Origin of the sequence: Paenibacillus polysaccharolyticus, assembly GCF_023714295.1 — a bacterium.
GTDB lineage: Bacteria > Bacillota > Bacilli > Paenibacillales > Paenibacillaceae > Paenibacillus > Paenibacillus polysaccharolyticus_A.
In genome coordinates, this window is sequence record NZ_JAMAUN010000001.1 from 173,015 (window position 1) to 288,357 (window position 115,343).

Consider the following 115,343-nt stretch of genomic DNA (forward strand, 5'->3'; position numbering starts at 1 on the left):
ATATCGGTGTGCAACATGATTTTGTACCTGCTTCCAAAGCCCATCCGGCCTTTCATGTCCAGAATCTAGAGCAGCTGCGTGAACATCTGCACAAGCACGGTTTCGAAGTATTAGATGATGAAGCAAGATCAGACGAGGGAGTACGGCGTTTTTATCTGAATGATCCCTTCGGGAATCGATTGGAGTTTCTGGAATTCATTGCAGTATAAACAGCAAAAAACAGGGCGATCCCTTAACGGGAATCGGCCTGTTTTGTCTTATCCCAATAAAAGGGAGTATCCGCTAACCTGCGATACGTTAATGATGGTGATGCGCATGTGCATCGGGTGCGTCACCTTTGACGGTGCAGAGGACGGAGGTATCGTGAAGATGCTTTTCAGACTCGACCTGCAAGGTGACATGTTTGATCTCTTTGTGTTCCAGCAGATGTTCGATCTTCTGTACAAGCACCTCGGACGCATATACATCCATCGTGCCATCTACCACGATATGGGCGGTCAGTGCATTCAGGTTGCTGGTGATTGACCAGACATGAACATCGTGTACACCTTTGACGCCATCCACCTGTTGAATCGTCTGCACCAGATCGTTCACATCGACGTTTGCGGGTGTGCCTTCCATGAGAATGTGCAAGGAAGATTTGGTGACATAAAATCCACTGCGTAATACCAGCACCGCCACGATGACACTTGCCAGCGGATCAGCCCAGCCCCAGCCGAAGAACATCATGAGCAGGGCAGCAGCAATCGCACCAATCGAGCCGAGCATGTCGCTGATCACGTGAAGATAAGCACCGCGCATGTTCAGGTTGCTCTCGGTATCGCTGCCACGCATCATAATCCAAGCGACCAGAATGTTCACGAGTAGTCCGATTGTACTGATGATCAGCATGCCCATCGTTGCCACTTCAGGCGGGTGGATAAAGCGGCCAATGGCCTCGTAAAAAATGTAAAGCGCTATAGCAATTAACGTGACGCCGTTTAGGGTGGCCGCTAAAATCTCGAAACGTCTGTAACCGTAGGTTTTACCCGTATTGACGGCTTTTTCCCCGAAAGTGAATGCCAGTAAGGCAATCCCAAGGGCAATGGAGTCTGAGAGCATATGACCTGCATCGGAGATGAGTGCAAGACTGTTCGTAATGAATCCCCCGAAGGCTTCTACGATCATGTAGAAGGTAATGATAATGAAGGAAAAGAGCAGTACCTTTTTGTTATTCGTGCCGTGCGCGTGATTGTGTCCATGATCGTGGGTATGATTGTGCCCATGTTGCTGTCCTGACATTGTAATCCTCTCCTTTGGAACGATCCTCTGTTATGTATGTTGCGTGATCATGTAGCGTTACGTGTTACTTGTGGATGTGTTGCTGATCATTTTGGTAATACGGTTCACTCTTATTTATATGAACATATGAGCAATAACTCATATGTTTTAAATTTATTATAATTCGGCCTCATAGTAGTGTCAACCAGATTTGCGAAAATATAAACATGCATCCACACAGACAGCTGTACTGCCAACTGCACCACTTAGATGCACTGGCTAATGGCTTCGTTTTTGTGCTACCATCGGGGCAGGATCACTATAGAAGGGCGGACTACGAGATGAAACATCTGCTACTAGCAGACGATGATGTGAATATTCGCGCACTGTTGCGCCATGTCATGACGAAGGAGGGATACCGGGTACATGAAGCACAGGATGGTGTGGAGGCGGTCCAAATGATACAGCAGACCCCCATCGATCTTGCGATCTTGGATGTGATGATGCCAGGCATGGACGGACTTGAGCTGTGTGATTACATACGTCAGCATTACGACATTCCTATTATATTGCTGACCGCAAGGGATCAGCTGGCAGACAAGAAAGAAGGATATTTACGGGGCACGGATGAGTATGTGACCAAGCCGTTTGAACCTGAGGAACTGGTGTACAGGGTCAAAGCGTTGTTTCGCCGATATCACCGAACTTCCAGCGATATCATTCGCATGAACCGGATCGTGATTGACCGCAACAATGTGGAAGTAAGCGATGGACAGTCGATTCTTTTTTTACCGATGAAAGAGTTTGAACTACTGTCTCAGCTTGCGCAGTTTCCGGGGCGCCTGTTCTCGCGTGATGAATTGATTCGTCTTGTCTGGGGGGCGGATTATGAAGGGGACGACCGAACGGTCGACGTACATATCAAGCGGTTGCGTGACCGCTTTGCGGACTATACAGATGATTTTGTGATTCAGACGGTGCGGGGCATTGGATACAAAATCGAGGTGAAATCGCATTGAGATCGTTATACGTTCGCATATTTCTCATTACGGTGGCGGTGATTATCGTCAGTAGTTTGCTCGGATTCTTTTTCTCCAACATCTACTATCACGCTAAACTCAAAGACTTTAATGATGAGAAGTTGGTTGGTATCGCCATGGACATGAAAAAGTTTGCCGAAGAGCAGCCTGAGCCGAGTACGGTTCAGCGATATCTTCACAATGCAGCGGCATTAGGATACGAAATCTATGTCACCGATGGTCAAGGCGATGATCAGTTTTACGGCCGTGAATTCCGCGAAAAGGAGTTGGACAAGCAGGCTGTTCGTCTGGTTCTAGGCGGCGATGTGTATCATGGCGTGGCCGAGTTTCCGAGCCAACCGTTTATTACCGGATTTTTTGACAACCAATTAAGCAATACGGTGGGGGTTCCACTTCAGGTGGGCGAGGTTCGTTACGCCATGTTCATGCGTCCCGATGTTATTTTGCAATTTGGAGAACTGCGGATTTTCTTTGCGCTCATTGGGGCATTAACGGTGGGTATCAGTGTGCTGATTTTCCTGTTTAGTACGCGTTATCTGGTCAATCCGATTGAACGGCTGTCTGAAGCGACAAAACGTATTGCGCAAGGCAATTATAATCTGAAATTAAATACAGCAAGGCGTGACGAGATCGGGCAACTCGCCCAGCATTTTATGACGATGAGCCGTGAATTGGAACGGGTGGACAAGGCCCGGCAACAGTTCGTGTCCAACGTATCCCATGAGATTCAGTCACCTTTAACCTCCATTCAGGGATTTGCGCAATTGGTAGCGGATCGGGAATTACCGGAGCAAGAACGGGCGCACTATGCATCCATTATTGAAAAAGAGAGCCGGCATCTCTCGTTGCTCAGTAAACAATTGTTACTCCTGTCTTCCTTGGAACAGGGTCATGAAGATATGACGCAAACCCAAGCTACCTTCGCGCTGAGAAGCCAATTCCGTCAGGCGGTTCAAGTGTTGCAATGGCAATTGGAGGAGAAAGAGTTATCCCTGCGCATGTCTGTACCGGAATCCATAAAGATTACAGGCAATGAAGTGTTACTGATGCAGGTTTGGATGAACTTGCTTGGTAATGCGGTGCAGCATCTGCCGAAGGGCCGTAGCATTGAGGTTCGGGCAGAGCAGTTGGATAAAGCGTGTGTCGTGTATATTCAGGATACTGGAGACGGAATTGCAGCCGAGCATCTGCCTTTTTTGTTTGACCGTTTCTACCGGGCGGATCATGCACGTGAACGTTCATCTGGCGGGACCGGCCTGGGCCTTGCGATTGTGCAGAAAATTATTCGTCTCCATCACGGCACCATTGAGGTGTCCAGTTCAGCTGAAGGCACGCTCTTTACCGTAACGCTTCCACAGATGTAATGTGTTATTCATTTTCCGTTCATTTTCACCCCCTATACTTGGATTATCAAGAGGGAGGTCAGAGCATATGTACTTGGCTATACGGGAAATGAGATTTGCAAAAGGACGATACACCTTGATCGCGACCATCATGGTGCTGGTTTCGTTTCTGGTGTTGTTTGTAACCGGACTTGCCCAGGGGCTGTCGTATGATAACGCGGCTTCGATTAAAAATATGGCAGCAACCCATTTTGTGCTTGAACAGGATTCGAATCATCGATTTACTCGTTCACAGGTGGGCCAGCAGGAGCTGGATGAGGCCCGTGCTGTCGTTGGACGGGATAATGCCGAGCCGCTTGGGGTTCGAATGACGACCGTCAGCCCGGCGGACGATACCAAGAAGATCGATGTCACCCTATTCATGGTGAACCCGGGAAGCTGGCTGGCGCCAACGGTTACCGAAGGCAATGCGATCAACGATCAGTCCGCAGGGCAGGTTGTGGTCGATCGGAAGCTGGCAAAATCCGGCGTCACGATTGGCACGGTTCTGGTGGATCAAGCCTCGGGGACGGAGTGGACAGTGAGTGGTTTTGTGCAAAATGAATCGTTCAGTCACGCGCCGGTGGTGTTTATGAATGAGCAGGAATGGCTTACATTGCAAGCTGGATCACGTAATGTGCAGGCAACTTCTGCAATAGGTCGAGTAGACACCGGCACTGGCACTGGAACAAGCGCGATTGCTAAAGCGAATACTGACGCTATTGGCACTGAAAAGAGCGCTGAAGCTGTAATGGGTACATCGACTCCATCTGTTTCACCGAGTACACCAGTCTACAATGCAATCGCGGTCAAAGGTACGGATGAACAGGTAAGCAAGCTGAGTGCCGCCTTACCAAAGACAGAGATCATCACCAAATCGGATGCGGTATCCGCCATCCCTGGTTATAAGGAGGAACAAGGCTCATTACTGATGATGATTGCTTTCCTGTACGTTATCTCGGCATTTGTGCTTGCGGTATTTTTCTACGTCATTACGATTCAAAAAACCAGTCAATTTGGCATTTTAAAAGCAATTGGAACACGAAACGGTTATCTCGCAGGCAGTGTGTCGCTACAGGTGTTGCTGTTGTCCATCGGTAGTCTGGTGATTAGCGTATTGCTTGTGCGGCTGTTCGAATCTGTTCTTCCAGCATCTATGCCTTTTCAATTAGGAATATCCACCCTTGCATTGACCTGTGTGTTATTCATCCTGATGTCGATGGCGGGTTCGTTGTTCTCGGTGTGGAAGGTTACCAAAATTGATGCGCTTGATGCGATTGGGAGGACGGCAGCATGAGAAACCGACTGGAATTACAAGGGATTACACAGACATTTGATGACGGCGGCAGCCAGCGTACAATATTGGATCGCCTTGATCTTCAGGTGGCAGAAGGAGAACTTGTCGCCGTGATGGGCCCTTCGGGTTCAGGAAAAAGTACATTTCTGTCCATTGCAGGTGCACTGCTCGAACCTACGGATGGGGAGGTATTGCTGGACGGCTCTTCGATCATGGGCAAAAGTAAAACGGACATCTCGGATGTGCGGCTGCGCCAGCTCGGATTTATATTTCAAAGTGCGAATCTGATTCCTTACTTGAAGGTGGAGGAGCAGTTATTAGTAGTAGCGAAGCTTGCGGGTATGGACAAAAGTAAAGCCGAGCGCCGTGCAGGTGAACTGCTGGAGACGGTGGGCCTGTCTCACCGGCGCAAAGCATATACTGACAAGCTGTCCGGCGGAGAACGCCAGCGCGTTGCTATTGCGCGGGCGCTAATGAATGATCCGGCTGTGCTACTGGCGGATGAACCGACGGCCAGCCTGGATGCGGAGCGCGGGCTGGATATTGTAGGCACGATTGCACGGCTCGTGAAGGAGCAGGGCAAGAGTGCAGTGATGGTTACGCATGATGAGCGGATTTTGCCGCTCTGTAGCCGGGTTCTTTTTTTGGAAAAGGGAAAGCTAGTAGCACGTTAGAGGATTGTGAATTGCTTTTCGAAGAAATAAGTTGATGAGAAATACGCTTAACGGTTAGTTTCAGTGCGATGAGAGGGTCACAGCTCCTGTGGGAGAGGTGGCCTTCTTTTTGTGTTTTCGACTATAATTGGAAGGGAATGGCGTGTACGTTGAGGTAAAGATTCAGGCTACGAATGGATGACAGTACATCATGAATTTCATTGGGAGAGGATTGGATGCGAATGAACAGCATAGATGCACAACAATTTCCGGCACTGAGCACGTCGATCCACTGGGGAATCATTGAGGCGGAGTTTAGGCTAGGCGAGCAAATAGACGAGACATTGGTGAGTAATGTGAGTATTATTCCGTTTGTCGGAGAACAGTGTGTCGTGTTTCAACTGGATAACGGACTGTGGGAACTGCCCGGAGGAACGTTGGAAGCAGGAGAGCATTACATGGACGGATTGAAACGTGAACTGATGGAAGAACTAGGTGCAGAGCTACGCTCTTATCAGGTTTTTGGACAATTCCACTGTACGTCCAGTGCAGTTGAGCCATATCGACCGCATATTCCGCATCCGAATTTTGTGAGGGTGATTGGTTATGGGGATGTGGAACGGGTCGGCGACCCACTCAATCCTGAGGATGGAGAACAGGTGGTGGCGGTTGAGGCCGTAGAGATTGATGAAGCGGTACGGCGTTTTCGGGAACAGAACCGACATGATATTGCCGAGATGTACGAACTAGCTTATATGCTGAGACAAGCAGATAAAGGCTAATGTAGACGCAAGGTATTGTGGCCGTTTTGAGATTTAGTGAGAGAATCTATACGCCTCCATTGGAGTTGCTGTGTGATAGGTATGTACGTATCTCATGATCGATAAATGTTTTTTTGAAAGTATCTACATAAAGGAGGTTCACCCATGATTCGGGAAGAGATTAATCGGATGCTGGATGTGTTGCCGGAAAGTGAACTTAACGTGGCATACTCACGAGTTGAAATGGTGTACCGCAAATATATGTATGAGAAAATGATCGCGGACAAGGGAGTACAAGTGACCGAGTTGTGCGAGGAATCGGAGGAAATTATTCAGCGCTGGGATGAGGTGTTTGCCCATAATCTGGATGATATTTTAAAAGAAACGATCTACTACAGCCAGTACAAATGGCATATGTTCAGTTACAAACAGCAGGAGTGTTTGGAAGGGGAAGCAGCACGAGCAGCCTTCGATGCCGAAGAGAAGACCGACTTATATGTGATGTATCAACATACGCCGTTTGTCCAGATCTATGAGAGCGCAAGTGCTGTAGTCGCAGCTGATTTTGATGAACAGCAGGATATCTATATCTTCGACAAGGCGTTTACATGGACGTATGTACATACGCATGAATCGATGTGCGGGCCGTATTTTTACAAAATCGAGGCATAGAGGGAGGAAGTTCTTTTGCAGGAGCTGTTTAAAGAGGTGATCAAAAATGAAGTGAAACCTTTGTTTGCCCGTCATGGTTATGCCAAAAAAGCTCTGAATTTTCGAAGAGTCGAAGGCGATCTTATTTACGGATTCAACATTCAGAAGTCCCAAGGCAACACAGCCAACCACGTTCGCTTCTATATTAACTGCATGATTCATTCCAAGGAGTTGGCGGAGTTGCAGTCTATGACATCAGGAGGTAAAACGATGGGGGAGCAGGCTCATCTGACCTGCAGGATTGAAGAGATTGTCCCATCTGCCCCAGACCGCTACTCGTTGACACCTGACACCGACCCGATCACCTTTTCAAAAGAACTACTGTCCGACCTGGAAGACGCCGTTGAATACATGAAGAACATAACCAGCGCAAGAGAGATTGTGGAATATTATATGGCGAAGACCGCACTGCATTTAAGCGAAGAAACCTTTCATTTCCTGCTGCAAAATGGGGATACGACGACTGCTCAGAAATATCTACAGCAGTTGCAGGCCAAATACGGAGCCGAAAATCGCTGGGCGATCTTTCAGAAAAAGTATGCGGCCATTTTTGCAGAGTTCGGAATGCAGTTCATCCTTCAGGATGTATAGTAGACCGGTTCTACTTTATATAACGTTTGTTCAATCGTTGGACATAAGTCAGCATCATACACTCCATGAAATTTGATTCTAAAATAAAGACTTTTGAGAAAGTTTTTAATGTTGTTTTTTTGCCTAAAGGCAGGCAAAAATTCGGATTCATTCTCCACCGTGCCAAAACGTTGAATCCATTGTTGAATGGACGCCTGACTAAGGATGTTTCTATCCAGAATACACATGACTGGTGTTATCATTCGTTCGTCTTCGCCATCAGAATAGACCCGGTCACTGATCGTCATTTTCTCGTACACCAGATCCAGCATCGTTGATAAATCAGCCTCATCTAATTCATTATATTGAGCCAAATCTTCCAACACATCAGCAGCATGAGCTACAGCGTGAGCCCAACCCTTAGTTTCATCATATCCACGGTAATCCTTTTCTTCTCGTACATTGTGATAGACCACGTCCTTAATCTGATGAATACGCTCACTTGACAGGAAGGGCGATAATGCGTGTCTCATGAAAAGAAGAGGGATAACCAGCATGGAAAAGGAACGTGTGAATACGGAGTCGGAATGGGTTTCCCCCAGTCCATAAAGCAGATGGTCACGATCTAAAACGGTGGTTAAAATGTGTTCTAATTCGGATGTAGTCAGAGAAAGGCCAGGAATCCAGTGAGATAGGGTGGTATAGATCAACTCATCACGCAATTGTGCGTCCACCGTACCGATGTTATGTAACATTTCTTGGATCAGGACGAAGGCGTCTGACTGTGCTTGATATTGATTTTCTCGTATGTACATCAGTTTTTCTTTTAAATTCATTTAAACACACTCCTGCAATTTAAATTTCATTCTAGTAAACTTATTATCAAACGTATTATACAATCTCTAAGGAGGAAAGCCCAAATGACAATCAATAAAGGAACACGGCGAACATGCGAGAAGGGACATACATTTTTTAAAAAGAGTGATTGTTCGACTTGTCCCAAATGTGAGGCGGAACGTAAACCGAAAGAGGGATTTATGAGTCTACTGTCTGCTCCGGTAAGACGCGCACTGGAAGCAGAAGATATTACGACATTACCAAAACTTGCTGAATATACGGAAAAAGAAATTCTGAAACTGCACGGTATAGGGCCATCGTCCATGCCTATACTGCGTAAATCGCTGGAGGAAGAGGGATTGTCCTTTAAGGTATGACTTTAATCTTTGATTTCAAGCTTTTTTGATCGTTTCCTCATTCCTCAGCTCCTTTGGAAGCTACTCTATAACAGATAACAGTTCTTCCATCGTGACTTGATACAGCAAGTCACCCTCACTCAGTAGCAGGCGATCCTGACGAAAATCCTGTCGCGCCTGTTGGAAGGGGCGTTTTTTCTCGTTCAGCAATTGGAACTTCGTTCCTCTGGTGAGGCTGCCAGACTTCTGCATTTTCTTGAAAATAAATGTTCCATGTTTCCCGTACCCGGCATCAAACAGGAAGTGATATCCATCCGTACAGAAACCGGAGGAACCTGATATATTCGGATTCAGGAAGTTCACTTGAGTAGACTCCGGTTTGAATCCTCCCGAAATACAGCCAAGTGAAAAGTCACTATAATAATAGAACCAGACTTCTTCCTCGTTCACCACATTGAGTGCATAACAATCTGCAATGTCTGCACTGTTATTTTTATAGAGCACATTCCCGTATGCATCCCAAGCGAGCAATCCACTCGCCCCAACGGGCTGATCCCAGCCATAGTTACCAAAGATACCTTCATCGAAGTAACTCGTCCAGATCGTTCCATGCTTCGTCACCTGTACACTCTGAATCCCATCCCCGAGCAAAAATTCTCGAATCGTCGTGCCTTCCATATCACATACTTTGGCGTTCAGATCAAATTGATCGTTTCCATAATAGGTGCAGCGCGCACCAACGAGCAGAAGATGTTCTTGTAAAGGCTGTACATAATGATAGTGAAATTGTTGTCCCCCGATGACAACTTCCTGGACATATTGATCCGATACAATCAGCACTTTGTACGTGTATGGCTCCTTTAGTTTCGTTTGCACGAACATACCTTTTTTTCGTTCAGGGACTTGATTGATAAGTAGTATATATGCAAGGCTATTGTGTCCCCACTGTACGGAGAGGATATCGAAACCTTCGGTATAAACGGAGATATCTGCAAAAGGCAGTAACGTTAATTTTGGATCAGGCATGGCGAAATCCTCCTTATTATAAGTAATCGTAAGCAGCATCGTAGGCTGCTGTTGTTACGTTGAATTATGACATGAGCGGACGGGACGGAACATGGTGTAAGTATAACGAACCTGATAATAGGAGGTGGAAAAAATGAGTATGCCTCATTTCTTCACTGTAGTACAATAAGAAAGCTGTGTAAATTTTTATGGGAGTGACTAAATAGCTTTCAAGTAAGAATAGGAAAGAAACGTATAGAGTATTTATACATATGGAATTGAATAGCGGCAGTTAAAACAGCATGAGAGAAGGACGTGTTAGAAGTGCAACAAGAACCTCGACAAGAACCATTTCAAGAATCAATGATGGAATACCGCCCACTTGGTGTGTCTGGGCTCGGAGGCTGGCTGATCCTAATCCAGATTGGGTTGTGGTTCACATTAGTGATGCTCCTTGCTCAGATTAGCCAGTCTGTTTTACCCATTTTAAACACAGAGACATGGGAGATTCTAACTTCGAAAGATTCAGGTTATTATCACCCACTTTGGGCTCCGATAATTATTTTTGAGGCGATTTACAACATATTGTTTCTATTATTCACGGTGTATGTCATCGTTGCTTTTTATCGTAAAAAAGCGATTCTTCCACGCCTGATGATTATTTTTTATAGTCTTAGCCTGGTAGTTGGCATGGTGGATTATCTGATACTTTATCAGATTCCGATGGCAAGGGAGTTAGAAGACGGAAGCTCGATTCGGGACATTGCAAGATCAGCCATTGCTTGTGCGATCTGGATTCCGTATTTTAGGAAATCTGAACGTGTAAAGAACACATTTGTTCGTTAAATGATGAGACAGTGAGAGGTGACAAGAACGCTATGAAGATTTTCCTTGTTCGACATGGTGCAGATGAAGAAGGTTATCGCGGCGGCTGGAGCCAAAGGGGACTCATGGAAGCGGGTGTTATTCAGTCCAGAGCTTTAGGATCGTATCTGTTTGAATATAAAGAGCAATATGATATTCATACAGTGATAAGCAGCGATCTACCCCGTGCGGTGCAAACAAGCCAAGCCATTGAAGAGTCATTGGGCATTCGAGGTATACACACACCTGATTGGCGTGAGATGAACAATGGTGACATAGCGGGTATGCTCCATGCGGAAGCGGAGGAAAAGTACCCCGGGATTTATTTTAATACGCTCAAGATGGACACTGCTTTTCCGGGCGGAGAAAGTCCGACCCATTTTTATACAAGAATACAAAATGCATTCGAGAATCTTTGTGTTCAACTCGAAGAGAAGCGAATCCAATCGAATGTTTTACTGGTGACCCACGGTGGGGTGATTAATATCCTTTATTATCTGCTCGCTAACAGGGAATGGAGCAATACGTCCAGTTTTTATCCCATCGACAACACGAGTATTCACACGGTTCAGAACATGGAGAAAGGCTGGAGCATGTTGGACGCGAACAGGATTCCTCATTTAAGATCGTAAATGAACTCAACTTTAAGGTACCCAATGATAAGAAGGAGGTAGGGAATGATGAGTAACCAAGCGGAAGAACTGCTGCATCAATTAAAATCTTTATCCGGACCATTTCCACTTTGGAATTTAGAACATTTGCCTGAACAGCCGGGAAAGTTATTTTTGGAGTGGCTGAGGCTGGCGATAGAAAACAACGTAAAGGAACCTCATGCTATGACCCTTTCAACACTAGATCAACAGGGTTATCCAGATGCGAGAGTGTTAATTTTAAAAAATATCATCGAGGACACGTTCTATTTTGCCTCCAGCTCAAACAGTCGAAAAGGCCAGCAGTTGCACCATAACCCTAAGGTGGCGCTTACCTTGTACTGGCCTGCATTAGGCAGACAGATTCGGATCCGGGGGATTGCACAGGATGAGGGAGACGAAGCAGGAGCCAGTGACTTCCGTAAACGCAAATTTGGAGCGAGAGTGGTAGCCATGACGGAGCGTCAGAGTCAGCAGTTGGTTGAGGAGGACACGCTGAATCGTTCCATTGAAGTTCAGAAGAAGCGCCTTCAGGAGGACCCTGATTTCGTTGCGTCTCATTGGCGTTTATATGCTGTGCATGCACAAGAAGTGGAGTTTTGGCAGGGAGATACAGATCGGAAACATATTCGTGTTCAGTATACATGGCAAGACGAACAGTGGCATAAGAACAGATTATGGCCTTGAATTTAAGACTTTCTGGATTTTTCACGGCTTTTACCACCGGAACGTACATAATGTCATAGCGCCCTTGAAATATCTTTCGCTATAATTTTCAGGTTATTGTGGTGTTAACTAGCTGAAAGTTAATTAGGGGGAGGGCGTATGACGATTAGAAATAAATACAAAGCACTTGAACTGGAGACTCCCGGCTTCTATGAGCTGGAAGGGCTGGAGGTTGGGGTGACTTCGAATTGCAATTATAAATGCGACTACTGTTGCGCCTACAATCGAGATGATGGGGAGTGCATTAGTAGTGCAGAGGTCATTCGCATTATTCGTGAACTTCCGCATCTCAAGCGGGTGCGCCTGTCCGGCGGCGAGGTGACGCTGAAATACCAGGATTGTCTGGACATCGTATCGTACTGTGCAGCACATGGCATTGATACACAACTGAACACCAATGCCAGTCTGTTGACAGAGGAAAGAATCCTGGCGTTACGGGATGCCGGCTTGTCCAATATCCATATTTCTTTTAACTATACCGATGCGGAGTCGTATGCTGTCTACTATCGTGTGAATCCATGCATGTATGAGAGATTGGTACAAAATATCCGTCTGTGCACAGAGCTGGGTCTGGAGACGGTGCTTGAAACGTTGCTGTTTGAAGGCAATCAGGACCAGATGCTGGCGATTAGCGATAAAGTTTATGACTTGGGTGTGCGTATTCATGAGATTCAGAATAGCATCAAGATGCCACACACCGACTGGAGTCAGATTGTCTCCAAAGAGTCACTGGTTCAATCGGTCACGGCGTTAATCGAACATAAAAAGCCGGATACAACGCTCTATTTTACATGTATGGATCGGTTTGCCGAACAATTGAATCTGCGTGAACAGCCAGGTGTATATTTCTCGAACTGTGTGGATGGTACGAAACAATTACACTTGCATGGAAACGGGGACATTCTGATCTGTGAGCTGTGTCATCCGGTGGTGATTGGTAACATTTATAGTGGCACGTCGCTAAAAGATATCTATAAGCAGCAGCCTGTTGCGCTAACAGATTTTCTGAAAAACCGGCCTTGTCCGGCTTACGATGCGTTGTTTGCATAGATAAATCCAACTTCAACTTTGAGGTCTTCTGAATCCCTTTAACGGAAACGGAAGATCTTTTTGTATTTTAAAGATAAACTCATAGCCATCTTACCTCTTTCATTTCAGATTCATTTAAGTTACCGGTCCTAATATGGCATTAAAACGTAAATGAATCTGGAGAGGTGAATGATACATGATCAAACTCTTTGAAAAAAACAATCGGAAAGACCAACATAGCATTCCTGTTTCCCGAAAAAAACGCAGGTGGCTTACCTTTACCCTTGTGGCTGTCATTGTTATAGGTAGCATTCTGTACAGCCTGGCTGACCGATATTTGATTCGGCATGTACAGGTGGTTGTGGCTGATGATAACACGGTAGCTACTCCTACAACGGCGAATGCTGGATCTGAGGGAACAGCGAGTACAACTTCTACTACAACGAGTGCAACGGGTGTACATGCAACGTCAGATGACTGGAGTTACAGCAGTGATGATCTAAAAATACAGATTCAGAAGGTGCAGATAGGCTCCGGCTCGGATCAGATTACGTATTATGTGGCTGATGTACAGGCGAAGGACGCGAGCAGTTTGCGAACTGCGCTGGCGGACAATAGCTTTGGCACCAATATCACAGAGGACACATCGGAGATTGCGAAAACAAACAACGCGATTTTTGCGATAAACGGTGACTACTACGGATTTCGTGATGATGGTGTCATTATCCGTAATGGCGTGTTATATCGGGACAGCCCGACAAGGGATGCGTTAGCGCTGTTCAATGACGGGACGATCAAAACGTATGACGAAAATGATATTTCCTCTGCTGAACTGCTGGCAGAAGGGGTAACCAATACATTATCCTTTGGGCCGATTCTGGTGCAGAACGGTGAAATTACTAGTGATTTCAGTCGTGTGAAAATCGACAATAACTTTGGCAATCGCTCCATTCAGGATGCGAATCCACGAACAGCTATCGGTATGATCGCTCCAAACCACTATGTGTTCGTTGTGGTTGATGGAAGACAGGATGACAGCCGGGGCATGACGCTGGCTGAACTTGCCCAGACGATGAAAGACCTGGGCGCAACCGATGCATATAACCTGGACGGCGGTGGTTCTTCCACCATGTATTTTATGGGCAGGGTAGTCAACAATCCTTTGGGACGTAACCAGGAACGTGGCGTAAGTGACATTCTGTATCTGACGGAGGCACAATAATATGACGATCCTTATTCCATCCTATGAACCTGACGTTCGTTTGTTGAATCTGGTTATGCAGTTACAGACATTTAAGCTTGGGCCTATTGTGATCGTGGACGATGGTAGCGGGGCTGAATACCGTGGAATTTTCGAGACAGCTGAGGCGTACGGTTGTACAGTGCTGACACATGAGGTCAATCGGGGCAAAGGCCGGGCGCTGAAGACAGGCTTCCAATATATAAGAGAGCATGGACCGCAAGGCGGAGTCGTATGCGCAGATAGTGACGGACAGCATCTGCCTCATGATATTCGGAGTATCTTTGAGACACTGCTTGCGCAGACAAGTCCTGGCATTGTATTAGGAAGTCGTCGCTTTACAGGTAAGGTGCCTGTCCGTAGTCGTTTCGGTAACCGTGTTACCCGTACTGTGTTTGCGCTGACAACAGGCACTAAGGTGAATGATACACAGACGGGACTTCGTGGTTTTCCATATGCGATGCTGGACTGGCTGTGCCAAATTCCCGGAGAACGGTTTGAGTATGAGATGAACATGCTGCTAACCGCACATAAGGAAGGTTATGAAATTACAGAAGAATTTATTGATACGGTCTATCTGGACCACAATGAATCCTCCCATTTCCGTCCTTTGGCAGACTCGTTTCGCATCTACATGCCCATTCTGATGTTCAGTACATCTTCTGTCTTATCTGCTCTGATTGATTTTGGATTATTATTTATCATACAGTATTTCACACATAATCTGTTTCTGTCGGTGGTTGCCGCAAGGCTTTGCAGTTCCATGTTCAATTACACTTTGAACCGCAAATATGTTTTCTCCGCAGGTCGGAGTTCCAAGATTCAGCAGTCGTTACCGAAATATTTCTCGCTTGTGGTGCTTGTGCTATTACTAAACTACGGTTTGTTATATTTGTATAATGAACAACTGATCATTCCGCTACTGGCAGCTAAAATTCTGACGGAAATCTCAATTTTTGCGTTCAGTTACTGGGCACAGCGAAGATTTGTATTTTAATTAGCCTAAGGACGCGCGTATCCGTTTTAGTTCTCAATTGTGGCAGCTTGCTCAATGACAAGCGTGTTCAGCAACATGGAAAAGGATCATAAAGAGTGAGCCAACGGGCTCGCTCTTTTTCAATTAAAGCGGTTTCCAAAATATTGGATTATAGGGTACGATGGACATAGGAGTTAACGTGAATGAACCTATGGCAGGAGGTAGATCATGTATCTTCGAAGTGTTGAATTAATGTCAGACAAGATTGAGCAACCTGGGGAATATCCCTTCAGTATCCCCTCGATTCATTCCATGGGACGACTGGAGTTTAGCAATAACGTTACGTTTTTTGTTGGTGAAAATGGATCTGGAAAATCAACATTGCTGGAAGGCATCGCGCATCAATGTGAATTTAATACCGCCGGAGGCGGGCGGAATAATGTGTTTGAAACACATGCATCTGAGTCCTCACTAGGAGACTATCTAAGACTGGCCTGGTTGCCTAAAATGGCAAACGGTTTCTTCTTGCGATCGGAATCGTTCTATCAATTTGCATCCCATGTCGATGAGATGCCGGAATCGCTTCGATATTATGGGGGACGTTCATTACATAAGCAATCCCATGGCGAGTCTTTTCTTAGCTTGTTCATCAACCGTTTCAGTTCAAAGGGGATTTATCTGCTTGACGAGCCAGAGGCCGCTTTGTCTCCAGCGCGGCAGCTCTCGTTGCTACGAATTATTCATGACTTGTCGAGTACTTCGCAATTTATCATTGCGACACATTCGCCCATTCTGCTCGGGTATCCGGGGGCCAATATTCTAAGTTTTGACGACGGACATATTCACGAGATTAGGTATGAGGATACAGATCATTATCAGATTACTCGCAGCTTTCTGGAGAATCGGGATCGAATGCTGCATGAATTGTTTAGGGATGATTAACTGGATAACGACAAGCAGAAATACGAATTAAACGATTGGATATTAGAAGGAGAGATCGGATGAAAACAGGATTGTTAATTGTGGATATGCAAGAGAGCATTGTGCGTCAAAAGATGGATCAGAAGGCCATAGACCATGCCTGCGAATATATCAATCATGTCGCGAACGTACTTCGCTCCAATGACCATGTGGTCGTGCATATTCAAGATGTGGAAGGCATGGAGGGAGCAGAACCCGAGCAATATCAGGTCATTTCAGAGATTGATGTGGATGGGGAAGATATTACGATCACCAAAGAGAGTTCCAATGCATTCTGGCAAACCAATTTGGAGCAGACGCTCAAAGATTTAGGCGTTGAACTACTCATCGTATCCGGTTTTGCCGCAGAAGAGTGTGTCCTGTTCACATACAATGGTGCCATGGAGCGCGGATTCAGACCCGTGATGCTCCAGAACGGTGTTCTTAGCACATATTCAGATGCCGTAGCTTCAGCCTACAGGGATCGCAACGTAATCTCGTACCCGGTGGTTGATTACTTGATTGGATAGCGGATGTCATAAACGGAGGTTACTGTTCATCAAAATGCTGATTTTATTCTCGAAGGGGGAAAAGCAGGATGGATGGATACTACATTACTTTATTAATCGTACTTTCTTGCACGGGGCTGATCTGGACGGTCAAAGGCATTAAGAAAAAGCTGCGTCTGATGGTGTTTTTCGGTGTCATTCTGATGCTGGCACCTATACTAATCCTTATGGGCTGGATGACATGGTTACCGCTTGTAAGCTCCGTTGCACTTGTTGCTTCTTTTTTTGCGCGGAAAGACAAAGACGTCAAGAGGACAGAACTTTGAAAGAGGGGGAAGCTACGCTGCTTCGTCATTTAAATCATAACATCTCTGGATAAAAGGAGGGCTTTGCTTGCCTTGGCCAATGGTTCATTTTGCAGTTGCATCTGAAATCGTACTGCATCCATCTCCATCATTCTTACTGGGAAGCCTAGCACCGGATTCCATTCATGTGAGAACGAACATACGTAGTGAAAAGGCAAAAACGCACCTCATGGCTGTAGAGCATGAATTTCCTACAGATACTGGTTTTCAGCATGTTATTGAATCGAACAGACAACGGATGCAGCAAGACCACCAATTTGCGCAATACCTATGCGGTTACATCGCCCATATATACACTGATCGAGACTGGACATATCAGATTTATCCACCTTACGAAGCTGACCCGAATGGACGAAGTGTGTACACCCATGATGTGAAAAAGCTGGAGTTTAGAATCCTGCGTGAATACGTCGGTGCTTACGGATGGTTAGATCAGTTGATGACAGCAAAAGCATATGAGTTTGGCGGTCTGTCAGCACATGAGGTGTACGAGTACAAGGGAGAAAAGTTGGATTTCCTTATGAACAAGGAGAACGAGCCTGCGGATGATTTCCATGTGTTGACGATGGACAGCATATCGACTTTTATCCAGAAGAACGCCTTGAATTTGAAAACAAGATTCAAGGAATGGCATGTCTACGAACATCTATAAGTTGAACTATTCATTTACGCTTTAACGGAGAGGACAGAAAAAAACTGAAAAAGCGAAGGGGTCGCCTTCATCACCGGATTTTCCCCGGTTTACTCTAAAAATGAACAAGTTCACTTTACGGCATTGCCTGGTATTCAGCATATTTTGCACTACAGCATGAGGTAGGGAGGCAACATAGATGGACATTAAGATGAAGCTCGAACCACATGGATGGCTGGATATAGAGATTGAATCTCAATTACAGGAAATCATCGAAATTCCAGTTTCCTGGTTGTCGGATGCCTTGGGGGATATGGCTAGTCAACTCATTGCCTTACATAGAGGTGCTGAAGAAGTTGTCATGGTGATGCAGACGGAGCCAGGGGAATGCCGCTTTAAAATCAAGAAAATCGCTCAGGCACGGGTTCAGTTTATGGTGTACGAGATGCATGACAATTTTAGCTCACATGTGGTCACAGATGGGAATTTGCTGATGTCAGAGGAATTAACTCTAGTTAAGCTAACGAAATTATTTTACCGTGAATTCAGTAAGTTGAAGGACTTGGGTCTAGAGGAATATAAGACTCGATGGAGTTATGAGTTCCCTATGGATGCTTATGAGCGAATTGGCCGAGTTGTTCAACTCCAATAGTGTGAAAACGAGTAAAAAGGTGCATGAAACTACTCTGGAGAGTAGTTTTTTTGTTTTTAATGCAACACAACTACGGGTTCATGCAACAAAACGCAAAGTAGTGGGAAGTGTCTTTTCAGATATGTAATATGAGTGGTGAGAGGAGGGCAACGCGTGAAAGTTATGTTTGAGGAAAATCAGGAGATGCAGCCTAACGAGGCCAAAATAGTAACTCATCCTGCAGAGAAGTCAAAGTGGGATCGTATTCGGGAAGCGATTGGTCAATCCGAGACGGAACTGATCGTGATCCAGGCGAAAAACAATCGTCAGGTGAGGATTAGACTTAGCAGCGTCATTGCCATTGAATCGGAAGATCGCATGTGCGGGGTGCGTGTCGTCACAGGAGAGAGATATTTGCTTAACCAACGTCTGAAATATGTGGAAAAAGATTTTCAAGAGACTTCATTCGTACGAATCAACAATCAGACGATAATTAACGCCACACATATTAGCTGCTTTTCGGCTGCCGAACATGCCAGAATTCAGGTTAATCTGACCGATGGCTCCAGCTACTCCGTCAGTCGGTTTTATATTCAACACTTTAGGAGGAAACTATCATGATCAATCAGCTTAAACAATCATTTTTTCAGGTATTTACGGTCACGACACTTTGGGTCATTCTGCTGCTGACGCTGTTCTACCGCGATCAGCCCATTCAAATGGTGTATTTGTGGAATATTGCAGGCATTTCCCTTATTGCGGCTTTATTGTTTGGAATGATGTACAGCGCACTGTGGAATCATCTTACGTTGAAGCCGATATGGAACATCGTTATTTCTTCTACATGTAACATTGCCGGAGGCATGGGCATCATTTGGTTGTTTTCCAGAGAGATGTTTGAGCTAATTGCGCCTTGGTTCCCGGGAATGTGGCTTCTATCAATCGTGTTGCATGTTATTGCGTTTTATTTTTATGCTAGAATGGATAGCAGGAAAAAAGCGGAAGAATTAAACGACATTCTGAGGTAAGTCAGGTGAACAGATATGAATGAAGATGAATTGTTGCAATTGTACGGACTGGAGCCTGACAAGAAACATCGGGAATCGATTCGTAAGTTGGTGCAACAAAAGATGGAAAGCCGGGAAGCAGAGGATCATGAGGTATTGAAACTGCTGTGCATCATGTTGTTTGCTATCGGTAGCGTAGAGGACACAGAGCTGATCTGGCAAGCCAAACGAAAAAATCAGGACGCAGGCAGTTACATTGATGTGCAGCTGCTTTGCGGTGCGGGCTTTGAAGAAACCATCGTGTATCTGGAAAAAAAGGGCGGCGAACAAGCACATGATCAGGTGCTTTATCTCAAGAAGTGCGAGCCGTACGACTTTGTTGATTTTTCCAAAGACGAATGGTTATCAGGATACAAAACCTATTACGGCATCTGATGCCAAGGATGGAGGGATATGGTGAAGCAGGAGAGTGCTACACACGTACAGAAGCAACTGTGTGAGAAATACCATGCAGACTATGTTCCGAGTGAACCCCACCTGAAGGTAGGGATTGCCTGGAACGTAAAGGAGAAACGCGAGCCTATCCATGGGATGCGAATTCAACCAGAAGGCGATACGACGGGCTGGTACATTTGGGCCGAGGAATATTCGGCAGCTGATGATTTCTTTGTACCGCTACATGTTGCTCATATTGATGAATGGGATGCGAAGATTAGTCAATATCTCGGACTTGCTCCGGGGTGGAGGTTCTTGATTGCCGAGGATTATGAGGATGTATGGTTTGATGAAGGGTTGCTTAATAGATAAGAAAAAGGTATTTGAGTTTTAACACGATGTGAGGATTTACGAAATGAGGCCAGCAAAGATGGTAATACAGCATAGGAACAGCGATATCTTTTGAAAGATGAGGAGGGGAAGGAACTTCAAGTTAGAGGTACAGGGATATTGAATAGGTTTGTAAATAAAATAATGGAGCTAGCACGCTTGCATATAGCATGGATATCCATCCATGCAGGCAGCGTGTTTTTTTATGATGGAAGGATATGGTCTTGAAATTGACTTATTTCGTTCGCAAATCCCACATTATGGGTTATGATGTACCTGGGAGAAAATTTTTACATCTACAGGAAGTCATGGGTTGAAAACGAACTGGGAGTGAAGTGGAATGATCCGAAAGTATGCCTTGATCCTCAGTGTTATGTTGTTGCTTGTAACGGCTTGTCAGAGTAAAACAAAGCCTGAGGATACACAGCAACCAGAGGTCTCGGTAAGTACGAATGACGAATTAACCGTGGATGAAGATGAATCAGCAGTCTCTACGCTACAAGATGAAGTTGCCCCGCCCGAATATGTGGATGAGAGCAAGTATTCTGGTGATGAGCTGGAAATTGTCAAACTAATGAATACGCATATGCGCTACTTATATGAACAGGATGAAAAGGGATATATGAGCCTCTTTGCGCCGGAATCTCCGATCTCCGGCATGCCGAATTATACTTTTCGTAAAATCACTTCCATGGGTGACATTACGATTACGGAACAAAAAAAGCTCTATCAAGGTGTTGTAATGATTACGGAAGTGGACGAAGACGACATCGAGTCCAGCTCCACCATGGTGTTTTGGAAATGGAAAGCAGATGGTGATGCTGCGAAATGGATCATTGCGGACATCGATTAGCAAGTACAACATGAAAGAAGGTTCAGAACGGGGTGCAGAAGACATTATTTGAACTTGTGAATGAGGTGCAGGACGAAGCTACTTTTATTGCTTTCCTAAGTGCTTTAAGTAAGGATCGACAGACCTGTGCCGATGAATGGCAAAATGATTTGATCGAATCATTTTTGGAAGCTGCGGCAGATTGGGGGCAAAAATCCGTTAACGGATTAACGCATTATGAGAAGCCTGATAACCCTTGGAAGCGTTGTGCTCAGATCATGTACATGGGCAAAATTTATGAGTAATAGTTCCGTGTTTGTAAGCGGATTTCAAAATGGGTTTGTTGAAGGATGGGCGGCTTGATGATGGATGCCGACTTTTTGCGAAAAGAACTCGTTAATCTTCGTGATGCAAGCAGCACTAGACACTTTATTCAGAGATAGAGGGATAGCGAGTGGATATTACATTTATTCGTCATGGTCACGCGGAGCATTTGTTAAATTATCCGAAGGAGCTTAACCGATTACACCCGGGGTTGACTGAACAGGGAAAAAAACAAATCGTTGCCTTACGTAAAAACATCAAGATAATGCCGCACGATACTATTGTGATAAGTCCTACTAAACGTACTCTTGAAACGGTAGAACTATTAATGACGAATGAGCATAATGGTGCTTTAATGAGTCCTCTAGTTGGCCCTAGAATGTATCCTCAAGATCCGAAGTTTGCTCCATTAGGCTGCGACCAGATATATTCAAGGGCAGAACTCAGCGCACTATATCCAGATAAGCAATACATAGATGTAGGTTTGGAAGCCTGGGAAGAAAGTATAAATCAGATGAGCATACAGCGGTTTACGAGATTAGCAGAGCAACTCTTGGTTTGGTGCAGAAAACAGACGGGGCATACATTCATCGTGTCACACGACGGTACGATCACGAATTACAGAATGATGTTAGGTGAGCATGATCTAACCAGAGATGATTTTCTTGGAGAGGCAGGGTACTACACTGTTCGTGATGTTTAGCTTGAGAAGGAGAAATGGTTGATGATGCTGTTTCAACCGATAAAGACACAAACGCCTAAGCTGTAATGTTATTCATATCTTCTGATCATGTACGTATATATCGTGATTTTTAGAGAGGGGATATAAATACTAGTATGGAAATCGTCGGACAACAGATTCGGATCACTAGCTTAAACGAGCAGGATATGGACTTTATATGCAAACTGGAATGTGATGCAAGCTTGTGGAATTATGAGGAGAGTGTGGAAACGAAGGAAGAGGACGCGAAGGAGAAGTACCGGAGTCACTTCCCCGTTGAGGGCGAGACACCGTATGCGTATGATTTTGTTATCCGTCGCTTGAATGATGCCAGTGATACACCAGTGGGCATCGTTCAGATGTGGAGTTACGTTGATTTTCGCAAAAGCTGGGAGATTGGTTTCGCAGTGCTGCCTGAATATGCAGGACAGGGGTACGGAAGCGAGGCGACCCGGTTATTACTGCAATTTGCATTTAACGAGTTACAAGCACACAAAGTCGTAGGCATGTGTAATGCCGAGAATGTAAAATCAGCGGCTTTAATGCAGCATGTAGGCATGACAAGAGAAGCCACTTTCAAGGAAGAGTTATGGTGGCGGAATACATGGACGGACCAGTGTTTTTTCTCCATTTTGGACAGCGAGTTTAAGAAGCATGGAATGGACTAAGACAGCAGTAATCTAAGACACGTCCTAATACAAGATGAGGGGTTAATCTAATGGCACAGCGTAAACTGGTTTTGCTTAGCGATCTGTATTTTGAACCCCATGATGAACTGAATGAGAGAATTCGAAGCTTGTTTCAGCACAAAAAGCCTTCAATCGGTTACATCCCTTCCTGTTCCGACCCACAGCGGATTTATGTCGAGCACACTCGGCGTTTTTATCGCCAGTTTGGGATGGAAGATGTGCAGTATTATGATCTGGATACCGAATATGAGGAAAGCATGCTGGACTCTCTTTTCGAATGTGATGCAGTTCATTTATCTGGTGGAAATACGTTTTATTTTCTAAGTTTGCTACAGCAACGAAATATGTTTGAACAGCTACGTTCTTACATAAGTGACGGTGGTATTTTGATTGGGGTTAGCGCGGGCAGTATCGTGATGACACCTACGATTCAAATAGCTGGATACGGTGAGGATGCAGACGAGAATCATATCGGTTTGACCGATTTACAGGCCCTTGCTCTTGTAGATTTCGAGTTTGCACCCCATTGGGATCGTTCCGAAGAGATGATGAAATCATTCAGAGAATACGCTCAAAACCATCAAACCAAAGTATATGCGTGCCCGGATGGCGGGGCTGTTGTTGTTGAAAATGAATCAGTTGAATTATACGGCGGGGCAACTCCTGCTTTGTACAGAGAGGATGAAGAGTAGATGCGTGCTATCCAAGTGTACCACTATGAAGCTTTTTCAAGCCTTCCAGGCAAGGGCAACCCGGCGGGCGTTGTGTTTGATGCAGATCATCTGAGTGAAGTTACAATGCAACAGATTGCTCATGCTATCGGTTTTAATGAGACGGTATTTGTAATGAATTCTGAAACAGCCGACGTTCGATTGCGTTATTTCACTCCGGGTCACGAGATTAATCTGTGTGGTCATGCGACGATGGCGGCGATGTATGGACTTAAGACAGGTCGTTTATTAGAGGGTAAAGACGCCATTACGATTGAAACGAACGTAGGTATATTACCAATTCAGTTTGAACAACAAGTTGACACCTGGTTGATGGAGATGAAGCAGGATCAGCCACGTTTTGTTCGCTTTCAAGGCGATGTTGAGAAACTGGCTAAAGCAATTCATCTGACAACGGATGATCTGGACATGACCATGCCCATCGTTTACGGGAGTACAGGTACATGGACATTATTAATTCCGATTCGTCGTTTAGAGGCATTTGTTAAAATGAAACCGGATTCTTCTCAGTTCCCGGACATTTTATCTGAAAATCCCAAGTCATCCTTACATCCCTTCTGCTTCGAAACACGCGATGATGATGCTCTCATGCATGCAAGGCATTTTTCTTCGCCATACTCAGGTACAACGGAAGACCCGGTTACGGGCACCGCTTCAGGCGTTATGGGAGCCTATGTTTTAACGTATGTGAATCCAGAGATTCACGAGGTTGATTTTACAGTAGAGCAAGGGCATGAGATTGGCAGAGATGGCAAGGTTCAGGTGAGTGTACGTCGGGAGCAAGAGGGAATGGATGTCCGAATCAGAGGCACGGCTGTTTATGTTCGGGAGATGAATGTGGAGATAGACAGTTGAAGTGATGACAGAAGGAGAGAGAGTCACTATGGACGAAAAGGCCGTAATGAGCAGGCTGATCGATATATTGAAAGAAGAGTTAACCGACGCGTTAAGAGGCGTGTATTTACATGGCTCCATGGCGATGGGATGTTTCCATCCGCTGCAGAGTGATATCGATATTTTAGTTGTATGTAGAGAGAAAAGGTCCTCTGAGAGTTACCGCAGAATCGCCGACCGACTGATACGTATAGAAGATGAGATGCATATTCCGAAAGGGTTTGAGATTAGTATTGTACTAGAGTCAGCTGTAACACGTTGTCAATACCCTACACCTTTTGAGTTTCATTATTCTGCATATCACCGGGAGAAGTACAGAAATGATCCTGATTATCTCTGCGGTGGTCATGAAGACCCGGATGTGGTTGCACATATGGCGGTGATCTATGATCGAGGTATTGTGCTGTATGGCAAGCCGATCAAGGAACTGTTCCAGCCGGCGAACCGCGAGCATGTCATCCAATCCATTGCATCTGATGCAAGTTCAGCCTTGGAAGAAATCGTAGACAATTCGGTCTATTATGTTTTAACTTTGTCACGCGTGCTGTTGTATATTCAGGAATCAGTGATTTACTCCAAGCGAGAGGCTGGAGAGCGTGCGGTGGCAGAAGCATTGCCTGAACATCAGGAACTTATCTCCCAATGTTTGGCTAAGTACAACGGGGAACGTGAATCGGTCAATGTGGAACATACACGTTTAAGAGATTATGCGGAATATATGCTCAAACAAATTCAAGAAGCTATGCAGGCTTAAAGGAGAACATGATATATGAAAGAATCACAACGGATCAAATGGGAGAAACAATTACAGCAAGGAAAAAGGCATCATATCCTGGTGCGCGGCGTTTTGGGCTGGGGTCTGCCACTTGCTTTTTTGTATACCTTGGTGATGACGTCATGGAGCGGACAAAGTTTAACCTTGAATGGTGAGTTTTATGTAAACTTACTGACTGCACTTGTTCTGTTTCCTGCCGCCGGCATCTGGTATGGTGCCTGGACGTGGAAAATCCTGAAAATGAAAGTCGAGCAAGGCAGAAAGTAGAGCGGTGAGGTGAAGAAAGGATTGAGTACATGATTACTGAGCTGGAGGCTTCTGAATTTCACAAAATAAAACATCTAACCAATGCCTGTCGCAATATGGAGGTCAAAGCAGTGGCATCAGGCATGAACCCGGGACGGGTCTATGTCGACGATACCCTCAATCCTCAAGCGGCGCTTGTATGGGTTCAGGGGCAATCCGGTTATCAGCTAATTGCTGATTTTCAGAATGAAGTGTTCCGAAGTGAACTCCGAGAGTACATGGAGACACAGATTTATCCCACGTTAGCATCATTACAAATTTCTGACGTAGAGATTGGCGTAGAAGATAGTCGGTGGGAAGCGGTACTTGAGCATATGGCTGGCCCGAGTGAACTGAACGATGATACACAGCATGTGTATCTGCTAAACTCAACGGATGAAAGAATAGAGCGAACAGAGAAAATAAAGAGTGCCAAGCGCTCATCTTCCTCTAGAATGCTTATACAACCAGTCGAGGGAACACAGGTTATTATAATAGACGAAGTACTTTTGAAAGACGATAGGTTGAATAATCTTTCTTTTGTCACATATAAGATCAAGCATTTCTGGACAAACGTAGATGCTTTTCTAAAACATGGTGTTGGCTATGTTGTTACTCGCGAGGAAGAGATTGTGTGCATATGTATTTCTGCTTTTGTCGATGGAAACACACATGCCATTGATATTGAAACATTGGAAGGTCATCGTAAGCGAAATTATGCTGCCTTGGCTGCTCAAGCGTATATGAACGAATGTAACGATAGAGGCATCCGTCCCTATTGGGATTGCTCTCCGGATAACATAGGTTCGATCCGTTTAGCACAAGGTGCAGGTTTATCTCTGGATTTTAACTATCAGGTCTATTGGTACAGCATTTCAGAGTGTATGCGTTAGTAATTGAAGGGGGTATGAGCGTGGATGAGACACTAGAGTCACAGGTCCAGTTTCTGATTGAAATAGACAAGCTGAAAACGATTGAACGAAGAACAAGAATTATCCATGGCGAACGGCTCGAGAATGATGCAGAACATTCTTGGCATCTAGCCATGATGGCATTCATATTGCATGGTCATGCTAACAAGGAAATCGACATGCTTAAAGTAATCAAGATGTTACTTGTTCATGACCTTGTTGAAATTGATGCCGGTGATACCTTTGCGTATGACACCCAAGGAAACACAGATAAACATGAACGAGAGCTTAAAGCCGCAAACCGATTATTTGGTATGTTGCCAGAAGACCAAGCCGAAGAACTGTTAAGTCTGTGGATGGAGTTCGAGACCAAAGAGACACCGGAGGCCAGGTTTGCTTCTTCCATGGATCGGTTGCAGCCGATCATTCATAATCATCAGAATGAAGGTGATACATGGCAGAAATATAACATTACGAGTGATCAGGTATTAAATCGTAATGCCGAAATTGCAAATGGGTCAGCAACGCTGTGGAAGTATGCACAACAAATCGTACAAGATTCGGTAGATCAGGGGATATTGAAACAATCCGGTTCCTAAGTAAACGGGGGCTGTCTTAACTACATTTGGACTCAGGAGGCTAACATGGGGTACATCATGGATTTACGAAAATTGGTAGGCACACGTCCCTTGATCATGGCAGGTTCATGTATACTGGTGTTTAACGAGCAGGGTCACCTGCTACTCCAGAAACGAACAGATAGCTTGGATTGGGGTACCATTGGCGGTTCGCTTGAACCGGGTGAATCATTGGAAGAGACTGCTGCGCGTGAACTATATGAAGAAGCTGGTCTGCGAGCAGAGGCATATAAGCTGATTACCATATTTTCGGGTCAGGATATGTATTACCGTTATCCGCATGGAGATGAGGTATACAATGTCATGGCAATCTATGAAGCAGGCGGCATTACGGGTAGTCCAACGGTGATGGATGATGAAGGGTTAGAGCTCAGGTACTTCGACTTGACTCAGCCGATTCCGGATATCAATCCATTCACCAAATATGTGCTGTCCAAAGCGGGATATATCCAGAGTTAGAGATGTGAAGTGAAAGTTTCGCACAACATTATCATTTTTCTCTCAGTGATTTACGGATACTGATTTAGTATGATAATAGTATCATTTTGCAAAGAGAGAGGGTTAGACATGGATACATTTTTGCAGCAAATTAACGAGTTAAATGAGCTTCAGATCGAGCTGGTCAGCCTGCATCCTTTTTTTGCAGAACACCATCCGGTTGTTGTAGCACACGAATCATTGTTATATATCTATGATTATTCATCTGTATCCGGGCAATACGAATGGGTCAAAACCGTACCGGACGATCTATATATTCCTGATGACTGTCTCGGCGCAATGCCTGTACATCATATGAACGATCGGATGTGCGCGATTGTGACCGCTTCTGTTTTCAAAGATTTAGAGCAGAAGGTTTTTTTGTTCCATGAATATATTCATTGCTCAGTCTATGGAAAATACGAGGAGCGCATCGTTGACCGTCTGCAGATTAAACATAAAATGACCCAGTTAAAACGTGTAACCTGGGAGATCGATTACGAATTCCCGTACGAAGATGAGATTGTTGCTGGACGAATCGAATCTCTTCTATCTGCGTTGAAAAGTGAGAATTTACAGCAAATTCAGGTGGCGCGAACGGCATTGTTCCAATCTCTTACAGAAGAGCAAGCGGAATATTGGAGCTGGCTGGAATGGAATGAAGGAGTAGCAAGGTATATCGAGAATTTGATTCGAGCCAAGTATGAATTGCAGCCTAATCATTATGGCGATACAGCACCATTTAACCGCCTCGTATTTTACGAGTGCGGATCGGAATATATCCGTTTGCTGGTAAAGGAGCAACCTGCGTATCATACGGATCTGGAGAAATTGTTTGACCGGATGCAGGACGAGAGACTGGCAGGTTTGGTGAGCTAACGAGAGATTTAATATATAACCATTCCTTCAATGGAAAAAGGAGATCTGTCTATGCCTCTGCCTATGGTGCATTTAAGTGTAGCCCATCGATTGGCTGATACGTTGCCTGAACCACTGGACCTGGGAGCATTTTATCTCGGAAATATTGCGCCTGATGCCATTCATATACGTGAAGGCACGACAAGGGAAGACAAGCAGTATACTCATTTTTATCCTGAGAAAGAAGACAATTATACCGGACTTCTCCAGAAATTTTTATGGTGATTACATCAGCGAGCGTACGAGTGAAGGCTGGACTTCCTTTGTTCTCGGTTATTTCATGCATGTGATGACGGATTATTACTGGTTTCGAAGTGTGTATCCTGCATTCGAGGAACAGGTTCGTGAGCATGACCAGCGTGAGGGAGTCGTGCGAACCAAGGAAGACCTGGCCCGTTTATATTACAAGGAGACGGATCAGATTGATTTTAATCTGTATCGCACCATGAACTGGAGCGAAGAAGTATGGTCGGCCTTAAATAACTCGTCAGGATACGAGATGACAGATCGTTTAACGGTAGAAGAGATTCTATGCTGGCGGGAGCATACATTTTCTTTTCTGCATGGGGAAGCGCCAGGCATTATTCCGTGTTACATTACCGAAGAGGTTGTACAAGCTTTTGTCCAAAAAACAGTCCCGCGTCTAAACGACTTATTAGCTGAATGGGAGGCCGCTAGGTGAGACATATCGGAATGTTGCTTCTATTCTTCAGCGTCATCTTCATTGCAGCGTGTGGTGGCAACAATTCGAGTGATGTGGGCTCCAAAGAGGCTGAGGAACTAGAACAGAGCGAAGGGATTCCTACGTTAATCACGTTATCTTGTAATCAGGCTCACTTCTCTAAAACGTGCCGCGATGTAGAATTTGATCGCGCTGACGAGATTCAAATCGTGACCGAAGCCATATTCAGTGCCGAGCGTATGAAAGGTGATCTTAATTATGCAGCTGAGTACAATATGAACATCACATATGCAGATGGCGCCGTCACTCGGTACGATCTGTCATTGGGTGCAGATCCAAAGACGCAAGGTTTGCTTGTAAACCAAAAGGATACGACGACTGGATATACGATCCCTCTAGAGAACGCGAATCAACTGAGACAAGTCATTCAGCGACGTACGGACTAAATGGAGCGAAAAGATCAACAACATGAATACAGGCTTATAGATGAATGGAGATGCAGGCAAGTTGATAACAATCGGAACACTGACGGCAGCAGATGTGGATGGAGCATATCATATTTTTGAGACAACGATTCCAGAGGCATACCGTCAGGAAGGGATCGGATCCCTGCTGGATGAAATTCAGGAAGAGATCGAACATAAAAAGGCAATAGTACAATCTGTTTTGCAACATGAATCTGATCTTGAACCAACGACGACAAGTCCCTTTTTCCTTGTCGCCCGACAAGAAGATAAGGTCGTAGGTACGATCTCATATGGGCCTTGCGGGAAAGTCGTTCAGGAATGCACCAACCATGGTCTGGATCACGTTGGAACGCTGGGCTCATTATATGTTTTACCTGAACTGCAGGGCCAGGGGATTGCTTCTGCGCTTATCACAGCATTGGTCACCGAACTACAGAAGCGGGGGATTACCCAATTTTGTCTGGACAGTGGTTATCGAATCGCACAGCAGAAGTGGCGGCGGAAGTTTGGAGAGCCGTATGTTGTGACGAAGGACTACTGGGGTGAAGGAAGCGAAAATATGGTATGGTTGTGTGAAGTGCAGGATTTTGCTGGAAAATAACGAAAACAAAAGATGACCCCCTGCACGTGAACAGGAGTCATCTTTTTTTATTTCTTTTATCTTACTGCATCGATACATACGCATCATCGTAAAGTATATAGACCAAAAAAGACATGAGAGAGGAGAGAACAACAACATGTCAGAAACAACAGATATGGCAGTAACAACTGGATCAGAGGAATGGAGCACGCCGGGGCAGAAGCTTTCCCCTCATGCCATAAGTTTGTGGAGAGTTAGCGCGATCCTCTACAACGTCATTGGCTTTGTGGTATTGGCAGCGTTGCTTATACTGGACTCCGTCTATGATTGGAGGCCGTGGATCGGCTGGATTTTATGGGGAGTCACGGTTATATCCGCAGGTTATGCTGTGTGGGATATATTTTTGCAGCCCGTGTTGTTGTATCGATATTGGTTCTATGGCGTTAACGCAGAGTTTGTGCAATTGAAGCATGGGGCATTGAACAAGGTGCACCAAGTCATTCCGATGGCCAAGGTGCAATCCGTATCAACGAATCAGGGGCCATTGATGAGAAAATACGGACTATACTCGGTGTCCATCGGAACGATGGGTTCATCTCATCATATACCGGCCTTGCCAGAAGATGTGGCATATGCGCTGCGTAACCAGATTGCGGATTATGCCCGAATTAACGAGGTGGATGAATGACGGAGATGAAACGGCATCATGCACTCAGCTTGTTGTGGAGTTTGGGTAATCTGCTTAAAAGTACATTTGCCTTTATTCTGTTTTTATTCGTATTTCGTGCAGGATCAGATCAGGCATGGGTCTTCTATGCACGGATGATTTTTTATATTGGTATTTCAATCGCACTGTTCTCTATCGTCTGGAAATGGTTCACAACACGTTATTCAGCCGATGAAAAAGCTTTCCATATCTACACGGGAGCATTCAGTCGAACCCGCAGAACGATCCCGTATACGAAAGTACAAAATGTGAGCCGACATACGAGCTTTTTTCATCGTTTATTAGGTGTAACCTCTATACGCTTCGAAACGGGGATCAAGGGTGATGATGCGACGTTTCAGCTACAGGTCGTTTCGGTTTCTGAAGCAGAACAGTTAGAAAAGCGGGTAGCCCGTCATTTATCCGAAGTCCAAGCTACGGTTGAGGGAATTATGGATGATGAGCAGGATGCAAAGGATGAGAAAAGTCTACTTGCAGAGCAGTATATCGAAACTGAAGAACAAGCAGGCAGTGACTCAAGCGCCAATGCTAATAACAATGACACAGGAATTAAAGGCACACTCGAACACGTCATTCACTATCGTTCTACGCGCAAAGATGTGCTCAAAGCTTCGTTTACTTCACTTAGTTTTCTGGTGTTGATCCCGATCTTGGGTTCCTTGTACTCAACCGTGAAGGATTTCTTCCCAGACGAAACCGTAACCGAAAGCCTTGTATTAACCTGGCTTGAATCATGGTGGGTGACGAGCCTGGTCATTCTGCTTTTGATCCTTGTATCTGTCGGGCTTGGAATTGTGCGTACCTTTGTGAAATATGGAGATTTCCAGATCACGTCCGATGACAAGCGAATTTATATTACAAAGGGCATGCTGGAGAAGACGTCGTTCTCGATCCAGAAAGATCGTGTACAGGCCGTCAAGATTACACAGTCCCTGATGAAAAGAATGCTGGGTCTTGCCGAGGTAGAACTTACAACCGCAGGCAGTTTGGGTGAAGCTAGCCAGGAGAATAACACATTATATCCCTTTTTACCTGTGAGGGAGGCCTATCGCATCATTGAAGAAATGCTGCCTTCCTACCATGTGACGGAGGAAATGCAGAAGCTGCCTCGGAAAGCGTTATGGTTGCGGTTACTTAAACCAAACGGGTTGTGGATCATCGTCACGGGTGTGCTAGCATACTTCAAACCGGTTTTGTTCGGCATGGAACAGGCATGGTGGATGATCTCGCTACTGTTGCTCTTGTGGATTACAACGTGTAGGGTGATCAATTTTTATCATACACGCTATGCACTGAACGATCAGTTCATTCAGTTTCGCTCAGGTGCGCTGACTTCGACGCTGTTTCTGTCCAAACGGGAAAAGGTCATTGAAATCAAGATTACTCGTCATCCCTTGCAGCGCAAGTTAGGGCTGGCTTCCATCCATACCGTAAATCGCGCCAAACCTGTGATGCACCATCAGGTTAAAGATATACCGGTTGACGTGGCTGGCACATTCCAGATGTGGTACATGGCACGTTCCCAAGAGGTGTTGACTCGGTAAGCAAACTAAGAAAGGCAAACAATGACAGCGAGTGAAGATAGACCGTGCACAGAATGAGGTTTATTTTCTCTTGCTTTCGTTCTGAGTTTTCCATTTTAGTAGGGGGAAATAAGGTGAATAAAACGAAAAAGATCGTATCATGGACGATTGGCATTACGCTCATTGTATTGATTCTCACGCCGTTTATCTATGTAAAAGTCAACAAAATGATCTATGCACATCGTGTCACAACATATTTAACGGAGCAGAAACATTATTCTCCTGATGAGATTGAATCCGTAGAAGGCGTCTGGAGCGTAAAACTGCCACCCTTCCTTGCTGTAGTGAAGTTTAAGGATGAACCGGATGTGGAATATATATATTTTGCGCATAATGATGTGATTCAGTTTAGCCACCGCATTTCGGAAGAGGCGCAGAAGAGGGGCAAGACAAAATCAGACCTGAAGCATTTTGCGCCGACAGACGACCAGCAGTAGAAGAGGATGAGGGTTAATGAAAAAAGTAATAAAAGCTGTATTTTTGGATGTGGACGGTACGTTGCTTAGTGAACAAGATCGTAGTCTCTCCAAGTGTACCGAAGAGTCCATTCGCAGGTTGATCCAAAAAGGAATTCATATCATCCTAGTGACGGGCAGAACACATCATCTATGTGAAGAGTTTAAGCATCTTGCCATAGATACGGTTATTTCAGCTAATGGAGCTTTGGTTACTTGCCGTGGCGAAATCATTCATAAATCCATTCTTTCTTCAACCATGGTCAGGGAATTCAGTCATTTTGCCGAGTCTCAGGGACATGCGCTTTCCTACTTAACGGAGTCTTTTGGCATGAACGGAACTGGTCGGACGGATCATCATGTGATAGTTGCTCTTCGAGAGACACTTGGAATGATGGAATATGCGGAACAGATCATGACGCTCGATGAGGAAATATACTGTATGTGTTTATACGCCAATGAGGAGGAGACAATCCGATATAAAGAACAGTTTCCCTATTTGCGATTTGTACGATTCCATCCGTACGTTTGCAATGTGCTAGAAGCGGATGAAGTCAGTAAATCTATAGCGGCTCAGAAAATTCTAACTCATCTAAATATACGCAGAGAGGAAACGATGGCTTTCGGAGATGGAGAGAACGATATAGATCTACTAACTTATGTGGGCGTAGGTGTCGCTATGGGAAACGGTGGAGAGCGTGTTAAGCAAAGTGCGGACTACGTCACGCTGAAAGCGAGTGAGGATGGAATAACTCATGCGTTGAGGCACTATAAGCTTATATAATGGGACTTTAGTTGGAATAAGGGATATCCATATTGTGGATTTTTATGTAAAATGAAATGAAGTGAAGTGAGAAAGCCCTAAAGCATAGGGCGTCAAAAGAAAGGTGAATTTTAATATGAAAAAAGGTTTTATACTCATTTTATCGCTGGTTATGCTTATCGGTGTATCCTCCTCGGCGTATGCACATCCTGGTCGATTGGACAAAAACGGTGGACACAAGTGCTCTGCAAAATCGATTAAAAAAGGTCTGTGCACTGGCTATCATTATCATAAAAAGAAAAAGTAGTTTCGGGGGGCGGCCAAAGCAGGCATGAATACGATCTGGATGAAGGTAAACCAGCCTTGGCCGGAGGAAGTGGAGACAACACCGCTACATACAATCCAGCAGCTTCGGGAATTGAAAACTTTACTTTAGCAAAATTTATGCCGTATAGATTCGACCTATCTTCCGTCTATGACGTTGCTGGGTGGCCTCTTCGTAATCTTCAATCAGCGTGTCAAAAATCTGCTCCCAGGAACGCTGCTCTGCAAGTTTCCGGCCTTCAAGTCCCATCTTTTTCAGCAGTTCCGAAGAATGGACCCGTAAGCTAATCTCTCTTATAAATGCATCCACGTTACCCGGCTCTACAAGTATGCCGCTACGTTGATGCACGATGAGGTCTTTGACTCCACCGGCGTTAGCAGCCAGCACGGGAAGACCCGAGGCCATCGCTTCAAGCACAACATTGCCGAAGGTCTCCGTACAGGAAGGAAAGACAAACAGATCCGCAGATGCATACATCGATGCAAGCTGCTCACCATGCAGATATCCTGTGAACGTAACATTCGTGGGTGCCTGCTGCCGCATCTTGGGAAGGCTGGGTCCATCACCGACAATGATCCAGTGAACATGGGCTTGTAGTTCTGCGGGCAATTGCTGCATCGTGGCTGTCAGGGTGGCTATATCTTTTTCCGGGGAGATGCGTCCAACGTAAAGCAAGATGAGAGGCGCGGTGATCTGATACCGTTCGCGAATATTAGGGGTTCGTTTGCTTGGAGAATAGAGGGAACAATCAATGCCGCGGGACCAGAGCTTAAGTCGTTGAATCCCCTGAGCCTGTAGGGTGTACATCGTGTCTTGGGACGGGACAAAAGTAGTATCGCAGGTGCGATGAAACCACTTGACGTACTTCCAGTAGAGTGGAATGACACTTCGGAGCTTGTAATAATCGAGATAACGATCAAAGTGGGTGTGATAAGAAATCACGTGTGGAAGCTGGGAGTTGAGTGCATACCTCAGACCAAGCAGTCCCATGTTAAACGGTGTAGCGACATGAAGCAGATCAGGCTGGAATTCCTGTAGCTGTTTATAGGCTTTTACTCTGCTGGGGAAGGCTATGCGGCATTCCGGGTAGAGGAAAAAGGGGATATTGAGTACGGAACTAACGGGATCTTTAACGTTTCCCTCCATAATGGATTGGGACGTAAACAGCAGATGTTCTATACTTCTGCGATTCAGATGGTTGCTTAGACGGTGGAGTGTACCTGCGACACCGTTGGTATCCGGAAGATAGGTATCTGTGAACAAGGCCAGCCGCATCTTTACCCCTCCTTAAACTGGTAATGCCAAGATCATAACAGCGAAATATTTTCCATAAGTCAAATGCATGTTAACTTGGCGCGATTTCTTTTCTATACAGCATATTCTGGTATGATGGAAAGACGTGGCGGCGCAGATTATGACTACGCTATATAGAGAAATACAGGAGGATAAGTGAGATGAACAAGTTACAGGAAGAACTGGCGGAATTGATGCCGCCTGCAGGCATCGAAGAGATGTCAGGTGAAGAAATTGTGGGCAGTGTTGCAATGGACATGTACAGGGCTGAATTTTCCACGATTCGGGAACATGTTTCAGAACTGCCCGTTGTCATGCGGGACATGATGTTGATTATTGATCTGGATACCGAATTATCCATGAATGGATTGACTGGTTATTTGGAGAACTCCAGCGGCCAGCATTTGAAAGAGGTCACCGAAGCGTTAATCCGAAGTGGCAATGAGACAGATGCGATGATTTTGCAAAAGGTGGAACAACTCCTTGCGGAACAAAGTGTCACAGTAGGACAGCTACGTGAAAATGTGGAACGTCTGTCTGAGCACGATATCACAACAAGCCTACAGACACATGGGGCACAGATCCATGAGTTATTACAGCAGGTGGAGCAGGAAGGTCAACATTTGAGCTTTAAAGCGGATAATGAAGAAAATTTCGACCTCTTGTATCAATATGTAGATGAGCATAAAAATGAACTAAAGCAGCAGTTGGAGCAGTTTCTCGTTCTATAAGAATAAGGGGGCGTAATGAATGCGTATGAACAAACGTGTGGGGATTGAAACGGTGATCGCATCGGTTTTTTTCATGCTTTTGTTAATAGTATGGAATGTAATTCAAGGCATGGTTCTAACATTACAGCATGCTTCGCAAGGTACACAACTACCTATGTCTGGTGTGGTTTCGCAAATTGACTTTGGAAATGTGGCAAGTGGAAGCGGTTTGATGATGGCCCTAGGCGTTGGGGGTATATTCCTTTTTGCTATGGCGTATTATGTCATTCGTTCTTATGTAGTGGGAAAAAGGAAGAAATAAAGAGGACAGTCCTTGGCATCAGAAGAATGATAGCCAGGGGCTGTTCTCTTTATCTTGTTGAGTCACTGCGCTCTAGAGGTGCTCTGAAATAATCTCTTCCAGGCCTTGTGCAACGGAACGTGTACCACGCTCCAGATGTCTCTCGTGCAGTTTCAGGCGCACATAGGTCTCATCCGTGCCCATCGCTTCGGAGAGCATTCCGCTAAGTCCACGTGCACGACGGTCGATCTGAATCAACAGTTCCAGGGAATTCCCCATTGGATAGAAGAGAACTTCAAGTTCATCCAAATATCCGCGAAACTTGGTGGTCGGCACAAACTCAAACTCTTGTACAAACGGCAGATTGCCACCGAGCCTTGGGGCATAATCATTGGTTACTTCACGAAGCTTGAAACCCAGCATATCGATGGCATCCAGTACGATTTCCATCTCTCTGGAGGGCACAACATGTAAAAGATCCCGATCTGAGGGGTCGACTGCACTAGAGATATCGAGCCCTGTTTCCACCCATACTTCCACACGGTGCAGTGTAATCGGTAGATTTTCCGGTAGTTCGAAATGAAAGCTCTTCTCCAGTTTGGCACCCGGCTGCAGGTTGAACCCGTCGGTGAGCAGATATTTGGCCACAACAGCCGTTTCCTTAACTTTGCGATCATTACTTTCCCGAATGTAGTGCGTTTTGATGGATAGATAAATGCGATCGACCTGCTGTTGCACATCCCCGCCTTCAATATATACAATTCCTGAGAGCGTTCCACCGGGAGTGACTTCTGTTGTATGTAATTCCGTATTCACTTTCGCTGCACCTACACCGACACTGGCCAACATCTTCTTAAAAAATGACATGCAAGTAACCTCCAGATTCAATGGATTATGATGGGGGAAATAAGATTTCGAGCATAATACGGACGATGAAATAGATGCGTTTCAATTTTTACAAGAACAGGGGAATCAGTATGGTTTCGTCGAATGTTACCTAGGATCAAGATTCCAGATAGGAGGATGTCTATGAGTATGGAGTGGTACGATATGATTGCACGACGTAATGGTGGATACAGAGCTCGGGCACAGTATATATGGGAGGGGAACTCCGCAGAAGAAATGTTCGAAGAGCGGCTGATCCAGTTACTGCCTGCGTATACATCGGTCCTTGATGCAGGCTGTGGACACGGTGAATTTACTCTTAAAATGGCGGCACATGCTACTCATATAACAGGGTTCGATAACTCGGAAGAGATGATTAAAATAGCGCAGGAGAGTTTGGAGTCCAGTGTCATTCAGAATGTGAATTTTATCTGTGCTACAACAAAGGAAGAACTGCCTTTTCAGGATGAACAGTTCGGCATGATTTATAATCGCAGGGGTCCCACATCCATTATTGAATACGGAAGACTTCTCCCTCAGGGAGGCCTGTTGTTTGGAATACATACAGATGTAACCAAGGTGCGTGAACGATTGGAACTTAATCGTTATGAGCAGATAGAGATCGAAGAATATCATGAGGCGCGTATGGTTTTTCCTGACGAAAATGAGTTTGCTCTTTTCCTTGCGGACGTTCCGGGCAATCCGGATTACACACTTCCTGAGTACGGTGAACAATTGCAAGTAAAGTTGAAGGAACATACAATCGGTGGGAAAATAGCGGTGCGAGAACATAAATATATCTGGAAAGCTATAAAAGGGTAAGCAGATTGGAAATTTGAAAACGCGAAAAACGATGTTGTTAGGCGAAAATTCGAGTTAGGCCACGGGTTACAAGCCGGATATCGTGAAGGAGGGGCCGAGATGAACAAATTATATCAAACGGAGGGTATCACCGTTCGTTTGCTAGAGATAGAGGATGAGCCTACGCTAGTCAAATGGTTGTCTGACCCGGAGGTTCTACAGTATTACGAAGGCCGGGATCAGCCGCATAATCTGGAGCGTGCGAGAGCGCATTTTTACAATCAGGATGATGAGGCTGCCCGCTGTATTGTGGAATATGGCGGTCGGCCCATCGGATATATTCAGTTCTATGAACTGGAGACCGAGGAACGTGCGGAATATGGTTATGCTGACAATGGTGAAATCATCTATGGGACGGATCAGTTCATCGGGGAAACGGATTGCTGGAACATAGGCATTGGCACACGATTAGTGAAGTCCATGACAGCGTATTTGATTCAGGAGAAACATGCCCGGAGAGTCGTTATGGACCCGCAAGTGTGGAACGAACGTGCGTTATCTTGTTATGAGAAGTGTGGTTTTAAAAGAGTTAAACAATTGCCACAGCATGAACTGCATGAAGGAGAGATGAGAGATTGCTGGCTGATGGAGTATGCTCCATAAAATAGCAGGGTGAGTCGTGTCATGTTCATATGCATTAAACAAATCCAGAGGGATCATGGGGGAAATAAGATGGACTTTAGATATCCGATTGGTCAGTTCACACATGAAGGTGAGATAACGCTGGCTCAAAGGCAGCAATGGACTCAAGATATTGCAGACCTGCCTGAACGTGCGAGAGAAGCGGTAGAAGGATTGAATGAAGAACAGCTAAGTCTGCCATATCGGGACGGAGGCTGGATGCTGAAACAGGTTATTCACCACATGGCAGATAGCCATATGAACAGTGTGATTCGCTTCAAGCTTGCTCTGACAGAGGATACGCCTACGATTCGCCCGTATTTTGAGGAGCGCTGGGCGGAACTGAGCGATTCCAAGGATCTGGGTGTGGAGGTTTCCCTTCAGCTTCTGGATGCACTGCATCGCCGCTGGGTAGCATTGCTGGACACGCTATCAGACGAAGACTATGCCAAAGAGTTCTATCATCCTGCATCCAAAGAAACGACGAGACTGGATCACTGTTTGGGATTATATGCATGGCATGGTAAACATCATGTGGCCCAGATTACTTCGCTTCGAGATCGACTGGGGATTTAGAAAGAAATTACAGCAAACTTTCCTCGTGGTATAGGTGTTACTTATACAAAAGGCTGTATATGAAGGGGGAACATCATGAGTAATGTACATATTCGCCATTTAACCAATCAAGACGCGCAAGTGATCTCAGAATCATTTCAGGAACAGGGGTGGCACAAACCGTCTGAATTGTATGAGCGATATTGGGAAGAACAAGAGAAGGGAAATCGCGTAACCCTGGTTGCTGAATTAAACGGGCAATTTGCTGGTTATGTCAATGTGCTCTGGACATCACAGTATCCTTCTTTTCAGGAACAGGCCATTCCCGAGATTAATGATTTTAATGTGCTGATGAAGTTCCAGCGGCAAGGGATCGGTTCCAAGCTAATGGATTATGCCGAGAATGTAGTGCAGGAACGCTCTACTGTGGCAGGTATAGGCGTAGGTGTGTATGCGGATTATGGCAAAGCCCAAGTGCTCTACGCACATCGTGGCTATATTCCAGACGGACGGGGTCTTTACAGAGATGATCATTATCTTCAACCTGGTGAAGAGACAATTATCGATGATGATGTTGTCCTATATTTGACCAAACAACTGGTGTAGTCATAGAATAGTGCGACAACGAAGGTAAGAGTCGTGAAACGTCACTTGAGCTTTTCTAAAATGTTTATCTTAAAATAGGACATGCATGTTATACTCAATTGGAATTTGAGGCAATCTAAGGTAAAGGAATAGCGTGATAACTTGATTAGGGAGTGGTTGGTACATGTTTAGCAAAATAGGTCAAGTTATGCTATACGTCAATAACCAAGACGAAGCTCTGGCTTTTTGGACGGAAGTAGCCGGGTTCCATATCGTGGATGAGGTTATTCTTGATGGAGGTATGCGATGGATTGAGATCGCGCCTGCGAAAGATTCACAGACCAGCATCATTTTGCATGATAAAGAGGTCGTGGCTCGTATGTCAGCCGGGGTAAATTTGGGCACGCCTTCGTTGATGTTTTTCACAGATGACCTTGATCGGTTATATGCCGATTTGTCTGCTAAACATGTGACGGTTGGAGAAGTTGTAGAGATGCCGACAGGGCGTGTATTTAATTTCGCGGATAATGAGAACAATTACTTTGCCGTGATGGAGCGCAAGGAATAAAGCGAGACGTATGTATAGCTGTACAATGATATTGTTATGGCTAGGAATTCCAAGCGGACGACATGTGATGTCGTTCGCTTTTTGTATGGAAAAAACAGTGCGTATTCTACTGAATTTACACATGAAAAATAGAGAATTAATGGTTAAAAATGTTATAATAAAGTGTAGTGGATAGAGTTGGATTTCATCTGAAAATACTAGGGGAAACAGTAGGAATCAGTAGTGAAGAAATACCCATCTTAAGCGGTAAAACAGGAGGAATTCGGACTTTGGAAAAAACAATCAAAAGTGTGCAGGATCTCTATGACATGCTCGATGCGGATTTCAGATCGGCCAAGCAATTTTGGGAGCCGTTCTATGAGAATCGGGACAGACCTATTCCGTTTTTTCCAAACAAGCCAGACGAGAATCTGGTTGCAGATGTAGAAGCTGGACGGTTAAGAGGGGGCAGAGCACTAGAGCTGGGATGTGGCCCCGGCCGGAATGCATTGTATTTAGCAGGGCACGGATATCAGGTTGACGCCTACGATCTGTCAGAGACTGCGATTGCCTGGGCAAAGGAGCGCGCAGCGGAAGAACAGCTGGATGTACATTTTGAATGTCGTTCGGTGTTCGATCTGACGCCGGAGCAGGAATATGATCTGGTCTATGATTCGGGCTGTCTGCACCATCTGCTACCGCATCAGCGTATTCCTTACATTGAGATGATTCTTCGTGCATTGAAGCCCGGAGGGTTGTTCGGCATGACCTGTTTTGCACCGGGATTCGGCGATCAAGGCGGCCCGGAGCATGTGATGGACGATTGGGAAGTTTACCGCGAGAAGTCGATGCGGGGCGGGCTTGCTTTTACGGAGGAGAAGCTTCGGTATTTACTGGAAGACCCCTTTGAGTGCGTGGAACTGCGCCCAATGAAGGCGATGGGTCAGGAAGATCCGTACTTTGGTTTGCCTATTTTGTGGGTGACCATGTGGAGGAAACCAGAGGTACGGGATGACACGTTTCCGGGTAACTACATATCAGTCATGCGGCATTAGAGCAGATAGATGAGATTGAGGGAGGCGAGCATTTGGGTAACAACAGAGCCTTTATTATTACAGGTACATCCAAAGGCATTGGCAGACGTCTTGCAGAACTTTGTTTGGAAAAAGGAGATTCTGTCTACGGCATAGCACGCGGAGCATCCGACTTGGGCAATATCTACGAAGGGTACACTCATGTCCAGTTCGACCTTGAAGACATTCATGGCATTGACGATGTAATCTCGGGCATATTGGGGCAGATTCCGCTTCTTTCTGTGGAATGTATCGGACTTATTAATAATGCGGCCATGCTTGAACCGTTGAAGCCGATAGATCAGTGTCTTGCGGACGAGATTAGCGTTCATCTGAATATTAGCCTAGCCGCACCGATGATTCTTACGTCATCTTTTATTCACCACACCAACCATATAACGGCACGCCGAAAAATCATTAATGTGAGTTCCGCATCGGGCAGTTATCCCGCTCCTTCGATGGCTACCTATTGTACATCAAAGGCAGGAATCAACATGTTCACACAGTGTGTCGCGATGGAGCAAGTCTCACAGTCTAATCCGGTGGAGATCGTCGCTTTTGATCCAGGCATGGTGGATACGGAATTGCAGGCTGTGGCGAGAGGGAAAAGTACAGAGGAATTTGCGCTGTCCGGTGTATTTCAGGAAGCCTATGAGAAAGGGCAATTGAAAACCCCAAGTGAAGTGGCACTCGCGCTAGTAGAGTTGTTGTGATCAAAGATAAATAATCGTCTCATTTGCCCTGTACTTTCTGTGCAGGGCTGTTTGGATTTGTTTTGTGTAAAATGGTGTGCGGTATTGATATTGTTCCCTGTATACTTAGAATATCTAAATATACATACAACGATATCTATAATGTGCACCTCAGTGCGGGTTCAGGAGGATTACATGCAGCAAGAACAAACGACTGGTTTCCATGGCGACTGGCTTCAATTTATGATTTTGACGAACAAACTGGAATTGCCCCCTTTACCAGCGGATACCATGGATCGTCCAAGGCTCAGCTCGCAATACGATGAAGTTATGCAATCCAGGATGACGTTGTTGACTGCTCCGGCCGGTTCGGGAAAATCAACACTGCTGGGGAGTTGGCTGAGAAGTGCCGCAGGGCAAGCGGCTTGTGTCTGCCTGGATGAAAAGGATCAAGATCCATTTCAGTTTTGGCTATACATTATTCATGCGTTGGACCGCGTGAGACAGGGGTTATGTGGGGAGGTCCTGCCTGATTTCTTGCAGCGCTATCCAGTCGAGCCGAGAAAAGCACTAATTTTGCTGTTGAATCGTGTTGCCCAGATAGATCAGCCTACGATGCTTATTTTGGATGATTACCATGTTATAACACAGCCGGAGATTCATTCGCAGATGCAGGAATTTATTGAAAACCTTCCTTCGTCTATCCATCTGGTCATATCGAGTCGGACGTATCCTCCGTTTAAGCTGGAGAAGCTACGGCTGAGAGGGGAATTGAAGCAGCTTACCCTTCAGGAACTTGCGTTTACAGCGGAAGAAGGCATTGACTTTTGCCAGAACGTTATGCGTATCGAGCATGCCAGCAAGAATGCACTTGGGTGGGTACAGCACACAGAGGGTTGGGCAGCCGGGTTAAAGCTACTTGCTTTATCTCACACATTAGGGGCAGGCGCGGTGAAAAGTTCATTGTCGCTCATCTCCCCATTCCCACATCGCACAAAGGATGCGGAAACAGGAAATAGAAAAATTTCGGATTATTTGTTAGAAGAGGTATTCCAGCTTCAGTCACCAGAAATGCAACGTTTTTTGCTCCGAACTGCGATAACAAGAAGAATGAACAGCCGTTTATGTCAGGTGTTAAGTGGTTTGGAGGAAGCTCCGGAGCTGTTAAGGCAACTGGAAAAGGAACATCTTTTTCTGATCCCGCTGGATCGGGAAGGGGAATGGTACCGTTATCATCATTTATTCTCGGCATTCCTGAGGCGTGAGTTGGGACGGAATCACGCAGAGTTGGCCAATGAATTACATGGTTTTGCCGCACTTTGGTATGAACAGAACGGATATCCATCTGAAGCGCTGGATCATTATATTCTTGGGCTACATTTGGAAGATGCCGCTAGATTGCTAGAAGAATTGTTCGCCCATTTTATCATGGGAGAGTGGTGGACACTTCGTAAATATTTTGATGTTTTGCCGCTAGAAATAGTGAAAGCTCGTCCTAAGTTATATATGTCTTATTTGTTTCTTGTTGCACGTGAAATGCCTTATGGGGAGATGGTGAAACAACTGGATGAGCTCGAGCATGTCATCCGCGTGCATCTCCAAGGGCAGGTTGCGCCAGAAATTATTGAATATTTGTTGCAAGTGATCTGTGTCATGAGAGCCTATATGGCGTATCTTAACCGTGATTTAGAAGGACTTTCTTCTTATCTGGTGTCTTATATTGATCAGGGTTACCCTGATGATATCGCGTTTCAGTATATGGATTACGATCGAAGAGAGAGCATGCGTGTACGAAGTTTTCATGGCGTTCATGGTTACTTGAGGAGAGCTGAAGCTTGTTTTGGAGCCATTACAAAGCGCTGGTATGATGAACCTGCCTACGTAACGTCCTACTACGGAGCAGGATATGGTGAGGTTTTGATGGAACAGGACCAGTTATCCGAAGCCGCGAAGTATGCGGAACGAGCTCTTGAAGTGGCCTTGCAGATCAAAGTGGCGGCGATACTTGTTCCTGCATATGTACTGAAAGCTAGGCTTGAATTACATTCAGGTAGACCTGAGGAAGGTACAAAGCTGTTGCAGCAGGCTGAGAGTCTGCTGTCTGAGAAGGATACAGAGTACTGGAAATCTGTATTGGAAGCACATCGCAATCGAATAGGCCTTGAGCAGAGCCCTGTGGACACGGCTACCCACATTCTCGCTAATCCGGTAGACGAACAACAAATGCTCGTTGAAATGAGCTGTGACCAACTATTTCAATGGATGGTTCGATTACGTGCTGCCGTGGCTCTTGAACATTATGATTACGCACAAGCGGAACTGCAACGAGTTCGAGAACACGCTGAAAAACGCGATCTGTTGACGGAACAGATTGAATGTGCCCTGTTAGAGTCCGTGATACTACAGAAGCAGGGGGACTCAGATGCTGGTGTTGCAGCCTTATCGCGTGCTCTTATTTTGGGAGAACCTGAAGGATATATCCGTTCATTTGTTGCTGAAGGTGAGCCGGTAAAATGGCTGCTTCAACAGTATTTGGTGCTTCGCCGTAAGAAGGCCATCTCGGATGGTGGAGTGAAATTAACTTATGTGAAGCAATTACTCTCTGCTTTTGTCCAAAACCAAAAGGTACGGGGCCGTTCCGTACTAGATGAAGCAAAGCATGAACAGAAGGAAGTGGGACTGAGTCCCATGGAGAAGAAGATATTTGGTCATATTGCAGAAGGGTTAACGAGCAAGCAGATTGCTGCCGAATTTGGGATATCACCTGGAACCGTAAATACTCACATTCGCCGTGTGTTCGCCAAGCTTGGAGCAAGCAGTCGTACGCATGCGGTACAAATTGCTGAACAGCGGGGCTTATTATAAGTTATGAAACAATGTCTACTTTTTTGTAGACTGTTTGAATGATGTCGTCTCTCCTACAATGAATCTAACGAAATAACGCTGTGAATTTCCGGTGTCATTAGCGATAAGATTCCGTAGGAGGTTGTGTTAAGAAATGTCTAATCATCGTTCCAATTACAAAGGTTACTCTGAACAGCGTCGGAATAAAGTTGCGCCATATATAGCCGCTGTGTTGTCGCTCACACTTTTTGGTGCTCCGGGAGTAGTAGGTGCTGCGGAGGATGGAACAAGTATACGGGACTTGCAACAGGCTGCCCCGTGGGCCCAGCAAGCCATTGAACAAGCTACCCAGCAACAATGGATTATTCCAGACGGAACAGGTCGTTTCAACCCGGATGCACCCATGACAAGAGGAGAACTTGCACATATGTTGGCTCAGCTTCTGGAGATAAAGATTTCGTCTTCAGACCAACGGCCGAGACAGTTATTTAAAGACTTAGAGCGTACAAGTTCGAACGAATCTTATATCTATGCTCTTAACTTAACTGGAATTATGAATGGATATCCCGATGGTACGTTTCGAGCGAATGGTGTAGTGACGAGAGAACAGCTTGCTGTTACGATGGTTCGGGCACTGAAGGTGAAAGGATATGATGGGTCATCTAATGGGCAGCAATCGTCATCATTTAAGGATAGCAAGGATATTAGCGACTGGGCTTTGCCCGGTGTGCAACAGGCCGTTGGATTAGGTCTTCTCAAGGGGGAAAATGGATATTTTGCACCCAAACGTTCCACGTCCAGACAAGAGATGGCTGTCATTGCAGTGCGAACAACAGACACGATTCGAGTATTGAGGGAATCAGGTTCAGAGCAAGATGGTTCTAATTCGCAGGCTCCAAAAGATAATCTAGGCAAGGTGACGGAGACACAAGGTACAATTACAGGAACAGTAGGCACTGCGAATGGTACAGGTACAGGGAACAACAACAACAATAATACTGGAACAACGTCCGGCGGAACAACAGATGGAGGAAGTGGAGGATCGGTTAATCCGTCTGTACCTTCAACCCCTTCCAATCCATCTAATCCAACAAATCCATCTAATCCAGGAACCAGCAATCATGCTCCAATCGTTGCCCCTGGAGGTTTGCCTGCTCAGGAATTGACGTTGGATCACGCTTCTAAGGACTTGCAGGCCTCTTCTTATTTCAGCGATCCAGAGGGTGGACCATTGAAGTTCGCTATCTTGTCGGGAGATGAGAACATGGTATCTTCTACTGTGACGGACTCGGTAATTCGCCTTGCACCACGAGCTGCTGGTCAGACGATGCTGACCATTCAAGCTACTGATGAACAAGGTGCCAGTGTAACGGCACAACTCCAGGTTACCGTGCAAGTGAATACGATTAGCCGCCAATTCCCTGACGAGCAATTGGCTGGAGCTATGGCATTTTGGCTACAGAAGGGGCTAGATGATCCGCTGACCAAAGCAGAATTAGCTACGGCACTTGTCCAGACTCAAGGAGGATTGTATGCAAGAGATGCTGGCATTTCCGATCTTACCGGTGTCGATATATTTAATGGATTAAATGTCGTAGAAATTGATTTATCTGGAAATAACATAAGCAAAGCGGATGCCTCTGAATTTGAACAATTAGAGTGGCTTGATCTGTCGAACAACCGTCTGAGTGAAATTAACGTCACAGGGCTTGAGAAGTTGCATTACCTAAATCTGAGAGATAATGAGCTTAGTGTGCTGGACGTGACAGGGCTGACTTCCTTGCAAACATTGTTTATGCAAAACAATCAGCTTGTTCATATTCCAGGGGGACTGGTAGATTTAATGAATTTGGAATATGTAAGGTTAGATTCCAATCAAATCAACCTCAGAAAAGAACCAGATTCCATAATGCATCATGCCCTGCTACTGAAAGAAGAACTGATATATGGTTTTGATGGTTCTCCTCCTAAATTGATCGAGGCACCAGCGGGAAATACAGCTTATGTAGGTGGAGATGAAATCGAGATAGACTTGTCCTACATGTTTAGAGATGAGGATGACGACAGCTCGACACTTGTGTTAGAAGCGGAGTCTCCTGACGAACAATTAGCAACCGTTCGAATGGTTGGACAGAAATTATACGTGACAGCATTAGGGACAAGTAATACGCCTGTACGAATCTGGGTAATGGCTACAGATTCGTTGGGTATGACGGGCGGGGGTTATGTAGAGGTTTATCTGAGAGAAGCCCAGTAGAGCATATCGTAGTCTAATTTGAATGGAACGATAACAAACGCACTTTCCTATGAGGGAGGTGCGTTGTTTCCATTTTGTGTAATTTAGTATAAGATGAGTGAGATAACGTTAAGCGATAATATGCGATACATAGTCAGTAGATTGCTAATTATGATTGATGTAGAACGGAGAAGGGAGTGCAGGTATGCCACTTACCAACATTACACCAAGTACCGAAGGAGACTCAGCCTATGTCCGCCAGCAATTGGTGGCCTACAATGCGGCACATGTGAGCGAGGCTTTAAGGAACAGATACGAGGAACTTCATTTTCATATTCGAAACGAGGCAGGGCAGATTGTAGCAGGGGTACTGAGCACCTTATGCTGGAACTGGGTCGAGCTAGATATCTTGTGGGTTGATGTCAAAGAGAGGCACAAAGGGTATGGAACGAAACTGCTACAGGAGGTAGAGCGTTTGGCCCGGGAGAAGGGGTGTGATTTCATTATGCTGAACACCTTCTCATATCAGGCTCCTGAATTTTACCTAAAACATGGGTATGAGCTGATGACGATGATCGAGAATGCACCTACGGGACACCAACAATACTATTTCAAGAAGGATCTCATCAGATCAGAAGGAGCAGAAGCATCACGATGATTACAATTAAACAGATTGAACCGCAGGATTTGCCTGCGTTAAACCAGCTGTACCATGAATTGATGGGTACACCTCCCAATGAACAGCAGATGAATGCACAGCAAATGCAAAAGACGTTTCAACAAATGAAGAAACAGAGTCATTACTATGTGCTTGGAGCCTACGATCAGGATAAACTTGTGGGATCGGTTATGGGGGTTGAATGCATGGATCTGATGGGTACTTGCGAGCCATTTATGGTCGTCGAAAATGTCATTGTCTCCGAACGGGTTCGCAGGCAGGGTGTTGGACAGAAGCTCATGCTTAAGATCGAACATATTGCCAAAGATCTGGGGTGTGCGTACATCATTCTGGTGTCTGGAGATCAGCGCAAGGAAGCCCATCGATTTTACGAGAAACTGGGCTTTAGAGACGAGAAGGTTCAGGGATACCGAAAACATTTATAAACGGCAGTATTCTTTCTATACACTGTAAAAAAAAGGGAGTGAGCCCCTAGCGGACGCTCTCTTTTTTAGTGAGCGAACGGAAAAGGGGAGCCTTTTTTACAGCAGTATAGCGTATCCTACACCTATACTTTAGTAGCATATCGAGAAGGATAGATTTTTGTTAAACTTTAGGAAAAAGAATACATAGGAGGTTAACGAATATGCGTATCGTGGATAACATCAAAGTCTGGGGGGAACCGCTGGAGAATGCCGTCAGTCAGGCGGTAACTTGTTCGAAATATGGAGACGTGCTGGGCGTGGCCTTAATGGCCGATCATCACAAGGGATATTCACAGCCGATTGGCGGAGTGGTTGCTTATCGCAACATGATCAGTCCGTCAGGAGTGGGGTACGATATTGCCTGTGGCAACAAAGCAGTGCGCACGAACCTGATGTGGGACGATATTCGTGACCGGATCGCGGTCATTATGGATGATATTAATGCAACGATCTCATTCGGCGTAGGCCGGAACAACCCAACCCCGGTGGAGCATGAGCTGTTCGATGATCCGAACTGGAAGCTTTTTGATACCATCGAAAGCGGATTGCAACAGAAGCTGAAGACACTTGCACGGAATCAACTCGGAACTGTCGGTAGCGGAAATCATTTTGTCGATATTTTTGTGGAAGAGCAGACGGGCAAGGTATGGATTGCCAATCATTTTGGCAGCCGTGGCTTCGGACATAAGGTAGCGAGTGGATTCCTTAATCTGGCGGCTGGACGAGAGTTCAGCGGCAAAGCACCGGGTGAATCGATGGATCAGCCGCCGACCCTGTTTGATCTGAACAGTGAAATGGGTGATATGTATTGGGCGGGTATGACACTGGCCGGTCGTTATGCCTATGCCGGAAGGGATTACGTGATTGAGCAGGTGCTGGGGATCCTTGGAGCGAGTGCTGAATATGCCGTACATAATCATCATAACTTTGCGTGGAAAGAGCTGCATATGGGCGAGGAAGTCGTCGTTGTTCGTAAAGGAGCGACACCGCTGGCACCGGGCCAGCTTGGCTTTGTCGGCGGAAGTATGGGGGATATTTCGGTCATTGTAGAAGGCATCCATAGTGAGGAGAATACGGAGTCCTTCCGCAGTACGGTTCACGGAGCAGGACGGATCATGAGTCGTACGCAGGCGGCAGGCAAAATGAATTACAAACTTCGCACGCGTATGGGCGGCGAAATTAGTGAAGAACAGATGCAAGCCGCCATTCGAGCATATGGTGTGGAGCTCCGCGGAGCTGGCACGGATGAGAGCCCGTTTGTCTACAAAAAATTGCAAGACGTGCTCACTGCGCACGCCAATACGCTCAAAATCAATCATGTACTGCGCCCGATAGGCGTGGCGATGGCGGGTGGCAATGAGTTCGACCCCTACAAGGATTGATCGAAGATCAACCTGGGGCACGTATTATTTTTTTAACTAGAATTCAGACACAAAAAGGAGGCCAAGCACCATCATGAGAAACTGCGCGATATACAGCTCCCAGTTTGACCTGGATCAGTTGCATGAAATGATCCAATCCATCTATCCTGATGCCGCCATCCAGCGAAGAGAAGACCATACGCACATACAGGTGATTCAGAAGAAATGGTTTAGCAAAAAAACAAAGGGCTTCAACATCATGACCAGCCAGACGCATCCCGAGGAGTTCGGCACGATGATTCAAGGTATGCTTGGGTTTATGAGTCAGATTGAAGGGCGTAATGCTGCGCTTCAGGAAAAGGTACTGATTAAATGCTCCACCCTGAACATGGTGATCGGCATCGAGACAGAAGAAGATATCTCGGAAGAGTTCTTTAACGAGTTATTACAACTGGCTGAAGCGCTGGATGCCATCATTTTCTGGGGAGGTGGCTCCCTACTGAATGCTCAGGGTCAGCTGCTTCTGGATGTAAACGGAGAATCCGAAGTAGAGGATTACACGGTAACCGCACACACGAGTTATCTGGATGACACTCGTCCACCCTCAGCGGATGCTGTGGAGCGCAAGGCGCGTTCAGAGCAGCGATTAGCGGCGCAAGGTGTTCCGTATAATGCCAATCTGCCAGCAAGGGCAGGTGAGCAGGATACAACAATTCGAACGAAGGAAGAGGTTGCGCAGCGTGCTGTAGCTCTCTGTATAGCCGCCCTAAAAGGTGAGTGCCTGGGAGCAGGTGAGAGTAACGATGACACGGCAGCGCTTGTGCAGGAAGTCATCGACAAGTATGATGCATCCGCCTTCTTTTCTCCGGATGAAAAGTCTTTTCTGGATCAGCATGGAGCACAGCAGCAAGAGGTCATTCGCTTCTCTTGGGGATATGAGGCATACCATGTCATGCTATGGGCACTAGGGTACGTGGAAGAATTGAGTGCACCTACTGAGCTGTGCAACGTAAGTAAGGACGTTGGTTATCTACAGCAAAAGGACAGCTACGCAGAGTTCCTGTCGGATGCCACTCTTCGCAGCAAAGCTGAAATTTTGGACGAGGCCGACTTGATCTATCGGTACAATTGGGTCTGTGTAAACAGTAGAATTAAAGAGGAGTTACCACCTGCAGGTTTAAACCCCGGTGTAGCTTATGAACGGCATCGCGCCCTTAACTGGCTGATCTGTTATCTCGATCAAGCGTGGGACGAGGTACGGACGGATACGTAAAAAAGATTAAACTGAAAAGAGCCATCGACTAGATTGTTTATCTAATCGGTGGCTCTTAATTATGTGTTATTCGATAGATGAGGTTACTGAGGGAGAAATCATGGCTTGAATTGCAGGAAACAAGTTCTCGCTGCTCGTAAATAAAATGTAGGATTGATGAGTGGTTCGGATCAGAATCCGCTCGGTTGAACGAGCATAACCGATTCGGACAGCTGAAGGCTCACTTCCTCCATAGGTGTTATCTAAAGTTACAGATGTGATTTGTGAAATGGGGATTTCAATCTTGGTAAACTGCCAGCGTATGATCAGTTGATCATCTACTTGCTTTACGTTTACATCAAACATAGGATGACCTCCTTCTTTTGTACAAATCAAATGATTGGACTAACAAAGTGATGAAACCGTATTAGGTATACGATAGTTCTAGTTTATCATTTTTGGCTAAAAATTCCTAATTAATAAAGATGAAGTAACTAAAAATTTCAACATAAGATATGATGTTTGAGTAGAATCAATCCATCCAATGTTTTGTAAGGAGATGAGCTGCATAAAAAAACTTAATGGATACCATTATTTCGAGAAAAATGTAGGCCCGTTCCGTAATCTCTCAAGCCTGTCTCAGAGAGAGGCCGAAGCAGTTTCACAACAGATTCGGCAGGAAGGCCGAGTTTTTGCCGCTCAGCGGTCTTCCGACTACATAACAATAAGGAGACGCCTCGAGCATATGGCATATGAGAAGTTCACATATAAAGGGGGAAAGCCGACTCAGGACTATCCCCATTATCTCACGCTAGGTGTATGCCCCTGGCTGGAAACATGGTACAAGGAGCCGAACCATATCATCATTCCATGGGAAGCATTGCCGGCAGAAGTTGTGAGCTTTACGTACGGTGATCTCTTCCCAACGATGCGTTATGAAGACGATAAATCCTATCGCAAGCAGGTTTATACCAAAGACGAAATCGGTGAATTGATTCAGTCTTATGGTTTGCCGCAGGAGTGGAATCGAACGGGCGAACATGGGCCCGAACGATATATTGAAATTCAAGTCTGGGACAACGAGGTTATACGGGCATATCGTTAAATCCACTCATGACGATGCTTTATTTACGTTTACGATTGAATAGAACGTAGCTTGGCTTTCGATTGTTCAGAGCCATCTTAAGCGGGTTTAACACGAAGGAATAATCCCAGCAAACCGAGTATAGCAAACGCCATAAAAGCTGCTGTGCTTGAAAATACCTCGATAGTATATCCCGCCATAAATGATCCTAGGAATTGACCCACGCCCAGCGCGAGAAATGCAAGACTAATGCCGATGGAGACATTTGGCTGGAACAGTCTCGTTGCCCATACAATGAAAACACTTGTGAGAAAAATGTACGTGCTGCCGAACAGGACGGCTGAAACCATACTTGATGTCATCGAAGGCAGGACAATAACGCCAAGCGAGATCGATAACAACAGAATGCCTATACGATAGGACCAACCTAACTCAATCCGTTCTATGATCCGACCTGCACTTCCGCCGAGTATACCTGTCACGCCCATAACAATCCAGAACAAGACGGCTTCCGAATCGGAGGCCCCTTTCTCGTCCGTAAGAAGGTTTCGGGCAAAAGTCCAATAAATCGCAGAGCTTGCGCCTGTTAACATACAAGCCATGAGTAAAGCCGATCCCGGTCTGGTGGGTCTCATGCAAGACCAGATGGACTTCGTACAAGGGAGTGTTTTGGTTGCAGGAATCGCATGTCGGTTCCATAGCAACACGGTTATGCCTATGAGGGCAAACAGGATATAACTTATACGCCAGTAATCGGTGAATAGCAAGTAGAGTGGACCGGAGACGATAATACCAAAGCTGGTGCCTGTATTGATCCAGCTGTTCCCTCTGGCGTGCAGATCTGGTGCGAGTTCTGCGCTTACTGCATTCCCGAGGGCTGGAGATGCCCATCCTGTGCTGAGTCCGGCAAGAAAAACACCGGCCGCAAGTAGCCAGGTATCATGTGCCAGTCCGATGCCGATCAAGCCAAGAATAGCGCTGATTCCAGCTAGTTGAATGACGTAATGGTGCCCTTTGTGATTAATGATAAGCGGCGCAGTAAGAAGGGCAAGACAATAAGCAATATAGGTTGCCGAGTTAATGGCCCCGGATGCCGATTCGGATAATTGTAAAGCCTCGGAGATTTCTGGCATAAACAGTCCGTAACTGAAACGCCCAAAAGCATAACATACTGCGATCAGGGCAACGCCAGGAAGGACTATCTTTTTCATTGAATTTCACCGCCTTTTTTAGATAGAACGATCATTATATTTCTTGTGAAAATAAAAAAGTGAGTTGAAATATGAACTCACCCTTTGTGTTATGAATTGAAACTATTTTGAGTCATGTGAATCAGTTCCCGGCAGACCTCTTTTACATTTTCCGTTTCGGCCAGCGCCGTCGAACCCTCTAACAACAGCATAAATTGCATGATGCTTCGATCGTTTGCTTCGGGATCACTTTTTTTTATCAGGGTTATGAGGTGTTTTTTGTGCCCGTTAACGGTTTGTACGATAACATGGTTTGGATCAGCCCCGAATTCTTCCTTCGCTCGTAAAAAAAGACATCCCCTGGCTTCATGTTCCATCAGCCACTTGGCATGACCCTCAGCCAGATTGAGAAAGACGGACTGTGCCTTGTTATCTGCATATATACGTAGTTGCTCCAGATAGCGCTGTTCGCGGCGCAGAAGCACCTCGACAATCAGGTCTTCCTTGGATGCAAAGTGATTATATAACGTCATGATGGCCACGTCAGCATCGGTAATGATCCGTTTTAGGCCAATGGCATGAAAGCCATGCAGATAGAACAGGTCCTCAGACACGTTAAGAAGCGTTTCCTTTTTGCTACTCATAATCGCTTGGGCCACTCCTTTCACCCATTTTCAGTAAAAATAGAATGATCATTATATCCAAAATATAGAATGTGTATATCGATGTCAATCTGAAATGACAGTTTCAATCTCCAGTCGCCCAAAGTTTTCGATCCATTCAGTAGGGCAGCTTGAATCTGTAATCACCATGGATATGTGATCGGCAGGTGCAATTCTGGCAAACGTGGAGCGTCCAAACTTGGTGTGATCCGCCACCAGGATGGCTTCTTCGGCGCGTTCCATCATTTTACGCGAGATCAGGGCTTCCTCCAATACATAATCGGTAATTCCATCGGTGAAGGAAACACCTCCAGCCGAAATGAACGCTTTGTTCACTTTGAACTGGTCAAGTATCTCATGTGCCCCAGGCCCAGTGGCGGCTTGAACAGCAGTGTTGATTTCGCCTCCGGCAAAAATGATTTTACCTGTAAAAGATTCCAGGGCAATAGTCAGGATGGGTACAGAATTCGTAATCACCGTGATAAGGGAGCGATGTTGCAATTGGCGCATGATTTCGAGTGTGGTTGTGCCGTTGTCCAGCATGATGGTTTCGCCGTCTTCAATCAACGAAGCTGCCGCGGCGGCAATAGCCTGCTTTTCTTGAACTTGCAACTGTGAGCGCTTCTGGAAGGGCGCTTCGATCATACCTGAGCGGACACGTACAGCGCCCCCGTACACTTTACGTAATTCACCTTCCTTCTCCAGCCGATCCAGATCCCGCCTTATGGTTTCCGTGGATACCTGAAATAGCTGAGCCAACGTTTGTACCTGAACTTTGCCTTGTGTGGCAAGCTGGGCAAGGATCGTCTGTCTTCGCTCCTCATATGTTAACGACATTCAAATTCCGCCTCCGTTACGTTCTTTTATAGAAGTTTGGCCTTTGTGTGGATTGTTGTTGTTTTTAACAGTTTAAGTTGATGAAAATCACTTGTCAATTTCATTCGGTAGATATGGTTGTTAGATATCAAGAGATGAGTTGACAGAGGATAGATGTGGCGATATTATCAAATGAAACAACTAAAAACCACAATAAACCACATTTTAAAACGGATTGAACACGAGTTATTTCAAGCACTAATCAGCAATACATATAACCAATAGATCTAACTGCATGAATGACGTGAAAGCTTATTGTTCGCATTCAATGCGTATTCATGTGGTATTCGGGAGGACAACACAGTGAAACGACCACTTGCTTTTCGTGAAAATGGAACCTTTACCATCGTACAATTTACCGATATACACTGGAAAGACGGGCGGCCTGAAGATCTGCGAAGCCGGCGGATGATGCAATCGATCATCGAACTGGAACAGCCGGATCTGGTTGTTTTCACAGGAGATGTGATCTACACCGGGCCTGTTGATTCGGGAAATCAGGCGTGCGAGCATCCGGAGCAGGCTTTTCGCGATGCTGTCTCGGCTGTGGAGGCGTGTGGGATTCCGTGGGCTTTTGTGTTTGGCAATCATGATACCGAGCAACGAATCAATCCAATAGAGCTCATGTGTGTAGTTCAGGAGCATGCGCATAGTGTGACGGAAGCGGGCCCGCGTGATATTGCAGGATTGGGCAATTACACGCTGGAAATTGCCGGGGCGAATGGACTTCCGGCAGCCGTGTTGTATCTGCTCGATTCCGGGAGTTATTCGACCGTGGAATCGATCCCCGGTTATGGTTGGATTCAGCAGAGTCAGCTCCGATGGCTGATGGATGAATCCACACGCGTCAATCCCGGCCGCAGCCCGGGGGATAAGCTACCAGCCTTGGCGTTTTTCCATATCCCGATTCCGGAATATCAACTGATGTGGGACAGCCAAGTTTGCTATGGCAACAAATATGAACCTGTCTGCTGTGCGCAAGTCAATTCGGGTTTGTTTGCTGCACTGCTGGAGATGGGGGATGTAATGGGTACGTTCTGCGGACACGACCATGTGAATGATTTTCACGGCCGGTATCAAGGGATACGTCTTTGTTACGGGCGTTCGAGTGGTCATAGTACCTACGGAAGGGAAGGTATGCTACGCGGAGGACGTGTCATTCAGATGCGTGAAGGTGAGCGGGAGTTTAATACCTGGCTTCGTCTGGAGGATGGATCGGTGGTGAAGGAACAGCCCGAGCATCAACCGGAGCAAGGAAAACAGAGAGGGACGTATACAGCATGATTTTACCGTTAATTCTGGTGCTTGCTTCAGGAATGGCACATGCCGTCTGGAGTATGTTTACAAAACGAAGTTTGAACAAAAGTGTTTTTCTATGGTCGATTATGATGATTCCCACCGTATTGCTGCTGCCTGTGCTGGTGGTGGAATTGTCCCGCGAGTCGTTACCCGTGTCAGCTTATGCGCTGTTGATCGTGTCGATGGCACTTCAGGCGTTATACTCCTGGCTGTTGTCTCAGACGTATGAGCTTGGTGATCTGTCTCAGATCTATCCGATTATGCGGGGCACGAGTACGTTGCTGGTGCCGTTGATCGGGGTTGCTTTTCTAGGAGAAAGGTTGTCGGGATTCGGATGGTTAGGCATTGCCTGTATGATTGTTGGTTTCATCGTTCTTAGCGGTGTGGGGAGCAGGAAGGGACAAGCAGGCTCTGGAATGAAGGGGGCGAAGCCAGTTCTGATGGCCTTGTGTGTGGGGTTATGTACGACGAGTTATGTATTTGTGGACAAATTAAATCTGCAACATATTTCGCCCTTGGCGTTGCTTGAGGTTACGAATATTGGTTTTGTGGCTGGATTAACGCCAGCGCTGCTCGCTTCAGCTGGCTTGCGTCAGGAATGGAAGGTCAATCGTTCGACGATTTTGCTTGGGGCTTTGCTGAATCCGGGATCATATCTGCTCTTTCTATTTGCACTGGAACAGGCTCCGATGGCCAGATTGGGCCCGCTTCGGGAAGTGGGTACGGTATTTGCGGCTTTTCTCGGGATTTGGTTATTAAAAGAACAGCAGGGAATGAAACGGATTCTCTGTTCCATCGTTATTTTTGGCGGCATTCTCCTGATTGGTGTGTGGGGATAGGGTAGGAAGACATCGGTCAAAAGAAAGCACAAAATGACAGGCTTCTCTACCCTTCTTCGTGTATCATGATAAGCAAGGAGTGATGCAGCACATGAAATGGATTGAAGCCATACAGAAGTCGATTCAATATATAGAAGAGCATTTACTGGAGCCTATGACGACGGATCAGATTGCGGCGCATGCGCATATGTCGGCATTTCATTTTCAACGTATCTTTGGTTTAATGACCGACGTTACCGTGGCGGAGTACATCCGGCGCAGAAGATTAACACTGGCGGCCAATGAACTGTTGCAGGGAGATCCCAAAATTATGGATTTGGCCTTCAAGTATGGCTATGATACGCCTGAATCGTTCACCAAGGCTTACCGCAGACAACATGGAATATCGCCAAGCGAAACCCGAAAGTCCGGTGCCTCAGTCCAGTCGTATAATCGACTCGTTATTCAAGTTAGTTTACAAGGAGCAGAGCCAATGAAACATCATATTGTCGAACAAGAGGCATTTTCCATCGCAGGCATCAAACAACGCTTTTCATATGTGGATGGGCAGCATTTGCAGGGGATTCCTAATATGTGGGAGGAAGCGTATCACAGCGGTGCAGAGGATCGGATAGCTGCATTGAATAACGGGGTTATCCCGGGTTTGCTAGGGGTGTGTGTAGATCAGGGCGAGATCGAGGACAAGCAGATGGAGTACTGGATTGCAACAACGTATGAAGGGGAGCAACCGGAAGGTCTATCTACGTTAACGTTCCCCGCGAGCAAATGGGTGGTTTTCGAGGTGGAGGAACCGATGCCTCAGGGAATACAAAAGCTGTGGAAACGTATTGTAGGTGAATGGTTCCCTTCAAATGCATACGAACATGCCTGGCTGCCTGAACTGGAAGTCTACCGCGGCATGAAACACGCGCCTCAAATCTGGATACCGATTAAATAGCCCTATAATAAGTATTGAATATCTGGTTCGTAAGCATTAATTATCTTCACCAATGATCATCGATCAATATGACATCATAACTCCGCTCAGGAATCGTGATTTTCAGGCGTTCATTCGTTTTGGATGTACCTGAAAATGACAGCTTGAGGGGAGTTGTTTATTTTATTCCAGGGTTCGAAACATGTTATATTAAAAAACAGTAGTCTCATCTATCCCTAAGAACGACGGACGGCCAAGCTGGAATGAAGATATCAGATTCGAGTAGGTCAAGGAGGATTTGCTGTGCAATATGAAGAACGGCTTGTCCAAACGTTGCGACAACATGAGCAGATCATGCAGGATCTGCGGCTTGTGCGTTCGCTAGAGTTGCCCGATTGTTATATCGGTGCTGGTTATATTCGCAATTACATATGGGATGATCTTCATGGATTAGCCAGACGGGAACTGCATAGTGATATCGATGTTGTCTATTTTGATGCTACCGATCTCCGAGAGGAGCGGGATTACGAACTTGAGCAGGAGCTATGCACTGCAACAGGTAATACCAAGTGGTCGGTCAAAAATCAGGCCAGGATGCATCTGCGTAACGGAGACATGCCCTATCACTCGACTGAAGATGCACTGCGCTTTTGGCCTGAGCAAGTAACAGCCATCGGTGTACAGTTGCAAGAGGGCGATCAGATTAGGATATGCGCTCCTTATGGGCTGGAGGATCTGTATGCGTTAGTTGTACGCAAAAGCCCGGCGTTTAAGGATGCGACCTACTATAACGAACGTGTGTGTCAAAAGAATTGGCAAGAACACTGGCCCAAGTTAACAATCGTAAGGGCATAAGATAACGAGTGCGGATGTCTATGTACGGGAAGGAGTGTTGCTGTACTGATACGGAAATTTTTACGGGAAAAAGGATATATTTTGGATCTGATCCTGCTGGCGAGTGTGGTTTTCTTTCTGATCTTTTGGGGCTGGAACTTTGCCGTGAAATTTTTTACTCTCCTCGCGGCAACCTTTATCATATTAAGACGGATTGATTATGAGAAACACATCTGGCTGAAACGTGGGTTGTTGGTCGTTTTCGGCATTGGCGCCGTCTCCTTTATCATTATTGAAGCTCTGGTATTTACCCAGCTTGGTTCAAAGGAAGAGGAGCAAGCGGACTATGTCATCATACTTGGGTCGGGCATCAAGGGAACCGAATTGTCACTGACCTTGAAACAAAGGTTGGATGCCAGCTTGGATTATATTCGCACTCACCCGCAGACTCCAGTCATTGTATCTGGAGGACAGGGGCCAGGTGAATCCATTCCTGAAGCCCTTGCGATGAAAAATTACCTGGTGGATCAGGGCATTTCCCCCGCTCAGATCATCATGGAGGATCGCTCGACAAGTACGCAGGAAAATTTGGCTTTTTCTAAAAAAATCATTCTTGCTTCCGGGCTGGAACATCCCAAAATTATGATTGTCACAAGCGATTACCACATGTTCAGGTCGAAATATATTGCGGCCAAAAACGGCTACGCTGCAGAGTACGGGATATCCGCTCCTTCACCAGGGTATTTGAAGCCGATTAATATGATTCGTGAATACTTTGGCACTGTGAAGGCATTTTTATGATAAAACGAGAAACAGGACGAAGCGGAATGAAGATGCTTTGTCCTGTTTTCTGCTTTTTATGACGAACACGACATTAAACTTGGATAGACAAGACTCATTTTTCTGAAGAATCGCTAGAAGCTCTAACCTCAGTTGGTCTGGAAGCAGCCGCTCGAACAGTAGCCTCTCTGGAGTTGTCAGGTGCGATTACAGCCTCGGAGATCTTATCCTGAGGAGAAGTTGGTCTGGAGGCAGCCGCTCGAACAGTAGCCTCTCTGGAGTTGTCAGGTGCGATTGCAGCCTCAGAGATCTTATCCCGAGGAGAAGTTGGTCTGGAAGCAGCCGCTCGAACAGTAGCCTCTCTGGAGTTGTCAGGTGCAATTGTAGCCTCAGAGAGTTCATCCCGAGGAGAAGTTACTCTGGATTCAGCCACTGGAACAGTAGCCTCTCTGGAGCTATCAGGTACAGTTACGGCCTCAGAGACTTCATCTTGAGGTTTAGAAGCACTAGGTTCGGTGGCTCGACTGGCAGTCTCTGTGGCGTTGTTAGGTACAATTATGGCTTCAGTGACCCCTTGCTCCACTTTGGGCGTATGGCTCGATGCCCATACGGCTGTAGACGTACTTGCCGCAGCAATTAGACATACGGATGCGATCGTTATCATCCGATGTTTCTTTTTCATTTTTTTGACATCAAACATCATCGTAAGTCTCCTTTTTAATTGTTTTCCTTCCCCTGAAAGGGATGAGCAAAATTGCACAGGCACGCTTCGCGCTCCCGCGGTGACATTTAAAATGGTTTCGCCATAACGCTTCCGATCTTCGATGGACATCTTCTGGACAACCTTCGCATCACAAGAAAATTCACTCCAAGTGTGAATCTCTTGGCGAAGGAGGTGAACGAGAGGATTGAACCAGTGCAAAGCGCTGACCGTTAGAGTGAGTGCCTTGACCCACAAATCTTTATGTTTAAGGTGAGTTAATTCATGATGGTAGACGAGACTCATATTCAAGCAGGCTGTGCCCGCTTGAGGTAGATAAATCGTAGGCTTCGTTAAACCGACCAGTACGGGACTTCGTAACATTGGACTATATGCCAGGTTGACATGCTGCCGAATACCTAGCTTTTCTTTCATGATGGGGAGCAGTAGGGCGGCCTCGCTATTTTCATTTACATCGGACTGTGTACGTTTCAACGCATGGACGAATCTGTAATAACAATAGATTTGCCACATCGAATAACCGAGAACGCCTACCCCCCAAGCACCGAGCAAAACATAGGCCGCCACAGAAGATATCGTCCATTCCGGGGTAAGCCCTCCTCCAAGCATGCCATGCAAGAAGTCAGATGGATTAAGGTTTTGGTTTGAAGCATGATGAAACAGGCTGGAGAACCATGTTATTCCGAATGATAGGGGCAATACATAAAAAATGACAGCCATTTTACTCAGTGCGTAACGCCAGGAAGCGGGGAAAAGATGGACGGGCAGAAGGCGCAAGGCCAGGATGCAAGCTGTAGCAATGCTTCCTGCCGCGGTCAACGTTATCAGCAGATCAATAAAGAGATTCATACGCGCCACCTACTTTTCCGACAGCCATTGTTTTAGTTCGGCAATGTCTTCTTCTGAAAGCTTATCCCCGTCATACATGGCTGAAACGAGATTTTTAACTGAGCCTTGATAGAGGCCATCGAGTACTGTTTTGGTCTTTTGAAGCTTGTAGTCTTCTGGCAGCAATAGAGGTTCATAATAGTTGGTTCGACCCTGTCTCGTGACAGTGAGCGCTCCTTTATCCACAAGTCTGGATAGGAACGTCGAAATCGTCTGTGCCTTCCATGCTTTTCCCTTTTCCTTAAACAGGTCTAACAGTTCGGAAGAAGTGACTGGAGGAGTACAAGACCAGATCACCTCCATTAGTTCTAGCTCGGTTTCGGACCATTTTTGAGTTTGGTGCACCACAAAAGCACTCCTTTACATCGTTATGCGTCCATAACGACAATTTTATTACTACACTACGTAGTACATTAAAACTACTACAAGATGTAGTATATAGTCAAGTAGGGTGTGTGAGGTCCTCGTTTCTTTCTCTATGTCTCCAGAGGATTCTTCTTCTGTATCCCAAAAATTCAACGAGAAAAAGCGTGTTATACTATAGGTCAACAATAGATGACCGAAACAGGAGTGAATGATCATTACAGCATATCAATTACCCGCTCTGAAGGAGCAGAACATGATCTCAATGAACGAGTTACAAGACATTATACGCATGCTCGCCCATGCGCCTTTACTGTATGATGATGGCCAGCATATTCAGGTTCAGGATTATCTAGAGGGTCTTGAGATAGGGCTAACGGTTGATAATCGTCGTGCCGTGATAGAACTATACGAACTGGGAGTCAAGGCTTGCCGCCGATTCACGGATGTACTTGCTTATGAGCAACTGCAGGACGTGCTTGGTCTGCAGGCTGAGTTGTGGCAGGAAGGTGTGCTTACACTGCAAGACTGGATGAATTGGCTAAAAGAAATTGGCGAAGGGCGGCGAACTTTGCCTAAGTATGATTTTGCATCCATATTGGGTGAACTCCCCGAAGGGTATATGATTCATGATTTTCATGACGAACTACAGGTTCGACTCGAGCAGGATGCTGCGAATGCTTGGGCCAATGAAGAGCGAAGTCGTTTATATACAGCGATTGGCGTGCAAGAAGTAGTCTGAGCGGAAGGTTCGACTGTGGAACTTTTCATATGTCGATGGACGTTTACCCACACGGAAATGGAAGCAATATCAAACGAAACGGTTCGCTAGGTTGTTTAGTCTGATATAAATGCACTGCATAGATGGTTCGATCCATCTGCGGAAATGAGGGATACCGTGAAAAAGGTTGTACTTGCTGGTGGAACGGGATTTGTTGGTCAGGATTTTGCACCCCGATTTAAAAAGCTCGGATACGATGTGCTGGTCATCTCACGCCAGTCGGGACACATCGCCTGGGAAGATCGAACAGCCATCATTGAAGCACTTGAAGGCGCGGAGATGCTGATAAATCTGGCTGGTAAATCGGTGAATTGCCGTTATACAGACGAGAATCGTAAAATCATTATGGATTCCAGAACAGAAACCACGCACATTCTAGGTGAAGCAGTATTATCATGTGTGCATCCGCCTGAATTGTGGATTAACTCCAGTACAGCAACCATTTATAGACATGCGGAAGATCGCCCAATGACGGAACAAGATGGAGAGATCGGCTCGGGTTTCTCTGTGGAGGTTGCCAAGGCTTGGGAACAGGCATTCTTCGGATTCAAGCTGCCCTCTACACGTCAAATAGCATTACGGATTGCGATTGTGCTTGGGGAAGGCGGGGTAATGGAACCGCTGGCGAATCTGGTGCGATTTGGCCTGGGTGGACCCCAGGGGGCAGGCACCCAAAAATTTAGCTGGATTCATATGGAGGATCTGTTCCGCATGGTGAGATTTGCACAGGAGCGTCCGGAGCTGGAAGGTGTCTATAATGCTTCATCTCCACGTCCAGTAACTAATCGGGAACTCATGGCCAGCCTTAGGAAGCAGCTGGGGGCACGTATTGGACTTCCGGCCCCGCGCTGGATGCTGGAACTTGGAGCCATATTTATCCGCACGGAAACGGAGCTGGTACTCAAAAGCCGCTGGGTTATTCCTGATCGTATGGAAAAGGCAGGTTTCACATTTGCTTATGCTTCGCTGGATGCGGCACTTGCTGATCTCTTGAAGCCAAATTAATGGGTAGCAGGCAGCCAAACCCAGGTGTCCACCTCTCTAGACTGTGAACAACAAGTTCAGAAATCGTTAATATGTGAATGGGAGGGCAGAGTAATCTGCCCTTCTGTCCATTTAGATAACGATATAGGTCTAGGTTCATCACGAGGCTGCTTAAAAATGTTTTGAATAGGGTCCATTATTCAGTAGTAGGTATATTCGTTTAATGGGTAATATCACGAAATTTACATAACACGCATGAGCGGGAAGAGGTTGGGCATATGCAGCTTAGAAGAGTAAGAATCACAGGTACAGGGAAATACCTGCCTCAGATGAAAGTGACGGATGAAGAGTTGGATGAGCGATTACATGTACCCGCAGGGTGGGTCAGCAAAGCGACAGGTGTCGGTTATCGATATTATGCTTCGAAGGAGGAAACTTCCTCTTATATGGGTGCAAGAGCAGCAGAAGAGGCTCTGGCCGATGCGGGGCTGTCTTTTGACGAGATCGATTGTTTGGTATGTACGAGCGGAACGAAAGAACAACCGTTACCAAGCACAGCCGTCTTTATCCAGCAGGCCATGGGACAGGAAGCCTCAGGTGTACCTGCTTTTGATATGGATGCGACCTGTCTGAGTTTTCTGAATGGACTCGACGTCATCTCTTATATGGTGGACGCTGGACGTTATCAGCGTGTATTACTTGTAGCCACCGAGATTGCTTCAGCAGGATTAAACTGGAAAGATCCCGAAAGTGCTGCTTTGTTTGGTGACGGAGCGGCTGCAGTCATTATTGAGCGAGCATCAGAGGAATCCGGGTCACAGATCGTTCATGCATCTCTGCGAACCTATAGCCGAGGGGCGCGGTTTTCGGAGATTGCTGGCGGAGGCACACGGCAGCATGCGGCTCTGTATGATGTGGCTCATCCAGATCCTTTTCTCTTTCATATGGACGGACAAGCGATTTTTCGCATGGCGTCGAAGCTGTTACCCGGGTTTATGGATGAGATGCTCAACTCTTCCGGTAATCAAATGGAGGATTTCTCTCTAGTCATTCCTCATCAGGGTAGTGCAATGGCGATGCGTTTAATTCGCAAGAAGCTTGGGATTCCGGCAGAACGGTTCATGGATATTACACGAGGTCATGGTAATACGATTGCGGCCTCCATTCCGATGGGATTGCATGAGGCGATTCGTCAGCAACGGATAGAGCGTGGTGATCGAGTATTGATGATCGGGACGGCGGCTGGTCTGTCTTTGGGAGGACTCATCTTTGACTACTAGAGTTGCACAACGTGACCAACGTGGGTATCGAGGACAAACGGGTCAATCGTACAGAGTACTTCTTACCGGAGGAAGGGCTCCGGTTACGCTGGATTTGGCACGTATGTTACACCGGTCGGGTCACCTTGTATTTATTGCGGAGAGTATGGAATATCATCTGTGCAGAAGATCTAGTGCGGTGCAGCAATGCGTGCTTGTTCCATCGCCACGTCATCATACGCAGGAGTACCTGTTAGCTCTGGAACACTGGGTTAAGATATGGCAGATCGATGTGTTGATTCCGATGTGTGAAGAAGTATTTTATGTGGCTGGTGGGGCTGAACGCTTAAGGCAGCATTGTCGTGTTCTTGTTTCCAGTTTGGAGCAGCTACATGTCCTGCATCATAAGTATGACTTTAATAGGCTCGCCAAATCTATGGGGCTTTCTGCTCCTGATACACATTTGATTCAAACTCCGCAGGAGTGGATGGAAATGCAGCATGCTTTAAAGGGAGAGTGGGTCTGGAAACCGGTCTATTCCCGTTTTGCTGCCAAAGTGCGGATACCGAGACTCGGGCGATCCAATATCGACATGCATAAGGATGAGAATAACAATAACAATGCCAACCGGAGAACGGAAGGACTACCTGAATCGCATATTTCCGCTTCTCAGAAGCTGCATGCTCTGCATCACGATCCACCGGGTGAAGATACGTTGTCTCCTGCCTCACCTTGGGTGGCGCAGCGGTACATTCATGGACGAGGACTGTGCACCTACAGTGTAGTACATGAAGGGCATATAGTCGCGCATGCCGCCTACGACAACCGATATCGCACGGGGAGCGTAGGCGCGAGTGTTTTTTTTGAACAGGTGCAACACGAGGGCATGCGTGCGTGGGTAGAACGCTTCGTGGCCAAGACGGGCTTCAGCGGACAGATTGGATTTGATTTTATCGAAGACGTGACGGGTCAAGTGTATGCGATTGAGTGTAACCCGAGGGCAACCAGTGGCATTCATCTATTTCATCCTGGTAACGACTTGGTGCGTGCATTGCTTGAACCTGAAGTGGTACTTAGCGAAGGAATCGAAGTGACACCGCGGTTAGGTGATGATAAGGCGATGTTAGCACTGCCCATGCTGGGAAGTGGTATCCGGCAGATTCGAGGTAGCAGAGGTAGCCTGCGAGCATGGGGAGCCGCTAGGAAGGGTGCCAGGGATGTCGTGTACATGCGTCAGGATCGGCGGCCCTTTGTTGAACAATTTGCGGTTGTACTTGCTGCCTGGCGTCTTGCACGTTCACAGCAGATTACGCTGACGGAAGCATTGACTCATGACATAGAATGGAACGGTGAACAACGATGAAGAGAGCATTAGTGACCGGGGCTACAGGTTGTCTGGGTAGACATCTGGCGATAAGGCTTGCAGCAGAAGGCTGGGAAGTGACAGGCATGGGGCGACAGCAAGAGATAGGCAGTGTGCTTGAAGCGGCTGGAGTTCGCTTTATCAGGGGAGATATTCGGGATGTCCAGGTTGTAGATGCAGCGTGTACAAGTCAGGATATCGTGTTCCACTGTGCGGCCTTATCCTCACCTTGGGGGAAATATCAGGATTTCTACAGCAGTAATGTGCAGGGAACGCAAAATCTGATTGATCACTCTCTACGCCATCAGGTGCAGCGGTTCGTGCATGTTTCCACGCCGAGTATTTATTTTAACTACATACCGCGTTATGAAGTTCATGAACATGACCTGCTGCCGGCTAAACCGGCCAATCATTATGCGGCTACCAAACGTATGGCTGAGGACATTGTGTTGGAGGCACATCGTAACGGATTGTCATCGATTATGATTCGCCCGCGAGCCATTTTTGGCCCGTATGACCAAACGCTTTTCCCGCGGATTGTTGCAGCGAATGCCAAGCGGGGAGTACCGATGATTGAAGGTGGACAGGCGCTGATTGATCTGACGTGCGTAGATAATGTGGTGGATGCGCTGTTATTATGCAGTGATGCTTCTGTTGATGTGCTTGGGAGAGCCTACAATATTTCAAACGCAGACCCGAGACCATTTGCAGAGTTGGTCGGGAGTCTTTTTGACATGTTAGACATGCCGCTGCGGCGTCTGAATATTCCTTATCGAGTGGCCTATGGAGTGGCCAGTGTGCTGGAAGGTGTGCATCGATTCATCCCTGCTCTGGGAGAGCCGTTACTGACCAGATACACCGTTGGATCTTTGGGTGTGCCGCAAACGTTGGATATTACCGATGCTACGGCGCAGCTAGGATATGTACCGCGGGTGTCCATCGAAGCGGGATTGCAACAATTTGCAGATTGGTGGAGGAGTGAATGATGTTAACAACGAAGCCGGTAAAATTATATTTAGGCGCAGCGGGTTACTGTACTCATCCAGAGTTCCTTACGTTACGGGGAGGAAGCTTCCGGCCGGTTCGTTTTCCGGCAGGCTTCGCTTGTATTCTCCATCCCGATCATGGCCCAATACTACTGGACACGGGGTACAGTTCCCGTTTTTTTGAAGAGACCGCTCGACTTCCGAACGCATTATATCGTCATATCACGCCCGTTGTATTTCGGGAAGAAGACAGTGCCGTTCGTTTTCTGAAGCAGATCGGGCTGGTGCCGTCAGATGTCCGTTATGTTATTCTTTCGCATTTCCACGGGGATCACATTGCAGGTGCCAAGGACTTCCCGGAGGCTCGGTTTATTTATTTGCCGAGAGCCTATGATTCGGTTCGTTCTCTCGGTTCGATTGCGGCGGTGAAGGCCGGTTTTCTGGCCGGACTGCTACCTGACGATTTTATACAGCGGTCACTGCCCGTGAACGACCCTGCCAAGCGATGGGCGGACATGAGTGAGACTACAGGCGTGAAAACCCCATCAGGGTTTCCTTGGGAAGAGGTGTACGATCTTTTTGGTGATGGCAGCCTGCTTGGCGTGGAAGTATCGGGTCATGCAGAAGGTATGATGGGCTTATTGCTACGGACAGAGCAACATGATTATTTTTTATGTGCAGATGCAGTATGGTCGAGCCGGGCTTTCCGTGAACAGCGCAGACCTCATGCACTGGCAGGCATTATTATGTCAGATCGGCAGGAGTACAGACAGAACTTTGACAAGCTGGTTCACCTGCATCAACAGTTCCCTGGGCTTCGCATCGTGCCAAGTCATTGCCAAGAGGCGCTGAGCGCTTGGGGCACAGAAGGGACGGAACGATGAGCAATCCTGTTCGTATCGTTACTCATTATGCACTTGCCCGCGGCTTGCGCAGATGGCGTACCAGGGCACAGCTTGAACTTTGGCAGGAACGCCGAATCATTCGTCATGTGGAGCGGCTTCGGGCACAGTCTCCGTTTTACCAAAAGTGGTGGGGAGACCTGAACGCATCCGACTGGAAACAGTTCCCGCAGATCGATAAAACAGTAATGATGCAGCATTTCGATACGCTGAACACGGTAGGTATTACGAAGGAAGAGGCCCTGATCCTCGCTGGCGAAAGTGAGGATACCCGTAACTTCAAGCAATCCTCCATTCAAGGCGTCACGGTAGGGTTATCTTCGGGCACATCGGGTAATCGAGGCATTTTTCTGGTAAGTGATCGGGAGCAGGACGCGTGGACGGGCACCGTGCTGGCCAAACTGCTACCAGGCGGATTATGGAAACCCGCGAAGATCGCTTTCTTCCTGCGGGCGAATAGCAACCTGTACGAATCGGTCAAGCGTGGCAAGCTTCAATTCCAATATTTTGACCTGCTGGAGCGTGTGGATGTCCTGATTGAACGTATGAAAGAATACCAGCCTACGGTGTGGGTGGCTCCTCCTTCCATGCTTCGTATACTGGCTGATGCTTATCAGCAAGGACGTCTAACACATGTGCCTCAGAAAATTATTTCCGTAGCCGAGGCGCTTGACCCTCTGGATCGTAAGGTGCTGGAGCATGTCTTCGGTCAGACGGTTCATCAAGTGTACCAGTGTACAGAAGGCTTTTTGGGAGCGACGTGTGAGCACGGAACCATACATCTGAATGAAGACATTGTGTATATTGAAAAAGAGTACATTGATCCTGCAACCCGGCGGTTCGTGCCTGTGATCACGGACTTTTCCCGAACGTCGCAGCCGATTATCCGGTATCGGCTGAATGATATTTTAACCGAGGCGGCAGCGCCGTGCGCCTGTGGTTCGTTGTTCACTGCCATCGAGCGGATTGAAGGCCGCTGTGATGATACGCTGTATTTTTCGCATACCTATGAGGAGAAAGCTGTTTCGGTTTTTCCGGATTTTATCAGTCGTGCGGTCATTGCGGCTTCGCCGGACATTCAGCATTACCGCGTGGTGCAACGTGGCAGTGGGCTACTGGAGGTGTCGATTCGGGTTAGCGAGGGAGCCGACCAGGAGCAGTCTCAGGCTGCTGTGTTGCAAGAGTTGGTGAAATTGGCAGGTCGGCTGCAATGTATGTTGCCAGAGGTACAATTTGTGCCGTATACGTTTGAAGCAGGAGTAACGAAGCTGCGGCGGGTAGAGAGACGGTTGGATTAATTGAGGTTTATATAGTTGAAAATGAATCGAACGATCTTGAAAGTAGGTGATAAAGTGACCGTGTGGGCTTATAAAATAGGAGAGGATTCGCCGAACCCTGTGGATGGCAGGGCTCCATCAGAAGCAGAACAAACAACGGAATTCATCAAAACAACTCATACAAATGGCACCAAGTCAGGAGAGCCGGGGGATCAATGCCTTGTAGCCCTGATTACAGGCACTTCCAGCGGTTTTGGAATGCTGACTGCCATCACTCTTGCCAAGCAAGGGTATCGTGTTATGGCTACAATGCGTGATCTAAGTCGCAAGGGAGAACTTGCGAATCGTGCCGAGGAAGCAGGAGTGACCGAGCGGATTCATTATGTACAGCTTGATGTGACAGATTCGGAATCTGTGCATACCGCTGTGGATACGGTGCTTCAGCGATATGGACAAATCGATGTGCTGGTGAATAATGCGGGTTTTGCTGTAGGCGGATTTATTGAGGAAGTGTCGATGGAGGACTGGCGACGCCAGATGGAAACGAACCTGTTCGGGCTTATCGCGGTGACGCGAGCGGTTCTGCCTGTCATGCGTCAACAGAAACGCGGGCTGATTGTTAATCTTTCGAGTGTAAGCGGCCTATCCGGTTTTCCGGGATATGCCCCATACGCTGCCTCAAAATTTGCTGTGGAAGGATTCACAGAAAGTCTGCGCCATGAGATGTCTTCATTTGGAATGCGGGTCGTATTGGTGGAGCCAGGAGCCTATCGCACGCCCATCTGGAACAAAGGTCTCGGTGAGATTCACCGGAGTGAGGACTCAGCTTATAAACATAAGCTGGATGCGGTTCTGCGTTATTCGAAACATGCCAGTGAGACTGCTCCTGATCCGCAAGAGGTCGCTGATCTGATCGGACGTATTGCGCGCATGCGTGCACCAAAATTGCGCTATGCACTGGGCAAAGGTTCACGGGTTCTTATTATTGCAAAGGCGTTGTTGCCGTGGAAATGGCTGGAGTGGCTGATTGCCCGTGGTCTGCAATAGTGGGGAATAAGTGATTATACGACCATACATGAAGCAGAATCATCATCTTTTCCAAGTGGAAATGGAGGTCTGATCAATGTTTGAAGTGATTGTCATTGCGTTGCTCATGATCATTACAGGACTACTCCTGCATATCAACAGCAAACTCCCGGCCCGTGACCGGGTTCAGGAAGCGATGGGACGTGACCGTGATCGGCGCGACAGCCAGAACCAGAGCCGAGATCGGTAGGCGAAGCAGAAAGGATAAACTGAATAAGGGTGTTCCAGAGTAAGAAAGTGATTGTATTATGATTGACCTGATATTTCTTGACATGTAAGGAGTGGATGAGGGATGAGTTCAGATGCTTTCAAAGAAAGGTATATGCTACGTAATATTCAACGGGACGAATCGGATCTGTACTGGCCTCTGCGGCTTGAAGCGCTACGGACGCATCCCGAAGCCTTTGGCGCTTCATACGAGTTGTCCAGCCAGTTATCCATCAGTGAGGTGAAAGAGCGAATACATAATGAGCCTGATGATTACATTCTTGGTGCATTCACACCTGATGGCATGCTTGCGGGCATGATGGGTTTCAAAAGAGAATATGGTCTAAAGCTCAGGCACAAAGGATTCATCTGGGGTGTCTATGTATCACCAGCTCATCGGGGGAATGGACTGGCTTCCCAGTTGTTATCCGAGGTTCTGGAACGGGGGGGACATCTGGAGAATATCAAGCAGATTAATCTAAGTGTTGTGACTACAAATGTTTCGGCAAAACGACTGTATGAGCGGCACGGGTTTGAAACCTACGGCATCGAACGCAATGCGCTAGAAGTGGGCGGCCAAGGGTATGATGAAGCGCACATGACGTATTTTTACAACAGAAGTGTAGATAAAAACATCTAATTTATAGGCAAGAGGAGGAATTCTATGACCGATCGGGTTGTTCATGAAATAGATGGTGTATCATTTATGTTAAAAGAAAAACATGCCTTCGATTGGCTGACTCCGCTGGGTACTGTCTTCTGTGTATTTGATCAGCAGGACTCCGGCAATATTTCATTCGGTTTGGTGCAGGAGGATGGTCAAAAGCAATTTGTGAAGTATGCGGGGGCACGTACTGTTCAGGCCAATGATATGGCAGACCCGGAGGAAGCAATACGTCATTTGCAGTCTTCCGTCTTGATCTATGAAGATCTGGCACACGATAGTCTGATTCGGTTAATAGACCATTTTGCGACTGACAACGGTTACGCTTGTGTGTTCGATTGGGTGGAGGGAGAGTGTCTGCATTCGCACTGGTCTTTCCCGCCTCCAGCCAAGTACGAAGATCCACGCTCACCTTATGTTCAGTTCAGACAACTTCCGGTACAGAGGCGAATTCAAGCCATGGAGCGCATTCTGGACTTTCATATTGAAGCGGAGCGCAAAGGGTATGTGGCTGTAGACTTCTACGATGGCAGTTTGATTTATGATTTTGCAGCGGAAGAGATTCACATCTGTGATATTGATCTATATCGTGCAGGTGCATTCACGAATACGATGGGACGGATGTGGGGTTCATCCCGCTTTATGTCTCCGGAGGAATTTGAAACTTGGTGCGTCAATAGATGCTGTCACGAATGTGTTTAACATGGGCGCTATGGCCTTTGCACTGCTTGGGGGAGAACTTGATCGCTCCCAGAAACGCTGGGATGCCGGAGAAGCACTATATGAAGTTGCCCTTCGTGCGGTAAATCCGGATCGGTTCCAGCGATTCACTTCTGTGGCGGATTTGGGCTTGGCTTGGAAAGAGGTTATGTACAAGTGAAGTAAAAGTAGATTCGTAACCATGTATAAAAACCCGTATAATGGAAAATGACAAGGAGGCTTGATGGAAGATGTGCCGATATGCCATGTCTGGACCGTATAAAGAAATATATGCATGCTTTAACTGCCGTAAGTCTTATAAACAAGTATCGCCGTATGATCTAAGTAAGGAAACCGCAGCGCGACTTGAACATAAATGTCCACAATGTGCGGAGGTTATGGTGAATATGGGGCATGATTTTCAAGCACCCAAGCAAACGGATATCAAACAGTGGACCAAAGTCATGACGTTATATCAGAATGGTGTTACTTATCATAACTGTGGATGCGGAGCCGGATATCGTCCAACTGAACTGCGAGAAGTTCCCGAATTTTTGGAGCAGCAGGCTGCTGGCCGGAGAAGTGAAGGAGAAAAGTTACTTCATCGTTGGATGGAATAGGAGAGCAAATCGTATGATTCGTACTTTCATACAAAAAGACCTAGAATATGTCATTGAAGCGCATATCCGTATTTATCGGGACGAGTATAATTATGATGACAGCTTTGCGGCATGTATTACCTTTGCAGTGAAGCAAGGACAGAATTTGCGCCAGGAGATAGAGCGATGAAAACAGAACCTGTCTATGCCGAAAATACCATTGTTGGCGTTTGGTTTCAGGGCGTGTGGCGCTGGTACGTCACCGAACGGGAGTATTGGTTTTTAAATATAGAGATGGAAGAACGGTTTGGTATCGATGTATTGAATGAGGAGACGGCGGCTGTGTTCTTACAAGCCATTCAGGAGGAGCAGGTAAGCGCGGCTGAACTGAGGAGTGCGCTTCATCATTTTCGTGAAGCCCATCTTGTCGGTGATGAATGGCTGAAGTATGTGCCGTCCTTTCTTGTCGATTTCGATAAGCGGCTATTCTTCTCGATGTTCCCGGAGCCTGCCTCCTTTGAGCATTACATGCCGGATGGCTGGATCGGGAGTTACAAGGAGTTTTTGGAGAGGGTACCAGAGAAGGAACGATACTGGATGGTACAAGGAAATTCTCTATTCGAAGAAAACCTTCTATAGTGGGGGGCTGTAATGAAACATAGATGGCTTATGACGAGCTTATTCTCCTTATGCACAGCGCTAGCCTTATCTGCATGTACTGTTACAGCGGATAACCTTTCCGCAGAAGAAACGATTAAACAAAGTTTGAATACGATGGTCAACGAGCCTGTTCTGGCTGCCAGCAGTAACCCGAATGATTATATTGCAGGCCATCGGGACGTATATGAAGCTATTCTACAAACGGGATCAGAAGGTCTGAATTTCTTGTTAAATCAACTTGGTTCCAGCCCGGATAATGGTTTGAAAGAGTGGATCATGGCTCGGGCCAGTGCTGAATTATTGGGAGAAGATAATCCAGTGCAAGACTGGAACAGTGGTAAAGACTGGTTGAGGCAATATAACATGATCGCAGCAGATCAATCCGACTAAGATAACCTTCACCTCCAGTCAGCATGAGCAGTACATTTACGGTCCGCAGAACCGAAAGAATACGTTATAGAGGTGACATCTTTGACGAAAAAGATTGCTTTTTTTGATTCAGGCATCGGTGGATTAACGGTACTGCATACCGCTTTGCAGCAGTTTCCGGAAGAATCCTATTTATATTATGCAGATACATTACATGTCCCTTATGGAACCAAGCCGGCGGACGAGGTTCGTCGTTATATTTTTGCTTGCGTGGAGGCGATTGTACGGGAACAAGTAGATGCAATCGTGATTGCGTGTAATACGGCAACCAGCTTAGCGGTGAATGATCTGCGTTCCATGTATGACATTCCTATTATCGGTATGGAACCGGCGGTCAAACCGGCCGTCGAGATGAATAGGGACAACGGCAAGCGCGTGCTAGTGTTTGCTACGGCTTTGACACTGAGTCAAACGAAGTATAACGAATTGGTCTCTCGTGTGGATGATGAGCATCGGGTCGATTCCCTTGCGCTGCCTGAATTGGTGGAGTGGTGTGAGCAGCTGGAGTTTGATCCGGTCAAAATAACAGCATACTTCCGCTCCAAGCTAGCAGGCCTGGACCTGGAACAATACGGTACCGTGGTGATGGGCTGTACGCATTACCCGTTCTATACAGCTATTCTGCGCAAGGTGTTACCAGATCATATTCGGATTGTTGATGGTAGCGTGGGTACGGTAAGTCATTTGAGTCAAAGACTTGAACTTGGTGCACAGCAGCAAGCTGGAAACACGGGGCGGGTGCAGGCAGGGAATGTGTCCTTTTTCAGTTCATCGGGTCGAACGGAAGATCATAATAAGATGCGTGCAGCACTTCAATATCTAAGCGACAACGTACTGTAGACTAGACTATGGGAGGTGTCAGTAATGGAGTCGATTTACCTGATACGTCACGCAAAAGCCGAAGGACAGGAGCCATACGCAAGTCTGACGGATGAGGGATGCAGTCAGGCTGAAAAATTGGCAGATGTATTGTCTGGTCATGGAATCTCTTATATCGTATCCAGTCCATGGAAAAGAGCGGTACAGACTGTAATGCCTTTGGGTGCAGCGATAGAGCAGCACATTCATACCGATGAGCGCTTGCAGGAAAGAGTGCTGAGTACAAGGGATCTGCCAGACTGGATGGATGTGCTTAAACGTACATATGAGGATGAAGATTGGGCAGCAGAGGGCGGAGAATCTTCCAGAGTCGCAGCTGCCAGAGCTTTGGCGCTGCTGAAGGAATGTTGGCGCAGACCGGAGCGTCATGGAGCTGTTGTTACGCATGGCAACCTGTTGTCCCTAATCATTCGTTATTATGATCCATCCTTTGGTTATGCGGAGTGGGCCAAGCTTTCGAATCCTGATGTATATGTTCTAAAACGGGAGCAGGAGTCTACGAGTGAAGAGGAATATGAGGAGGGGAAACAACCTGCCATTTCCAGACTGTGGCTGGATTGAACAAAAAAGAGCATCCCGGCATCGCATGTTCATTCAGCCAGGACACTCCATATATTTGTTACGCGTTTGTTTTTCTTAAAGAGCTGCGAACAGCAATGTTATCCAGCCGGCAAGGAAGGCTACACCACCTATGGGTGTGACGGCTCCCCACTTGCGAACACCTGTAACACTCAATGTATAGAGACTTCCTGAGAACAGGATGATTCCGGCAAACAAGAGCCATCCCGAGGTCACAACAAGGGATGTAGAGGTTAATCTGTCTGCGAACAGTCCAAGCAGGATGATGCCGAGTCCGTGAGCAATATGATACTGGACACCGGTCTCATAGATTTTGATCATGTCAGCGGATAACTTGCGTTTGAGCGCATGTGCCCCGAAGGCACCGAGTGCAACGGCCAGAAACATCATAATGCTGCCGAGAACCACGAGGGTTTGCATGTTATTTTCTCTCCTTTTAATCAGGTTACAACTTGCGCAATTGAATCTGCTGAATGGAGTGATCGGCTTCTTTTTTCAGAATTAACCGTGCACGTCCTTTGGTTGGTAAAATGTTTTCATGCAGATTTTTCGCGTTAATGTCCTGCCAGATCTGATTGGCTGTCTCAATGGTTTCCTCTTCGTTAATATTGGCGAACCGCTGATGGAAGAAGGAATCCTTGTTCTGAAAAGCGGTTTGACGGAGCAACTTGAAACGTTCGACGTACCAGTGACGAATGTGTTCTTCCTCTGCATCAATGTAGATGGAGAAGTCAAAGAAATCACTTACAAGTAATGGAGTCTCCCGCTTCACTTGTAATACGTTGATGCCTTCAATAATCAGAATATCCGGCTGGCAGATCGTTTTCTCTTCCCCCTGGATTACGTCGTAGGCCAGATGTGAATAAACCGGTGCTTGTACCTCAGGCTTGCCTGATTTTACATCGCCCATAAACTTAATGAGTGATTTAATATCATAACTTTCAGGAAAACCTTTACGGTTCATGATGCCTTTTTCTTGCAACACCGCATTGGGATATAAAAAGCCGTCCGTGGTGACCAGATCAACCTTGGGTTTGTTTTTGCCTCTGGCAAGCAACGCCTGGAGCAAGCGGGCTGCTGTGCTTTTTCCCACGGCAACACTGCCCCCGATCCCGATAATATAGGGGGTATGAAGCGTTTCTTTTTTCATAAAAGAGGCCGTTAGGCGATCAAGCTCTCTCGATGCTCTTGCATATAGGTCAATGAAGTGGGTTAGGGGCAAATAAACATCCTCAACTTCCTGAATGGATACTTCTTCGTTCAGGCCCTTTAATTGTTCCAGTTCAGCTTCCGTCAGCGGAAGAGTGACCTGATGTTCTTTGAGTCCGGCCCATTCTTTGCGGTTAAACTCGATGTAAGGTGAGTATAAATTCATGAGATCCCGCTTTCTGTATGTAATGTAATCGAAGACACAATCATTAGTGTACCAAATTTCAGCGAACTGACAACACCTTTACATGCTCTGTTTAATCCGAAACGTTATAAATAAGGGATAAGACAGCTTAACTGTAGGGTGGAAGGCAGCTTATAAGAAAGTGTAACCCAAATTATGTTAAAGTCAACGTAAATGTAAACGTAAACCATGCGGAAGGGTGACAGCAAATGATCGTATATGAGAGAGAGCATGATTTTGTTTTGACCGCACAGCATGAGCATGGAATTGTCGCTGGAGATATGGTAGCGCATTGGAAAACGGAGTGGCTTCCCCATGGTTCGCATCGGGATGACCTGATTTTCGCGGCGAAGGAGCATGATCGGGGCTGGATTGACTTAGATGCGGCTCCGTTATGGAACGATTATAGTCAAATTCCATACTCCTTTCGTGATTTCCCGCTGAGACCGCGTTTTGTGTTTTATCGCAAGGGGATCGAAGAAGTAAGGCGGCAAAATCCTTATGCGGGTTTACTATGTAGTCTGATGTATACAGAATTGTTTCAAAAAACACTCGGGGCAAATCCTGAGGATGATGATGAGATCAGACAGTATTTGCAAGAAGAGCAATTACAGCAGGAGAGCTGGAAGAAAGAACTGGACGTTAATGCTTCAGAACTGGAACAGCGACTGAAAAACGATGTAGAGATCATGTTGTTCTGTGACCAGCTTAGTCTTTTTTTATGTATGGAAGAGCCAGGTACACCTACGGCACGTTATGATTTTTTTGCAGAAGGGCTCGGCTGTGGCTTTGACACCTGTCCAAGTTCCAATGTCCAAGTCGAGTGGGTGTCAGGTGAAAAGGTGGCTTTATCCTTTTTCCCATTTGATGAGGAGTTCGAAGTGACGATGTCTTATAAAGTGATACCCAAGGCCAGCATTCGCAAGTTTGGGATGTTACAAGCATATCGCCGGGCGGACTGGAAGAAACGCCAGATATGGATTACAGCTGTATCCTAAGCATGCATACACCTAGTTTAACGAAATACTACAAATATACGTGATCAAAAGGCGGGCATCTGATATTACGGGCGTCCGTCTTTGATATGGAACAAAGTCTAGCAGGAATAAACGTATGATCTCCAGAAATGTTTAGTAAAACGTAAGAAAAGCGCATCTTGGGAGGCTGAATATGAATTATCAGGTTGAGATTTACACGATGAGTATGGTGTGGAACCCGGTTAGCGATCAGGTTTTGCTGATGAACCGGCCGAGCCATAAAGGGTTCCCGGGGTACATTGCTCCTGGCGGTAAAGTGGAGTTCCCCGAAAGTATCGTGGACGGGGCGATCCGTGAGGTTCGTGAAGAGACAGGACTTTGGGCCAAGCAAATTACATATAAAGGGCTGGATGAGTTCTGTGATCCTGAGCAAGGGTTAAGATATATGGTGTTTAACTATCTGGTAACTTCATATGAAGGCGAACTTCTTACCGACCCGCCGGAGGGGGAGTTAGTATGGGTACCCTTGAAACAGGCATTGGAATTGCCGATGCAAGACTGGTTTGCAGAGCGGTTCCCGCGATTTTTTAACTCAGGTACATTTGAACGAAGTGTAGTCTGGGAGAAGTCGAGCGGACGAACCTTGCAAGAGACGTTCAAGACATATAGCGATTAGAATTCAACAGCAACGATCACATCATATCCATATCTATATATTTAGTTCCAGATATTATGATATAATGGAATTTACTTTGTTTTGGAGGTGTAAGCGATGGGAATCGTATTTCGAGATAAGCTGGATGGAATTGGTAGTGAGCAATTAACTGGAGGGTGTGATCCAGATGTCCAGACGTTTTATGAAAAACAAGGAATGCAGAGATCGACGGGGATGTCCATTCGCCATTACTCCAATCAAGCAGGACACATAGACAACAAACAGAACGACTAACATAGATTTCGAGACAGCAGAAACATCAGGAATAACAGGATCATGAGGAGACTGGGAGCTTCAAAATGAGTAATTTGTAGATTTGCCATACATAGGCTTCTGCAAACGGCATGGAAAAGAATAATATGGATGTGAAAAGGTGGGGGATTGGCATGAACTTGTCGTTCCGAATATTGGACTGGGATGAAGAAAAACCGTATGAACTTTTATTGATGGCAGATCCTTCAAAAACGATTGTAGACGAATATCTCAGCAGAGGTGTTTGTTTTATAGCAGAGTATGAAGGAGAGATGGTAGGAGAGTTTGTATTACTTAAGACTCGTCCGGAGACAGCAGAGATTGTGAACATCGCGGTACAGGAGGAACTGCAAGGACAGGGTGTTGGCAAACACATGATTAAGGAAGCGATGGAGGCGGCAAGAAGGCTAGGTTGTCGTATATTGGAGATCGGAACGGGCAATTCAAGCTTTCATCAATTGAAGCTGTACCAGCGCTGTGGATTTCGGATAACCGGCGTGGACCGGGACTTTTTTGTGAGACATTATGAGGAAGAGATAATCGAGGACGGCATCCGCTGTGTAGATATGATTCGCCTGTCCGTTGACCTGAATGACATAGCAGACGAGGAGAAGAAGTAGAGCAGAAGTGAAGAAACTGAAATTTCGAAGTAAGGGAAGGTAGGGCGCAAATGTGAACACGCATACGCATGTTGGTGTATATGGACTGGCTGTGTGGGAACAATTCTATCTGCTGATCCAGAAGGCTCGTGGGCCATACTACGGAAAATGGGATTTGCCCGGTGGAAGAATGGAATTCGGGGAGTCACCGGAAACTGCATTGAAACGAGAGTTTGAAGAGGAAACAGGAATCATTCCTTTGCAATGGTCCATTCGTTCTTCACAATCCGTTGTTGTGAATTGGGAGTACAGGGGTGAACCTGAGGAAGTACACCATATCGGTATTTTATACGATGTTATCATCGGACAGAACGACAATCCGCTGGAACAGATCAAAAGAAATCCTGATGGTGAAGACTCGCTGGGAGCAGCGTGGTTTACATTAGAGCAAGTGAAAGATCTGCAATTAACGCCCTTTGCACAATATATGATGAATCTTTCCCAGAAGGAAAGATAGGACCATCAGTCAGGAAGCCGCCGGGATTTGCATTCGAGCGGCTTTATTCTATGTTGTATATTGTCAGGATTCATTCTGAAAAATCCAATTTCTTGTTGAATGACATTTGAATTGGTTAATGTTTAAATGGACGGTTTGTTTTTGGACAGAATGGACCACAATTCTTATTAAGGAGGTATATACGGACATCAGATCTGGATTTGGCCGAATCCAGCGTTTCTGGCTTGCCTTGAATTGCACCAATTATTCGATTCATCTAATTTATGCATCAATTGAGCTAAAAATAGGAAATGCTCCTGAGCGTAAAAGTTTATAGAATAGAGATTAGAACACGAACTTCTTTGGAAACGGGGAAGAACGTATAACCTTCGAACGGATCAGGACATTATTCGACATCTGTGCGACGGTAGAACTAATCATTGTATTACTTTGATTTTGAAAACGCAGACAAACCTTTGACGGGAGCGTCGGAACAACGTTATTACCACGAACAGCACGATGATTGGACTTCATGAAAAATTTCGCTTAAAATGTTGAACGAACGCGAATTACAGCTTATTCAATGATTTCCGTCAAACCCTATGACAAAATCAAGACGGAGGGAACGTCGATGACGATCGAGAAAGGCAACATGAAACCCTGGGAGAGTTACTATGGTCCCAATATGGGATACGTACAAGAACAGTATGAATTATTCACCCAAGATCCAGGTGCAGTGACACCGGCCTATCGTGAATTGTTCGAGCAATGGGGCGCACCGCCGATGTCTGGCAAGGGTGCAGAGACTCTTTCGAATATCGGTAATGGTCAAACTGCTTCTGGAAATGTGGATATCCAACTATTGCAGAAAGCGGTTACAGCAGGCAAACTCGTATGGAACATCCGTACGTATGGCCATCTGGCTGCCGACATTGATCCACTTGGAATCAGTGAAGCAACAGACACGTCTTTGCTGGAACCAAAACATTTTCAATTAAATGAGGAAGATTTGAAAGCACTACCTGCTTCCCTGATTTGGGAAGGGGCAGACGGTCAAACAACGACTGGCTGGGATGCAATTCAACGTCTTCGTCAAATCTATACAGGTCCAATCGCTTACGAATTCAGTCATGTGCATGAAGTACAAGAGCGTGAGTGGTTGAATCGCCGTGCGGAATCCCGCACATCCCCGGCCCCGCTTACGCAACAAGAACGCACAGCGTTGCTGGAACGCTTGGTTGAAGCTGAACAATTCGAAGATTTCTTACACAAAACGTTTGTTGGACAGAAACGTTTCTCCATTGAGGGGAACGATGTACTTGTTCCTATGCTGGATGAAGCAGTCCGCCTTATGGCAGAAGCAGGCTCCAGTCATATTTTGATGGGGATGGCTCACCGCGGACGTCTGAACGTGCTCGCTCATGTCCTGGGCAAGCCGTACAGCAAAATTTTCTCTGAATTCCATCATGCCCCGAACAAAGACTTGGTTCCATCCGAAGGTTCAACCGGAATCAATTATGGTTGGACGGGGGATGTCAAATACCATATGGGCGCGAACCGTTTTGTAAAAGACGGGGAGACTGTACAGGCTCGCCTGACACTCGCCAACAACCCTAGCCATCTGGAATACGTCAATCCGGTTGTGCAAGGTTTTGCACGTGCAGCTCAAGATGATCGCCGTGAACCAGGTTATCCGAAGCAGGATGTAACCAAAGCAGCGACCATTCTGATGCACGGGGATGCGGCGTTCCCGGGAGAAGGCATTGTGGCCGAAACGCTGAACTTCAAAGCATTGCCAGGGTACCAAAATGGCGGAACGATTCACATCATCGTGAACAACCGTCTTGGTTTCACTACGGACAGCAGTGACTCGCGTTCAACTTATTATGCAAGTGACCTTGCCAAAGGATATGAAATTCCGATTGTACATGTTAACGCAGATAACCCTGAAGCTTGTATTGCGGCAATCCGCATGGCAGCGGAGTATCGCAACCGTTTCAAGAAGGATTTCCTGATTGACCTTATCGGATATCGTCGTTACGGTCATAATGAAACGGATGATCCTGAAACGACACAACCGCTCGTGTATGACAAGGTAAAGAATCACCCAACAGTCAGTCATCTGTATCAGGATATGCTTAAGAAGGAATCCGTCATTGACGATGCCTTCATTGCGAGTGTACGTGATGGCGTAGCGGATCGTTTAAAAGAAGCCTATGATCAGATGAAGAAAAACGAAGTGCATGAATACTACCAGCGCAACATCAGTGAGTCCGAGGCAGTCACAATTACGCCAACAGCGGTGCCTTTGGATCAATTGCGCAGCATTAATGCCGATCTTCTGAAGTGGCCAGAGACTTTTAATGTATATCCCAAACTGCAACGGATTTTGCAACGCCGGAGTACAGCTCTGAATGAAGGGGAAAAAGTAGACTGGAGCCTAGCCGAAACACTGGCATTTGCAACGATATTGGCAGACGGCAAGCCAATTCGTATCAGTGGTCAAGATGCGGAGCGTGCTACCTTCGCTCATCGTAACCTTGTACTGCATGATGCTACGAATGGGGAAAAGTTCTGTCCGTTGCATCATCTGCCACAAGCAAAAGCATCGTTTGCAATCTATAATAGCCCGCTGTCAGAAGAGTCTGTCGTTGGATTTGAATATGGATACAATGTGTACTCACCAGATACACTCGTAATTTGGGAAGCACAATTCGGTGATTTTGCTAACTGCGCACAGGTCATTTTCGACCAGTTCGTATCAGCAGGCCGTGCAAAATGGTCCCAGAAATCGAGTCTGGTTATGTTGCTTCCACACGCTAACGAAGGTCAGGGGCCAGAACATACAAGCGCACGTTTGGAACGTTTCCTGCAATTGTGTGCGGAAGACAATATGACAGTGGTTAATCTGTCGAGTGCTTCACAGTACTTCCACTTGTTGCGTCGTCAAGCTTCATTAACCGAGACAGAAGATGCGCGACCGCTTGTAATGATGTCACCAAAAAGCTTGATTCGTAATCCGCGTGTTGCGTCACCAGCTGTGGAATTTAGTGAAGGTAAATTCGAACTTGTGCTGGAGCAACCAGGTCTGGGCACAAAACCGGATCGGGTAGAACGCATTATTTTGTGCAGCGGTAAAGTTGCTATTGATCTGGAAGATGCGATTGAAAAGGAGAAGGGCGATTATTCCTGGCTTCACATCATTCGTGTCGAGCAACTCTATCCGTTCCCAGCAGAAGAGATCAAACGTGTACTCGCACGTTTCAGTCAACTAAAAGAGCTGGTATGGGTGCAGGAAGAGAACAAAAATATGGGTGCATGGACATATATGGAGCCTCGTCTTCGCGAGATCGCGCCTGAAGGCACTACCGTGAGATATGAAGGCCGTCCGGAACATGCAAGTCCTTCCAGCGGTTACCAACTTGTGCATAGCATGGAGCAACAATTGATTATTACAGCAGCGTTGAAACAAACGGCGAAGAATAATATTCCACTGGGGAGGTAACAGCTGTGAGTGAAATTAAAGTACCTGCAATGGGTGAGTCAATAACTGAGGGAACGGTATCCAGATGGATGGTCAAAGAAGGAGACAACGTTAATCAGGGTGATGTTCTGCTTGAACTGGAGACCGATAAAGTCAACATCGAGATCAGTGCTGAGGAGAGCGGTGTGCTCGAGAAAATCATTCGTCAAGAAGGCGAGACCGTAGTTATCGGTGAAACGATCGGGACACTTTCGGCTGGAGCAGGGGGCGGAAACGCTCCGGCTGCTTCCGAACCGGCAGCGGCTGAATCCAAACCTGCTTCTGCACCAGCTCCGGAAGCTCCAGTAGCACCGGCTGCTGTTGCGGCACCACCAGAGTCATCCGATAGCAACAAAACAGCGTCTCCTTCTGCACGCAAGCTTGCTCGTGAGCGTGGGATTGAGTTGGATCAAGTGCAGAGCAAAGATCCGATTGGCCGCGTGTATCAGGATGATGTGAAAAGCCATGGAAGTCAGCCGTCCACTCCAGCGGCACCACCAGCAGCCAAAGCTCCTGCTTCCGCACCTAGTGCTCCAGCAGCCAGCGGCGCAACTTTTGCCAAGCCTGTAGAGCGTCAGCGTATGTCCCGTCGTCGGGCAACCATTGCGAAGCGTTTGGTTGAAGCGCAACAGACCGCAGCGATGTTGACCACGTTCAATGAGGTTGACATGACAGCGATCATGGACGTTCGTAAACGTCGGAAGGACAAGTTCAAAGAGAAGCATGATATTAATCTGGGCTTCATGTCTTTCTTTACCAAAGCAGTTGTAGGCGCACTAAAAAAATTCCCAACGATTAACGCAGAGATTGATGGCGAAGACGTTGTATTGAAAAAATTCTACGATATCGGTATTGCGGTATCTGCCAAAGAAGGTCTGGTTGTTCCGGTTGTACGTGATGCTGACCGTCTGGGTTTTGCCGAAATCGAAAGAAGCATTGCAGACCTGGCGTCCAAAGCGCGTTCGAATACGCTGGCATTGTCTGATCTGCAAGGGGGAACCTTTACAATCACAAACGGGGGAACCTTTGGCTCGCTCTTGTCGACACCAATTTTGAATACACCGCAGGTAGGTATTCTCGGGATGCACAAAATTCAGCTTCGCCCAGTAGCAATTGATGCTGAACGGATGGAAAACCGTCCAATGATGTACATCGCTTTATCCTACGATCACCGGATTATTGATGGAAGCGAAGCCGTACGATTCCTGGTGACTGTCAAAGAATTGCTTGAAGATCCAGAATCATTGTTGATTGAAGGTTAATGACTTCTGAGATTAGCATTGGACTTTATTTCTCATCCTATGAAATCTGAGATATTTGACTAGAATAAAACCCCCCTGAACGAGCACATTACATACTGTGCTCGTTCAGGGGGTTTTTGCTCACATTTGAATCGGAATAGAGTAGAAATAGATTTCTTACATCAAAGCCGTCTGATTCGATTGAATTTCAAAAGACGGAACGGTATCGGCATCTTGTTGACCACTATTTTGTGTATGTTGCTGCTCAATCGTCGGCATATGACGTTTTAACCAACTCAGGACATCATGAGCCACTTCGTTACGATTGGTTTCATGGAGCATCTCATGCCGTCCGCCTGGATAAAGATGATATTCTACATCTTGAAGTCCAAGCTTTTGATACTGGGAGTATAGGTTAAGTACACCTTTGCCCCGAAGTCCGACAGGATCTAGTTCACCAGAGAAGAGGAGAACCGGCTTGTGTTTGGGGATACGTTCCATATGCTGCGGAAGATGGATCTCAAGTAGCAATTTGAAAAAATCACGGAAAAAGCCAGCAGTACATATCGCTCCACACATCGGGTCGTCGATGAATCGCTGCACTTCCTGCCGGTCACGAGATAACCAGTCAAAGGGCGTCGTAGCTGGACGGAACGCACGGTTAAATCCGCCAAATACAATGGCGTTGAGCAACAGGCTCCGATGATGGTCACCTTGAATGCCGCACTGGAGTAGCGCGAGCTTTTCTCCAAACCGAAGCAATCCTCGTTTGCCGTTTGTGCCGGACAGCACAAAGGCGTGGTACCTCTCATGTCCTGCATACATGAGGTGCTGTACCAAAAAGGAACCCATACTGTGCCCCATAAGGAACAGGGGAACCCCTGAATGTTCTTTGGCAAGTAGCTCGCCCAGATTGACCATATCTTTAGCCATCCAGTGAAATGCGTCCACACCTGCATCACCCAGTGATTCGGTGCTCTCCACCGTTTTGCCATGACCCCGATGGTCATTAGCATACACAGCAAAGCCGTGCTTCGTCAGATAACCCGCAAATTCGGCGTAACGCGCAGCGGTTTCGCCCATTCCATGCGCGATCTGTACAACGCCTTGAATGTGTTCGTCCGGATCGGGAAGCCAGCAGTATACATGAACACGGGTACCTTCATTGCCCATCAGCGTAAAGGTAGATTCCTGCATCTCGTATAATTCCTCCTTCACAGGTTATCGGTAACTAAAACTAAGGGAGATAGGATCGAAGAACGGTAGTATTTCCACTTAGTGTATAGTTACCCAGATTAGCCGGCAGAAGATAACATTGGCCTGCTTTCAATGCTAGCTGCTCGCCTTCTTCAGAACTACTCCATTCAAGGGTACCTTCACCTTCACATACAACAAGAATGGTAAAGCTGTCCAGTGTCGTAGATAACTCCCAACGTTCAGTCACCACGCCTTTCTCTACTACAAAGTAAGGACAGGAAGCAAGCTGGAGCCATTCACCAGGTACTGCATTGTTCGTTTTCATCGTTGTTGCTCCGGCACCTTCATACGCAGTGACATTCAAGGAATCCTCCACATGCAGTTCACGTGGTTTCCCGTCCAGTCCAGGTCGGTTGTAATCATAGATCCGGTACGTTGTATCAGAATTTTGTTGTATTTCTGCTACAACAACACCTGCGCAGAGAGCGTGCACCGTTCCAGCAGGGATAAAGAATGTATCTCCAGCTTCTACAGGTACTTGACGAAGAGTGTCCATAACGGTGCCATTCTCCAGGGCCTTTCTCAGCCCTTCACGATCCACACCTTCATTAAGTCCGTAAATAATATGAGCTCCGGGTTTGGCGTCGAGTACATACCACATTTCGGTTTTACCCAGTTCACCTGGAGGAAGAGCCTTGTAATCATCTGTAGGATGGACCTGAACGGAGAGGTCATCATTACAATCCAGCAGTTTGATCAACAGAGGAAAGCGACCGCCTTTTTCAGAAACACCTTTGGTACCCAGCCAGGCTGTTCCGAGTTGTTCACGTATCTCATCAAGTCCTTTGCCAGTAAGTGTACCATTTAATACCTTGGTCGTACCGTTCGCGTGATCTGCGATCATCCAGCCTTCACCAATATGTCCTTCAGGGGGAGTAAGGCCGAATTGCTCGAGCGCTCGACCTCCCCATACACGTTCTTTGAATTCGGGTTGGAATTGAAGCGGGTATGGCGTAGACATGGATATCTCTCCTTAGTATATGAAATGGTGATTCGCTTTAACCAGTTCAGGCCCCTCTAACGATCGGCATATGCAGATGTAGATGAACATGTGCAGAATACAGTTGCACCATGTAGGAGGAAACTGCGATGTTGAGTGAACCAGCAAAGGCTTGTCCAGTCAATGTGTTCAGTGTATTTCATTTGGTGAACAAAGAGAATTATTTTTTATTTTTTTTCAATACCGATTAAATAAGGTGAAGTTTGACGTTGCAACTGGCGGTACATCACAACCTGAGCCTGTTCGACAGGTAAAGCGGTTGCCCATGTAGATACAGCATCAGCTTCCTGATCGCCACCTTCGTGACCCGGATATAACACGACAGTAATTATACCGCGTGGACGCAATAACTTTATAGCAGCTTCAAGTGCTGTGATGGTGCTGGTTGTTTCTGTGATTATAGAAGCATCTGCCCCTTCAGCCGGTAAGTAACCCAGATTAAACATAATAGCTCCTACTTTACCAATCCAGGCGCCCGGTACGGCTTCGGCCATGCGTGCATGGCTTAATTCCATCATGGAAATAGAGCCGAGTTTGCTGCTTTCAGCTTGCTTTCGAATCCTGGCCTGAGCCAGTGTTAGCGCTTCGTTTTGAATATCAAATCCGATGACCTGACCACGCTGGCCTACCTGCTTTGCGAGAAACAAGGTATCAGCACCTGTGCCCACCGTGGCATCAATGGCGAAATCTCCTGGCTGGAGACGAGAACCAATCCATTGATGTGCACAGCTGAGAACCGATAGAAAGCCCATTTATGCCTCCCTCCAATACTTACCCTGCCATGTATCGCGTTCACGCAGTTCGCGGTCGATGGAATTAAGAACTTCCCATTTGTTCAATGACCACATGGGACCAATAAGCAGGTCGCGCGGGGCATCTCCTGTAAGACGATGTACAATCATTTCCGGTGGGAGCATCTCGAGGGTATCTACAATCAGCTTGATATATTCATCTTGTTCAAGGAATCGAAGCAGACCCGCTTCATATTGTTTAACCATCGGCGTTTTGCGCATCAGATGAAGCAGATGAATCTTAATGCCCTGCACGTCCATATTTGCCACCGCGCGACCGGTATCCAGCATCATTTCGTGGGTTTCTTGCGGCAAGCCATAGATAATGTGCGTGCAGACTCGAATATTGTGTTGACGTAGCTTTTCTACCGCTTCTTCATAACACGACGTATCATGTGCACGGTTGATCAAAGTCGAAGTGGAATCATGAATCGTCTGAAGTCCCATCTCTACCCATAAATAGGTTCGCTGATTAAGCTCTGCCAAATACTCCACAACGTCATCCGGTAAACAGTCCGGGCGAGTAGCAATGGATAAACCGACAACGCCGGGCTGTTGTAAAATCTCTTCAAAGTATTCACGCAGTTCTTCGACTGGTGCATAGGTGTTGGTGTACGCCTGAAAATAACCGATATAGTGAGCCGAAGGCCATTTCAGATGCTGCCTGTCGCGAATCGTATTGAACTGGCTGACGAGGTCTTCACGTCTGCTTCCTGCAAAATCACCTGAACCCCGTGCACTGCAGAAGGTACAGCCCCCTTTGGCAATGGAGCCATCCCGATTCGGGCAGGTGAACCCGGCATCCAGCATCACTTTAAATACTTTGTTGTTAAATTGATCTCGCATTTCATAATTCCAGGTATGGAACCGTTTATCCCCCCACATTAGTGGCGCTTGTGTAGCTGGTGCATTCATTTTCAAGGTACTCCTTTGAGGTCTATGGCTTAAAATGTAGTCCTTTTTTGGTTCGTTTCGTAATCTGTAATATCATACCTTAGCAGGTTATGCAGATGCTGTGCGGTTTTCGTCATTTATTGTATCAAAAATCCGGAAAAAAGGGGAATGCAAACGAAAAAAAAGGCCGTCAAATCAACGTTTTTTACTTGATGTAGTTTACACCTTATGTTATATTTAAATCAGCGTCAGACACCATCCAGTGAGTAGTTTTCATCGTGGCATTTGAATGAATGTTGACGTTATGGATCATACTATACCGTGAGGTGATATGAATGAATTCCCAAGTTAAAAATAAAGAATTCCAGCATGTATCTGTTGAACTGACGGCAGAAGAGGCCCTGGCTTTGACAGGCGTTCGTTTTAATGGGAATCCGAAAGTGAAAGCGGCTGCAAGACAAAAAGTTCGCGATGCTTTCGAAAAGACATTTGATTTTTCACACCAAGATAAGGTAGACTATGAACTACTAAAGTAGTTGGACCCCAATTCCAAATAAATCGAAAAGGGAATCTTTGAGATTTGCCCAACGTGGCAGGTCCGGAGATTCCTTTTTCATTGCTCTTTACAATTTGCCGGTTCTTGGGCAAAATGAGTCTAGGACAAGTATGGACAAACGGAGGAATAACATGCGTTTACGTGGTAGAAAAGGGATAAGAGAAAATCTGGAGCAACAAGAGGATCTGGTGGTACTGGAACCAAAGCAACACAAAGGCAAATGGGCTGAGCTGTTTGGCAATGATCATCCGATCTTTGTTGAGTTTGGCATGGGTAAAGGTCAATTTATTAGCCAAATGAGTTATAAATATCCGGAGTACAACTTTATCGGCATCGATATGTATGATGAGCTCGTTCGTCGTGCCAGCGAGAAAGCGCGTAATGCCTGGAGCCAAGCTGAGGTAGAGACACCCCCGAACCTGAAGCTTGCGCTTGCCAACATCGAACAGATCGAAGAGGTGTTTGAACCTCAGGAACTGGAACGCATTTATTTGAATTTTAGTGATCCTTGGCCAAAAGCGAAACATGCACGTCGCCGGTTAACACACCCGCGCTTCTTGAAAAAATATATTGAACTGCTGAATCCCAAAGGACAGATTCATTTTAAAACGGATTCAGAAACCCTGTTTGAGTTCTCCCTGAACTCGATCGCTGATTTTGGCTTGCAGATGACGAATTTGTCGCTGAACCTGCATCGTGACGGTTTGAATGAAGAGCATGTCATGACGGAGTATGAACAAAAATTCATGGGTAAAGGCATGAACATTCACCGGGTCGAAGTGATTGTAGGGGAAGAGGCATTGCGAGCGTATAATGAAATACGTCTGGAAAAGTACAAAGTGCGTGAAGCAACAGACGAGTCTGGTGAAGATCAGGACGAAGCATAAAAAAAGGCGGTATCTGAGGGCAAATGTATTGCTCTAAGGTACCGCTCTTTTTCTTTTTATTGATTGATGGAAGTTAGAGATGTTCAGAATGAAGCTCTTTACGGCGATAATCGTTAGGGGTCACGCCGTTCAACTTTTTAAACATCCGATAAAAATAAGAACTGTTGGTAAAACCGGTTCGCTCGGCGATATCCGCAACGGAATTTTCGGTCTGCACGAGCATATGCTGTGCTTTAGCGATGCGTGTCTCATTAATTACATCCGTGAGTCCCTTTAAGGTGAGTTGTTTATATAACCTGCTGACGTATATTGGAGACATCCCTAGTTCCTCTGCGATTGAGGTTAGGCACAGATTCGGGTCAGCATAGTCCCGCTCAACAATATCGTTGATTCTCCGAATGAGTTCCTCATGCTTGAGTGTGCGTTTTTCCTCTACCTTGGAGCCGAGCTCTTCAAACATTCGATAAAAATGTTCATGCACCTCGCTAATATCCTCAGCATCTTTCACCGGAAGCATCAGACTGCCTGAAACGGAATCCAGTGTAAGTTGATTATTTTTCTTGAGGGTGTTGCGAACGTGATTCAGGGTCATCGTCAGGTGGGACAGCGCAAGCTGAAAGACGTTGAATGGATAGGTTGCCGTTTCACTAACGATATCTGCGTAGATTAGCTTGGCTTCCTCTGTCTTGCCTGTCATCAAGCATTCTACAAGCTGTCTTTCTTTGCCCGCGGGAAACGTATACTCTTTACTCTGATATGCCATAATGCTTGCGGTGTGAATCAAGCACCCTGGTCCCATGAACAGACGATGAAGCGATGCTTCTGCGGAACGAGCATAGCCTTTAATACATTCCTCGAGAGAGTTTTCTTCCGGACCCAGCGTACAAGAGATGGAGCACTTGAGATGAGTCATAACTGCTGCCTGCATCATACGTAGCAATTCCTCAATTTGATGCGAAGCCTCATGCTCGGAGAAAGAATGATTTTCCGATTTTTCATTAAACAGAAGCGTGATTAGGTCACCGCCCATATCCACAGCTTCCACATAATAGTGAAGATCTGCGGTCTCTGTGCAAATATTCATCATCGCGTACTTTACAAGTTGGGTATCCTCACGGTAAGTCTCGCAAAATTCGGTATAATGGTCGATGCGCAATAGCACTAGTCTTGACGATCGATGTACATCAACAGGAGAGCCGTAGAATCTCATTCGATCCTCAAGCATATTACAGGTTGCAGTTTCCCGCCCCTGAAGAGCACCTCTTAGAAAGTCTTGTCTTAGCAGTTGCAGACTACCCCGGCGTTCGGCTTCCATCACACGCATGCGAACAAGCACGTTATTAATCGGATGATACAACTTCCGGGAGACAAGATAAGACAGAATCAAACCCGCAGCCAGCAATCCAAGGCAGAATAACAGGGTATGCGTGCGCATCCCCCGAATATCGGCTGTAATCACATCATAGGGGGTAATCCGTACATAACGCCATCCTAGGCTGTCTGGAGCGGTGTAGGTGATGAGCGATTTTTCCCCATCGACTTGCTCGGTAAAATAAGCAGAATGCTCGGTATCTTTCATAATTGGACGCATAAAGGTTTCGTTTGCGAGATGGTTAAGCAGTGGGCGATCTCCAAAATCGGACAACAGGTCGCCTTGTTCATTCACAATGAAGGTTTTGCCTGGCTGGTCTGCTGCATTCATGTTGGGACTGAGCCAGTCATCTTTAATGTTCACGATAACGGCGTAATTGAGCTTGGCGTTGTCGTTAATGGTGTCGTAGCACAGGTAAGTGTAACTGTTGACCTCACTGGCTTCGGTGGAGCCGACCTTATACGTGCGCGGGATCGGCACAAATGGTTTATAGTCGTGGAAACGATCCAGAATATGTTTGATCCCCTGGTCATCGATCTCGGAGATAGACTGCTGCCCATTGCGAACCCCGTCGGAACTGATAAAAAATTCATTGCTTTTGGAATTGTATACATAGATGGATTCAATAAAAGGAAGAGACATGCGGTAATTATCGAGTTGCTCCATGGCCGAAGTGATCTGATAGATACTCGGTTTGGAGTAGAGCATCAGGGACGAAATCGTGTAGTCCTGATAAATCTGGTAGGAGAGAGACTTGGCGCTTTCCGTCATTTTGGCCACTTCACGGCTCGTCTGGGTGAGGCTATTCACATCGGTACGATAGACTTGGCGGAGAGCAATACGATTGTAGTTAACGTACAAAATAGTTGATGCTACAAGTAACGTTGCGGCAGTGCTGATAATAATGCCGATCAGAATCCGCGTGAACACTTTCTGACTGTCCTCTGAACGTTTGCGCATTCTTTTTCCCCCTCGAACCTCCTGATATGAGTGAACTTATGTATTTTTCATAAGAAGTACTGAATTTCATATGTAGCAAAACAGAAGAGCAAGGTAACTTGAATTATATATTATGTATGCGTTTACATCAATGCTGGACAAGCTTTTTGGTTCCTTTTCCCTAGATAAAGTTCAACTTTCGCGGGATTGTTCATTCGGGTAAAGCTATGCACGATATCAACTTTTGTGAACGTACATGCGTTCATTTCATACTTAGTACATATTGTTCACTTCTCAATTCGCAGTATCGTTCACGAATGGGAGGAAGCTTCAGTATTCAGAAACGAAAGGGTCAGTCTACAATAAATTCAGAGCTTCACCGTTACATTTGGGAGGGATCGAGCCATGCTCAAAGAATTGAACAAAAACAAAATCATGTTTCTGATGCTGCTGCCCACGCTGATCTTTTTTCTCATTAACTCGTATTTTCCGATGGTCGGTATTTACTACGCATTTACCAGCTATGATTTTGCAGGAGGGTTATTTGGAAGCCCGTTTGTCGGATTAGATAACTTTAAGTTTCTCTGGCAATCGGGAATGCTGCTGAAACTTACGACAAATACCGTAGGGTATAACCTGGCTTTCATTATACTGGGGAACGGTCTTGCGATTTTTTGTGCGATCATGCTCAGTGAAATCCGGGGGAAGTTGTTCAAAAAAATAACCCAGTCCGTCATGTTTCTGCCGTACTTTATCTCCTTTGTTCTATTGAGTGTAATCGCTTACAACATGTTTAACTATGAGTCTGGGTTTGTGAATACCGTGCTTAAACGTTTTGAGGCAGGGCCGGTGGATATCTACAACACACCATGGATCTGGGTGTTTCTGATCATTATCTTTTACTTATGGAAAAACCTCGGGTACAGCATGGTCATCTATCTGGCCGCTATAACGGGAATAAGTGACGAGTATTATGAAGCGGCGCGCATTGACGGAGCGAACATCTTTCAGCGGATCTGGTACATCACCGTGCCGATGCTCAAACCAACGTTTGTCATTCTCCTGTTATTCTCGCTTGGCAGCATCATGAAAGGACAGTTTGACCTGTTCTATCAATTGATCGGGAATAACGGCGTGCTCTACAACGCTACAGATATCATTGATACGTATGTCTATCGTTCACTGAAAGTAACCTTTGATATCGGTATGGCAACAGCAGCTGGCTTGTACCAATCATTATTCGGGTTCATTCTCATCATGACGGTCAACTACATTATCCGCAAAATTAACGAAGATTACGCCTTGTTCTAGAATAAGCACGCCTATACGGCAGAAGGGAGAACAACTATGAGCACACAAACGCATACCCAAAGACGGATACGGACCCGGACCCGTGCCAAAGATTCGGAATTCAACTTGGCTTTTCAGCTCATTGCCTATGGTATCATCATTGTTTTGTCATTGATGTGTCTGCTGCCATTCCTGCTCATTTTGTCAGGTTCATTCAGCAGCAACGAATCGATCGTGCGGGATGGGTATCATCTTTTTCCAACACACTTCTCTCTGGAAGGTTACAAAATGGTATTCAAATTCCCCACACAAGTACTCAAAGCGTATGGCGTTACGGTGTTCACAACGGTTGTGGGAACAACACTGGGTCTGTTTTTTATCACCATGGCGGGATTTGTACTCCAGCGTAAAGATTTCAAATACCGGAACACGTTCTCCTTTTTCATTTACTTCACAACGTTGTTTGGCGGAGGTCTTGTGCCCTGGTACATTATGCTGGCGAACTACTTCAATCTGACAGATACGTATACGGTACTCATTTTCCCAGGGTTAATGACACCATTTCTGATCATTCTGATGAAAAACTTTATTCGCTCCGCGGTGCCGGATGAACTGATCGAATCGGCGAAGATTGACGGTGCCAACGATTTCCGGATTTATTTCAGCATTGTGTTAAAACTGGCGATGCCGGGCATTGCAACCGTTGGACTGTTTCTTGCCCTGGGCTATTGGAATGACTGGTTCACATCTTCCTTATTTATCAACAACCCGGATATGTACCAGCTCCAATTTTATTTGTACAACACGATGAATACGATTACCTTCATTGACCAGATGGCGATTGGCACGGGGGTAACGCTTAGTCAAGACGTTCCAACAGAGTCGACCAAGATGGCGATGGCGATTATCGTAACTGGCCCGATTTTATTCCTGTATCCTTTTGTTCAACGTTATTTTGTCAAAGGACTCACGATTGGAGCCGTAAAAGGTTAGAACGTACACACGCTGGGGACGTCAGACTGTCTAGGCAATGGATGGTCTGATGCATAGCGGGTCTGCGCTAACATATAGGTTTAACACAAAAAGGGAGGATGCATATGCGTAATAAAATGATTCGGCACCTGTCTGTGGTACTCGTTCTGATGTTATTTGCTGGCGTGCTGGCTGCGTGTAACGGCGGCGGTTCGGGAGGGAATACGCAAGGTAATGCTCAGGGAGGCTCATCGGATAATAAAGGCGAAAAAGTAACCTTGCAATTTTACATGCTTGGAGATGCTCCGAAAGACCTGCCTGTGATTGAGTCCGAGATTAACAAGCTTGCTGAAGCCGATCTGAATGTAAATGTAAAATTCAACTTCACGTCATGGACGGACTGGGATCAAAAATATAAATTGCTGCTGTCTTCCGGGCAGCCCATTGACTTGATTTTTACAGCAGACTGGACGAACTACCAGTCTTATGCGAAGAAAGGTGCTTTCCTGCCGCTGGATGAACTGTTGGCAAAAACACCAAAGCTCAAATCTCATGTCCCGGATGATATGTGGAACGCGGTTAAGATTAACGACAAAATCTACACGGTTCCATCGACGTGGATTGAATATGTAACCGAGGGTATAGCGTACCGCGAAGACCTGCGTGAGAAGTATAATCTGCCGAAGCCAGAATCGATGGAAACGCTCGAAGCATACCTGGACGGCATCAAGGCGAATGAACCCAACATGATTCCGATTGCAGACAGCAATGCAAATCATACGCATGGTGTTCGTCAATTGACTTCCAAGCTGGTAAATACGGCGGGTCAGCTTCCATATGGCTTGGATATTATGTATGACACACCATCTACAGTGACGTCCTACTGGGGCTCGCCACAGCATTTACAAGACCTGAAAACATACAAACGCTGGATGGATAAAGGTTTCTTCCCGAAAAACGTACTAAATGTGAAGGATACATCCAATTCCCTGTTGCAAAATGGTAAAGCGGCTGTCATTTTGGCTGGTGAGAACCCGAACAAATTCAATTCTGATGTCATCAAGGTTCAGTCCACTCACCCGGACTGGAAGCTTGGATATTTCCCATATCCGAATGCGAAAGGGTTTGCACAGCCGGTGCATCCGATTCATAACGGTTTTGCCATTCCGCGTAGCAGCAAAAACCCGGAAAGAGCACTGGAATTCTACGAGAAGCTTGTGACCGACAAACGTTACAACTGGCTGACCGAGTATGGCGTGGAAGGCAAAAATTTTGAAGTAAAAGACGGATACTACCATATGATTGGTGATGCACAGAGCAATGGCTTCCCGCGTGAAGGTATGAATGGCTGGGCTTGGCGTAATCCGGAGTTTATGCTGTACGACAAGAGCTTTGATGATGTACTGGCCATGTTTAAAGACCTTGATAAGATCAAAAAACCGGATATTTTCACTGGTTTTGCAGAGGATTGGACACCTTATCAAGCGGAAAAAGCGGCTTTGGAGCAAGTAGAGAAGCAGTATCTGTATCCACTTAACGTAGGGCTTGTTGCGGATGTAGAGGGTGGTTTGAATACGTTTATGGAAAAAGCAAAACAAGCCGGTCTGGATAAAATTCAGTCGGAGTACACAAAACAATGGCGGGAGTATCTAAAATCTGCCGGTATACAATAAGCGTTGTGGTTAATTTACAAACGTAAGAAAAAAAGGTGCCTTCGGCTTCGAAGGCACCTTTCTCTTCGTTATAAGAGATAAAAAGGACGATCTTATTCAAACTACAAAGGTTAGAAACGGGTCGACTCTGATGGTGAAGGCTGCATATCCTGTAACAAATCCATAATAGACTGCGCGCTTTCCATCGGATGTACTTTGGCAATCTCCGCCAGATGGCGTTTTCGTTTCTGCACCACGTCTGGATAATGATGAAGCAATTTGTTCATCCATTTCACAACGACGTCAAGGGAAGTAATTCGTTCACCCAATCCTCTGGTTGTAAAATAATGTACATTCTCTTCTTCCTGACCCGGGATCGGATTATGAAACAGCATTGGAATGCCCTTTGCCAAACCTTCACTGCAAGTCATTCCGCCTGGTTTTGTAATGAGTAGATCAGAGACTTCCATTAATTTATCAATTTCTGTTGTATACCCAATGATGTGGATATTCTCTTGCTGGAAAAGTGGGTCCTGCTCCATGCTAACCCGTATTTTGTCATTACGTCCGAGACAGAAAATAATCTGGATATCTTCATGCCAGCGTGCTAATAGCTGGTGAACAACCTTGTCACTTAGCATCCCCCAGCCACCGCCCATGACAAGCACGGTTGGCATTTTTTTTAGATTAAATCTGGAGCGGATTTCGTCATGTCCGGGATGCTCCCAGAAGTTTGGGTGCACCGGAATACCGGTTACCTTGATCTTATCTACGGACACGCCACGTTGTATCAACTTGGATTTTACTTCGTCCGACGAAACGAGATATAAATCCACCTCAGGACTAATCCATGTACCGTGTGCGTCATAATCGGTTAAAACGTTACATAAGGGAACCTTTGTACCTAACCGCTTTAACCTGGATATAACCGCACTTGGAATCGGGTGGGTGCAGACAATGGCATTTGGATGCAACTGACGAACGACACTGCGGGTATGGGTGTAAAACACTTTGTGCAGTGCAAGAGTTGTTAACCGGTTCAAAGGTTTTTTATATTGCTGTCTGTACATGTATCCAACGAGTTTGGGTTGATTGGTCACCGTTCTTTTGTACGCATTAAGGATAAGTGGTGCGACTTTCGGGTTAAGAAAGCTTCCGAGTTCAAGCACTTTGGTTTGGATATTCGGCGACAGCTTTCGTAAATGGCTGGACAATGCATAAGCAGCCTGGGTATGACCTGCGCCAAAGCCCTCAGATAATAGTAAAATTCTTTTTTTCTCCACGCTTGCTTCACCTGTTCCTGCTAGGTTTTCCTGAGTCTAACATATCGGCTTTAAGCCCAGAATGCAACTGTAGCAAGTGCGACTAAAGTACCGATTGTGGCTCCTGCCAAAACATCGGACGGATAGTGCAGCCCCAGATAGATTCGAGAGAATCCGACAATAAAAGCCACAGGAAGCAAAGTCAGCAATAGAAACGGCTCAGCAGCCATAAAGGGTACTGTAACCGAAAAAATGGCGGTTGTATGCCCCGACGGAAACGAATGATCCGTCAGTGGGTTGCGGAACGTTATTGTATCAGGCAAGGCCAGATAAGGGCGAATGCGAGGATACAATTTTTTAGCGATGGCTACAGGAATGTGACTTACTGCTAAGGCGATGCACGCTTGAAGTCCGGTTGTACTCCATGGAGCCGGGGCAAGTAGCCAGATTAACAAAGATACTGCAATGGAAGAAGTTGCTCCACCAAGATGGGTGAAATAGTACAGCCAGAAATTCATAAATCGATTATGAAGCCGGCCGTTAATCCACATAAACACATTACGATCGTACTCTTGAAACTTTAAGAAAAAACGGCTCATATTGGCCTCCTGCCAGTCAGGCCGCCCCGAGGACGGCAGTATTTCCGGGATGCTACCCGTGTCGGATTGTACCTGTTTAGTATATAACCGTTTTTCAAGCTCTTGAGGTTATTTCAGGCATATGTTTATCATATTTTTAAATGTTGTCCTTTTCAAGAAGAAGACATGTAAAGAACGTAAAATTCATGTAAAAGAGTGGATGAAGAACCAATGGTCTTTTTTGACTTCATTCCGTGAAAAAAGATACAATGATTCAATGTGGCTGAAATGAGGTAAAAAAATATGAGTTTTAGATTAAACTTTTTGGTGCCCGTTTACGTTATTTGATGTATAGACACGTTTCAGCTACAGTAAGCTGCAACAAAAAGAAGGGACTTTAGAAATAAAAATCAAGAAAACGGCTGAAAATAAGATATAACAGGCATGAATGCGAGGTTGTGGCATCAGGAAGTGACTATTCAGCGTTTAAAGTTCACATTTCTGCGTCAGGAAGTGGAATTGGGGTTTTGACAAATTGCTGAAAAGAATACAGAATCGATAAAGCAGCCAACTGGCCGCAGCCTTGATTTGAAACATTGTCTGAATGATTGACGTAGTACACAAAAGCACAGGGTCATATTCTGCAATTACAAAAAAATAAAATGCAGAATCAGGAAGAGAAAAAGCTAAAGTAATCTGGGTTTTATCTAAAAGGGGGTAACAGAGAACGATGTTGGACGCTATATTCGTCACGCTGCAGGTCATTTTGGCACTGCTGGCTGTGTACCAATTCACGTTTTCGCTGTTCGGTCTGTATAAGAAAAAGAAAAAGAAAAATTATCCTGCAACAAAATCATTTGCCGTGCTGGTAGCTGCACACAACGAGGAACAAGTTATCGGTGCGCTGATGGAAAACCTGAAGGAACTGGATTACCCGAGAGATCTGTACGACGTATTTGTCATCTGTGACAACTGTACAGACAGCACGGCAGAAATCGTTCGTCAGCATGGCTGGAATGCTTGTGTACGTACGAATCCAGACTTGAGAGGTAAAGGGCATGCCATTGAGTGGATGCTCAAATACCTGTGGGATTTGCCACGTCAGTATGATGCGGTAGTTATGCTTGATGCTGATAATCTGGTTGAGCAAAACTTCTTGCGTGAAATGAACAATGATTTGTGCAATGGAGCGCGTGTTATTCAAGGCTACATTGATACGAAAAATCCCGAGGATTCATGGATCACTGCGGCTTATGGTGTATCGTACTGGTATATCAACCGTCTGTGGCAGTTGTCTCGTCATAACCTGAACATGGCGAATTTCCTCGGCGGTACGGGCATGTGCTTCGAGACCAACCTGCTGAAAGAAATTGGATGGGGAGCTACAAGCCTTGTAGAAGACTTAGAGTTTACGATGCGAAGTGTACAGCGTAACGTGTACCCGGTGTTTAACTACGATGCCAAAGTATTCGATGAGAAGCCATTGACTTTTAAAGCTTCCGCTAGACAACGTTTGCGTTGGATGCAAGGACACTTTACGGTAGCGAGAAGATATTTCTTCCCACTGCTATGGCAGTCCATTAAAGAAAGAAGTATCGTGAAGTTCGACCTTGCTGTTTATGGTGCCAATGTGTACGTGGTGCTACTTACTTTCTTGTTGACGGCTGTAATGTCAATCGATATTTACGTATTGGACGGCCCACACATTGCTAACATTTATGGGTATTTCCCATTGTGGGTTGGATTCATAGCGATCGGCATGAACGTGTTAACGTTCCTGTTGTCCATGGCGCTCGAAAAAGTGAAGTTCGCTAAAGTGTATCTCTATCTGATTCTTTTCCCGATTTATTTGTTGTCTTGGTATCCAATTACGTTTTATGCGTTCTTTACGCAAAACAACAAACAGTGGAGCCACACGCAACATACACGGGTTGTTCGCCTGGACGAAGTACAGAGCAAACAGGGGTAACTCATGTATATATAGATTGGTGAGCATCTGCGTAGCTACGAGTTTTACACACGGCACACTGTTTTGAAATAAAAATGTGTTTTGAGTGTTGACAATGTTTTATGGCAGATGTTATAGTATTCAAGTGCGTTAAACAAATAGCAAAATGGAATCACAAGCAGAAGTCCGACTTCTCACCTGACCAACATACGTTGGCTGGTCAACGATCCCAATAATTTATGAAGTGTATATTCATGAAGAATTGTGTTGATTACAGGGATGTCGGTAGCTTGACCGGCATCCCTTTTATTTTTGTGTAACTGGATATTCAAAATGACCTGGAGGTGGACGGTTATTAGTAAAGATCACATGATTAATGACGAGATTCGGGCGAAGGAAGTACGCCTTGTCGGAGCTGAAGGAGAACAAATCGGGATCACTCCCATTCGTGAAGCACTTCAAATGGCAATTGACCTGAACTTGGACCTGGTTAATGTGGCCCCACAGGCTAAACCGCCGGTGTGCCGCATCATGGACTATGGCAAATTCCGCTATGAGCAACAAAAGAAAGAAAAAGAAGCCCGTAAGAACCAGAAAATTGTTGACATTAAAGAAGTATGGTTCCGTTCCAATATTGAGGAGCACGATTATCAAACGAAGCTTCGTAATGTAGTTAAGTTTTTGAAAGAAGGCGACAAAGTGAAATGCTCCGTTCGTTATCGCGGACGTGAGATTGCACATGCGTCTATTGGTCAGCGGATTTTGGAGCGCGTTAAGGTGGAAGTTGCAGAACTTTGTACCGTTGAACGTCAACCAAAACTGGAAGGCCGCAGTATGATTATGATCTTGGCTCCTAAAGCCTGATAACATTGGAGGAGGAAACACAACATGCCTAAAATGAAAACACACAGCAGTTTGAAAGGACGCTTCAAAATTACCGGTTCCGGTAAAGTCCTTCGTTACAAAGCTCACAAAAACCACTTGCTTTCTCACAAATCCAAACGTGCTAAGCGCGTTCTGAACGGCAACCCTGTAATGGCTGCTGGTGACGTGAGACGTTTGAAACAAGGTTTGGCTAACCTGAAAGGTTAATTCAAAAATAGTAGATTCCGTACGGGGGATTGGCTTCGGCCATACACATACCACGGATACATTTATATTTATTTGGGAGGTTCTTTAATATGGCAAGAGTAAAAGGCGGTTTTGTAGTACGTCGTCGTCATAAAAAGGTTTTGAAACTGGCAAGAGGTTATTTCGGTTCCAAACACCGTATCTTTAAAACAGCTAATGAGCAAGTAATGAAATCCCTGGTATACGCATACCGTGACCGTCGCAACACGAAACGTAACTTCCGCAGACTGTGGATCGTTCGTATCAATGCTGCAGCACGTATGAACGGTTTGTCTTACAACAAATTGATCCACGGATTGAAACTTGCTGGTGTAGACATGAACCGCAAAATGCTGGCTGATCTGGCCGTTAATGACATCAATGCGTTCAACTCTTTGGCTACTGTAGCTAAAGGTAAAATCAACGCTTAAATCTGTATGAAGTAAGCCGCCGTACCTATGGCGGCTTTTTTTACGGACTGGAGAATAAAAACGGCTTAGGAAGAACAACCTAAACTTATCGCAAAAGCTGGAAGTGATAGCAGAGTGCGAGCGCTGTTGGTGAATAACACAGCATGGCATTACATAAAACACGAACGGTACAATAATACAAATGAATTAGAGTGATTTTACGAAAATTTAGAAGTGGGTGTGATATTTCTGTTATATAACATCACATCGTTGTAACGTTAGTGTGTTAAAACGTTAAATTATTAAGCGTTTTCAATAAAAAAAGTACAAAAATAAGTGCTTTTTGGTGATTATACATCTGGATTTTAACACTGGTTGATTGTATAATCACCTCTAGTAGGCCAGTCCTAAATTTTTCTTTTCGGGTCATAATGTTCGGCTTTTCGACAGATGAACAGATGCATCGAGCAAAAGAATGCGCTTTTAGTGAGCCATTGGCGAAACATTTCGCTTTTAACCTGTTCTTTATATCTGTTGATCCGTGCAATGCAGACGAGATTTGAAAGGGACATATTATTAAGGGGGAAAAAGAGAAATGAAAAAAATGCTTAGCCTGTCTCTGGTAATGTTGCTGGCAGTATCGGTTATGCTCGCAGGATGCGGAAGCAAACCAAAAGAAGAAACAAATGCCGGAGGAGACAATGGTGGAACTTCCACTGAAGCCAAATCCGATGTTCAAATCGGTATGGTTACTGACGTAGGCGGCGTGAACGACAAATCCTTTAACCAATCGGCTTGGGAAGCACTGCAAGCAACCGAAACTGAAACAGGTGCAAAAGTTAAATACCTGCAAAGTAAATCCGATGAAGAATATATTCCAAACTTGAACGAATTTGTTAAAGGCGGATATGATCTCACTTGGGGTATTGGTTTCCAACTGGCTGATGCGATCAAAACAGTAGCAGAGCAAAACCCTGACTCTAAACTGGCGATCATCGACAGCGTAGTGGATGCAGCTAACGTGAAATCCGTAACGTTCGCTGAAGAAGAAGGATCTTATCTTGTTGGTGTTGTTGCTGGTCTTAGCACTAAAACAAACAAAGTTGGTTTCGTAGGTGGTATGGATAGTCCACTGATCAAAAAGTTTGAAGTTGGTTTCAGAGAAGGGGTTAAAGCAGTAAACCCTAAAGCTGAATTCATCTCTAACTACACAGGTGCTTTCGACAAGCCTGACTTGGGTAAAGCAGCTGCAGCTACATTGTACAACAAAGGCGTTGACATCATTTTCCACGCTTCCGGTGCAACAGGTAACGGCGTGTTCAATGAAGCAATTGCCCGTAAAAAACAAGGTCAAGATGTATGGGTTATCGGTGTGGATAAAGACCAATCCCTTGAATTTGGCGATGAAGTGACACTGACTTCCATGATCAAAAAAGTAGACGAAGCGGTTAAACGCGTGAATAAAGAAGTTGTTGACGGTACATTCGCGGGTGGATCTGAGAATCTGACGCTGAAAGAAAACGGCGTTGGCATTGCGGACACTTCCAGTAAAAATGTATCACCAGAAGTTCTGGCTAAAGTTGACGAATACAAAGAAAAAATCATCAGCGGCGAAATCAAAGTACCTACTGAGTAATACGAATTCGTAGTCATTTTGATATCTGCTGTATTATAATCATCCGGGCCGGTCTTGACCGGCCTTGTGATTGTAAAGGCAGGAACATTTGATCAAGGCATTATAACATTTGTACAATCTAACCATTGCAATAGTGCTCCGAGTAGGAGCTTTTCTTTCGTTTGCGGAACCAAACTATATCAGTTATAAGGGTGATTACATGGGTGCAGCAACCCCCGTCGTTGAGTTGAAACAGATAACGAAGCGTTTCCCAGGCATTGTTGCCAACGACGCCATCAGCCTTCAGCTTCAGAAAGGCGAGATTCATGCTCTACTGGGCGAAAACGGCGCTGGTAAGTCAACATTGATGAACATTGTTTTTGGTCTCTATCAGCCAGATGAAGGTTCCATTGAAGTGAATGGCAAACCTGTCATCATTGACAGTCCGAACCGGGCGATCGATCTTGGCATCGGTATGGTGCATCAGCACTTTAAGCTTGTGCAGCCGTTCACGGTAACAGAGAACATTATTTTGGGATCCGAGCCTACAAAGGGTCTCAATATTAACTATAAAAAGGCCGCTGCAGAAGTACAGCGCTTGTCCGAGCAATATGGACTCAAAGTAAATCCTCATGCCAAAATTCACGATATTTCTGTCGGCATGCAGCAGCGTGTTGAGATTGTTAAAACGCTATATCGTGGTGCGGACATTTTGATCTTTGATGAACCAACAGCAGTACTTACACCACAAGAAATCAAAGAGCTGATGGTCATCATGAAAAAGCTTGTCGCTGAAGGCAAGTCGATCATTCTGATTACGCACAAGCTGAAAGAAATTATGGAAATTTCGGATACGGTTACGATTATTCGTCGTGGTAAAGTCATTGATTCGGTCAAAACTTCGGAAACCAATCCGAATGAACTCGCAGAAAAAATGGTTGGCCGAAACGTTACGTTTAAAGTGGATAAGAAGCCTGCCACACCTGGAGCCAATGTACTTGAGGTCAGCAAGCTGATGGCCAAAAATAAAGAAGGTATCGCGGTTCTGAACGATCTGAACTTAAATGTGCGTGCAGGAGAGATTGTTGGTATTGCCGGGGTAGACGGTAATGGTCAAAGTGAATTGATTGAAGCCTTGACAGGTTTGCGCAAAGTGGATAGCGGATCGATCCGTTTGGAAGGAAAAGAGCTTTCCAATCACTCTCCTCGTCACATCTCAGAAGCTGGCGTTGCTCATATTCCGGAGGATCGACATAAGCATGGGCTTGTTCTGGATTTTTCGGTGAGTGAAAATATCGTTCTGGAATCATATTACAAGGAGCCGTATACGCGAAAAGGCTTCCTGAATTTTGATGCGATTAAAAAGCAGGCGAAGCGGCTGGTAGAAGCATTTGACGTGCGTACACCGAGTATCGAGACGAAAGCACGTTCCTTGTCGGGAGGAAACCAGCAGAAAGCCATTATAGCCCGTGAGGTGGATAAAAACCCTGAATTGCTGATTGCTGCCCAGCCCACACGTGGATTGGACGTAGGGGCTATCGAGTTCGTGCAAAAGCAATTGATTGCTCAGCGCGATCAGGGGAAGGCTGTTTTATTGATTTCGTTCGAACTCGATGAGATTATGAACGTTTCAGACCGCATTGCGGTTATCTATGAAGGACAGATCGTTGGCGAGGTGCTGCCGGAAGAAACCAATGACAGGGAGCTTGGCTTGATGATGGCGGGCAGCACCCAAAAGAGAGGTACTGCGCATGAATAAAGTGTTAAAATGGTTTACCCGAGATTCGTTTATTTTGCCTGTTGTAGCGATTCTGATGGGGCTTATTCTCGGCGGAATTGTTATGCTAATTGGTGGATATAACCCGTTTGAAGCATACGGTGCTTTATTCAAAAAAGTATTTGGTGACATGTACAACTTCGGGGAAGCTGTGCGGGAAATGACTCCGCTCATTATGACGGGCCTTGCTTTTGCTTTTGCGGCTCGTGCCGGGTTGTTTAATATCGGGGGCGAAGGACAGTTTCTCGTAGGGATGACAGCAGCTACGTTTGTAGGTGTGAAGTTTACTGGTCTGCCTATTTATATTCATGCACCACTGGCGTTAATTGCGGGTGCGGTATTTGGTGGGCTCTGGGCAGCAATTGCTGGTTACCTGAAAGCTGCACGCGGGGTCAACGAAGTTATCAGTAGTATTATGCTGAACTGGATTGGTTTATATTTAGCCAATCTGATCGTGCGTCAATTTTTGCTTTTGCAAGGGGAGAACCGCTCCGTTGATATCAGCGAGTCGGCCTCTATCAGTCTGACTTGGCTTTCTGAATTGATGGGCAATTCACGTGTTCATATGGGAACGTTGATTGCTCTTGTAATGGCAGTGCTCTTTTATATCTACATGTGGAAAACAAAGCAGGGATATGAAATCCGTGCCGTCGGTTATAACCCGAATGCAGCGGAATATGCAGGTATGCACGTTAATCGGAATATCGTCAAAGCGATGTTTATCAGTGGCATGCTCGCAGGGCTTGGCGGAGCGTTCCAGGTTCTCGGGGTATTTCAGTATCAGACCGTAATGTCAGGTTCTCCAGGCACCGGGTTTGACGGAATTGCAGTTGCTTTGATTGGTCTAAATCATCCGTTTGGAGTGTTACTTGGTGCGTTGCTCTTCGGTACGCTTACTTACGGTTCTGCAGGAATGAGCTTTGCTGCGGATGTACCACCTGAGATTATTCGGATTGTCATCGGTTCGATTATCTTCTTCATTGCCGCACAAGGCATCGTGCGCTGGGTACTTAAACCGTTCTATTCCAAGCGCAAGAAAGAGAAGGTGTTGTAGATGGACTTGTTGACAATCGGGCAAATTATCAATACGACGCTTGTCTTTGCTACGGCATTGATTTTTGCTTCCCTTGGCGGGATATTCTCGGAAAAATCTGGGGTAACAAACCTTGGACTTGAAGGTTTCATGGTGTTTGGTGCGTTCGCAGCCGGTATTGGTGCTCACTATGCCCAAGAAGCGGGTATGGGCGGGACAACATCGGCGTGGATGGGGGTACTGCTTGCCATTGTGCTTGGTGTACTCGTTTCACTTATTCACGCGGTAGCATCCATTACGTTTAAAGCTGATCAGATTATCAGTGGTATCGTCATTAACTTTTTAGCGGCAGGAAGTACACTGTATTTGGTAAAACTGCTGTTTGAAGGTTCAGGTGATTCACCTTTGGTACAAGGCTTCAGCAAATTTAATGTGCCGTTTCTCGAAAACATTCCTTTGCTTGGAGAAGCATTTTTCAAAAATGTATATCCAACGACTTACCTAGCGATTTTGTTTGTATTCCTGACATATTACATTATGTTTAAAACACCGTTTGGACTTCGTCTGCGTTCTGTAGGTGAACATCCAAGCGCGGCGGATACTGTCGGGGTTAAAGTTCGTCGTTACCGTTACGTTGCTGTTATGATAAGTGGTGCGCTTGCGGCGATTGGTGGAGCAGCCATTACATTGACAACAACAGGTACGTTTTCGCATAATACCGTTTCCGGTCAAGGTTACATTGCGATTGCAGCGATGATCTTTGGTAAATGGAATCCAATCGGTGCTTTCGGCGCGGCTGTATTTTTTGGATTCTCTCAAGCGATCCGTAACTATGTGCAATTGTTTGAATGGTCACAGAGTATTCCCCAGGAAATTATTTTCATGTTGCCTTATTTGCTTACGATTATCGTTCTGGTGGCTGCGGTTGGACGTTCTTCGGCTCCATCTGCGCTGGGCGAACCGTATGATCCTGGTAAAAGGTAACTTTAGCAAACCGGATATCATTTGGTATCCAAAACATAATTTCGAGAAAAGACCTGCGATTTTGAGCGGGTCTTTTTTTTGTGCGCTCCATTGTAGTACCCAACTTTTTCGGTAGGGACAAAGAAACAGGCGAATTCGGTCATGGACGAATACACTGTTTTGAATGATCCGAGGAGGAGGGATAGTATGAGAAAACAGGTTACGCGTGCTGAAGCGATGAAACTTATAGGCAAAAACATAGTTGCGGTCAAAAAAGACGGTACTCGGGTTACGGGGAAACTGTTAAAAGTATCAGGTAACAAACTCGTTCTCAAGCGTTTAGGTGGAAAAAAAGTACGTACCAAAGCCATCTTGCCTTTGGTATTATTTGACCTGCTGGCCATTGCGACCTTACCTTACGCTTATGGCCAAGGCCCGGGATTCGGACCAGGGTATGGTCCAGGTCCGAAACCTGATTGTTGCCCAGGGTACGGCCCTGGTTATGGTCCCGGACCGGGTTACGGCCCAGGCCCAGGATATGGTCCTTATGGTCCCGGACCGAGACCGCCTGGATTTTTCTAAAAGCGACTAGAGTCTTTTTTCCATTTCGTAACAGCGACTGATCAGGATATATCTCAGGTTTTGATATCCATTTTTTTGATAGAATTGATTCCCCTTGATATTGCCTTCATCCACCATGACTTTGGATTTTTTGCAACCACGGGATGCTGCAAAGTTCTCTGCTTCATGCAGTAACGTCTGTCCGTAACGCTTTCGTTGCTCTTTCGAACTAACGGCCATCATATCTACGTAAAGCAGTTCTCCATGCATGAGAAAATGAATGAATGCCACAGCAGGTTTATTTGGCTCCGGCGAGATTACAAAGGTCATGCCCCTGTTCATTCGCAGGGGTATTTCTTTGCGTATTTTATGGATTTCCTTCTCGCTCATATGTGATAAAGGAACAAGCTGTGTGTCAATCAGCTTCATAATTGCTCCGTCATCCAGCTTGGATGAACGCTGACGAATGATCATGCGGGGCCTCCTTTCAAGGCCAGTCGTGCGGCCTGTATATCTTATGCCTGGGGCGAGATAAAAGGTGACTGCATGAAGGCCGGACATTGAGGCAATCATAGAGTGGAGAGCGTGTGTAAATGTGGTTAGCATATTTTTATCAAAAACAGGTATTGACTTATCGGTTAGAGGAATCATATAATGTTCCTAACATTTAACGAGAATATTTCATCGGCTATGAAGAGGACGAAGTTTTAAGGGCTCTTTTGCTCAGAGAGTGGATGGATTTGCTGAAACCACCACCATTACCCCTTATATACGAGCTCACCTCGGAGCTGTTTTCCTGAAAAGCATTGGAACGTCAAATCCATGCGTATTAGGGGGAATCGTAAGTCTGCGTTACAGACAACAGGTATGGGAGACGACTACGTCGTTTGTACATCGTTTTGTTATACCTGGTAAGGTCCGTTATTGCGAAATTTCGGACAAAGTTGGGTGGTACCACGGAAGCGATAACCTTTCGTCCCTCGCAAGCATGAACTTGTTTGCAGGGATGGAAGGTTTTTTTGTACCTTTTTATGTCAGAATGGTGTAAATTTCGAGAGGAGGATGACTAATGGGAGCTCAAATTCCAGAAGTACGATCGACAGATGAATTACGTGAAAGATGGATGAAGCCGGAGGTCATTAGCGGTTCCGAGATTTTGCTAAGAAGTTTGCTGCTTGAAGGTGTGGACTGTGTCTTCGGTTATCCGGGCGGTGCGGTATTGTACATTTACGATGCGATGTATGGCTTTGAAGATTTCAAACACGTTCTAACTCGTCACGAGCAAGGTGCCATTCATGCGGCTGACGGTTATGCACGAGCAAGTGGAAAAGTCGGCGTATGTATCGCGACCTCCGGTCCAGGTGCAACGAACCTCGTTACAGGAATTGCAACGGCATATATGGATTCCGTACCACTGGTTGTCATTACGGGTAATGTCAATTCCAGCTTAATCGGCTCGGATGCTTTCCAGGAAGCGGATATCACTGGTATTACAATGCCGATCACCAAACACAGTTATCTGGTGAAAGATGTAAAAGACCTGGCGGGCATCATTCATGAGGCATTCCATATTGCTAATACCGGACGTAAAGGACCTGTACTGATCGATATTCCAAAAGATGTATCGGCAAACAAAACGTTGTTTGAACCGAGCACTGAACCTGTTATATTGAGAGGGTACAATCCACGCACGGTACCGAATAAACTGCAGGTGGATCGTTTGGCACAGGCCATTCAGGAAGCAGAGCGACCAATGATTATTGCAGGTGGCGGTGTAGTTTACTCTGGCGGACACGAAGCGCTTTTCGAGTTTGTGGAGAAGACGGGCATCCCGATCACAACAACACTTCTCGGACTTGGAGCTTTTCCAAGTGGACATGAGCTTTGGACTGGAATGCCGGGAATGCACGGAACCTACACGTCGAACATGGCCATTCAGCAATCGGACTTGCTCATCAACATCGGTGCACGATTTGATGACCGGGTAACGGGTAAGCTAGACGGATTCGCACCACACGCGAAAATTGTTCATATCGACATTGATCCTGCAGAGATCGGCAAAAACATTGCGACAGATATTCCGATTGTAGGCGATGTGAAAACAGTACTGGAGATTGCAAACAAGGAAGTTGGACGTGCTGAACGTGCAGATGCCTGGAGAGATCAGATCAAACAGTGGAAACAGGAAAAGCCGTATAGCTACACGGATTCGGATGAAGTGTTAAAACCGCAATGGGTTGTTGAATTGTTGAACGACACCACAAAAGGTGAAGCAATCGTAACAACGGACGTTGGACAACATCAAATGTGGGCAGCACAATACTACAAATTTAATCAACCGCGCTCATGGGTTACTTCAGGTGGACTTGGAACAATGGGCTTTGGATTCCCATCTGCGATCGGTGCACAAATGGCTAATCCGGATCGACTGGTAATCTCCATTAATGGGGACGGCGGGATGCAGATGTGTTCTCAAGAACTGGCAATCTGTGCGATCAATAACATTCCAGTTAAAATTGTAATTATTAACAACGAAGTACTTGGTATGGTTCGTCAGTGGCAGGAACTGATTTACGAAAATCGCTACAGTCACATTGATCTGGCAGGAAGCCCTGATTTTGTGAAGTTGGCTGAAGCTTATGGAGTGAAGGGACTGCGGGCAACGAACAAGGAAGAAGCCGAGCGTGCATGGCAGGAAGCTTTGGATACACCAGGGCCAGTCGTTGTAGAATTCGTTGTACGTAAGGATGAGAATGTATATCCAATGGTTCCGCAAGGAGCAACAATCGATCAAATGCTGATGGGAGATGCTGAAGAATGATAAGACATACGATTTCGATATTGGTTAATGACCAGCCAGGTGTCCTTCAGCGTGTATCCGGATTGTTTGGTCGACGCGGGTATAACATCGAAAGCATTACAGTAGGTCAATCTGAAGAGCCAGGACTTTCCCGAATGGTCATTGTTACGATTGGTGACGACAAAACACTCGAACAGATTGAGAAACAGCTGTATAAAATCATTGATGTTATCAAAGTGGTTGACTTTAGCTTGAAACCGATGGTTGCTCGTGAACTCGCGCTGATTAAGGTGAAGGCAGAGCCCTCTGAGCGTCCAGAAATTTTGGGTGTAGTGGAAACTTTCCGTGCATCGGTTGTCGATGTAGGCCCAGCAAGTCTGATGGTACAGGCCGTTGGTGATACAGACAAAATTGATGCGATGATCGAACTGCTCAAGCCATATGGCATTCGTGAATTGTCCCGTACAGGCGTAACAGCATTGGTACGAGGCAACGTATAGAGGTATAATGAAATCAAGATGGGCTGATCCATACATGAACACAGTGATTTACTTGTGAAAATGCTCAGTTAGCGTAAAATAAATGCTATCTGATCCAAATGTGTCAGTCCAGTAACTGCTGTAAAGTAACATTTTAGTGATGTAACGCTTGAAAAGAGAGCCACACCCCCGTATTAACGAGCGGGTGTCTGAACGGATCGGATCAGAAGCGGCGATAATCAGCATCAATCAGGCAGTTTTTTACCTAGATGTGAAGGTTACCGGTCCATTGAGACACCCGCTCATTAATGAAGGGTTCTTTACAATACAAAGGAGGACTTATAACATGCCAGTAACTACTTATTATGAACAGGATGCAGAGCTTAGCGTATTGAAAGGAAAAACGATCGCGGTGATCGGATATGGTAGCCAAGGTCATGCTCAGGCACAAAACCTGCGTGACAGCGGATTGAACGTAGTCATCGGACTTCGTGAAGGTAAATCTTTTGACGCTGCTAAAAATGATGGATTTGAAGTGTTGTCTCCGGCTGAAGCAACTAGCCGTGCAGATGTGGTTCAAATCTTGCTGCCGGATGAAACACAAGCTTCTGTATACAAAAACGAAATCGAACCGAACCTGAAAAAAGGCGCAGCATTGCTCTTCTCTCACGGTTTCAACGTTCACTTCGGCCAAATCGTAGCTCCAAAAGACAGCGATGTATTGCTGGTAGCTCCTAAGTCCCCTGGCCACATGGTACGTCGTACCTATGTAGAAGGATTCGGCGTTCCTGGTCTGATCGCGATCGAAAAAGATGCGACTGGTAAAGCGAAAGACATCGGTCTCGCTTATGCTAAAGGAATCGGCTGTACACGTGCAGGCGTTATCGAAACTTCCTTCCGTGAAGAAACAGAAACAGACTTGTTCGGTGAGCAAGCGGTTCTGTGTGGCGGTGTAAGTGCCCTCGTTAAAGCTGGTTTCGAAACGTTGACAGAAGCTGGATATGCTCCAGAAATGGCGTACTTCGAGTGTCTGCACGAATTGAAACTGATCGTTGACATGATGTACGAAGGGGGTCTCGCAAGCATGCGTGATTCCATCAGTAACACTGCGGAATATGGTGACTATGTAACGGGACCACGTGTCGTTACTGAAGATACAAAGAAAGCAATGAAAGAAGTGCTTTCCGATATCCAACAAGGTAAATTCGCACGTGACTTCATCTTGGAAAACCAATCCGGCCGTGCATTCTTGACAGCAACACGTCGTAACGAAGCTGAACACCCAATCGAAGTGGTTGGCGGACAATTGCGTGAAATGATGCACTGGATCAAAAAGTAAGCAACAATTACGTTCACTTTTTGAACAAACATCTTAAGGGATTCAAGCAACTTACAGCGTGAACTGGAAATAGCGGCCGTGCTTATGCGTGAGCCGCTATTCTGGTTTACAGAAATGAATAATAAGCAGGGGGTGCGAAGGTGCGTAAAATCTATGTATTTGACACAACGCTGCGTGATGGTGAACAATCTCCAGGAGTCAATCTGAACACTCGCGAGAAGGTGGAGATTGCCCATCAACTGGAGCGTCTTGGCATTGACCGGATGGAGGCAGGTTTCCCAGCAGCATCTCCGGGTGACTTGGCAGCAGTTAACGCCGTAGCGAAAGCGGTTAAAAATATTACAGTGATCGGCTTGTCCCGCTCAAGAGAGCAGGATATCGATGCGGTGAAGGAAGCCCTTAAAGGTGCACAAGACCCGTGCATTCACGTATTTTTGGCCACTTCGCCAATCCATCGGCAGCATAAGTTACGCATGGATAAAGGGCAGGTTCTGGATACGGCTCGCTCTGCGATTCGTTATGCGAAGAAGACGTTTTCCAAGATTGAGTTTTCTTTGGAGGATGCAGGACGTACCGAGTATGATTTCCTCGTAGAAATGGTGAATATGGCCGTTGAAGAGGGTGCTTCTGTCGTTAACATTCCGGATACGGTCGGTTACCTGAGCCCATATGAATACGGGAATATTTTCAAGCATCTGAAAGAAAATGTTCACAACATCGATAAAGTTCAGCTGAGTGCACACTGTCACAACGATCTGGGGATGGCAACAGCAAATACGCTTGCCGCCATTTTGAACGGTGCTGATCAGATTGAAGGTACGATTAACGGTATCGGAGAGCGTGCAGGAAACACGGCAATTGAAGAAATTGCGATGGCGCTCGAAACACGTCAGGAGTTTTTCCAGGCGAAAACGACACTGCAGCTGTCTGAGATCGCACGTACCAGCCGTTTGGTTAGCCGTTTGACCGGTATGGTTGTTCCTGGCAATAAAGCAATTGTGGGCGCTAATGCCTTTGCTCATGAGTCCGGCATTCACCAGGATGGCATGTTGAAGGAAAAAACAACCTACGAGATCATGACGCCAGAAACGATCGGTCTCAAAGAGAGCAAGCTAGTGCTTGGCAAACACTCCGGACGTCACGCGTTCCGTGAACGCTTGATTGAACTCGGGTATGAACTGGATGATGAGGCGTTGAACCGCGCTTTTGCACAATTTAAAGATCTGGCAGACAAGAAAAAAGAAGTTACCGATGAAGACCTGCTTGCCGTAATCGAAGAGAAATTACAGGATGCACCTGAGGTGTACAAACTGGAATCGATCTTTGTTACGTACGGTGATGAATCCGTGCCTACAGCTAAGGTGCGTATTGCTACGCTGGAAGGTGAAACGGTGGAGAAACAAGCGGAAGGTAATGGTTCGGTGGACGCAATCTATAACGCTATTGATCAGGTGAGCGGAGAAGAAGTTACGCTATCCGACTATTCCATCAAATCAGTAACACACGGTAAAGACGCACTAGGTGAGGTCCATGTTGTCCTTACTCAGAATCAAGTTTCTGTTCAAGGACGCGGCGTGAGCACAGATATCCTCGGCGCTAGCGCTCGTGCGTATGTTGACGGCTTGAACCAATTGATTGAGAAACGCAAAACGTACACCAACCGTGTTAACGTCAATTTGTAGAAGAGTACTGCACGGTGTGCTGAAGTACAAATTTACAAACCTGTTAACTAGGCCGGAATAGTAAAGCCATAGTCGGTATAGTAAAGCTAAAGCAGAACATGTTAAAAAGTCTGACCCTTCTGGAGTCGACTGTACCTTGTAGGTTAGACGTTATGAAGTCTATCTATGAGTACAGTCCAGCGAGGGTCAGACTTTTTATAATATCAATTTACCAAGCGTATGCGTTAGGGGCGTGTCCGCCAGGACCAGGGAAGATTTCATCCAAACGATTAAGAGTGGATTCATCGAGTGTCAGGTCAAGACATTTCAAGGCGGTTTCGAATTGCTCCAGTGTACGTGGACCAATGATTGGCGCAGTAACAGCCGGATTGGCAGCTACCCAGGCAAGTGCAACGGTATCTTGCGGTTCACCAAGATCACGGCAAAGTGCAGCGAAATCTTCAAGTTGCGTCTGATGTTGTTCAATTCGTTCTGAAATGCCTCCGCTGCGAGTTCCTTCAAGTTTCTGTAAGGCATTACGTCCGAGCAGACCGCCATCCAGCGGGCTCCATGGAATGACGCCAAGTCCGAGCGCTTTAGCGGCTGGTAATACCTCCAGCTCTGGCAGACGACAATTCAGGCTGTATTTATGTTGCTCCGATACAAGGCCGAGGAAGTGACGGTTTTTCGCTTCACTCTGAGCAAGGGCGATCTGCCACGCGGCAAAATTACTTGAGCCGACATATCCGATTTTACCTTGGTATACTGCATGCTCGAATGCACCCCACAACTCGTCCCACGTGATGACCGGATCAACATGGTGCATCTGGTATAATTCAATATGATCGGTTTGCAGGCGTTGTAGAGAGCCTTCAAGGTGACGTCTGATTTTATATGCGGAGAGACCAGCTTCGTTGTTAGGGCCATCTGTTTCATCATGCATGGAGCCGTAGACTTTGGTGGCAAGCACAACCTTTTCACGTCTGCCCCCGCCTTGTTTGAACCAACGCCCGATGATTTCTTCGGTGAGACCGGAATTTTCCCCCCAGCCATAAATGTTAGCGGTATCAAAAAAGTTAACGCCGGCATCCAGAGCTGCATCCATAATGCGGAAAGCTTCTTTCTCGTCTGTGGCTGGTCCAAAATTCATCGTACCAAGACAGATACGGCTGACCTTAAGGCCTGATTTACCCAAATACGAATATTGCATGTTAAACATCCCTCCAGCATCCCTGATTTAATTTCAGCTATATTTTACCTTACCCTGAACTGGCGAACAACTTCGAAGCTTGCCATGATCCTCCTTATAGGCAAAAACTATTAAAGTCATAGATTGTATATCTTGGTCAAATGACCGTAGAATATGATACAAAGAAGAGAGTTATTTATGAGACGATGTTTACACAGAAACGCTAACATGAGCGAATCCGTGATGAATGAATATGAGGGAGTGGACAACCTATGGCAGACGTGAAAAAGATTGCAGTAATCGCAGGTGACGGAATTGGTCCTGAAGTTGTGGCTGAGGCGGAAAAAGTTCTGAAACGTACGGAGGAAGTGTTCGGTTATCGTTTTGAAACTGAGCACGCGCTGTTTGGTGGCATTGCCATCGACGAGAAAGGCACACCACTTCCGGAAGAAACATTGACTGTATGTAAAAATGCAGATGCAGTGTTGCTCGGAGCTGTAGGTGGACCTAAATGGGATAATAACAGTAAGGAGTTGCGTCCTGAAACAGGACTGCTGGGTATTCGTAAAGCGCTCGGACTGTTCTCCAACCTGCGTCCGGCCGTTGTGTTTGATTGCTTGAAAGACGCATCCACGCTGAAACCGGAAGTACTTGAAGGTACGGACCTGATGGTTGTTCGTGAACTGACGGGTGGAATTTATTTCGGTGAGAAGTTCAGACGTGAGAGTGCCCAAGGTGAAGAGGCCGTGGACACTTGTGCTTACAATGTTGCGGAAGTAGAGCGCATCGTACGTCAAGCATTTGAGATCGCTCAAGGTCGCCGTAAAAAGCTGGCATCTGTCGATAAAGCTAACGTGCTGGAAACATCCCGCCTCTGGCGTGAAGTGGTTAACCGTGTAGCTCCAGATTACCCGGATGTTGAACTGGAGCATGTGCTTGTAGACAACTGCGCGATGCAGTTGCTGCGTCGTCCAGCAAGCTTTGA

Annotated in this window: 130 protein-coding genes and 1 pseudogene (2 of these 131 running past the window's edge); 109 read left to right on the top strand and 22 right to left on the bottom strand. The window is 46.0% G+C overall.

Annotated elements, in window-relative coordinates; translation table 11 throughout:
* Positions 1-209, top strand: the 3' portion of a protein-coding gene (locus M3629_RS00830; RefSeq protein ID WP_251502487.1) for a VOC family protein. The gene continues 172 nt to the left of window position 1, outside the view; only the last 209 of its 381 coding nucleotides appear in the window; its start codon lies off the left edge, out of view; it ends in the stop codon at positions 207-209.
* 88 nt (positions 210-297) lie between these two features.
* Here the strand turns inward: M3629_RS00830 and M3629_RS00835 are convergent, their stop codons facing one another.
* Positions 298-1,281 (bottom strand): cation diffusion facilitator family transporter, encoded by a 984-nt coding sequence (locus tag M3629_RS00835; protein WP_251502488.1) that lies wholly within the window; start codon positions 1,279-1,281, stop codon positions 298-300.
* A 320-nt stretch (positions 1,282-1,601) separates the two neighbouring features.
* Here M3629_RS00835 and M3629_RS00840 point away from each other — a divergent pair, with 320 nt between their 5' ends.
* The 7 genes from M3629_RS00840 to M3629_RS00870 all read left to right on the top strand — a co-directional run bounded on the left by M3629_RS00840 (position 1,602) and on the right by M3629_RS00870 (position 7,695).
* Positions 1,602-2,279 carry a response regulator transcription factor gene (locus M3629_RS00840; RefSeq protein ID WP_251504389.1) on the top strand — a complete coding sequence of 226 codons (678 nt, stop codon included), beginning with the start codon at positions 1,602-1,604 and terminating at the stop codon, positions 2,277-2,279.
* Positions 2,276-3,664 (top strand): sensor histidine kinase, encoded by a 1,389-nt coding sequence (locus M3629_RS00845; RefSeq protein WP_251502489.1) that lies wholly within the window; start codon positions 2,276-2,278, stop codon positions 3,662-3,664. The genes M3629_RS00840 and M3629_RS00845 overlap by 4 nt, the downstream gene beginning before the upstream one ends.
* Before the next feature lie 67 nt (positions 3,665-3,731).
* On the top strand, positions 3,732-4,979 hold the full coding sequence (locus M3629_RS00850) for an ABC transporter permease (protein WP_251502490.1): 1,248 nt from the start codon (positions 3,732-3,734) through the stop codon (positions 4,977-4,979).
* The gene (locus tag M3629_RS00855) at positions 4,976-5,653 is read left to right on the top strand and encodes an ABC transporter ATP-binding protein (protein WP_251502491.1); all 678 of its coding nucleotides are present in this window, start codon (positions 4,976-4,978) and stop codon (positions 5,651-5,653) included. The genes M3629_RS00850 and M3629_RS00855 overlap by 4 nt, the downstream gene beginning before the upstream one ends.
* A gap of 215 nt (positions 5,654-5,868) precedes the next feature.
* Positions 5,869-6,414 carry an NUDIX hydrolase gene (locus M3629_RS00860; protein WP_251502492.1) on the top strand — a complete coding sequence of 182 codons (546 nt, stop codon included), beginning with the start codon at positions 5,869-5,871 and terminating at the stop codon, positions 6,412-6,414.
* Positions 6,415-6,558: 144 nt separating this feature from the next.
* Entirely contained in the window at positions 6,559-7,065 is a 507-nt protein-coding gene (locus M3629_RS00865; RefSeq protein ID WP_251502493.1) for a DUF4275 family protein, read from the top strand.
* Between the two features lie 15 nt (positions 7,066-7,080).
* The gene (locus tag M3629_RS00870; RefSeq protein WP_251502494.1) at positions 7,081-7,695 is read left to right on the top strand and encodes a DUF4304 domain-containing protein; all 615 of its coding nucleotides are present in this window, start codon (positions 7,081-7,083) and stop codon (positions 7,693-7,695) included.
* Here M3629_RS00870 and M3629_RS00875 read toward each other — a convergent pair.
* The gene (locus tag M3629_RS00875; protein WP_251502495.1) at positions 7,683-8,510 is read right to left on the bottom strand and encodes a DUF2785 domain-containing protein; all 828 of its coding nucleotides are present in this window, start codon (positions 8,508-8,510) and stop codon (positions 7,683-7,685) included. The genes M3629_RS00870 and M3629_RS00875 overlap by 13 nt on opposite strands.
* Positions 8,511-8,594: 84 nt before the next feature.
* Between M3629_RS00875 and M3629_RS00880 the strand changes: the two genes are divergently transcribed.
* Positions 8,595-8,888 carry an RNA polymerase alpha subunit C-terminal domain-containing protein gene (locus tag M3629_RS00880; RefSeq protein WP_251502496.1) on the top strand — a complete coding sequence of 98 codons (294 nt, stop codon included), beginning with the start codon at positions 8,595-8,597 and terminating at the stop codon, positions 8,886-8,888.
* A gap of 60 nt (positions 8,889-8,948) precedes the next feature.
* Here the strand turns inward: M3629_RS00880 and M3629_RS00885 are convergent, their stop codons facing one another.
* Entirely contained in the window at positions 8,949-9,893 is a 945-nt protein-coding gene (locus M3629_RS00885; RefSeq protein ID WP_251502497.1) for a hypothetical protein, read from the bottom strand.
* A gap of 303 nt (positions 9,894-10,196) precedes the next feature.
* Here M3629_RS00885 and M3629_RS00890 point away from each other — a divergent pair, with 303 nt between their 5' ends.
* The 36 genes from M3629_RS00890 (at position 10,197) to M3629_RS01065 (ending at position 34,044) form a co-directional block, all read left to right on the top strand.
* The gene (locus M3629_RS00890; protein ID WP_251502498.1) at positions 10,197-10,718 is read left to right on the top strand and encodes a DUF2569 domain-containing protein; all 522 of its coding nucleotides are present in this window, start codon (positions 10,197-10,199) and stop codon (positions 10,716-10,718) included.
* Positions 10,719-10,750: 32 nt separating this feature from the next.
* Positions 10,751-11,368, top strand: a complete 618-nt coding sequence (locus M3629_RS00895; protein WP_251502499.1) for a histidine phosphatase family protein — start codon at positions 10,751-10,753, stop codon at positions 11,366-11,368.
* A 45-nt stretch (positions 11,369-11,413) separates the two neighbouring features.
* Positions 11,414-12,073 (top strand): pyridoxine/pyridoxamine 5'-phosphate oxidase, encoded by a 660-nt coding sequence (locus tag M3629_RS00900; protein WP_251502500.1) that lies wholly within the window; start codon positions 11,414-11,416, stop codon positions 12,071-12,073.
* Between the two features lie 138 nt (positions 12,074-12,211).
* Positions 12,212-13,162, top strand: coding sequence for a radical SAM protein (locus M3629_RS00905; RefSeq protein ID WP_251502501.1), 951 nt, complete (start codon positions 12,212-12,214; stop codon positions 13,160-13,162).
* A 175-nt stretch (positions 13,163-13,337) separates the two neighbouring features.
* Complete coding sequence (locus tag M3629_RS00910) at positions 13,338-14,363, top strand: phosphodiester glycosidase family protein (protein WP_251502502.1); 1,026 nt, start codon at positions 13,338-13,340, stop codon at positions 14,361-14,363.
* 1 nt (position 14,364) lies between these two features.
* On the top strand, positions 14,365-15,378 hold the full coding sequence (locus tag M3629_RS00915; protein ID WP_251502503.1) for a bifunctional glycosyltransferase family 2/GtrA family protein: 1,014 nt from the start codon (positions 14,365-14,367) through the stop codon (positions 15,376-15,378).
* A 207-nt stretch (positions 15,379-15,585) separates the two neighbouring features.
* A complete protein-coding gene (locus tag M3629_RS00920; protein ID WP_154958341.1) occupies positions 15,586-16,299 on the top strand; it encodes an AAA family ATPase in 714 nt (237 codons plus the stop codon).
* A 59-nt stretch (positions 16,300-16,358) separates the two neighbouring features.
* Positions 16,359-16,847 carry a cysteine hydrolase family protein gene (locus tag M3629_RS00925; RefSeq protein WP_251502504.1) on the top strand — a complete coding sequence of 163 codons (489 nt, stop codon included), beginning with the start codon at positions 16,359-16,361 and terminating at the stop codon, positions 16,845-16,847.
* Positions 16,848-16,915: 68 nt separating this feature from the next.
* On the top strand, positions 16,916-17,152 hold the full coding sequence (locus tag M3629_RS00930; protein ID WP_251502505.1) for a hypothetical protein: 237 nt from the start codon (positions 16,916-16,918) through the stop codon (positions 17,150-17,152).
* A 67-nt stretch (positions 17,153-17,219) separates the two neighbouring features.
* Positions 17,220-17,843 carry a hypothetical protein gene (locus tag M3629_RS00935; RefSeq protein WP_251502506.1) on the top strand — a complete coding sequence of 208 codons (624 nt, stop codon included), beginning with the start codon at positions 17,220-17,222 and terminating at the stop codon, positions 17,841-17,843.
* Between the two features lie 178 nt (positions 17,844-18,021).
* On the top strand, positions 18,022-18,474 hold the full coding sequence (locus M3629_RS00940; protein WP_090922025.1) for a hypothetical protein: 453 nt from the start codon (positions 18,022-18,024) through the stop codon (positions 18,472-18,474).
* A gap of 162 nt (positions 18,475-18,636) precedes the next feature.
* Positions 18,637-19,074, top strand: a complete 438-nt coding sequence (locus M3629_RS00945) for a LytTR family DNA-binding domain-containing protein (protein WP_251504391.1) — start codon at positions 18,637-18,639, stop codon at positions 19,072-19,074.
* Positions 19,071-19,481, top strand: a complete 411-nt coding sequence (locus M3629_RS00950) for a hypothetical protein (RefSeq protein WP_251502507.1) — start codon at positions 19,071-19,073, stop codon at positions 19,479-19,481. Before M3629_RS00945 ends, M3629_RS00950 begins: the two co-directional genes overlap by 4 nt.
* A 15-nt stretch (positions 19,482-19,496) precedes the next feature.
* Positions 19,497-19,895 (top strand): hypothetical protein, encoded by a 399-nt coding sequence (locus tag M3629_RS00955; protein WP_251502508.1) that lies wholly within the window; start codon positions 19,497-19,499, stop codon positions 19,893-19,895.
* An 18-nt stretch (positions 19,896-19,913) separates the two neighbouring features.
* Positions 19,914-20,267 carry an immunity protein Imm33 domain-containing protein gene (locus M3629_RS00960; RefSeq protein WP_435368161.1) on the top strand — a complete coding sequence of 118 codons (354 nt, stop codon included), beginning with the start codon at positions 19,914-19,916 and terminating at the stop codon, positions 20,265-20,267.
* Positions 20,268-20,625: 358 nt separating this feature from the next.
* On the top strand, positions 20,626-21,138 hold the full coding sequence (locus M3629_RS00965; RefSeq protein ID WP_251502509.1) for a hypothetical protein: 513 nt from the start codon (positions 20,626-20,628) through the stop codon (positions 21,136-21,138).
* 32 nt (positions 21,139-21,170) lie between these two features.
* Positions 21,171-21,422: a DUF7660 family protein gene (locus tag M3629_RS00970; RefSeq protein ID WP_251502510.1), complete on the top strand. Its 252-nt coding sequence runs from the start codon at positions 21,171-21,173 to the stop codon at positions 21,420-21,422.
* A 149-nt stretch (positions 21,423-21,571) separates the two neighbouring features.
* On the top strand, positions 21,572-22,144 hold the full coding sequence (locus tag M3629_RS00975; RefSeq protein WP_251502511.1) for a histidine phosphatase family protein: 573 nt from the start codon (positions 21,572-21,574) through the stop codon (positions 22,142-22,144).
* Between the two features lie 134 nt (positions 22,145-22,278).
* Entirely contained in the window at positions 22,279-22,830 is a 552-nt protein-coding gene (locus M3629_RS00980) for a GNAT family N-acetyltransferase (RefSeq protein ID WP_251502512.1), read from the top strand.
* 50 nt (positions 22,831-22,880) lie between these two features.
* Positions 22,881-23,543, top strand: coding sequence for a Type 1 glutamine amidotransferase-like domain-containing protein (locus tag M3629_RS00985; RefSeq protein WP_251502513.1), 663 nt, complete (start codon positions 22,881-22,883; stop codon positions 23,541-23,543).
* A complete protein-coding gene (locus tag M3629_RS00990; protein ID WP_251502514.1) occupies positions 23,544-24,437 on the top strand; it encodes a PhzF family phenazine biosynthesis isomerase in 894 nt (297 codons plus the stop codon).
* Positions 24,438-24,465: 28 nt separating this feature from the next.
* On the top strand, positions 24,466-25,230 hold the full coding sequence (locus M3629_RS00995; protein WP_251502515.1) for an aminoglycoside adenylyltransferase domain-containing protein: 765 nt from the start codon (positions 24,466-24,468) through the stop codon (positions 25,228-25,230).
* A gap of 15 nt (positions 25,231-25,245) precedes the next feature.
* Entirely contained in the window at positions 25,246-25,518 is a 273-nt protein-coding gene (locus tag M3629_RS01000; RefSeq protein ID WP_090922053.1) for a hypothetical protein, read from the top strand.
* Between the two features lie 29 nt (positions 25,519-25,547).
* Positions 25,548-26,429 (top strand): GNAT family N-acetyltransferase, encoded by an 882-nt coding sequence (locus M3629_RS01005; RefSeq protein WP_251502516.1) that lies wholly within the window; start codon positions 25,548-25,550, stop codon positions 26,427-26,429.
* 14 nt (positions 26,430-26,443) lie between these two features.
* Entirely contained in the window at positions 26,444-27,046 is a 603-nt protein-coding gene (locus M3629_RS01010) for an HD domain-containing protein (protein WP_251502517.1), read from the top strand.
* A gap of 45 nt (positions 27,047-27,091) precedes the next feature.
* Positions 27,092-27,544 (top strand): NUDIX hydrolase, encoded by a 453-nt coding sequence (locus M3629_RS01015; RefSeq protein ID WP_251502518.1) that lies wholly within the window; start codon positions 27,092-27,094, stop codon positions 27,542-27,544.
* A 108-nt stretch (positions 27,545-27,652) separates the two neighbouring features.
* Entirely contained in the window at positions 27,653-28,441 is a 789-nt protein-coding gene (locus M3629_RS01020; protein ID WP_251502519.1) for a hypothetical protein, read from the top strand.
* A 51-nt stretch (positions 28,442-28,492) separates the two neighbouring features.
* The gene (locus M3629_RS01025) at positions 28,493-28,705 is read left to right on the top strand and encodes a hypothetical protein (RefSeq protein ID WP_251502520.1); all 213 of its coding nucleotides are present in this window, start codon (positions 28,493-28,495) and stop codon (positions 28,703-28,705) included.
* Between the two features lie 55 nt (positions 28,706-28,760).
* Complete coding sequence (locus M3629_RS01030; protein ID WP_251502521.1) at positions 28,761-29,162, top strand: hypothetical protein; 402 nt, start codon at positions 28,761-28,763, stop codon at positions 29,160-29,162.
* Complete coding sequence (locus tag M3629_RS01035) at positions 29,159-29,608, top strand: hypothetical protein (RefSeq protein ID WP_090922065.1); 450 nt, start codon at positions 29,159-29,161, stop codon at positions 29,606-29,608. Before M3629_RS01030 ends, M3629_RS01035 begins: the two co-directional genes overlap by 4 nt.
* Positions 29,609-29,669: 61 nt before the next feature.
* A complete protein-coding gene (locus M3629_RS01040; RefSeq protein WP_251502522.1) occupies positions 29,670-30,230 on the top strand; it encodes a GNAT family N-acetyltransferase in 561 nt (186 codons plus the stop codon).
* 136 nt (positions 30,231-30,366) lie between these two features.
* A complete protein-coding gene (locus tag M3629_RS01045) occupies positions 30,367-30,897 on the top strand; it encodes a PH domain-containing protein (protein ID WP_251502523.1) in 531 nt (176 codons plus the stop codon).
* Positions 30,894-32,480: a PH domain-containing protein gene (locus M3629_RS01050; protein WP_251502524.1), complete on the top strand. Its 1,587-nt coding sequence runs from the start codon at positions 30,894-30,896 to the stop codon at positions 32,478-32,480. Before M3629_RS01045 ends, M3629_RS01050 begins: the two co-directional genes overlap by 4 nt.
* Before the next feature lie 113 nt (positions 32,481-32,593).
* Positions 32,594-32,956 carry a DUF3139 domain-containing protein gene (locus M3629_RS01055; protein ID WP_251502525.1) on the top strand — a complete coding sequence of 121 codons (363 nt, stop codon included), beginning with the start codon at positions 32,594-32,596 and terminating at the stop codon, positions 32,954-32,956.
* A gap of 16 nt (positions 32,957-32,972) precedes the next feature.
* A complete protein-coding gene (locus M3629_RS01060; RefSeq protein WP_251502526.1) occupies positions 32,973-33,758 on the top strand; it encodes a Cof-type HAD-IIB family hydrolase in 786 nt (261 codons plus the stop codon).
* Between the two features lie 151 nt (positions 33,759-33,909).
* Positions 33,910-34,044 (top strand): YHYH domain-containing protein, encoded by a 135-nt coding sequence (locus tag M3629_RS01065; RefSeq protein WP_244159351.1) that lies wholly within the window; start codon positions 33,910-33,912, stop codon positions 34,042-34,044.
* A gap of 135 nt (positions 34,045-34,179) precedes the next feature.
* On the opposite strand, the gene M3629_RS01070 is transcribed toward M3629_RS01065, so the two are convergent.
* Entirely contained in the window at positions 34,180-35,337 is a 1,158-nt protein-coding gene (locus tag M3629_RS01070; protein ID WP_251502527.1) for a glycosyltransferase family 4 protein, read from the bottom strand.
* A 179-nt stretch (positions 35,338-35,516) separates the two neighbouring features.
* On the opposite strand from M3629_RS01070, the gene M3629_RS01075 reads away from it, so the two are divergent.
* Together M3629_RS01075 and M3629_RS01080 are read left to right on the top strand one after the other, a co-directional pair.
* A complete protein-coding gene (locus M3629_RS01075) occupies positions 35,517-36,086 on the top strand; it encodes a DMP19 family protein (protein ID WP_251502528.1) in 570 nt (189 codons plus the stop codon).
* A gap of 19 nt (positions 36,087-36,105) precedes the next feature.
* The gene (locus M3629_RS01080) at positions 36,106-36,387 is read left to right on the top strand and encodes a hypothetical protein (RefSeq protein ID WP_251502529.1); all 282 of its coding nucleotides are present in this window, start codon (positions 36,106-36,108) and stop codon (positions 36,385-36,387) included.
* Between the two features lie 72 nt (positions 36,388-36,459).
* Here M3629_RS01080 and M3629_RS01085 read toward each other — a convergent pair whose 3' ends face one another.
* The gene (locus M3629_RS01085; RefSeq protein ID WP_251502530.1) at positions 36,460-37,233 is read right to left on the bottom strand and encodes a sporulation protein; all 774 of its coding nucleotides are present in this window, start codon (positions 37,231-37,233) and stop codon (positions 36,460-36,462) included.
* Between the two features lie 162 nt (positions 37,234-37,395).
* Here M3629_RS01085 and M3629_RS01090 point away from each other — a divergent pair, with 162 nt between their 5' ends.
* The 13 genes from M3629_RS01090 to M3629_RS01150 all read left to right on the top strand — a co-directional run bounded on the left by M3629_RS01090 (position 37,396) and on the right by M3629_RS01150 (position 51,042).
* Positions 37,396-38,073 carry a class I SAM-dependent methyltransferase gene (locus M3629_RS01090; protein ID WP_251502531.1) on the top strand — a complete coding sequence of 226 codons (678 nt, stop codon included), beginning with the start codon at positions 37,396-37,398 and terminating at the stop codon, positions 38,071-38,073.
* A 99-nt stretch (positions 38,074-38,172) separates the two neighbouring features.
* The gene (locus M3629_RS01095) at positions 38,173-38,715 is read left to right on the top strand and encodes a GNAT family N-acetyltransferase (protein WP_251502532.1); all 543 of its coding nucleotides are present in this window, start codon (positions 38,173-38,175) and stop codon (positions 38,713-38,715) included.
* 69 nt (positions 38,716-38,784) lie between these two features.
* Positions 38,785-39,309: a YfiT family bacillithiol transferase gene (locus tag M3629_RS01100; RefSeq protein ID WP_251502533.1), complete on the top strand. Its 525-nt coding sequence runs from the start codon at positions 38,785-38,787 to the stop codon at positions 39,307-39,309.
* A 75-nt stretch (positions 39,310-39,384) separates the two neighbouring features.
* Entirely contained in the window at positions 39,385-39,894 is a 510-nt protein-coding gene (locus M3629_RS01105; protein ID WP_251502534.1) for a GNAT family N-acetyltransferase, read from the top strand.
* 163 nt (positions 39,895-40,057) lie between these two features.
* Positions 40,058-40,441 (top strand): VOC family protein, encoded by a 384-nt coding sequence (locus tag M3629_RS01110; protein WP_251502535.1) that lies wholly within the window; start codon positions 40,058-40,060, stop codon positions 40,439-40,441.
* Between the two features lie 269 nt (positions 40,442-40,710).
* The gene (locus M3629_RS01115) at positions 40,711-41,475 is read left to right on the top strand and encodes a class I SAM-dependent methyltransferase (protein WP_251502537.1); all 765 of its coding nucleotides are present in this window, start codon (positions 40,711-40,713) and stop codon (positions 41,473-41,475) included.
* Between the two features lie 32 nt (positions 41,476-41,507).
* Positions 41,508-42,206, top strand: a complete 699-nt coding sequence (locus M3629_RS01120) for an SDR family NAD(P)-dependent oxidoreductase (RefSeq protein WP_251502538.1) — start codon at positions 41,508-41,510, stop codon at positions 42,204-42,206.
* A 174-nt stretch (positions 42,207-42,380) separates the two neighbouring features.
* On the top strand, positions 42,381-45,050 hold the full coding sequence (locus tag M3629_RS01125) for a LuxR C-terminal-related transcriptional regulator (RefSeq protein WP_251502540.1): 2,670 nt from the start codon (positions 42,381-42,383) through the stop codon (positions 45,048-45,050).
* 133 nt (positions 45,051-45,183) lie between these two features.
* Positions 45,184-47,286, top strand: a complete 2,103-nt coding sequence (locus tag M3629_RS01130; RefSeq protein WP_251502541.1) for an S-layer homology domain-containing protein — start codon at positions 45,184-45,186, stop codon at positions 47,284-47,286.
* A gap of 184 nt (positions 47,287-47,470) precedes the next feature.
* On the top strand, positions 47,471-47,923 hold the full coding sequence (locus tag M3629_RS01135; protein WP_251502542.1) for a GNAT family N-acetyltransferase: 453 nt from the start codon (positions 47,471-47,473) through the stop codon (positions 47,921-47,923).
* Entirely contained in the window at positions 47,920-48,369 is a 450-nt protein-coding gene (locus M3629_RS01140) for a GNAT family N-acetyltransferase (RefSeq protein ID WP_251502545.1), read from the top strand. The genes M3629_RS01135 and M3629_RS01140 overlap by 4 nt, the downstream gene beginning before the upstream one ends.
* Positions 48,370-48,569: 200 nt before the next feature.
* Positions 48,570-49,790, top strand: coding sequence for an RtcB family protein (locus M3629_RS01145; RefSeq protein ID WP_251502546.1), 1,221 nt, complete (start codon positions 48,570-48,572; stop codon positions 49,788-49,790).
* 73 nt (positions 49,791-49,863) lie between these two features.
* Positions 49,864-51,042, top strand: a complete 1,179-nt coding sequence (locus M3629_RS01150; protein WP_251502547.1) for a DUF4272 domain-containing protein — start codon at positions 49,864-49,866, stop codon at positions 51,040-51,042.
* Between the two features lie 66 nt (positions 51,043-51,108).
* Here the strand turns inward: M3629_RS01150 and M3629_RS01155 are convergent, their stop codons facing one another.
* Positions 51,109-51,387 (bottom strand): SunI/YnzG family protein, encoded by a 279-nt coding sequence (locus tag M3629_RS01155; RefSeq protein ID WP_154982970.1) that lies wholly within the window; start codon positions 51,385-51,387, stop codon positions 51,109-51,111.
* 379 nt (positions 51,388-51,766) lie between these two features.
* Between M3629_RS01155 and M3629_RS01160 the strand changes: the two genes are divergently transcribed.
* Positions 51,767-52,126 carry a hypothetical protein gene (locus tag M3629_RS01160; protein WP_251502548.1) on the top strand — a complete coding sequence of 120 codons (360 nt, stop codon included), beginning with the start codon at positions 51,767-51,769 and terminating at the stop codon, positions 52,124-52,126.
* 77 nt (positions 52,127-52,203) lie between these two features.
* On the opposite strand, the gene M3629_RS01165 is transcribed toward M3629_RS01160, so the two are convergent.
* The 3 genes from M3629_RS01165 to M3629_RS01175 all read right to left on the bottom strand — a co-directional run bounded on the left by M3629_RS01165 (position 52,204) and on the right by M3629_RS01175 (position 54,794).
* The gene (locus M3629_RS01165) at positions 52,204-53,316 is read right to left on the bottom strand and encodes an MFS transporter (RefSeq protein WP_251502550.1); all 1,113 of its coding nucleotides are present in this window, start codon (positions 53,314-53,316) and stop codon (positions 52,204-52,206) included.
* An 89-nt stretch (positions 53,317-53,405) separates the two neighbouring features.
* Complete coding sequence (locus M3629_RS01170; RefSeq protein WP_154958299.1) at positions 53,406-53,939, bottom strand: TetR/AcrR family transcriptional regulator; 534 nt, start codon at positions 53,937-53,939, stop codon at positions 53,406-53,408.
* Between the two features lie 84 nt (positions 53,940-54,023).
* Entirely contained in the window at positions 54,024-54,794 is a 771-nt protein-coding gene (locus tag M3629_RS01175; RefSeq protein WP_251502552.1) for a DeoR/GlpR family DNA-binding transcription regulator, read from the bottom strand.
* A gap of 342 nt (positions 54,795-55,136) precedes the next feature.
* Between M3629_RS01175 and M3629_RS01180 the strand changes: the two genes are divergently transcribed.
* From M3629_RS01180 to M3629_RS01200, 5 genes are all read left to right on the top strand, one after another.
* Positions 55,137-56,117, top strand: a complete 981-nt coding sequence (locus M3629_RS01180) for a metallophosphoesterase family protein (RefSeq protein ID WP_251502554.1) — start codon at positions 55,137-55,139, stop codon at positions 56,115-56,117.
* The gene (locus M3629_RS01185) at positions 56,114-56,971 is read left to right on the top strand and encodes an EamA family transporter (protein ID WP_090922113.1); all 858 of its coding nucleotides are present in this window, start codon (positions 56,114-56,116) and stop codon (positions 56,969-56,971) included. The genes M3629_RS01180 and M3629_RS01185 overlap by 4 nt, the downstream gene beginning before the upstream one ends.
* Before the next feature lie 91 nt (positions 56,972-57,062).
* The gene (locus M3629_RS01190) at positions 57,063-57,908 is read left to right on the top strand and encodes an AraC family transcriptional regulator (RefSeq protein WP_251502565.1); all 846 of its coding nucleotides are present in this window, start codon (positions 57,063-57,065) and stop codon (positions 57,906-57,908) included.
* A gap of 282 nt (positions 57,909-58,190) precedes the next feature.
* Positions 58,191-58,742, top strand: coding sequence for a nucleotidyltransferase family protein (locus tag M3629_RS01195; RefSeq protein ID WP_353056712.1), 552 nt, complete (start codon positions 58,191-58,193; stop codon positions 58,740-58,742).
* Positions 58,743-58,823: 81 nt separating this feature from the next.
* A complete protein-coding gene (locus M3629_RS01200) occupies positions 58,824-59,522 on the top strand; it encodes a YdcF family protein (RefSeq protein WP_251502579.1) in 699 nt (232 codons plus the stop codon).
* 94 nt (positions 59,523-59,616) lie between these two features.
* On the opposite strand, the gene M3629_RS01205 is transcribed toward M3629_RS01200, so the two are convergent.
* Together M3629_RS01205 and M3629_RS01210 are read right to left on the bottom strand one after the other, a co-directional pair.
* Positions 59,617-61,071 carry a M56 family metallopeptidase gene (locus M3629_RS01205; protein WP_251502580.1) on the bottom strand — a complete coding sequence of 485 codons (1,455 nt, stop codon included), beginning with the start codon at positions 61,069-61,071 and terminating at the stop codon, positions 59,617-59,619.
* 9 nt (positions 61,072-61,080) lie between these two features.
* Entirely contained in the window at positions 61,081-61,455 is a 375-nt protein-coding gene (locus M3629_RS01210) for a BlaI/MecI/CopY family transcriptional regulator (protein ID WP_251502582.1), read from the bottom strand.
* A 229-nt stretch (positions 61,456-61,684) separates the two neighbouring features.
* On the opposite strand from M3629_RS01210, the gene M3629_RS01215 reads away from it, so the two are divergent.
* From M3629_RS01215 to M3629_RS01295, 17 genes and pseudogenes are all read left to right on the top strand, one after another.
* Positions 61,685-62,215, top strand: a complete 531-nt coding sequence (locus tag M3629_RS01215) for a hypothetical protein (RefSeq protein WP_251502583.1) — start codon at positions 61,685-61,687, stop codon at positions 62,213-62,215.
* A 156-nt stretch (positions 62,216-62,371) separates the two neighbouring features.
* Positions 62,372-63,259: a TIGR01777 family oxidoreductase gene (locus M3629_RS01220; protein WP_251502584.1), complete on the top strand. Its 888-nt coding sequence runs from the start codon at positions 62,372-62,374 to the stop codon at positions 63,257-63,259.
* A gap of 257 nt (positions 63,260-63,516) precedes the next feature.
* Positions 63,517-64,518: a beta-ketoacyl-ACP synthase III gene (locus tag M3629_RS01225; RefSeq protein WP_251502585.1), complete on the top strand. Its 1,002-nt coding sequence runs from the start codon at positions 63,517-63,519 to the stop codon at positions 64,516-64,518.
* Entirely contained in the window at positions 64,508-65,860 is a 1,353-nt protein-coding gene (locus M3629_RS01230; protein WP_251502587.1) for an ATP-grasp domain-containing protein, read from the top strand. The genes M3629_RS01225 and M3629_RS01230 overlap by 11 nt, the downstream gene beginning before the upstream one ends.
* Positions 65,857-66,846, top strand: a complete 990-nt coding sequence (locus M3629_RS01235) for an NAD-dependent epimerase/dehydratase family protein (protein WP_251502589.1) — start codon at positions 65,857-65,859, stop codon at positions 66,844-66,846. The genes M3629_RS01230 and M3629_RS01235 overlap by 4 nt, the downstream gene beginning before the upstream one ends.
* Positions 66,843-67,730 (top strand): MBL fold metallo-hydrolase, encoded by an 888-nt coding sequence (locus tag M3629_RS01240; RefSeq protein WP_353056713.1) that lies wholly within the window; start codon positions 66,843-66,845, stop codon positions 67,728-67,730. Before M3629_RS01235 ends, M3629_RS01240 begins: the two co-directional genes overlap by 4 nt.
* Positions 67,727-69,046 (top strand): F390 synthetase-related protein, encoded by a 1,320-nt coding sequence (locus tag M3629_RS01245; protein ID WP_251502590.1) that lies wholly within the window; start codon positions 67,727-67,729, stop codon positions 69,044-69,046. The genes M3629_RS01240 and M3629_RS01245 overlap by 4 nt, the downstream gene beginning before the upstream one ends.
* A gap of 15 nt (positions 69,047-69,061) precedes the next feature.
* Entirely contained in the window at positions 69,062-70,072 is a 1,011-nt protein-coding gene (locus tag M3629_RS01250) for an SDR family oxidoreductase (protein WP_285887984.1), read from the top strand.
* Between the two features lie 76 nt (positions 70,073-70,148).
* Complete coding sequence (locus M3629_RS01255) at positions 70,149-70,301, top strand: hypothetical protein (RefSeq protein WP_167375768.1); 153 nt, start codon at positions 70,149-70,151, stop codon at positions 70,299-70,301.
* Between the two features lie 102 nt (positions 70,302-70,403).
* Positions 70,404-70,958, top strand: a complete 555-nt coding sequence (locus tag M3629_RS01260; protein WP_251502591.1) for a GNAT family N-acetyltransferase — start codon at positions 70,404-70,406, stop codon at positions 70,956-70,958.
* 24 nt (positions 70,959-70,982) lie between these two features.
* Positions 70,983-71,862, top strand: a pseudogene (locus M3629_RS01265) (serine/threonine protein kinase).
* Between the two features lie 70 nt (positions 71,863-71,932).
* Complete coding sequence (locus M3629_RS01270) at positions 71,933-72,301, top strand: hypothetical protein (RefSeq protein ID WP_090922141.1); 369 nt, start codon at positions 71,933-71,935, stop codon at positions 72,299-72,301.
* A 13-nt stretch (positions 72,302-72,314) separates the two neighbouring features.
* On the top strand, positions 72,315-72,470 hold the full coding sequence (locus M3629_RS01275; protein WP_186811663.1) for a hypothetical protein: 156 nt from the start codon (positions 72,315-72,317) through the stop codon (positions 72,468-72,470).
* Complete coding sequence (locus tag M3629_RS01280) at positions 72,467-72,919, top strand: hypothetical protein (RefSeq protein ID WP_154886949.1); 453 nt, start codon at positions 72,467-72,469, stop codon at positions 72,917-72,919. Before M3629_RS01275 ends, M3629_RS01280 begins: the two co-directional genes overlap by 4 nt.
* 12 nt (positions 72,920-72,931) lie before the next feature.
* Positions 72,932-73,330 (top strand): hypothetical protein, encoded by a 399-nt coding sequence (locus M3629_RS01285; RefSeq protein ID WP_154886947.1) that lies wholly within the window; start codon positions 72,932-72,934, stop codon positions 73,328-73,330.
* Positions 73,331-73,411: 81 nt separating this feature from the next.
* A complete protein-coding gene (gene murI, locus M3629_RS01290) occupies positions 73,412-74,209 on the top strand; it encodes a glutamate racemase (protein ID WP_154886945.1) in 798 nt (265 codons plus the stop codon).
* A 24-nt stretch (positions 74,210-74,233) separates the two neighbouring features.
* Entirely contained in the window at positions 74,234-74,809 is a 576-nt protein-coding gene (locus M3629_RS01295; protein WP_154886943.1) for a histidine phosphatase family protein, read from the top strand.
* A 75-nt stretch (positions 74,810-74,884) separates the two neighbouring features.
* Here the strand turns inward: M3629_RS01295 and M3629_RS01300 are convergent, their stop codons facing one another.
* Positions 74,885-75,247, bottom strand: coding sequence for a DUF423 domain-containing protein (locus M3629_RS01300; protein ID WP_090922151.1), 363 nt, complete (start codon positions 75,245-75,247; stop codon positions 74,885-74,887).
* A gap of 25 nt (positions 75,248-75,272) precedes the next feature.
* On the bottom strand, positions 75,273-76,202 hold the full coding sequence (coaA, locus tag M3629_RS01305; RefSeq protein WP_090922153.1) for a type I pantothenate kinase: 930 nt from the start codon (positions 76,200-76,202) through the stop codon (positions 75,273-75,275).
* A 227-nt stretch (positions 76,203-76,429) separates the two neighbouring features.
* On the opposite strand from coaA, the gene M3629_RS01310 reads away from it, so the two are divergent.
* The 7 genes from M3629_RS01310 (at position 76,430) to odhB (ending at position 84,044) form a co-directional block, all read left to right on the top strand.
* On the top strand, positions 76,430-77,218 hold the full coding sequence (locus M3629_RS01310) for a DUF3891 family protein (protein ID WP_251502593.1): 789 nt from the start codon (positions 76,430-76,432) through the stop codon (positions 77,216-77,218).
* Between the two features lie 172 nt (positions 77,219-77,390).
* Positions 77,391-77,873, top strand: a complete 483-nt coding sequence (locus M3629_RS01315; RefSeq protein ID WP_090922157.1) for an 8-oxo-dGTP diphosphatase — start codon at positions 77,391-77,393, stop codon at positions 77,871-77,873.
* A 96-nt stretch (positions 77,874-77,969) separates the two neighbouring features.
* Positions 77,970-78,146 carry a hypothetical protein gene (locus tag M3629_RS01320; protein ID WP_186809568.1) on the top strand — a complete coding sequence of 59 codons (177 nt, stop codon included), beginning with the start codon at positions 77,970-77,972 and terminating at the stop codon, positions 78,144-78,146.
* 152 nt (positions 78,147-78,298) lie between these two features.
* Positions 78,299-78,784, top strand: coding sequence for a GNAT family N-acetyltransferase (locus M3629_RS01325; protein ID WP_154886939.1), 486 nt, complete (start codon positions 78,299-78,301; stop codon positions 78,782-78,784).
* A 52-nt stretch (positions 78,785-78,836) separates the two neighbouring features.
* The gene (locus M3629_RS01330; protein WP_154886937.1) at positions 78,837-79,280 is read left to right on the top strand and encodes an NUDIX domain-containing protein; all 444 of its coding nucleotides are present in this window, start codon (positions 78,837-78,839) and stop codon (positions 79,278-79,280) included.
* Positions 79,281-79,890: 610 nt separating this feature from the next.
* Positions 79,891-82,764 carry a 2-oxoglutarate dehydrogenase E1 component gene (locus tag M3629_RS01335; protein ID WP_251502595.1) on the top strand — a complete coding sequence of 958 codons (2,874 nt, stop codon included), beginning with the start codon at positions 79,891-79,893 and terminating at the stop codon, positions 82,762-82,764.
* Between the two features lie 5 nt (positions 82,765-82,769).
* Positions 82,770-84,044, top strand: coding sequence for a 2-oxoglutarate dehydrogenase complex dihydrolipoyllysine-residue succinyltransferase (gene odhB, locus M3629_RS01340; protein WP_251502596.1), 1,275 nt, complete (start codon positions 82,770-82,772; stop codon positions 84,042-84,044).
* Positions 84,045-84,200: 156 nt separating this feature from the next.
* Here odhB and M3629_RS01345 read toward each other — a convergent pair whose 3' ends face one another.
* From M3629_RS01345 to M3629_RS01360, 4 genes are all read right to left on the bottom strand, one after another.
* Positions 84,201-85,220: an alpha/beta fold hydrolase gene (locus M3629_RS01345; RefSeq protein ID WP_251502598.1), complete on the bottom strand. Its 1,020-nt coding sequence runs from the start codon at positions 85,218-85,220 to the stop codon at positions 84,201-84,203.
* A 40-nt stretch (positions 85,221-85,260) separates the two neighbouring features.
* Positions 85,261-86,241: a type I phosphomannose isomerase catalytic subunit gene (locus tag M3629_RS01350; protein ID WP_251502600.1), complete on the bottom strand. Its 981-nt coding sequence runs from the start codon at positions 86,239-86,241 to the stop codon at positions 85,261-85,263.
* Positions 86,242-86,447: 206 nt separating this feature from the next.
* On the bottom strand, positions 86,448-87,032 hold the full coding sequence (locus M3629_RS01355; RefSeq protein ID WP_251502601.1) for a class I SAM-dependent methyltransferase: 585 nt from the start codon (positions 87,030-87,032) through the stop codon (positions 86,448-86,450).
* Positions 87,033-87,986, bottom strand: a complete 954-nt coding sequence (locus M3629_RS01360) for a TIGR01212 family radical SAM protein (RefSeq protein WP_251502603.1) — start codon at positions 87,984-87,986, stop codon at positions 87,033-87,035.
* Between the two features lie 314 nt (positions 87,987-88,300).
* Here M3629_RS01360 and M3629_RS01365 point away from each other — a divergent pair, with 314 nt between their 5' ends.
* Together M3629_RS01365 and trmB are read left to right on the top strand one after the other, a co-directional pair.
* Positions 88,301-88,501, top strand: coding sequence for a hypothetical protein (locus tag M3629_RS01365; protein ID WP_251502605.1), 201 nt, complete (start codon positions 88,301-88,303; stop codon positions 88,499-88,501).
* A gap of 151 nt (positions 88,502-88,652) precedes the next feature.
* Positions 88,653-89,408 carry a tRNA (guanosine(46)-N7)-methyltransferase TrmB gene (gene trmB, locus M3629_RS01370; RefSeq protein ID WP_251502607.1) on the top strand — a complete coding sequence of 252 codons (756 nt, stop codon included), beginning with the start codon at positions 88,653-88,655 and terminating at the stop codon, positions 89,406-89,408.
* A gap of 73 nt (positions 89,409-89,481) precedes the next feature.
* On the opposite strand, the gene M3629_RS01375 is transcribed toward trmB, so the two are convergent.
* Positions 89,482-91,740 (bottom strand): AraC family transcriptional regulator, encoded by a 2,259-nt coding sequence (locus M3629_RS01375; RefSeq protein ID WP_251502609.1) that lies wholly within the window; start codon positions 91,738-91,740, stop codon positions 89,482-89,484.
* A gap of 384 nt (positions 91,741-92,124) precedes the next feature.
* On the opposite strand from M3629_RS01375, the gene M3629_RS01380 reads away from it, so the two are divergent.
* The 3 genes from M3629_RS01380 to M3629_RS01390 all read left to right on the top strand — a co-directional run bounded on the left by M3629_RS01380 (position 92,125) and on the right by M3629_RS01390 (position 95,654).
* Complete coding sequence (locus M3629_RS01380; RefSeq protein WP_090922181.1) at positions 92,125-93,030, top strand: ABC transporter permease; 906 nt, start codon at positions 92,125-92,127, stop codon at positions 93,028-93,030.
* Between the two features lie 36 nt (positions 93,031-93,066).
* A complete protein-coding gene (locus tag M3629_RS01385; RefSeq protein WP_244159348.1) occupies positions 93,067-94,002 on the top strand; it encodes a carbohydrate ABC transporter permease in 936 nt (311 codons plus the stop codon).
* 98 nt (positions 94,003-94,100) lie between these two features.
* Positions 94,101-95,654, top strand: a complete 1,554-nt coding sequence (locus M3629_RS01390) for an ABC transporter substrate-binding protein (protein WP_435368162.1) — start codon at positions 94,101-94,103, stop codon at positions 95,652-95,654.
* Between the two features lie 110 nt (positions 95,655-95,764).
* On the opposite strand, the gene M3629_RS01395 is transcribed toward M3629_RS01390, so the two are convergent.
* Together M3629_RS01395 and M3629_RS01400 are read right to left on the bottom strand one after the other, a co-directional pair.
* On the bottom strand, positions 95,765-96,916 hold the full coding sequence (locus M3629_RS01395; protein ID WP_251502612.1) for an MGDG synthase family glycosyltransferase: 1,152 nt from the start codon (positions 96,914-96,916) through the stop codon (positions 95,765-95,767).
* Positions 96,917-96,966: 50 nt separating this feature from the next.
* Positions 96,967-97,494 (bottom strand): phosphatase PAP2 family protein, encoded by a 528-nt coding sequence (locus M3629_RS01400; RefSeq protein WP_251502614.1) that lies wholly within the window; start codon positions 97,492-97,494, stop codon positions 96,967-96,969.
* A 709-nt stretch (positions 97,495-98,203) separates the two neighbouring features.
* Between M3629_RS01400 and M3629_RS01405 the strand changes: the two genes are divergently transcribed.
* From M3629_RS01405 to M3629_RS01445, 9 genes are all read left to right on the top strand, one after another.
* Positions 98,204-99,442, top strand: coding sequence for a glycosyltransferase family 2 protein (locus M3629_RS01405; protein ID WP_251502616.1), 1,239 nt, complete (start codon positions 98,204-98,206; stop codon positions 99,440-99,442).
* 348 nt (positions 99,443-99,790) lie between these two features.
* Positions 99,791-100,285 (top strand): translation initiation factor IF-3, encoded by a 495-nt coding sequence (gene infC / locus M3629_RS01410; protein ID WP_139168915.1) that lies wholly within the window; start codon positions 99,791-99,793, stop codon positions 100,283-100,285.
* A gap of 24 nt (positions 100,286-100,309) precedes the next feature.
* Positions 100,310-100,513 carry a 50S ribosomal protein L35 gene (gene rpmI / locus M3629_RS01415; RefSeq protein WP_017689665.1) on the top strand — a complete coding sequence of 68 codons (204 nt, stop codon included), beginning with the start codon at positions 100,310-100,312 and terminating at the stop codon, positions 100,511-100,513.
* Between the two features lie 89 nt (positions 100,514-100,602).
* Entirely contained in the window at positions 100,603-100,962 is a 360-nt protein-coding gene (rplT, locus tag M3629_RS01420; RefSeq protein ID WP_017689664.1) for a 50S ribosomal protein L20, read from the top strand.
* Between the two features lie 574 nt (positions 100,963-101,536).
* Positions 101,537-102,577 carry a BMP family lipoprotein gene (locus tag M3629_RS01425; protein WP_090922194.1) on the top strand — a complete coding sequence of 347 codons (1,041 nt, stop codon included), beginning with the start codon at positions 101,537-101,539 and terminating at the stop codon, positions 102,575-102,577.
* A 199-nt stretch (positions 102,578-102,776) separates the two neighbouring features.
* Positions 102,777-104,315: an ABC transporter ATP-binding protein gene (locus tag M3629_RS01430; protein ID WP_251502618.1), complete on the top strand. Its 1,539-nt coding sequence runs from the start codon at positions 102,777-102,779 to the stop codon at positions 104,313-104,315.
* Positions 104,308-105,387: an ABC transporter permease gene (locus tag M3629_RS01435; RefSeq protein ID WP_090922198.1), complete on the top strand. Its 1,080-nt coding sequence runs from the start codon at positions 104,308-104,310 to the stop codon at positions 105,385-105,387. The genes M3629_RS01430 and M3629_RS01435 overlap by 8 nt, the downstream gene beginning before the upstream one ends.
* Positions 105,388-106,350 (top strand): ABC transporter permease, encoded by a 963-nt coding sequence (locus M3629_RS01440; protein ID WP_090922200.1) that lies wholly within the window; start codon positions 105,388-105,390, stop codon positions 106,348-106,350.
* A 186-nt stretch (positions 106,351-106,536) separates the two neighbouring features.
* The gene (locus tag M3629_RS01445) at positions 106,537-106,911 is read left to right on the top strand and encodes a hypothetical protein (protein WP_251502619.1); all 375 of its coding nucleotides are present in this window, start codon (positions 106,537-106,539) and stop codon (positions 106,909-106,911) included.
* A 6-nt stretch (positions 106,912-106,917) separates the two neighbouring features.
* On the opposite strand, the gene M3629_RS01450 is transcribed toward M3629_RS01445, so the two are convergent.
* Entirely contained in the window at positions 106,918-107,361 is a 444-nt protein-coding gene (locus M3629_RS01450) for a GNAT family N-acetyltransferase (RefSeq protein ID WP_373323213.1), read from the bottom strand.
* A gap of 598 nt (positions 107,362-107,959) precedes the next feature.
* Here M3629_RS01450 and ilvB point away from each other — a divergent pair.
* From ilvB to M3629_RS01470, 4 genes are all read left to right on the top strand, one after another.
* A complete protein-coding gene (gene ilvB / locus M3629_RS01455) occupies positions 107,960-109,711 on the top strand; it encodes a biosynthetic-type acetolactate synthase large subunit (RefSeq protein ID WP_090922207.1) in 1,752 nt (583 codons plus the stop codon).
* Positions 109,708-110,190 (top strand): acetolactate synthase small subunit, encoded by a 483-nt coding sequence (ilvN, locus tag M3629_RS01460; protein ID WP_090922209.1) that lies wholly within the window; start codon positions 109,708-109,710, stop codon positions 110,188-110,190. Before ilvB ends, ilvN begins: the two co-directional genes overlap by 4 nt.
* A gap of 325 nt (positions 110,191-110,515) precedes the next feature.
* The gene (gene ilvC / locus M3629_RS01465) at positions 110,516-111,508 is read left to right on the top strand and encodes a ketol-acid reductoisomerase (protein WP_090922211.1); all 993 of its coding nucleotides are present in this window, start codon (positions 110,516-110,518) and stop codon (positions 111,506-111,508) included.
* A 140-nt stretch (positions 111,509-111,648) separates the two neighbouring features.
* Positions 111,649-113,190 carry a 2-isopropylmalate synthase gene (locus M3629_RS01470; protein WP_251502621.1) on the top strand — a complete coding sequence of 514 codons (1,542 nt, stop codon included), beginning with the start codon at positions 111,649-111,651 and terminating at the stop codon, positions 113,188-113,190.
* A 208-nt stretch (positions 113,191-113,398) separates the two neighbouring features.
* Here M3629_RS01470 and M3629_RS01475 read toward each other — a convergent pair whose 3' ends face one another.
* The gene (locus M3629_RS01475; RefSeq protein WP_123065081.1) at positions 113,399-114,379 is read right to left on the bottom strand and encodes an aldo/keto reductase; all 981 of its coding nucleotides are present in this window, start codon (positions 114,377-114,379) and stop codon (positions 113,399-113,401) included.
* Between the two features lie 251 nt (positions 114,380-114,630).
* Here M3629_RS01475 and leuB point away from each other — a divergent pair, with 251 nt between their 5' ends.
* Positions 114,631-115,343, top strand: partial view of a 3-isopropylmalate dehydrogenase gene (gene leuB / locus M3629_RS01480; protein WP_110897647.1) — the 5' portion only. Its footprint extends 373 nt past the window's final position; only the first 713 of its 1,086 coding nucleotides appear in the window; its start codon is at positions 114,631-114,633; its stop codon lies off the right edge, out of view.

Coding starts and splice junctions, on each gene's coding strand:
- M3629_RS00835 (WP_251502488.1), bottom strand. CDS start 1,281: ATGTCAGGACAGCAACATGGGCACAATCATACCCACGATCATGGACAC.
- M3629_RS00840 (WP_251504389.1), top strand. CDS start 1,602: ATGAAACATCTGCTACTAGCAGACGATGATGTGAATATTCGCGCACTG.
- M3629_RS00850 (WP_251502490.1), top strand. CDS start 3,732: ATGTACTTGGCTATACGGGAAATGAGATTTGCAAAAGGACGATACACC.
- M3629_RS00855 (WP_251502491.1), top strand. CDS start 4,976: ATGAGAAACCGACTGGAATTACAAGGGATTACACAGACATTTGATGAC.
- M3629_RS00860 (WP_251502492.1), top strand. CDS start 5,869: ATGCGAATGAACAGCATAGATGCACAACAATTTCCGGCACTGAGCACG.
- M3629_RS00865 (WP_251502493.1), top strand. CDS start 6,559: ATGATTCGGGAAGAGATTAATCGGATGCTGGATGTGTTGCCGGAAAGT.
- M3629_RS00875 (WP_251502495.1), bottom strand. CDS start 8,510: ATGAATTTAAAAGAAAAACTGATGTACATACGAGAAAATCAATATCAA.
- M3629_RS00880 (WP_251502496.1), top strand. CDS start 8,595: ATGACAATCAATAAAGGAACACGGCGAACATGCGAGAAGGGACATACA.
- M3629_RS00885 (WP_251502497.1), bottom strand. CDS start 9,893: ATGCCTGATCCAAAATTAACGTTACTGCCTTTTGCAGATATCTCCGTT.
- M3629_RS00895 (WP_251502499.1), top strand. CDS start 10,751: ATGAAGATTTTCCTTGTTCGACATGGTGCAGATGAAGAAGGTTATCGC.
- M3629_RS00900 (WP_251502500.1), top strand. CDS start 11,414: ATGATGAGTAACCAAGCGGAAGAACTGCTGCATCAATTAAAATCTTTA.
- M3629_RS00905 (WP_251502501.1), top strand. CDS start 12,212: ATGACGATTAGAAATAAATACAAAGCACTTGAACTGGAGACTCCCGGC.
- M3629_RS00910 (WP_251502502.1), top strand. CDS start 13,338: ATGATCAAACTCTTTGAAAAAAACAATCGGAAAGACCAACATAGCATT.
- M3629_RS00915 (WP_251502503.1), top strand. CDS start 14,365: ATGACGATCCTTATTCCATCCTATGAACCTGACGTTCGTTTGTTGAAT.
- M3629_RS00920 (WP_154958341.1), top strand. CDS start 15,586: ATGTATCTTCGAAGTGTTGAATTAATGTCAGACAAGATTGAGCAACCT.
- M3629_RS00925 (WP_251502504.1), top strand. CDS start 16,359: ATGAAAACAGGATTGTTAATTGTGGATATGCAAGAGAGCATTGTGCGT.
- M3629_RS00930 (WP_251502505.1), top strand. CDS start 16,916: ATGGATGGATACTACATTACTTTATTAATCGTACTTTCTTGCACGGGG.
- M3629_RS00940 (WP_090922025.1), top strand. CDS start 18,022: ATGGACATTAAGATGAAGCTCGAACCACATGGATGGCTGGATATAGAG.
- M3629_RS00945 (WP_251504391.1), top strand. CDS start 18,637: ATGTTTGAGGAAAATCAGGAGATGCAGCCTAACGAGGCCAAAATAGTA.
- M3629_RS00950 (WP_251502507.1), top strand. CDS start 19,071: ATGATCAATCAGCTTAAACAATCATTTTTTCAGGTATTTACGGTCACG.
- M3629_RS00955 (WP_251502508.1), top strand. CDS start 19,497: ATGAATGAAGATGAATTGTTGCAATTGTACGGACTGGAGCCTGACAAG.
- M3629_RS00960 (WP_435368161.1), top strand. CDS start 19,914: ATGGTGAAGCAGGAGAGTGCTACACACGTACAGAAGCAACTGTGTGAG.
- M3629_RS00965 (WP_251502509.1), top strand. CDS start 20,626: ATGATCCGAAAGTATGCCTTGATCCTCAGTGTTATGTTGTTGCTTGTA.
- M3629_RS00980 (WP_251502512.1), top strand. CDS start 22,279: ATGGAAATCGTCGGACAACAGATTCGGATCACTAGCTTAAACGAGCAG.
- M3629_RS00985 (WP_251502513.1), top strand. CDS start 22,881: ATGGCACAGCGTAAACTGGTTTTGCTTAGCGATCTGTATTTTGAACCC.
- M3629_RS00990 (WP_251502514.1), top strand. CDS start 23,544: ATGCGTGCTATCCAAGTGTACCACTATGAAGCTTTTTCAAGCCTTCCA.
- M3629_RS00995 (WP_251502515.1), top strand. CDS start 24,466: ATGGACGAAAAGGCCGTAATGAGCAGGCTGATCGATATATTGAAAGAA.
- M3629_RS01000 (WP_090922053.1), top strand. CDS start 25,246: ATGAAAGAATCACAACGGATCAAATGGGAGAAACAATTACAGCAAGGA.
- M3629_RS01005 (WP_251502516.1), top strand. CDS start 25,548: ATGATTACTGAGCTGGAGGCTTCTGAATTTCACAAAATAAAACATCTA.
- M3629_RS01010 (WP_251502517.1), top strand. CDS start 26,444: ATGAGCGTGGATGAGACACTAGAGTCACAGGTCCAGTTTCTGATTGAA.
- M3629_RS01015 (WP_251502518.1), top strand. CDS start 27,092: ATGGGGTACATCATGGATTTACGAAAATTGGTAGGCACACGTCCCTTG.
- M3629_RS01020 (WP_251502519.1), top strand. CDS start 27,653: ATGGATACATTTTTGCAGCAAATTAACGAGTTAAATGAGCTTCAGATC.
- M3629_RS01025 (WP_251502520.1), top strand. CDS start 28,493: ATGCCTCTGCCTATGGTGCATTTAAGTGTAGCCCATCGATTGGCTGAT.
- M3629_RS01030 (WP_251502521.1), top strand. CDS start 28,761: ATGCATGTGATGACGGATTATTACTGGTTTCGAAGTGTGTATCCTGCA.
- M3629_RS01045 (WP_251502523.1), top strand. CDS start 30,367: ATGTCAGAAACAACAGATATGGCAGTAACAACTGGATCAGAGGAATGG.
- M3629_RS01050 (WP_251502524.1), top strand. CDS start 30,894: ATGACGGAGATGAAACGGCATCATGCACTCAGCTTGTTGTGGAGTTTG.
- M3629_RS01060 (WP_251502526.1), top strand. CDS start 32,973: ATGAAAAAAGTAATAAAAGCTGTATTTTTGGATGTGGACGGTACGTTG.
- M3629_RS01065 (WP_244159351.1), top strand. CDS start 33,910: ATGCTTATCGGTGTATCCTCCTCGGCGTATGCACATCCTGGTCGATTG.
- M3629_RS01070 (WP_251502527.1), bottom strand. CDS start 35,337: ATGCGGCTGGCCTTGTTCACAGATACCTATCTTCCGGATACCAACGGT.
- M3629_RS01075 (WP_251502528.1), top strand. CDS start 35,517: ATGAACAAGTTACAGGAAGAACTGGCGGAATTGATGCCGCCTGCAGGC.
- M3629_RS01080 (WP_251502529.1), top strand. CDS start 36,106: ATGCGTATGAACAAACGTGTGGGGATTGAAACGGTGATCGCATCGGTT.
- M3629_RS01085 (WP_251502530.1), bottom strand. CDS start 37,233: ATGTCATTTTTTAAGAAGATGTTGGCCAGTGTCGGTGTAGGTGCAGCG.
- M3629_RS01090 (WP_251502531.1), top strand. CDS start 37,396: ATGAGTATGGAGTGGTACGATATGATTGCACGACGTAATGGTGGATAC.
- M3629_RS01095 (WP_251502532.1), top strand. CDS start 38,173: ATGAACAAATTATATCAAACGGAGGGTATCACCGTTCGTTTGCTAGAG.
- M3629_RS01100 (WP_251502533.1), top strand. CDS start 38,785: ATGGACTTTAGATATCCGATTGGTCAGTTCACACATGAAGGTGAGATA.
- M3629_RS01105 (WP_251502534.1), top strand. CDS start 39,385: ATGAGTAATGTACATATTCGCCATTTAACCAATCAAGACGCGCAAGTG.
- M3629_RS01110 (WP_251502535.1), top strand. CDS start 40,058: ATGTTTAGCAAAATAGGTCAAGTTATGCTATACGTCAATAACCAAGAC.
- M3629_RS01125 (WP_251502540.1), top strand. CDS start 42,381: ATGCAGCAAGAACAAACGACTGGTTTCCATGGCGACTGGCTTCAATTT.
- M3629_RS01130 (WP_251502541.1), top strand. CDS start 45,184: ATGTCTAATCATCGTTCCAATTACAAAGGTTACTCTGAACAGCGTCGG.
- M3629_RS01135 (WP_251502542.1), top strand. CDS start 47,471: ATGCCACTTACCAACATTACACCAAGTACCGAAGGAGACTCAGCCTAT.
- M3629_RS01140 (WP_251502545.1), top strand. CDS start 47,920: ATGATTACAATTAAACAGATTGAACCGCAGGATTTGCCTGCGTTAAAC.
- M3629_RS01145 (WP_251502546.1), top strand. CDS start 48,570: ATGCGTATCGTGGATAACATCAAAGTCTGGGGGGAACCGCTGGAGAAT.
- M3629_RS01150 (WP_251502547.1), top strand. CDS start 49,864: ATGAGAAACTGCGCGATATACAGCTCCCAGTTTGACCTGGATCAGTTG.
- M3629_RS01155 (WP_154982970.1), bottom strand. CDS start 51,387: ATGTTTGATGTAAACGTAAAGCAAGTAGATGATCAACTGATCATACGC.
- M3629_RS01160 (WP_251502548.1), top strand. CDS start 51,767: ATGGCATATGAGAAGTTCACATATAAAGGGGGAAAGCCGACTCAGGAC.
- M3629_RS01165 (WP_251502550.1), bottom strand. CDS start 53,316: ATGAAAAAGATAGTCCTTCCTGGCGTTGCCCTGATCGCAGTATGTTAT.
- M3629_RS01170 (WP_154958299.1), bottom strand. CDS start 53,939: ATGAGTAGCAAAAAGGAAACGCTTCTTAACGTGTCTGAGGACCTGTTC.
- M3629_RS01175 (WP_251502552.1), bottom strand. CDS start 54,794: ATGTCGTTAACATATGAGGAGCGAAGACAGACGATCCTTGCCCAGCTT.
- M3629_RS01185 (WP_090922113.1), top strand. CDS start 56,114: ATGATTTTACCGTTAATTCTGGTGCTTGCTTCAGGAATGGCACATGCC.
- M3629_RS01190 (WP_251502565.1), top strand. CDS start 57,063: ATGAAATGGATTGAAGCCATACAGAAGTCGATTCAATATATAGAAGAG.
- M3629_RS01205 (WP_251502580.1), bottom strand. CDS start 61,071: ATGAATCTCTTTATTGATCTGCTGATAACGTTGACCGCGGCAGGAAGC.
- M3629_RS01215 (WP_251502583.1), top strand. CDS start 61,685: ATGATCATTACAGCATATCAATTACCCGCTCTGAAGGAGCAGAACATG.
- M3629_RS01225 (WP_251502585.1), top strand. CDS start 63,517: ATGCAGCTTAGAAGAGTAAGAATCACAGGTACAGGGAAATACCTGCCT.
- M3629_RS01235 (WP_251502589.1), top strand. CDS start 65,857: ATGAAGAGAGCATTAGTGACCGGGGCTACAGGTTGTCTGGGTAGACAT.
- M3629_RS01240 (WP_353056713.1), top strand. CDS start 66,843: ATGATGTTAACAACGAAGCCGGTAAAATTATATTTAGGCGCAGCGGGT.
- M3629_RS01245 (WP_251502590.1), top strand. CDS start 67,727: ATGAGCAATCCTGTTCGTATCGTTACTCATTATGCACTTGCCCGCGGC.
- M3629_RS01255 (WP_167375768.1), top strand. CDS start 70,149: ATGTTTGAAGTGATTGTCATTGCGTTGCTCATGATCATTACAGGACTA.
- M3629_RS01260 (WP_251502591.1), top strand. CDS start 70,404: ATGAGTTCAGATGCTTTCAAAGAAAGGTATATGCTACGTAATATTCAA.
- M3629_RS01270 (WP_090922141.1), top strand. CDS start 71,933: ATGTGCCGATATGCCATGTCTGGACCGTATAAAGAAATATATGCATGC.
- M3629_RS01275 (WP_186811663.1), top strand. CDS start 72,315: ATGATTCGTACTTTCATACAAAAAGACCTAGAATATGTCATTGAAGCG.
- M3629_RS01280 (WP_154886949.1), top strand. CDS start 72,467: ATGAAAACAGAACCTGTCTATGCCGAAAATACCATTGTTGGCGTTTGG.
- M3629_RS01285 (WP_154886947.1), top strand. CDS start 72,932: ATGAAACATAGATGGCTTATGACGAGCTTATTCTCCTTATGCACAGCG.
- M3629_RS01295 (WP_154886943.1), top strand. CDS start 74,234: ATGGAGTCGATTTACCTGATACGTCACGCAAAAGCCGAAGGACAGGAG.
- M3629_RS01300 (WP_090922151.1), bottom strand. CDS start 75,247: ATGCAAACCCTCGTGGTTCTCGGCAGCATTATGATGTTTCTGGCCGTT.
- coaA (WP_090922153.1), bottom strand. CDS start 76,202: ATGAATTTATACTCACCTTACATCGAGTTTAACCGCAAAGAATGGGCC.
- M3629_RS01310 (WP_251502593.1), top strand. CDS start 76,430: ATGATCGTATATGAGAGAGAGCATGATTTTGTTTTGACCGCACAGCAT.
- M3629_RS01315 (WP_090922157.1), top strand. CDS start 77,391: ATGAATTATCAGGTTGAGATTTACACGATGAGTATGGTGTGGAACCCG.
- M3629_RS01320 (WP_186809568.1), top strand. CDS start 77,970: ATGGGAATCGTATTTCGAGATAAGCTGGATGGAATTGGTAGTGAGCAA.
- M3629_RS01325 (WP_154886939.1), top strand. CDS start 78,299: ATGAACTTGTCGTTCCGAATATTGGACTGGGATGAAGAAAAACCGTAT.
- M3629_RS01335 (WP_251502595.1), top strand. CDS start 79,891: ATGACGATCGAGAAAGGCAACATGAAACCCTGGGAGAGTTACTATGGT.
- M3629_RS01345 (WP_251502598.1), bottom strand. CDS start 85,220: ATGCAGGAATCTACCTTTACGCTGATGGGCAATGAAGGTACCCGTGTT.
- M3629_RS01350 (WP_251502600.1), bottom strand. CDS start 86,241: ATGTCTACGCCATACCCGCTTCAATTCCAACCCGAATTCAAAGAACGT.
- M3629_RS01355 (WP_251502601.1), bottom strand. CDS start 87,032: ATGGGCTTTCTATCGGTTCTCAGCTGTGCACATCAATGGATTGGTTCT.
- M3629_RS01360 (WP_251502603.1), bottom strand. CDS start 87,986: ATGAATGCACCAGCTACACAAGCGCCACTAATGTGGGGGGATAAACGG.
- M3629_RS01365 (WP_251502605.1), top strand. CDS start 88,301: ATGAATTCCCAAGTTAAAAATAAAGAATTCCAGCATGTATCTGTTGAA.
- trmB (WP_251502607.1), top strand. CDS start 88,653: ATGCGTTTACGTGGTAGAAAAGGGATAAGAGAAAATCTGGAGCAACAA.
- M3629_RS01375 (WP_251502609.1), bottom strand. CDS start 91,740: ATGCGCAAACGTTCAGAGGACAGTCAGAAAGTGTTCACGCGGATTCTG.
- M3629_RS01380 (WP_090922181.1), top strand. CDS start 92,125: ATGCTCAAAGAATTGAACAAAAACAAAATCATGTTTCTGATGCTGCTG.
- M3629_RS01385 (WP_244159348.1), top strand. CDS start 93,067: ATGAGCACACAAACGCATACCCAAAGACGGATACGGACCCGGACCCGT.
- M3629_RS01390 (WP_435368162.1), top strand. CDS start 94,101: ATGCATATGCGTAATAAAATGATTCGGCACCTGTCTGTGGTACTCGTT.
- M3629_RS01400 (WP_251502614.1), bottom strand. CDS start 97,494: ATGAGCCGTTTTTTCTTAAAGTTTCAAGAGTACGATCGTAATGTGTTT.
- M3629_RS01405 (WP_251502616.1), top strand. CDS start 98,204: ATGTTGGACGCTATATTCGTCACGCTGCAGGTCATTTTGGCACTGCTG.
- infC (WP_139168915.1), top strand. CDS start 99,791: ATGATTAATGACGAGATTCGGGCGAAGGAAGTACGCCTTGTCGGAGCT.
- rpmI (WP_017689665.1), top strand. CDS start 100,310: ATGCCTAAAATGAAAACACACAGCAGTTTGAAAGGACGCTTCAAAATT.
- rplT (WP_017689664.1), top strand. CDS start 100,603: ATGGCAAGAGTAAAAGGCGGTTTTGTAGTACGTCGTCGTCATAAAAAG.
- M3629_RS01425 (WP_090922194.1), top strand. CDS start 101,537: ATGAAAAAAATGCTTAGCCTGTCTCTGGTAATGTTGCTGGCAGTATCG.
- M3629_RS01430 (WP_251502618.1), top strand. CDS start 102,777: ATGGGTGCAGCAACCCCCGTCGTTGAGTTGAAACAGATAACGAAGCGT.
- M3629_RS01435 (WP_090922198.1), top strand. CDS start 104,308: ATGAATAAAGTGTTAAAATGGTTTACCCGAGATTCGTTTATTTTGCCT.
- M3629_RS01440 (WP_090922200.1), top strand. CDS start 105,388: ATGGACTTGTTGACAATCGGGCAAATTATCAATACGACGCTTGTCTTT.
- M3629_RS01445 (WP_251502619.1), top strand. CDS start 106,537: ATGAGAAAACAGGTTACGCGTGCTGAAGCGATGAAACTTATAGGCAAA.
- ilvB (WP_090922207.1), top strand. CDS start 107,960: ATGGGAGCTCAAATTCCAGAAGTACGATCGACAGATGAATTACGTGAA.
- ilvN (WP_090922209.1), top strand. CDS start 109,708: ATGATAAGACATACGATTTCGATATTGGTTAATGACCAGCCAGGTGTC.
- ilvC (WP_090922211.1), top strand. CDS start 110,516: ATGCCAGTAACTACTTATTATGAACAGGATGCAGAGCTTAGCGTATTG.
- M3629_RS01475 (WP_123065081.1), bottom strand. CDS start 114,379: ATGCAATATTCGTATTTGGGTAAATCAGGCCTTAAGGTCAGCCGTATC.